We start from the raw sequence: 84,402 nt of genomic DNA, 5'->3' as shown, positions 1-84,402 counted from the left end.
CGTGCCGTTTGGATTCACTGCGATTGCTAACAATCCGGCTCTTTCAGCCTTGATTGAAAGAATTTGCAGGAATTGACCCCATCCAGCATCATGAGTTGATTTTGCTAATCTTGTTCTGGCAATACCTCTGATATTTAACTTTTCATGAGCAACATTCTTTCCTTGAGATAGAAGCTTTTTAACCGTTTTATAGTGAAAATCTTTGCGCTGATTGGCAACTTTTAAATGTGCCTTGGCAACTCGTTTAATCCCCTGCTTTCGACGATTAGAACCTTTCTTTTTGCGAGATAGGGAACGTTGCAACTTTTTCAGACGCTTTTCCGCTTTCCGGTAAGGCTGCGGAATCTCCACCTCTTCCCCGGAATCCGTCACCAAGAAAGACTTCAGCCCCATATCAATCCCAATAGTATTTTCCCAGGTTGGAGTTTCGGGAGTTACATCAGCAACGGAATCATCTTGTAGTGACAGTGTGATGTAATACCCATCAACTTTCTTGACGATGGTAGATGTTTTGACTTTGAACCCATCCGGCAAGGGACGATGCAAAATCATCTTCAACTCGCCAATCTTCGGAAGTTGAATAAACCGACCTTTGATGTGTTGTGACTTAACTGGATCAGGAAAGGTGATTGAACGATAACGCCCAACTCCCTTGAATCTAGGCTTGCCACTTCTTTTGCCATTACCGTCTCCCTTGAGCCATCGCTCAAATGACTTCTCCACTCGCGCAATTACATCTTGTAGACTGTGAGAGGGAATTTCTTTATATTGAGGAAACAACTTTTTGGTATTAACCAAATCCCGTTTCTGTGAGTAGAAATCGGGTCGGTCTTTTAGTTCTGGTAGATGGCAAACCAGGGGACAGGCATTAACATCACAACGATTTTGTTCCCACCAATTAAACCGCTCTGCCAGCCGATAGTTGTATTGACTACGGCAAAGTTCGATCCACTTATCAACCGTGGCTTGTTGCTGTTTCGTCAATCTTAATCGGTACTGGTAGGCAGTTCTCATGGGGTAATTGTATCGCCAAATCAATCCTATATGCAACAGATGAAGAACATCTCTCTACGAATCTCTGACATTGAAAAGCAACACCTCGATGAATTCTTCCGTATTACCGAAAGAACAAGGGAGCGATGTACTCCGTCAATACATTCGGAGTTTGTTTGTCTGCGGGGTATTGAACCCCATCGACAAACCCGCAATTGTTCCTGACGCTCACCTAGCTCCCCTAGGGCGACAGACAAGCCTGAGCAACAGGAACATATCCAGGTTCTTTTACCATCCCTTGACCCTTACCCGTTAATATCAAATGAGTATACGCTCTCCCCGCTTGTTCTTGAGCATTATTCTCGCCGGGAAAATCTTTGATAATCACAAATAAGTTTCGAGTTAAGGGGTATTCTCCACTTTTGAATGCGGCGAAATTCATCTCATTGCGCTGCTGAGGACAAGACTCCGGGGGAACTAAGTCACCCTGATAGGGAGCAATTGGAGTCTTTCCCGGAAGTCCCAAAGGTAAAGGACGAATTCCACATTGAGAAACAAGTTCCGGTGCTGAGGCGTAGTAAATACCGCCTGGATCATTACTAACTTTACCGATTCCCGTGGTTGTCGAACCAACAAATTGGACAATTTGGGTATTAAACGGTTGTCCTCCTAAAACCGCATCGGTAAAAAATCGCACTGTTCCACCTTGATCAGATTGGCGGGAGTAGGGAGTAATTGGCAAATCCGAACCACCCACTTGTTGCCAGTTACGAATTTTTCCGGTATAAATATCTTTAAGCTGAGTTAGGGTTAAGCTAGGAACATTGAGTTGAGGATTTACCCCGACTGCGATCGCGTCAATCGCTACCGACTTCTGAATCAGTTCATAGCCTTGCTGTCTCGCCTCCGCTAAATCTTTTTTTTGCAGATGGATAGAGGATAAACTGAACGCAAAATAGCCTCCCAATACCTGTTGAATTCCCTCAACTGAACCACTATACTTAGGTGGATTGAGGTGAAAATCGGGCAAGGCTGTCTTGATCTGTTCATGAAAGGGTTCAGCAATAGGAACCCAAGTTGTACTTCCCCCATAGTTAAAGAGTTGTCCTTGGGGCATATTAATCCTTAAGGGTATCCGACTATCGCTCAATGAACAAATAGGGCGTTTCCACCATAACCAACCACTGATGGCTGAAAGACAAATCGCCCCCCCCAAAAGTCCAATAGCTATGAGTTTACCGATTGGCTTTTTTGCTGGGGGTGAAACCTTAAGGGATTTATCTTCACTCGCTGACTTTTTCAGAGAAATCTGTTTGGATAATATCTCTTTATCTTCAGATAAAACTGGAGGTTCAATCGACTCCCCTGATTCCGCCTCAGGCTTTGCCTTTGCCAAAAAATCGTCCCATTTTACGGGTAAAACTGTGGGATTTTGGCAAATTACAGGTAACAAACTTGCACCCGGAAACCTTCTCTCAATATCCGATAAGTCATGGAGTTTTTCCCGTGCTTCTCGGACTGAACTATATAACGATTTGCCACTGGAAAACGATTCCAGAAAATATTTCAAAAATTCTTGAGCAAACTTATCCGGTACAGGTTCCCGCATGACAATCATTTGCGGGATATTCAGCCGCTGCAACTCATTCGCTAATCCTAAACCATCACAGGAATTAAAAATCGCCAGTTGTAACCCTTTCTTTATCGCTCTTTTTAGGGTATTTTTCAACTCGCTAATCGCTAGCTTTTCGGTTTGATTAATATAAATATAACCGCAATCGCCATCTCCTTGAGAGTAACTATGTCCCGCAAAGAAAAGAATATCCCATTCTTCACTCCACAGAGGTTCAAATTCTTGACGTTGCGGTTCAACCAGAAAGCGGACATCCGCCTGGGGTAAATTTTCGAGTAAACCTCTGTCTCTGGCAATATTAATTCCCTGGCTATTGCCTAAAATTGCTAAAATTCTGACTTTATTTTTCGGTTTAACCTGAGTTCCTACATCATGTTCTGTCGGACTAATAGCCACAGCCGCATTGGGAAACTCGTCCAAAAACTCCCACGCATCCCAGGGTAATTTCCGCAAGTTATGTTCACTGGTGCGGACAATGACGCGAATTTCTTCTTCTTCGTCTAACTCTCTAAGTAATTGCTCTTTGACACGGCGAAACTCTTCAGCGCTAAGCCAATGATTAATACTGCCTTTTAGGGTTTCAAATAAAACTTGACATTCGTCAGCAGAAACAGGGGGAAGTAATTCAGTTTCATCATCTAAAATAACCGGGCGTCTGAAGGCTGTTTCTAAGCGGCGATAAGTTTTCTGCCAATTATCATAGTTTGCCCAAACCTGTAAGTTAGCGGGTAAACTACCACCCGTTCGGATTTGACGGTGCGGAAAACTCTCGTCGCTAATTTCCAGGGTAATCTGAAACCCTTGGCTAAAATCCCCATGTTCTAGATTAAGTTGAACGACTTTACCCATAGTTATGTTCCTGCTTTCCTCAGTTTAAATTAAAAAATTCTCCGTTATACTTTCCTCTCCTAACACCACTTTAACGGTAAATTTTTCTTCAGGTTGTTCAATAAACTGAAAGGGTTTCGTTTGAATGGAACTATCCGCCTTTCCAGCTTGAGTTTCTAGAAAAGGTTCTCCTGTTTCATCCAGTACCCTCAGGGTGATCCCTTCGGGTAAAGAGGTGTTACTCGCTAAGGAACGAACCTTGACACGGATGCGAATGTTTTGTTCATTGTCTTGATTCAGGTCGAGTATAAGTGCTAGAGTGTGGTCTTTCAGTTGAATTGCCTTCCCCCGCTTAACCGTCGCCGGATTGACACTTCTGAATGCTAGACTAACGTCTGGTGTACCTAGTAAAGCTTCAACAGTTTGCCAACCCTCTGCCACGATATTATCAAACCATCGACTTAAGTTAACTAGAGGTAATGATTCACTTTTAGGTGTAAGACACTTGAGCAAATCATTCAGAGATTGGAACTGGCTAAGGGATAACTCCTCCGTTGTCACGGTTGGAGTAAAGCCGAGTAATGTTGCTTCTGTGAGGGATTCATTTATCCCTACTGCAACATAGCCAATCCTATCTTCCCAAACTTCTGCTGGAATGTAAACAAAGTTTATATCCGAGAATACAGGACGGCATTCTAATTTTACCCATTGACCTTGCCGTTTCACCTTTAAATCGGCAATATTGACTAAAGACTGCATTAATGGGTCCCAGCTATCACTTTCCGTCAAGTCTGTCTCTATTCCTTGGCGCTTGAGGTAGTCATTCACCGCATACACGGCTAAGGTATTCAGATAAACCTGCTGCGCGTTGACAAAATTGAACGGGGTGGATTGGTGTTGACGAAACTGTTTGGCTTTTTGATGGACTTGCCAACCTAGCTTAACTTTATTATTAATAGTAATCATGGCTTTTTTTCCTTTTTAGGTTTACGCGCAGTCTTGGACGTACTGTCTAATTTTTGGGGCAAACCGTTGAATACAGCGCCAATAGAAACTACTTAAGGTTGTCACAGGAATTCCCAAGTCTTGTGAAATTTCTTTCCAGCTTTTCCCCTGAATGCGCTTCGCTAAAAATATAGCTTGGAAGCTGGCGTTGGGATGTTTTTGAATCAATTCCCGTTTAAAAATTTCATCGGGATCACGTTCTATATAATGCATGATGATTTCAAATGTCGTGGGAGCCGCCTCAGTTGTTCCCAGATTATCTATTTCTTCGATAGCAATCGGCTTGTCTTGGGTAATCTGGTAAGATGCTCGAATATCTCTTAATGTTCTATCCAGTCTAAAGTTAACCCAATTCATAAATACCCCATTCCCTCGTTCCGGGTCATATAAGTCAATTTTTTGGAAAACATAAAGCAAGGTTCGATTAACGGCATCATCATAAATTATGTTATAAAAATCACTCTTTAGTTCACCTCGATGAGGACGGATAAGTCTCCGAGATAGTTGAATCGCATTAACCAGTTCAGTTAAGAGATATTGGCGTTGCTGTGTCTGGGCTGAATATTGTTTGGCTTCTAGAGCTAGCTGTTTCAGACGATTGTCAGTGAGTATTTCTTGAAAGGCTTCCCGCATCCTTATATTTGCCCATTGTCTTAGGGATTCATTTTCAGGATTGTAGCGGTCAATATCCGAGTACAGAGTACCCAAAAGTTGCTGGTGTGCGGCTTGATAAATGTCTTGGCAAGCATTTGATAAGGGTTGGTCTTTTAGCGGACGGCATATTGGGCGCGATCGCAGGATTCGATCAACCAGTTTGGTTACACTTTGCCTTCGCTCTATGCTTCCTGGGACAGTTTGTTGCGCGTCAAGAAGTAAATTAAGTAATTCATTTTTTTGAGATGTATTAGACATCTATTAATCTCCTTTTCTAAATGCTTTTTGTTCATCCGTTCTTTTATCCGTTTTAATCTTACGATCTCATACATTTTTATCCCTCATAATTATCTATCTAATTGGACTCTCTTCATTGTCCTGAGCCAACTGAATTATCTAGTGCCTCATCAACCGTTCACCTGATCACTCTGGCTGAGGGGGAAGATTTTACGCAATAGGTCAGTCTTTGTTAAAAATCTTTACATTTACAATTGGATTTAGGCAACTGACTAGGGTTTCAATGCCGGCTGGAACAGTGGTTTATTTTTCTACTCATAAGTTTTGTTAACTATTTGGATTTACGGCGAAGAAACTTCTATACTCCTCAACTAGACATCGATGTTCTAACCTTACGGCTACATAAGTAAGGTTAAATTCAGGTTAATTTTTGAGGACTTACGCCCAAAAGCGGAAACCTCCCAGATACAGTGTTTCGTTGCATCAGTTTTGACTTACATTGAGCGTGAAGGAGTGAATCCTGTGTCTGACTGTTCAGGTTTTGTAAAGTTTTGTTAAAAAAATCGCTCATTCGCGTAAAATTCGCTGCCCAATCCAGAGTAGTCAGTGAAGGTTCACGAGTTGCAGCGAATCTAGTGGAGTGAAATAGCCACTAGATCGGATTTTCTAAAGAATTTTGTTTAAGGAGTGAGAACTATGTCCACTAATGATTTGTTCGAGCAATCCGACAACAGCCAAATTGAACTCAATGATTCAGTAGAAGTAGTGAGTACTGATGATGTAGCAGTTTTGCCTAAGCGACAGATGGAGTCACCTGAATTCCAAGCCTTAGTGCAAGAACTCTCCAGCACTATGGGTGTAGAAGGAACAGACTACGCCTCCGATGAGGTGATTGTTAAAGTTAAATCATCGATTCCCACGAATCAAATTAACGTTCTCAAAACTAGCCTGGGAGTCCAAGTAATAGAGTCCACTCAAACCTTGGGAATTGAGCGTTGGCAAATCCAAGGGATGAGCGTCGTTGAAGCCATGGCGCTTTATGGGGGCGATCCCGCCGTTGAATATATCGAACCCAACTATATCGTTTCCACCACTACCACTGTTCCCAATGACCCCCAATTCAATCAACTTTGGGGGTTAAATAATACTGGACAGACGGGTGGTACTTCTGACGCGGACATTGATGCTCCCGAAGCCTGGGATATTGAAACCGGAAACAATATAGTCGTTGGGGTAATTGATTCAGGGGTGGACTATAACCATCCCGATCTCAACGACAATATGTGGATAAATCCGGGAGAAATTGCCGGAAATGGAATTGATGATGATGGTAATGGCTACATTGATGATATCCACGGGTGGGACTTTGTTAATAATGATAACGACCCCTTTGACGACAACAGTCACGGAACTCACGTAGCCGGAACCATCGCTGCGGAAGGAAACAATGGTATTGGTGTGACGGGTGTCAGTTGGTCGGCTGATATCATGGCGCTAAAATTCCTAAACGCCTCGAATACCGGCAGTACCTTCAATGCGATTCAAGCCGTCGAATATGCCACGATGATGGGCGCTGACTTGACCAACAATAGTTGGGGGGGCGGAGGCTTTTCTCAGGGGTTGTTGGATGCGATCGCGGCGGCTGGTGCTGCTGGACAGTTATTTATTGCTGCAGCAGGAAATAGTAACAGTGACAATGATATCAATCCCCACTATCCTTCCAGCTACAACCTGGATAACATCATTTCTGTCGCTGCCACTGACGATGACGATCAACGGTCAAGTTTTTCCAGTTACGGAGCCACATCCGTAGACTTGGGCGCACCAGGTTCTTCTGTCTATAGCACGATTCCTGGAGGCGGATACGGTTTCAAGAGTGGAACATCCATGGCAACCCCCCACGTATCAGGCGTTGCCAGTTTGATTTGGTCTCAAGACCCCACATTAACAGCCCAACAGGTCAAGGATCGCATCCTGGCAACCGTTGACCCAATTCCAGCATTACAAGGAATAACCGTTTCAGGTGGGCGGCTCAATGCCTACAGTGCCCTCACTGGCAGCACCCCTGTTCCAGTTCTTCCCGTAATTTTTGATGACTTTGACCCAGACATTGACAATAGCCAATGGTCTAATATCACTAACGGTACAGCCAATAGCAACTTTGTTGGCAGTGATGGGAACTCCCTATGGTTTAACGGAGGCTCTCCTGGCGGTAGCTCTCGTTTTGCCATCACCAACCTGGTAGATGTTGCTAATGGCGGCACGATTACCTTTGACCTGATCTTTGGCAATAGCTCCAATGGTGGCGAAAATGCCGATCCAGGGGAAGACGTGGTGCTGGAATACTCCACAAACGGTGGCACCACTTGGAACCAGTTTGGTCTTTACGACACAGAAGCCTTCACCACTTGGACAACCCTAACGGAGACGATTCCTACTGCTGCTCAGACGAGTAGCACCAACTTCCGTTGGCGGCAAATCGCTCACAGTGGCAATAGTTTCGATAACTGGGCAATCGATAATGTAACTGTCGGAGCACCGATCCTCAACAGCGTTGTTGATGACTTTGACCCAGACATTGATAATAGCCAATGGTCAACGATCACCAACGGCACAGCCAACAGCAACTTTGTCGGTAGTGATGGGAATTCCTTGTGGTTTAACAATGGTTCTCCCGGCGGGAACTCTCGCTTTGCCACCACTAACTTTGTGGATGTCTCCAGCGGCGGTACAGTCTTCTTTGACTTGATTTTTGGCAATGGCTCCAATGGTGGTGAGAATGCGGATGCTGGGGAAGATGTAGTACTGGAATATTCCATCAATGGTGGTAGCAGTTGGACTCAGCTTGGACTCTATGACACCGAAGATTTCACCAGTTGGACAACCCTCATCGAAACAGTTCCTACCGCAGCCCAAACCAGTAGCACCAGTTTCCGCTGGCGTCAAGTTAATCATAGTGGTAATGGCTTCGATAACTGGGCGATCGATAATGTGTTTGTCGGAGTACCTCAGCCAGGAGAAATTAGCGGTAGTAAGTGGAATGACCTCAATGGGGATGGAAAACAAGATGCCAATGAGCCAGGTTTGGCGGGTTGGACAATTTACTTAGACGATAATCAAAATGGTCAGCTCGATTCCGGTGAGACATCTACGAAAACCGATACCAACGGCGACTATACCTTCACGAACCTGAATCCAGGTACTTACACCGTTGCCGAGGTGATCAAACCTGGTTGGGAGCAGACTTTTCCTGGGGTTGGTGCAGGTCTTCTCGATGGATTTGAGGACGGTAACCTCAGTGAATATACACAAACCTCTCTCACCGGTACTATTGCCAGCACCCTAGCTGCTCACGATGGTACTTATGGACTTTTGGATGGTAGCGCCGGTGGCTGGCTGTATCGGAACGATTCTGAAGTCTCCGTGCAACAGGGTGATTCTCTTTCTGTATGGGTCAATTTAGCAAATGCTGCTAATGGTCGCGCTTATTTCGGGTTTGGCGCGTCTGCTGCGGGTAGTCTTTCTGCCGTATTGGCCCCCAATACCAATCAACTTATCATCCAGGAAAATAATAGTTTTGGTTTCAGGGATATTGCTGCTGTTTCTCAGAACTATATCTCCGACAAATGGTACAAACTTGATGTTGATTGGGGAGTAGGAGGTAACATCACGACAGAGTTATTTGACAGTGATGGCACGACGTTGCTAAACAGTGTAACTGGAACGAGTAACCTGTTCACTTCAGGAGGCATTGCGTTTCGTGGTTTTTCCAGCGATAAGTACTTTGATACAGTTACTCTAGAAAACCGAACCAGTGGCGTTGGTAAAGTACTCAAGCCAGAAAATCTTCCCTTAAGCAGTGGTACTTTTAAGGTCGCTCAACCCGTTTTAGGAAATGATGTAAATAGTGTAAATGATGTTCCAGTCATAGAGTATCAACTGAGTGCGCCTTGGATAGCAGGAACGGTTTCCCCCGATCAGCTCGGTTCCCAACCCTTGCAAAAACCTGGCAACTGGCGCACACAACCCTTGAATGTTCAGTTAGCTGATCTGTCTGGAGTTGACATATTATATGATCGCTCCCATGGTCAAAGGTCATCTAGTTCCTTTTCCACAATCATCGGCGACTTGACCGCCCGAGGCGCTGCGGTGGATGAGAACTTTGATCCCATTAATACCGTGCTAGCAAACTACGATATCCTTTGGGTTGATGAAGGGGGTTCCACGACTTGGACAGTTGCGGAGCAGACAGCCGTTAAAAACTGGGTACAAGCAGGCAATAGTTTACTTCTCCATGGTGACCAGGTAAACAGCGGCGAAGTCCTAGCCAGCTTATTCGACATTAACTACACCGGCATCAATGGTACGGCAGGACTAACAACCAACATTTTCCCCCATCCCGTAACGGATCAGGTAAACCAAGTCAACGTCAGCGGTCCTTTGAATTCGTTGTCTGTGTCGGGTTCAGCCAGTACTATTGTCAATGATGTTGGACAAACTCCTCATATCAGCGTCAACACCTTTGGCACTGGTGCTGTCATCGCCGTTGCCGATGATGATTTCTTCAATAGCGTAATTGGTGTTGGGGATAACCAAATGCTGGCTAACCAAGCCTTCGATTGGTTATCTGTAGGTGGCGGCGGCACTGTACCGGGTACTCATAAGGTAGAACTCCGTCCGGGTCAGACAGTCACCAATATCGACTTTGGGAACCAAAAGATTCCTCCAAAAACTATATTTGGCACTTCTGGCGATGATGTTTTTAACATTACGGACAGTCCAGTCATCGTCTTTGCACTTGCTGGTAATGATCAGGTTGATGGCTCAGGAAGCGCTGGTGGTAATCAGTTCTACGGCGGTCAAGGTAATGATACGCTGATTGGCAATAGCTACGACCAACTCTTTGGTGAAGCTGGCAACGATCGCCTAGATGTATCCAATGGTGCAGGAAACAACCTGCTTGATGGTGGTAAAGGCAAGGATGAACTGTTGGCTAACTTCAACGATCAGTTGTTTGGCGGCCAAGGTCATGATACCCTCGATGCTTCCCGCGGTGGCGGAAATAACCTGCTTGATGGAGGTAAAGGTGACGACAACCTCTTGGCTGGCTCTAATGATCATCTGTTGGGTGGTAAAGGCAATGATACTCTCGATGCTTCCCGCGGTGGCGGAAATAACCTGCTGGATGGGGGCAAAGGTAACGATGTTCTGTTAGCTGGCTCGAATGACCACCTATTAGGCGGCAAGGGTGATGATATCCTTGATGTTTCCAGTGGTGGCAGTCATAATGTGCTTGATGGGGGTCAAGGCGATGATATTCTCAATGCCTTAAATGGTGGCGGTAATAATCTGCTCAATGGTGGCGATGGCGACGACAACCTCCTGGCTGGTTCTAATGACCAACTTTTGGGCGGTGATGGCGATGATATCCTTAACGCTTCCGTTGGTACAGGAAATAACAGCCTTGATGGTGGCGATGGCGACGACAATCTTTTAGCTGGCTTCAATGATCAATTGTCTGGTGGCGATGGCGATGATATTCTTAATGCCTCTTTTGGTTCAGGGAATAATAGTCTTGATGGCGGCAAAGGTGATGATATCCTGATTGCTGGCTTCAATGATCAACTCTCAGGCGGTGATGGCGATGATCTCTTGTTCGGTGGTGAGGGTGGTAGCACCATGACGGGTGGCAAAGGTGATGATCAGTTCTGGATTGTTAATGGCTTTGTTCCCAGTGCGGCTCACACGATTACCGACTTTGAGGTAGAGATTGACCGGATTGGCATTCGTGGTTTGGGTATCACGTTCCAACAGCTTGACCTGATTCAAGATGGTAATGATACTCGCATTAGTGTCTTCAATACAGACCTAGCTATCTTAAGTGGGATTCAAGCAAATGCCCTCGACAGGAGTGATTTTATCCTCGCCTAGCCGGACATCATATTAATTGGGCGGTTGAAACTACACAAACTTGCACCCGCCTGCGCGGGTTTCCACAGGTTGAGATAAAATCCGTTAATTTTAATTAAGCGATCGCGTTCTTGAACCGTCCCACTCAAGCGCGATCGCTTTTGTATCATTTCCCTTCCGTTAAACCTACTGTAGGATTAAGTTGAGACTGAATACATCCTTTAACCCAATTGTCCAATCGGATGATGACAAGGCTGATTGGGTTAGCTAGGATAAGTTCCCAGCCATCAACAGTACCTTAAAATACTGTACAAACTCACTTCTTATGAGGACTGTACTATGCAAGCGCTTTTTAATCCGGAAACGACATCAAAGGTTAGACTCACCGCTAAATCATCGGTTCGCAAACCTATACTGCAACTGGGTTCGGTGGGAGCGGAGGTTTTAGAACTGCAAAAGCTTCTGGCTCATTGCGGCACCTACACGGGTCCCATGGGGGGGTATTTTGATCGCTCGGTCCATGATGCTGTGATGGAATTTCAGCAAAGTATGTTCCTCAAAGCTGATGGTATTGTCGATTCCCTAACATGGCAAGCCCTTTATCACGGCGCCCCGGTTAATATGCCTGTACTCAATCGAGGTAGCAGACATGATATGGTGATTCCCTTACAGTGGGTGCTGCATCTGACTCAGGATTATTCAGCGCCAATTGATGGTGATTTTGGTGAACAAACAGAACACGCTGTGCGATCGTTCCAGAAACGTCATGGCTTACTGGTAGATGGAGTGGTCGGTGAGCAAACGTGGTATGCTCTGAGTCAGGTTCATTTCCGCTTAAATCATAACTCTTACCAAGATGCTCTAGTGGCAGTGTAGTTCATTGTTTTTGTCTGTCATTTATGCTACAAAATTTCCCCTTTTGTAGAGACGTTGCATGGAACGTCTCTACAGAAATGCCCTTAGGTTAATTGCTTGGTAACCTCATCAGCTAGCTGCTCTATCTTGACGGCAATTTGCTCCCCGGTTTTCATGTTTTTCAGACCGCATTTTTGGTTGGCGGCTTCTTCAGAGCCAATAATTACACAAAGGGGAATTCCCCGTTTATCGGCTTGCTGTAACTGTTTGCCCACAGAACGTTCTTCAAAACTGGTAATTGTACTAATTCCCGCCTGACGCAGTTTCTGAGATACGTCTAAATATAAGGGCATCAAGTCGCTTTGCATATTCACCACCATCACTTGAGCGGGTGTGGAGGAGAAAGACTCCAGAATCCCGGCTTGAATCAGCCGACTCATCAACCGAGTTAAACCGATGGAAATGCCCACTCCTGGCATTTTATCCCCGACAAACATTCCCACAAGTTCTTCATACCGTCCCCCTGAACAAATACTGCCCAAGGCTTCATGACCAACGAGGGTTGTTTCATACACCGTTCCCGTGTAATAGTCTAATCCACGGGCAATTGAGAGGTCAAGGCAAAACACGCGATCGCTCACCCCCAAATTCCGTACCCCTGTAATCACCGTTTCCAGTTCAGCAATGCCCGTTTTCAATACCTGAGCATCGGGTTTATCCTCAAGCATGGCGTTCAATTGCGCCAACACTTCATCCACCGAACCCTGAATCTTAGTAAAGGCAAGAATTTGCTCGACTTGTTCATCGGATAACCCTTCAGCCAAGAGCGCTTTTTTAACCTTAGCTTCGCCAATCTTCTCCCCTGCATCCACAATTCGGATAGAGGGCATAATTTTGCTCTCATCCAAACCAATCGACTCAAAAAACCCACTGAGAACTTTGCGATTGTTAATCCGGATCAAAAAGTCTCCGATATTAATCGCCGTAAAAATCTCGGCAATAATCGCGGGAATTTGGGCATCATAGAGCAAACTAAGTTTATTACGACCCACTACATCAATATCACATTGACGAAATTGGCGATAGCGTCCAGCTTTTGCCCGTTCTCCCCGAAATACAATATCCATCTGATAGCGAGCAAAGGGAAACTGAAGTTCATTCAGGTGACGGGCAATATAAGCGGCTAGGGGAACTGTCTGATCAAACTTTAATGCTCTCTCCTCTGAACCACTTTCTCCCGCTTGTTCTTTTTCTGCTTGGCGATTCGGGGGCAAAATGGGTTGTAGCCCGTAAATAATATTATCTCCTTGATTTCCTTTGGCTTGCAGCACTTCCAACCGCTCAACTGCAGGGGTTTCGATTGGTGTGAATCCATACCGCTCAAACACCTGGCGGATGGTATCTATCAAATACATCTCCAGACGCTTTTCACCTGGGAGAAATTCGGGAAAACCACTCGGACAAGAAAAATTTATTTTGTCAGTTTTTGTCATTTGTCAGGGAACAGAGAACAGGGAACAGGGGAAGCGGGGGTGTAGGGGCGGGTTTTATCGATAAAATGAGAGCGACAAACCGATAACTTGACTAAACCCGCCCTTCTAGGGGAGCAAGGAATAGGGAAGAGGGAAATAAAATCCCTAATTCCTAATCGTTAGGTAATGGATGCTGAAGAGATGGTTGGTATCTATCCACACCTGTTGAGCCTCGAATCCAGCATAAGTTGCCATATCCTGGAACTCTTCAACGCTGTATTTATAAGAGTTTTCTGTATGAATCGTTTCATCTTGACGAAAGTGAAACGGTGTCCTATCTATGATCACAGTTTGTTCCTTGAGACTGACTAAATGCATCTCAATGCGGCTTTTATCTGGATTATAAAAAGCCCAGTGGCGAAAGTGCGATAAATCAAAATTAGCGTTTAGCTCCTGATTAATCCGCTCCAATAGGTGTAGATTAAATTCAGCCGTGACTCCCTCGGCATCATTATAGGCGGCGTTTAAAATAGTTGGGTCTTTTTTGAGATCAACACCAATTAACATACCATCGCCTTTATCCAGAAGACGACGCGACTGTTTGAGCAGATGGAGCGCCTCAGGGGGATGAAGATTGCCAATCGTGGAACCCGGAAAGAAAATTAGCTTATGATTGACGGGTTTTTTGCTATAGGGTGGCAGTTGAAAATCCTGGGTATAATCCGCACAAACAGCAATCACATCCAAGTCAGGATAGGATTGTGCTAGTTCGGCTGACGCTTGCAGCATGTGTTCTTGGGAGATATCGATGGGCATATAGCCGGCTAGGTGCGGCAAGGCATCCAACAGAAGGCGGACTTTGGCACTACTGCCACTACCATACTCGATCAGCAAGCAATCTTGACCCACAAGTTGTCCAATATCCCAGCAATAGGTTTTTAACAGATGAATTTCCGTGCGGGTGGGATAGTATTCCTCCAACTCACAGATGTGATCAAACAGTTCCGAACCCCGTTTATCATAAAAGAACTTGGGCGCGATCGCTTTTTGGGGTTGAGCCAAACCCTGGAATATTTCTTCGCGCAAGCTGCTCAGGTGCGGCTTGTAATCGTAAAACTCTAGATTATCCATCCACCCAATCGTTCAATCTGCTAGCCACCCTGAAGGGTGGATTCCTCTCCTATCATCTACTGCCAATGATCCTTTTTGCAAGTGAGGGTGAGTGAGCAAATGCCGGTGAAGTCCAAACATTTAGCCCACTAGGCGGCAAAAGCTGCTGCACGTTTACATTCCCCATCCCTCATCTGCCAAAAAATTCTCGCACTCAGTTAGGGGGGATTTAGGGACATCCGGGTGAAACCCGCCCCAACAATCGGAAAACCTGAAAACGGTTTCAATTTTCATCCTTTGTCCCTGATTCTTTTACTTTTTCTTGCCGCTAAACAATCCTCCAAACAAACCACCGCCACTCGATTGATCTTTCGACTTGCTGCCTGAACCTGTTTTCTGGGTTAATTTGTCGATATATTGCTTTCCTTTCAAGGCGTTTTCTTCCTGGGGATTCAATTGCAAGGCTTTGTTAATATGAACCTTAGCCATGGATACTTGATTTTGCTTTAAGTAAGCTAACCCCAATAAGCCATGACTTTTACTATTGGTTTGCTCTAATTTGAGAGCTTCTCGTAATTCTAAAACAGCGCCCGCAAAATTGTTTTTCTTCATATAGCTGTCGGCGCGGCTGAGATAGGAATCAACTTTTGAGACTTCCTGAGTCCCACCCCCCTTCGTTGATGCACCACTAGTCGCTGCGCCAGCCGTCGTTTTCTTCACCGCCGCGCCAGTTCCCGCCGTTTTAGAAATGGCTGTTCCTGAAGAGGTTTTGCTGATGCCGGATTTAGATGTTTTTCCTTTGAGCATCAAGTAAACTAAATTGAGTTCACTGATTTCGCCAATTCTGTCCACTACTTTATCAAGAGATTCGTATTGCTTGGAGGCTAGAGATTTCAATGAATTCCGATAAACAGCATCGACATTTGCACCAGCTCTTGCCAATTCTTTTGCCGTGTCGCTAGAAATCGAAATTTTGCCCCCTTCTGCGGCTAGACGCTTGCCCATGTGTCCTAGACTGACTTTATAGTCACGACTGCCACGAAACAGTTGTTCTTTGGCAGGATTGACGAGTTTTGTTAACAGTTCATTGGCTTGCTGTTTTTCCGCATCCGTTTTGAATTTGCTGCTGTCAGGATGGAGACGGCGAGTTACTTTGAGATACTGCTTCCGGACTGTCTTCTCATCCGCATCGACGGGAACGCCTAAAATGGCATAATAATCCGTGAAATCATACTTAAAAAGTCCGCGTTCAATTTCAAAAGCCATAGGGTGCTGTCCAATTGCTGTGACGAAAGAATAGTGTTATAGTCTGTCTCAGAGATGAAAGTCCCCCTTGACATCCTCATAGCTATTGTAGAAAATATGGTTCCCAAGATAGGGGTAAACTGACGGTTGGGCAGGACTGTCTCAGAAGGCTCCCAGTCTCCAAGGCTCCAAGACTCTAAGGCAGTATGGTTTATGGTATCTGCTTTTTCGTCTATTGTTAATGGGTGGGTATTTGAAGCCAAGCGGCACTACAATCTTTGATCCGTCTCGAGGAAGTGTCACGTCCAACTCGACAAGGGTGGTGTCTGTAACAGTTCCTGACTGAGTTGGTTGTGAATTTGACCATTGGTGGCGAGAATTCGTCCAGATTTTAGGACGAGGGGGCTACCATCATAAGCTGTGACTGTACCACCTGCTTCTTGCACTAATACTACACCAGCTGTAATATCCCAGGGTGAAATTCCCCGTTCCCAATACCCATCTAAGCGTCCATAAGCCACTTCTGCCAAATCGAGAGAGGCTGAACCACTGCGGCGAACGCCTTGGGTGAGGTGAGTTAGGTGACAAAACTCGGCATAGTTGTTGTCTGGGGTTTCGTGGCGGTCATAGGCAAAGCCAGTTACTAGTAAGCTTTGATGGAGATTAGAGGTGCCAGACACTTGAATCGGACGGCGGTTGCAAGTTGCTCCCAATCCTTTAGCCGCCCGAAATAGTTCATTGTGAAAGGGATTATAGATAACTCCCACTTGCGGTATTCCGTTAACGAGCAGTCCCACAGATGTAGCGGCAATGGGGTACTGATGAGCATAATTGGTGGTGCCGTCGAGGGGATCAATTGCCCAAAGATATTCACTCTTCTGGTCTCCCCTTTGACCCGATTCTTCTGCCAAAATAGCATGATGGGGAAGATGACGCCCTAAGACTTTTACAATGGCGGCTTCTGCTTCTTTATCAGCGACTGTGACTAAATCACCCGGACGCCCTTTCTCTTCTACCCCATCTAGTTTACCCCAGTAAGTTTGCAAGATTGCCCCGGCTGTCATCGCGGCTTCTGTGGCGATGTCGAGAAAGATTTGCAGTTGATCGGATGTGGGTTGACTCATGGTTGTGGCTGGTTATGAGAGGTTTGAGTTTTTCAGGGAAGTATAAAAGCTCAAGTCAGAATTGAGCTTACTATATTCTTACAGGATAGCGATGGTTTCATCCCCTGGTTAAAACGCAGGGGATGAAACCGATCTCGGCGTTCAGCAAAGCGACTTTAGTCGCGAGTCTGATTTGTCCTGAACAAGCCCCACCAATAGTGTAGTATAGTGTTAGAAAACATTGCAGGAGGTCGAGCAACTGTTTACCTTAATTTACGAGTTCAAACTAAAACCAACTAGCGCTCAGATAGCTACTTTTGAAGAGTGGCTAGAGCAATGCCGTAGGGTATACAACTACGCTTTAACTGAGCGCAAAGATTGGGTTAAATCTCGCAAATGTAGGGGTTACGCCTGCTCGATTAAACACGAGTACATCATTCCAGCCGATGCGCCGTCACCGACCTACAGCAGCCAATGCAAAAACTTAACGGTTGCCCGTAAGAGTATCCCTGAACTCGCCTCAGTACACTCACAAGTGCTACAGCAAACCCTAAAGCGGCTACAGCTAGCATTTGAGGGGATGTGGAAGAATGGGAGAGGCTTTCCTCGGTACAAGAAAGCGGGTCGGATGAGGTCATTCGTCTTTCCTACGCCATCGGAACAACCCATTCAAGGGAATCGAATTAAACTACCTAAGATTGGGCTGGTTAAATTCAACCAATCCCGCCCAATTCCCGATGATGCGACGATTAAACAGGCGCGTATTGTGAGACGGGCATCCGGTTGGTATGTACAACTCATCCTGCAATGGAAAGTAAATGTACCTGAAATCAGTCCGACTGGTACATCATTAGGAATAGATGTAGGCTTAATGCACTTTGCCGCCGTGTCTAATGGGCGAACGTTTCCAAATCCCAGACCGTTTAAGCGACTAGAAAGCAAGCTGAAATCGCTGCAAAAAAAGGTGGCTAATAAACGGTTTGGGTCAAACAATCGAGCTAAAGCACTTCTCAAAGTAGCCCGACTACATGAGCGGATAGCCAATACCCGTAAAAACTACCATTGGGAGCTAGCCCATAACCTCTGTGATTGGGCAGACATTGTGTTTGCTGAACAGCTCAACCTCAAGGCACTAGGTAAAGGCTTCTTGGCTAAACATTGCCTAGATGCGGGGTGGGGTCAATTCCTAGATATCCTCTCCCAATGCTGTTTCAAGCGCGGCGTGTACTTCCAGAAGATACCCGCATCTGGAACGAGTCAAACTTGTCCTAAATGCCTGAAGGAAACGGGCAAGAAAAAGCTCTCCCAACGGGTACACAAGTGTCAGCATTGCGGGTATACCCAAGACCGCGATATAGCAGCCGCTCAGGTAGTCGAGATTAGAGGACTGGAAGCCGTGGGACACACGGTGGGTAAGCTTTCTGAGGGTAAAGGCTCCGTCCTGGAAGACGTTAAACTCTGCCTCCCTGTGAAGAAAGAATCCCCCGCGTTTTAACCGGGGGAGTGTCAATGTTCATGGCATTCCGGTTGCGGTTAGAAAATAGGCTTGATTCAAAGGCTTATCACTATCATCTCGTCCAGAAGCCTTTGCTTGTCAGAGTTTAATGTTGACACCAAAATCCGCTAACATGACAAACGAGTGACTCAAACCTATTGATGCCTAAGACTGTGAAACGAGTAGGGGTAATTGGTGGCGGACAACTGGCTTGGATGATGGGAGATGGGGCTAAATCATTGGGATTGGATTTAGTCATTCAAACACCCCATCCTACTGATCCAGCCGTTAGTGTCGCCTCCGATACCATCTTTGCCCCGATTGATGACGCCGCCGCGACGGCTAAGTTAGCCGCCGATTGTGATGTGATCACTTTTGAGAATGAATTTATTAATTTAGATGGGTTGTTCCCCTTGGCAAACCAAGGTGTCTGTTTTCGCCCCCGCCTAGAGGCTTTAGCCCCCCTACTGGATAAGTATCACCAACGCTGCTATTTACGCGACATTGGTTTACCCCAACCGGCTTTTAACTTACTACAGACACCCCTCAACCCAGATAGGATGGATTTTCCTGTCGTTCTCAAAGCGCGACGCCACGGCTATGATGGTCAAGGCACGTTTATTTTTAAGGAGAGAGAGAGTTTTCAGGAACTCCGTTCAAAACTTGGTGATACACCCCTCCTCGTCGAGGAATTTGTACCCTTTGAACGAGAATTAGCTGTAATCGCTGCTCGTTCTTTAAGCGGTGAGGTAGTGGTTTACCCCGTTGTTGAAACCCAGCAGGAAAAGCAAGTGTGCCGTCGGGCGATCATTCCCGCCCCGATTAGCACAGAGACAGAAAAAGAAATTGACGCGATCGCACGTACCTTACTCAATAGTCTACAAGCCGTGGGCGTGTTTGGGATTGAACTGTTTCTCACCGCCAATAATCAGGTATTTGTCAACGAAGTCTCCCCCCGTACCCACAATTCTGGGCATTTTAGTTTAGATGCTTGTGAAACTTCGCAGTTTGAAATGCATTTACGGGCAGTCGCTGGATTAGAATTGACGAAACCGACACTTAGGTGTAATAGAGCCGTCATGATTAACCTATTAGGTTACGAATATTCCCAGAACGACTATCTCGAAAAACGGCAAAAACTAGCCCGTCAGCCCCAAACATATCTGCATTGGTATGGGAAAAAACAATCGCGCCCAGGGCGCAAACTCGGACATGTCACAGTCCTGTTGGATTCTAACCCACACAAGACCCCGCAGGCGATCGCACAATCCATAGAAACCCTGTGGTACAGTTAAAGACTATCAAATAAGATAGTTTCTACCCAACACACTTGCTAGTCGGTCATGGCGCGTGAATTTTTAAGGGAAGTAGGGGCGGGTTTTAAGGATAACAATGCCCAACAAAACCCATAACTTGACTAAACCCGCCCTTAGTGAGTTTTGAGGGGGAAAAATCTTGAACAAATAAAAAAGGACGAATGACTAAGGAAAAATCACTCTAATTGTAGCAACATATTTAAAACAAAGTCACTTTGAGCTTTAGCCATAACCTGAATCATGGCTTTAAAATCCGAATTTCGTTGGCGATACTTAGTAATTAATTCCTCTGACTGAACTCTAGTACCAAACTTTTCTTGATAATCTGCCTCAATGCATTGAAGTTCCTGTTTATAACACTGTTTAAAGGATTGCTCAATTTTTGCCTTATCCTGCTCTGGCAGAACATTGAGGTGGATGACTACAGTGCCTCGATGCTTCGTTTCAATGGATTGAATAGAGACAGGAAAATCACCCTGTTCTTTCTCCAATTTTTGAAAAGCAACCAAAAATGCTTGCCAATCAATCCCGTTGCGAAAGATTAACTCAACCGTTTCTAGAGTTGTTTGGAAAAGCTTGGCAAACTCACCCGGTTCAAATCTGCCACTATGAGGACGGCGTTCTTGCAGTACATATCGTTTATTCTTAGGAGAATATCTGGATTTAAGATAAACGTAGTCGCAGATAACTCCAATCAAGTTAGTTTTACTATCAATATTCCAGTCTTCTAAGCAGACTCCTGTGAATATTGCTCTCTCAAAGTTTGTACCTAAAGCTTGGGTTCTAATCAACCGTGCTTCCGATAAATCAGCGCCGCAAAGAAAAGCATTCCTCAAATCGGCACCTGTAAAATCAGCTTTTGTGAGATTGGCATCCGTCAAGTCAGCATCAAGCAAATCTGTGCCAAAGAGGTTAGCACCTTGAATATTAGCCCCTCGGAGGTTAAATCCACTCAGATCCAATAAATTTAGGTTGGCACCCTCCAGCATGGGAGTAACATCAGGATGTTTCTGTCGCCAACTGTTCCAGTGGAATAACCCCAGTTTGACAAGATAGGAGTGGGGTTCGCTGTAAACCATCTGCCAATAACCCCGAACATCATGGTTTGCGATCGATGACACTCATCAGTTTAGCCTAGAGTGTCTAGAACAGCGTATAATTAGGCACGAACACTGACCATCTTCAGGGCGCACGCCAGGTGTACCTACAGAAGATGGCGAATACTAGACAGTGGACATCTGGAAATAAATCGTTAGAATAGAAGGACAGGTTCCACTGGAACGTTGGTGACTGCCAATAGTGTTTTTTGATCTTTGTCCGTATAGCAAAGGGAATCGAGAGACCTTGTGGCAGTAGACCGGGCATGAACCCGGAAACTTAAAACGAGCGTCCACGATGCCCACCTGGTTTTCCAGGTCATAAGCTGAGGCAAGACGGCGTTTCGGTGAACCTGCAATAATTCGCAAAAATTTCCCCCTGTCTTAAGTGACTGGGGGATTTTGCGTGGTAACCGAATTAGACAAAACAGGGAACAGATCACGGTCGAATCTCTGATTGACCGTGAGATGAATCGCCGATAAGCTAAAGCAATGGATGAGGGGATGGCAAATTTGGGGTATCGACCTGTCGCCATTGATTTATTTGCAGGAGTTGGTGGGTTTTCCCTGGGGATCGAACAGGCGGGGTTGGATGTGGCGATCGCAGTGGAAAAAGACCCGATTCACGCGGCTGTCTATGGGTTTAACTTTCCCCAGACTCATGTCTTGTGCGCTGATGTATCTGACTTGACGGGAACACATATCCAGCAAGCCTTGCGGGATTGGTGCGATCGCCAAAGGAGTCCTGTTCTAGTTAGCGATCGCGACAGGATTGACATTGACTTGGTATTTGGTGGACCTCCCTGTCAGGGATTTTCAGTGATGGGGAAACGTCAGGTTTGTGACAAGCGTAACCTTTTAGTCTTTGAATTCTGTCGCTTGGTCAAAGAACTCCAGCCTCGTTATTTTGTTATGGAAAATGTTCCGGGTTTAGGTCTGAAAAAATACCAAAACCTACTGAATCAGTTGCAGTGCGAGTTTAAAGCAGCCGGGTATGAGATAATTCAACCGATACAGGTACTAAGCGCGGTTAATTTCGGTGTACCCCAGCAGCGACAACGGTTATTTGTCTTGGGGAATCAGGTGGGAGTTAAACCCTTAACCTATCCTCAACCTCAATTGCAATCACCCTCTTTTTTCTGTACGGTTCGGGATGCGATCGCGGATTTACCCAATTTAGATGATTTTACCGAACTTCAAACCTCAGACTCGGTAGAACTGACACTCCCCCAGTTACAATTACTTCAAGCATTAGCCATGCCTTACGTGGAAAAGCTACGAGGTATAATCAGCGATCCTTTTAATTTTGCTTATCCCCGCCAATGGAATCCGTTCCTCTTAACCAGTTCCAAGCGAACGCGACACAATCTAGCCTCGATTGAACGGTTTAATCAAACACCACCCGGTCAATTAGAATCCATTAGTCGCCTACAACGCCTAGACTGGGACAAACCCTGCTACACCTTACGCGCAGGTACCGGACCCGAACACGGTAGCTATACCTCCCCCCGTCCCATTCATCCTAAATATCCACGGGTCATTTCAGTACGAGAAGCCGCACGTTTACATTCGTTTCCGGACTGGTTCCGCTTTCATGCTACGAAATGGCATGGATTTCGACAGGTGGGAAATGCTGTACCGCCACGACTCGGACGAGTCTTAGGTCATCAAGTTATCGCCGCCTTGGGAGTTGAACCCTCGCCGCCAACGTCAACCCTTACCCTAAAAGACCCGTACCTCTTAGAATTAGGACAGGTCAAAGCATCTGAGTATTGGAAATAAAAGAAAAAAGAAAAGAGAAGGGAATTTTAGTGGGTTAGGATATTGAAAGTTTACATACTTATTCCCATCCTTTTGTGATTTATATCACTTGATGAGGACAAGTTTCTCATAAGCTTTCCTGAGAACTCATCACTTGGCTAATAAAACACTTATCACAATTTATGTCGAGTCCGAATCACTGACAATGCGCTAATTTGATCACGTTCGAGAATTGATAAGTTCTGTAATATATTTTAAGGAGAGATACACCACGTTGCTAAAGACCCAATGAAATCTGCTCAAGTTTGTTTTCCCAAATTTCCTGTCCGGCAAATTGCCAATCGCATTATTGATATGCGCCAAATTAGCCGAATTGACCAACAACTGTTCATGTCAGCACTTTTATCGAAGCAGTCACTTTCTAGGGAAGAGCAAAACCTAGTTGAACAGATTTATGAAGGTTTAAATCGGGGATGGATTCGAGTCGTTGAATAGAATACATTATAATTTATGACTTATACTTTATGAATAAGGGCGAGTTTTGTTTAGAGCTTATCAGTAAGTATAAAAATTAAACGGCTTATGCCCACCCCTACAATTGACCTTTCGCAACGCTTTTCGGGCAGGCTTATTACTTACCTTAAATCTCTAGATTCTACCGCTACCAATTTTTGGCAAAACTCCGTTTGCCCACAATTCATCAGAAATTTTAATTTGTTTGTCTTCTGGAACTCTTTGATTATATTGCTCTAATAATGCTGTAATGAGTTGAATATACTCTTTCAGTAAATCCCGAATTTCTTGTCGGGCTAATAAATTATAAGAATTAGAGGTGTTATTATTTACGCTAAACTGGCGAATGACGGGCGCATTGAAGACAATCCACAGAAATGGAGAATTGATCATTTCTTCCATCAATTCAATAAGTTCAGGTTGTAAAAATAAACAATATTTTTCCATGGTGCGGTTTAAGGAATCCTTAAACTGCGAGCATTCCCGTAATAAATATTCAGACCAATCTGCTTCAATTGCACCCAATACAGGGGCTGGCTTGGAAAAATCAAGAAACGCTAATTCTTCAAAAAATGTATGGTCAAATAAGTCAGCTACTGTTTGATACGTTTTATCTGGTTTTTCGGCAATAGCCGCCTTAAACATATTGAAAAACAAATAAAAGTGACGTTGAAGTGGTCTCCTGAGCTGTAGGAATGCCACAGATTCTAGTTTCCTTCGTTGATTTTCTTGATCGATAGCCATGACTCGATCAATTGAAAAGACAACGATGATAATGCCAGTAATTTCTGAGGCAATATCTAAGGAAAAGGATTTAAGCCAAGGATATTGACCCGAACTGATGAAATAAACAAAAAAGCAGCAGCCCAATAAGACAGGAAGTAATACATAAGGGGTTTTTAAAGAACTTCTCATCTTATCGCCTGCTATTTTGCTTGAGCATCCGGATCATCGGTAAAATACAGTAATCTATTGCAAGAAACCTTCTGCTGCTAATAATCCTACCGAAAAAAGTACTGTAGCCATTAGCGACAAAACCATCATCATTCCCGAAGGCATAAAGGCGCGGGTGCGGAAAAGACGAATAACAAAGACAATAAATAACAGCAGGGAAATTATTGTGGCTAGTCCCAGTCCCATAATTGGGATCACCCGACAAAGCCACCAAGCGACCAACAGTCCCAGACCACTACTGATACCCGAAATTAGAGATTTTTGGCTTTTGGCTTTTACATATCCAATTATGCCACCCACCAAGACAAGTAAGGCGTAGATTAAAACAAATCCGGTAATAATTGGCAATAAGTTGTTCATGTTAGGAAAAATTTTGTGGATTTAAAGATTGGCTATAATGGATTATACTCTCTTTAGTCGCACAAAAACGACTGCCCTTTACGGCAGCCCAATCCCCCGCCACCCGTCTTGATTAAACGGGGGAATAGCTTTCCCATGACTCTCTTAGGATGTTACAGGAATCGGTTTAGATAGAAGAATCCTAAGAGTGATCGTTGTGATGGGATTGCCTATGCCAACTCATAGTGTCGGTCATGTTATCTTCTAGTTCCATGCGTTGTTCCATGCGACGCAGAAAATAGCCCGTCATCATCGCCGAAGCCAGCAATCCAGCTAAATTTTCGCGATCTGTGGTAATTTGGACATTGAAACTCTCAGAAGGAAGCATACCCACCAGTCCCTGGACGTTCTGGGAAATGATTTGCTGAATTTCCGGGCTGGCAGATTTGGCAACCTGGGACAGCACATCTGGGGATTGGTGTTGTAGATAGTTCAGTAATTGGTTGGATGCGTCATCTTCAGGGGGAGAATTGAGGAAGTCAGAGTTAAATACCATTAGAATCAAAAGACGTGACTTACTTGTTTCTACTCTAAACGATTGTGCTGGCTACCGACTTGGTGCTTTGGTGCAACAGCCCTAGTTCTTAAGGAAGAAATTCAGGCGTAAGGATGAGAATGAGATGAGGTGGTGCTTAGGATTGAGAGGGTGTCTGTAGGGACGGTAGGAGGTTATCAAGTTCAAAGTGTTGATGAAATTTATTCGTAACTTGCAACCAGTAAGAACGACCATCACTTTGTCGGCGTCTGCTGACAAATCCCAGGGAAATCAGTTCCTGAACATGTTGATAAGCACCACTACCGCGTAAGTCGATCAGCTGAGTTTGAGCAATAGGTTGTTTGAGTGCGATCGCGGCTAGGGTTCTCAATGCTCCTAGACCTAATTCAGCAGGCACTAGACTTTGCATTAACGTAGCAAATGAAGCTCGTAACTGCAAGCTGTAACCCTTTGGTGTCTCGACGACTTCTAGGGCGCTGTCTCGATAGGCATAGTCTGACATCAGTTCAATTAAAGCATCTTCTGCCGCAACGCGATCGCACCCTGCACACTCAGCAATTTCCGCCAGGGACAAGGGTTTGCCCTTTAAGTATAGAATTGCTTCAATTTGGGTCGCTAGACGAGGCATTGGGGACGTTTTGAGTGTTGAATGTGTAGGGGTGGGTTTAGGGAATTCGCTCAAGCTGTTGACGATAACTTTGGTTCAAAACCCGCCCTTACCGAGTTTTGATCCTTCGCTTCCCTAGTCGGACATGGCGCGTGAGTGATTGGGGATTAGGGATTGGGTGTGAAACTGTAATCCTATTTCTCTGCATATCTATGCAAGTAAGGAGAAAAACGTAATTTGACATCTTCTGTCAACCTTATTGCTAAGTAAAGTTTGCCTCGACAATGTTAGACGGGCTTTTTACGAATTCAGCACTACAGCTATAAACCTGTTCACTGATTACTTAACTGAATTCGACAGAGCATCATGCTGGCGTTCATATCAAGGTGTCGTGACCCGTCTAACGTAGACAGCGATGAGTCTTAGTCTGCACGTTCCGACTATGTACAGATATGCCTAACTATGCATAGTTCTGTATAGGTTTTTCGGAACGGAAGTACCGATACGCTCCTTAATCGAGTTGTCGTCCCGTCAATTCCACAAAGATATCTTCTAAATTCGAGGGACGAACCATCATACCTGTTTTATCCGGTAAGCTGTCAAGGTAGGCATTGGCATCGTCTAGAGTGGGAAAGAATTTATACTCAAAGCGATCGCCGATTTGTTTCATCAGCAACCCTTCACCATGGTTAGCTTTGAGTTGTTGCAGGGTTCCCAGTTCAATTAGCTTACCACAGTCCATAATACCGATGCGTCCTGGCTGACTTGCCCCATACTGATCACACAACACCTCCACCTCGTCCATGTAATGAGTCGTTAGCAGCATTGTCATCCCTTGGCGGTTTAAATCCCGAATAATTTCCCACAGGCGGCGACGGGTTTGGGGATCAAGTCCCACCGTGGGTTCATCTAAAAATAGAATTTTGGGTTGGTGGAGTAGCGCCCTGGCGATTTGCAGGCGACGCTTCATCCCACCAGATAGGGTTTTCACTGGCGAATCCCGCCGTTGGGATAATTCTACATACTCTAACCACTGGTTAATCAGGGTTTGCCGTCGGGGATTAGGAATGTGGTGCAAGCGTCCGTGGAGTTCCATATTTTCCCAGACGGTTAGGTCGTTGTCAACGCTGGTTTGTTGCAACACGACGCCGATATTTTGCTTTACCTCAGCCGATTGACGCACCACATCATAACCCGCAATCTCAATTTGCCCTTCGGTGGGTCGGGTTAGGGTGGTTAACATACGAATTGTTGTCGATTTCCCCGCCCCGTTGGGACCGAGTAGACCGAATATCTCTCCCGATTCGATAGTGAAGGAGAGGTCCTTAACTACAGGGACTTTATCGTAGGTTTTGTTGACCTGTTGGACACAAACAGCAGGGGGCATCGTGTCTAAATTTATAAGAGAACAATTTTATATTTTAGTCATTTGTCATCTCCCTCTTCCTGATCTATCTTCCTCAACTCTCTTGGCGTTTAGGCGTGTCAGGGATTAAGAATGGGAAAGGAGTGTGAGGAAAAACCGACAAATGTATCAAATTTGGCAGAAATTGCTGCGGATAAGTCCTGCGATCGCGTTTTGGCTAGTGTGGGCTGGAACCCTTACGGCACAAGAGATAGAGGTACACAGGTGTGGGATCGTGGGAGAGTTTTGTTTCTTTGGAGAAACCTTAGAGAGAAAAGAAATATCACAGAATGAGTTGAGTGATCCCACCGAGAAACGTTTAGACCAAATTAATCAGTACAGCGATAATAATAGTTTGGGTCAAGTAACGAATGTTTCCCAGTTGCGGGATGTACAACCCAGTGATTGGGCGTATACAGCCTTGCGATCACTGATCGAACGATATGGCATACTCACAGGGTATCCTGATCGCACGTTCCAGGGCAATCGAGCTATGACTCGCTATGAGTTCGCCGCCGGATTACGTCAGGCTTTGGATCAGATACAATTACTAATTGCCAGAGGACGCGATGTTCCTCCAACAGACTTGGTGACACTGGAACAGTTAACCAATGAATTTGTCTTAGAACTCTCCCTGCTAAGAGCAGATGTAGACGCCCTAACCGCCCGGACTCGGGAACTGGAACTGACGCAATTTTCGACGACAACCCAACTGGATGGGGAAGTGATTATTGGGGCGGCGGAGATTGTCAGTGAGGATGATCATGTAACCACATTGGGACATCGTACCCGCTTAAATTTAGAAACCAGTTTTACAGGTCAAGATGTACTAATAACCCGACTGCAAGCCGAAGGGTTAAGGAGTCTGGAACGTCGTACAGGTACCCCAGAAGGTGAATTAGCCTTTACTGGGGCTAGCGATAGTGACCTAGAGATTGATGCCCTATTGTACCGTTTCCCCATCGGGAATCAGACGCAAGTCGTTATCGCGGCGAATGCTGGAGATGCTGATGACTTTACCAATACGATTAATCCTTATCTAGATGGGGATGGTGCTAGTGGGGCGGTGTCTCGTTTTGCCACTCGTGCGCCCATTTATTATTTAGTCAGGGGGGCGGGTTTGGGGGTAAGACATGCAGTGAGTGACACCTTAGAAGTCAGCTTAGGGTATTTAGCTGGGAATGGGGGAAATCCGCAACCCGGTAACGGTTTATTTGATGGGGCTTATGGCGCATTAGCCCAAGTCAAGTATGAGCCGAGCGATCGCGCCACGATTGGCTTGACTTATGTTAATGCTTACAATCAAGACTGGCAAGTCGGGAGTCAAGATACTAATTTAGTCAGTCAATTAGACTTGCCCGTGGTCACAAATTCCTTTGGTATCGCCGCTTCAGTACAAATTAATCCACGATTTGTTGTCGGGGGATGGGCAGGTTATACCACAGCCGAGGTGATTAATGAAGGGGATGCTAATCTTTGGTATTGGGCGGTAACATTAGCCTTACCCGATTTAGGCAAAACAGGCAATCTAGCGGGGTTTATCGTCGGGATGGAACCCAAAGTCACCAACAGGAGCGATAGCCTGAAGAATTTGGGCATTGATGATCCGAGTACATCCCTACATCTAGAGGCATTCTACCAGTATCAATTAACCGATAATATTACAATTACACCAGGGATAATTTGGCTCACTGCACCTGATCATAATAGCGATAATGATGATACATTCATTGGCACAATACGAAGCACATTACGATTTTAACAACTAAGCAAGATCCCCTACTTTTTGAATAAGTCGGGGAGCTGTTTTTGTACCTCACTTACACGCCATCGCGCTGTAACTCTGTTCGACTGGTAGGGAATCACTGTCCTTGCAGGGCAGTGAGATAAAATAGAGGAATAGATTTTACGGTTACATTGAGAACCCTCCTTTGCGCCCCTAAAGTTTCCTGTCCGACTACTTATGCACTACTCGCCTTTATTTGTATTACTATCCTTATCACTATCGTTCCCGCTACTTTCCCTGTCCCCGGCAAATGCCCAAGAGACAACAGAACAACCTAGGTTTGCCCAAGGATTTTGGCGTCCCGCCGAACAACTGGTGCAAGAACAACTGAATTTGATTAATCGGATTGAGGGGGCATTCTACAGTCCTAATGTATATCAAGTAGAAGCGACGCGATCGCAACTGTTCTTACATCTAGGCAAAGTGGAACGCTTCTTGAAGAGTCAGTATCAAATTCCCCAGTTTCTCTGTAATAACGGAACCCCCGATCCCGATTTTCCTGCACCGTTAACCTTACCCCAGCGACAGGTGTATTGCAATCTTTATGCGTCTACCCAAAAGCTGAAACCAATGGTTGATCTGTTGGATATACGGTTACCGATGCTAGCTGGGGTAGCTGCACCCAGTCTCTTACCCGATGAACAACGCCTAGGATTGCGGCTGAATTTAGCCACGCCACTGCGTCCGAGATTTTCGCCTGTACCTGACTTTCCAAAACCGGAACCACCTGTGTTGGGTATGCCCACAAAGCGCCCGACTACAGAGGATCAGGAACCGCCTCTACAACCTGCGATCGCGCCTCCAGAAGCTATTACCCGAACCATGCAAGCCGCACGGGAACAACTACTACCCACATTACCCGCATTTCCTGACTCTGCTCGTATAATTGACCCCGGTGTCTACTCAGTCATTCCAACTCAGAGTACTTTGGGTCTTTTGCCTTTAGAACCACAGCGATATGCCGAATTTCTTGCCCAACCCAACACCGGGATTGCTCGTATCTTTCTCGCCGAAAGCTATCAACCTGATCCCAATAAGCTGCAAAACCGCCTGATATCTCCCCTCCCCCAACCCTTTCCCTTAACTGCTGGGGTAGAACCGACTACGGATTACGTTCCTAGCTTGGCGCTGGAGATTGAAAATGGAAACTTTACCATTCCATTGCAGGGGCTGGATTATGGTTTTATCGTAAATTTAGGCGACGTTTCTTTAGCACAACTCGACGCCAACCTAAAAACGATTCCCACCCTGACACCCGAACAACGGGATTTATTCCTGAATTATCGTCCGCCTAATGCAGTAGAAGCCTTACAAATAGATCAAAGGCGCTTTTACACGGGTAAGGATGGTATCGGGTTTGTCCCGCCTTTAAGTCCACCTGCGGCTACAGGTTCAGAGGTTGCGCTAAATAATACCTATTTAGTCAGATTAATCCAATTCCAGTTACCTGAAGCCGTACTTAAAAGAGAACCAATTTCCCGAGCGCAGCGTCGCTATTTACCAGAAATTCTCAATACACCGAGCAGCGATGTTATTGTTGCTTTTCAACCCGTTCACCAGCGTTTAGATGGGAGTTATACCGTACTGTGGCGTCTACTTTATCAGTTTCCTGATCCCCAGATTGAAAATTTAGCCGAATACGTTGATTTAGAGTAGACGTTACTGTTATTCAGGAGATATAGCAACCGCTAAGACGGTTAGGACACATCATTTATGTAGAGACGTTGCATGCAACGTCTCTACAACAGTTCAGAAAGTCCTAATCGATGTGTCTACTGCTATATTAGAGCAAAAAACCACATAACATCAGCTTGTCTGGTTATATGGTTCAATTAAACTACTGATCAGTTATATTGACTTATTAATTGAGTTAGTACCAAACAGTATTTAACTCAAGACCTACTCTCCTCTAAAATCTAGAGTTTAGCAATACATATATTTACCAACTCTTCAAACAATCTGAACATCTGATTAAAACAAGCTTTTAAGCCAACGCCCTTGGTCAAGGGCATACTTTTGAATTCCAAGGGAACTGTACTATGCTGCCTTTTTGGGTGGTAGAACAACTTTCTTTGCTAAACCTACTCCTTGGAGTATTTGAATTGCCCACCACGTCATATCTATTTCCCACCATTTACGTCCAGCCGGAGCAACATTGGGTTGAGCATGATGATTGTTGTGCCAACCTTCTCCGTAGGTTAAAATAGCTGCCCACCAGAGATTGCGAGAACCATCACTAACTTCATAAGTCTGATAACCGCGCAGGTGAGTGGCAGAATTAATTAACCAGGTGCTGTGCCACAGGACGACAGCTCGCACAAAGACACCCCAGAATACAAATTGCCATCCCCCTACTAGGTAAAGCAATAGACCCAGAGGAATTTGTAGCGCTAAGAAATAGCGATCTAACCAGCGATAATAGGGTTCTCTGGCAATATCAGGAGCAAATTTTTGATAAACTTGGGAATCAAAAAATTCGGGTTTGTGATAGAACAGCCAAAGCATGTGACTCCACCAAAACCCATATCGTGCTGAGTAAGGGTCTTTGTTTGCATCATCAGGGTGAGCATGGTGCTGACGGTGTCCTGCTACCCAGAAAATTGGTCCCCCCTGGAGAGCTAAAGCCCCAATGGTGGTAAGGATATATTCTAACCACTTAGGCACTTGAAAACTCCGATGAGTCAAAAGTCGGTGATAGGATAAGCAGATGCCAATACTGCCAAAGAGCCAGTGGAGAAGTATCATTATTCCCAAGGCTGACCATGAAAAAAACCAAGGCGCCAGCAGTGCCAAAGCGTGAATCGTGCCAAAAAATAGCAGACTGGGCCAATGAAAGGGTAGATTAACGCGACTTTGAGGAAGCGCTGAGATGGAGGTATTAGTCATTGAGTATCGTTACAGTAGGAATTGAGGTGCAAGTGTTACTTACACTTCTATCATCAGTTTAACGATTTATCCATCAAAATGCAAGTGTTACTTACATTACTAAACTATGTCTCGTACCAGTTCTACAACACGAGCGCGTTTGATTCAAGCAGCGCTGGAGTTGTTTACCGTTCAGGGGGTTACCGAGACGACCACACGTCAGATTGCTGAATTAGCCCAGGTTAATGAAGTCACGCTGTTCCGTCACTTTGGTAACAAACAAGGATTGCTCTTAGCCGTGATCGAAGACTCTGGGGTGTTTACCCGTCTGGGTGAATCCCTCAGAGCCCAAGTTGATCAGACAACGACGTTTGAGCAGGCGTTGACCAACTATGGACGCGATCGCCTTCAGGTTCTCACGCAAATGCCCGAATTACTGCGCTCTGTGGTTGGGGAGTCAGGAAAATACACCGTTGAGCATCGTCAGGCGTTAGGAGAAGGCGTTACTCAAGCCAACCTGGACTTTGCTGATTATCTTACCACCGTGATTCAACGCGATCGCTTACATTTGCGTTTATCAGCGGAAAAATTAGCCAGTTTGGTTAATGGGATGTTATTTGGGTATTTGGTGATTGAACTAACCAGCGAGTTCCACAGGCTTTGGCAGAATCAGGAGGATTTTTTGCAAAGTTTGGTCGAACTCATATTACACGGAGCGTTTGCCGACGCAGAGCCAGAGAGACAGGGGGAGGGGGAGGGGGAGGGGGAGCCGGAAAGCGGGAGCAAAGGGGAGACATTGCGCCAGCTTGTACCCGATTCTTCCCCGAACTTGCCCTCTCCAGCCATCTCCTCTGAGACGGTAGCCGATTTACCCCCATCCTTAGTTAATGCCATTTTGCAACAAGCGAAAAAAAGCGGATTCCGGGATTATGCTCTCGCATATACTCTCTTTGGTGCGGGGTTGCGGATAGAAGAAATTATTGCCTTAGAGCGATCGCACCAAATTAGTGACGCCCACAGACACTTGTTGCAAGTGACTCAAGGTAACGTGCGTCAAGTCCCTGTGAATCAGTGGATTATGGGCAAGCGCTATGGTTCTTACACCCGCAATCCCTTAAACCAATGGCTCAAAAATCGTAAAGATGATCGCTCACCCTTGTTTGTCAATGAAGCCTTGGAACGGATGTCTGTGCCAGAATTAAGATCCGCATGGCGTGACTTTACCTCTGGCTTGGAAACGCCATCTCCCTCAATTGAGCAAGCGCGACAGACATGGTGTGTGGAAATGCTAATGAGAGGGATGAATGTGGAGGATTTAAGTATTTTAAGCGGTTTGGATGTGAAACAATTAGAGCCTTATGTTGGTAGGGCAAGGGAAAAAACGGCGTTGGATCGGGCGATTCGTTTAGATCAAAAGCCTTAATTAGTCAGCTTTTTTACCCGTCGAGCCAGTATTCCTTGTACTTGATGACATGGTATTCAACCGAACTTGATATAACTCCTAAGCTGGAACTTCAATTTGCTGATTTCCCGCCAACCCAAATGCCTGGTGAATGGCTTGTAATGCTGTCACCCCTTGCTCTTTATTCACTACACAACTAATCCTTATTTCCGAAGTAGTAATCATTTGAATATTAATTTTGTGCTGAGAAAGAGCAGCAAACATCTGTGCAGCTACACCGGGTTGTCCAATCATTCCTGCACCAACAATACTGACTTTAGCAATATCGGCATCAAGGAGAACCTCTCCGTACCCTAAAATAGGGGCTGCTTCTTGGAGAATTTTCTGGGCATTTTCCGCCTCAGCTTGAGCGACGGTGAAAGCAATATCGCGTGTGGGAATTCCATCAATCACTCGACAGCGCTGAGATTGAATAATCATATCCACGCTGATTGCTTGCTCAGCTAAAATACTAAATATCCGAGCTGCCATACCCGGACGATCAGGAACATAGCGAATCGCTAAACGGGCTTGATTTTGGTCAAGGGCAACACCTCGGACGGGGTTTGAATGTAGAGACGTTGCATGCAACGTCTCTACATTCTCAGAAATCGGTAGACGGGCGGGGGAACTCTTAATATTAAACGTGTCACACAAAACAGCGATCGCTTGATGGCAATCAGCCGCATCAATCACACAGCTTACTTTCACCTCGGAGGTAGAAATCATCTGAATATTGATTCCCGCATTTGCCAGGGTGGTGAACATTTGAGCCGCAATACCGGGGTGTCCAATCATTCCAGCCCCCGCGATCGCAATTTTGGCGATATTCGATTCCACTAAGACTTCCGCCTCATCCACACGGGGATTGGTGGGGCTGCACAAAGCGGGTGCAATGGCTTCAGCGACGGCTTCAGCCCGTTTGAGAATACCCTTACTCACACTAAAAGCGATATCATTCGTATTCCCCTCGTGAATCGACTGGATAATTAAATCCACATCTAAATCTTGACCCGCAATCTCACCAAACAATTGTGCCGCGACACCGGGATGATCCGGAACCCGCAGCATTGCCACTTTTGCCTGATCGGTATCAAATTCTACAGCATCGACCGAGCGAGCTATTTCTAAATCATCTAAAGAACGGGGTTGTGGCGTGGGAGAAATCACCTTTGTTCCCGGAGCATCAGTCCAACTGGATAGCACAACCAAGGGTACACCGTAATTCCGAGCAATTTCCACCGCACGCGGATGCAGTACCTTTGCCCCTAAGCTTGCCAATTCCAGCATCTCATCGCAGGTAATCTCGTCCATGAGTTGGGCATCGGAGACTAAGCGCGGATCAGCCGTTAAAATACCAGGGACATCCGTGTAAATCTCACACCGAGCCGCTCCTAATGATGCGGCTAACGCGACGGCTGAGGTATCTGATCCCCCGCGTCCCAAGGTGGTAATTTCTAAGTCATTCAGACTACTGATCCCTTGAAACCCCGCTACCACAACGACTTTACCTTCGTCTAGATGTCGAGAAATTCGTTCGGTGTGGATACTAAAGATACGGGCGCGGCTATATTGGGCTTCCGTGACAATGCCCACTTGTGCGCCAGTCAGAGAAATCGCGGGTTGTCCTAATTCCTGCAACGCCATCGCTAGCAGCGCGATGGAGACTTGTTCGCCGGTGGAGAGTAACATATCCATTTCCCGACGGCTGGGATTGGCTGAAATTTCGTGAGCCAGTTTAACTAACCCATCAGTCGTTTTACCCATCGCTGACACGACGACGACTAACGAGTTACCCGCTTGAACTGTTTTTAAGAGTCGTTGGGCAACGGTTTGAATCCGCTCAACTGAGCCAACCGAGGTTCCACCATATTTTTGGACAACCAGCACCATAGATGTTACTCCTACACCTTTTCTCGAAGCCTTTGTTGTCAACCCTTGAGGCGTGAATTTGAGCCAGGTCGCTAAAAGGCATCAATTATTAATCAAGTAACTACATTAGCAGACATTCGTCATTGGTCATTCGTCATTGGTCATTCCTTTGTTGCTTCCCCTGCTTTTCCTACACCCAGACGTGCCATGGCACGTCTCTACATCAACTGCTTCCGGTACTGAACTAACTCACAAAATCCATCGCCTTCTGTAGCGACGGTTACATAAGCGGGTTTATAGTCCAGCTCATCGGTATAGTCCAAAACATTAGCAACGCCCACCGATAACGGAAATAGCTGCGGGTTAAATAAACTCCCATCGTTGGGACTATCACCCACTGTCAAAACTTGTTCAGGTTGATACTGGGGAAAGTAATCGCGTAACACTTGGATTAACCCGATGGCTTTGTCCTGAGATGTGGGTTTGATATGACATTGCACCGAACTGTAGGTAAATCCCCAACCCATGGACGTACACAGGGCGTTGAGGTGTTCTAGTTGATGCACAGTGAGGTCACGATTATCAAAGGTCCAATCGGTTAGGCGAAAGCCATTGTCAGCTGATTCGTGAATCTGGGGAAATTCGGATTTGAGGCGTTGATAGGTATCTGCTAGGTGTTGGCGATGGGTGGTTATGTCAGCAATTGTGGATAAAAAGACAGGTTGATCCCCATCGGCTGGATAATATAACCCACCATTTTCCGCGATCGCTCCCTGCACGGGTAAATAATTTACCAAACCACTAACCCAGCCGGCGGAGCGACCTGTAACAATAAGCACAGGGATATCTGCTGCTTGTAAATTTTCCAACGCTTGCAGCAAATCCCCACTAAATTTACCTTGTCGTGTTAGCGTTCCATCCATATCTGTGGCAATCAGACGTAGATTTTTCCAGCAATGGGCGGCTATTGCTGAGTTAATCGATGAAAAAGCCATAGATTATTGTGTAATGGGTGCTATATCTTGGTTTATCAAAATTTATCATGACAATACTATCACCAGACCAACGGAATTATTATTATCTTCTAGCCGCCGAACGAGTGGGAATTCACAAGCCAATTTTGGCGGCTCTCTATCAGGTTCATTCGTCTCCGACTCTTGCTGATGAAGAAACAGGGTTAGGCATATCGCCTGCCAATCGGGTATCACCTGATCAGGTGAATACATTCCCGGAACAAGTTCAGTATGCGGCTAATGTTATCCGAGCGCTTACCGATAGTTTAATTGCTCAGGGACAGCAAGGGAATGATTTATGGCTGCTAGAACAGGGACGCTATAGCGATGAATTCCTGCAAAACGTAGCTAGGGGATATGTACCGCCAGCCAGTCAACCCTTTATGGCGCGTTTAGAACCGAGTAACTTTGAGTCGCTCAAACAAGCGTATCTCGCTGATTTAGCCGCTGACTTCAGAAGCGAAAACCTGCCTCAAAACCTTGCCTATCTAGATAAAGCCTTACTGACTCTTGTGGATCGACTCCCTGAATATTATACGGGATTACCTCATCAACGAGATGCGTTGCTAGAAGCGGTGCGGATTTGGCGGAAACTGGATACCCAGGATGCTACCATTGGTTCTTTAGTGCCAACGGATCAGGTGACATCAGCCCGTGAGGATGCATCAAAACTGGATATTCCCCTCAAGCAATTTATGGGACGGGTTTCTGGTAGCTATAGCGGTTATCCCCATCAACGGGAAGCGCTGCTGCGCCTAACTCAACTGTGGCGTCAATTGCGAACCCGAGAAGAAGCGATCGCGTCTTTGGAAAAAAGTGCCTCCCCCCAAGAAAATCTCGATATTATTGATCCGGCTCTGGTGGCATTCATCGAGCGCGTGCCGAAGTTCTACCAGGGACAAGGTAGCCAACGCAATGCCCTCACCGAAGGCTTTCGACTCTGGAATCAATTTGACTCCCGCGCCACGGTGTTAAGTCACCTAGGCATTAATCCGGACATCCTGCAAGCAAGTACCACTGACCCCACCGCCATGCAAAAACTGGCAGCGGAACTCGATCGAGAACTGATCAGCTTTGTCGGGAAGATACCCAAGGACTATAAAGAAGATGACAACCAACGGGAAGCTTTAATCCGTTTAGTTCAACTTTGGCGAGATTTGCCCACCAGAAATCAGGCGGTGCAATCTCTCCTGGAAGACCAAAAACGGATGAATGAAGCCCGTCGTCAAGCCCAAGAAGCACCGCCAAAGCCGACGCCTGTGGTGATTCCCAAACGCCCTGAGCGTTGGACACCTTACAATATTCAGCTATCAGCACCAATCATTCCCGATGGTAGCTTTACCTGGGCAGAAGCCACCCATGGAGGTACGCGCATGCCCCCCAATCAAGCTACAGTGGATGCTATGGTTCGCATTGCGAAACTGGCACAACGGGCACGCGATCGCATTGGGCGACCTTTTATCGTCACCAGTTGGTATCGTCCCCCTTACGTTAATCGAGCAGTTGGGGGTGCCAAGTATAGTCGGCATCTGGTGGGAGATGCCATGGATTTTGTGTGTGAAGGGTTAAGTGGCAATCAGATTTACTGGTCCCTTGAACCGTGGTGGCCCGGTGGCTTAGGTCGCTATAGTCGATTTCCCAATTTGTGCCACATTGACGCTCGCAGCTACCGGGCACGCTGGCTCCATTAAGGGTAACATTCAGCACGAACACCTCGGTTTGCTGCTACCTTTTTCCAGAACTGTAATTCAAAATTTGCATGAGTGCATCTGTCATTGAAGCGGCAAATCGATCAACCACACAAATCCAGAACAATCTAACATTCATGGCGGAGTCCTAGGGGACTTTCGCAAGAGTTTACGGCTCGGTACAGTGTTTTCCCCACCGACAGAAAATCGCTGTCGGGATACCCTAGTAGACTTAACCAGGGCAAGATTGCACCAGATCCACTCCCTAGAAGGCATTCTAGAAATAACTCTTACATCTTCTCCAGCAGGAATTATGTCCAGTCCGATTATCCCTAGAGAATCTACATTAGCTCAAGTTTCTCAGCCGTCACCAACCGCTGTCTCTCCTTCACCTGCCGATACTCAGTCCTCTGGAACACCGTGGATGTTTGTCTCCATAGGACTGCTCTTACTCGCGATTGGCTTACTGGTCTATGGCAAAATACAACTAGATAACATGGGAAAGAAGCTGAAATTTGAGCAGTTTAAGACCAAAGACCTCCAGAAAAAGTTGAAGTTGGCGCTCAACACTATCCGCAAAATGGAAACCAATCCGGATTTGGTTCACTCTCGCGAATTTAATTTAGACTATTTGCGATTGCGGATGGAAGAAGAGGTGTTTCATTTTGCCATCGTTAATCAAATCAAAATCAAGGTAAAACAAATCATCAGTGTGGCGCTACGACCGAATCAGGCGGCTCAAAGTTCGATCGGGATTGCTAGCACCACAGGCAGGCAAGTTGATGAACTGTTTGATGTCAAGTACGAGACAGAAAGCAGTGGTAAACGTACCATGCGAGTGCTATTCCGGATTCAAATCAAGTTGACTAAATTACCCACTCAAGCCACCTCAGCCACGATTAGCCAGATTATTGATTGTATCGAAACCTTTCTTTCTCCAGAGGATGAAAGCTGGCAACCCACGATTCAAGGACGAATTGTTTCGATTCACTGGGATCAAAAAGCTAAACCAACTCCTTTACTGGTGCTTCAGCAATCCAGTGAGGGGGTTAATGTGACCTTAAGAACGAATCGGGCGCGGATTAACTAAACCTATTCACCAACTGCCAATTATTAGATCAAGTTGCTCAAAGCTAAACGTCGTTCTTAACCGAAGTAACTGATGCTATTTATAATGTATTACTTATGAATTATGACTTATGACTTCTGTGAATATGTCCATCTTCGATATGAATAATCCGATCGGCAATATCCAGAATTCGGTTATCGTGGGTCACGAGTAGAATGGTGCATCCTTGTTCTTTTGCCAACTGTTGCATTATTTCCACCACATTACGTCCTGATTGACTATCCAGAGCAGCTGTGGGTTCGTCGGCTAGAACTAATTGAGGATGACTCACTAACGCCCGCGCGATCGCAACCCGCTGTTTTTGTCCACCAGAAAGGTTATCGGGGTAGTAATTAAGATGATTGGCTAAACCAACTGTGGTTAGTATCGCTGTTGACTTCGCTACCGCCTCAGTAGGAGAAATATCGGGGTGAAGTTCCACCGACATTTGCACGTTTTGGCAAGCCGTCAGACTCTTGAGCAAATTATGAGATTGAAAGATATAACCAATCTGGCGGCGCACTTGCACCAGTTTTTCTTCTGTCGCACCGACGAGTTCCTTCCCTAAGACTTGAACATAACCTGATTGAGGTGAACGTAAGCCCCCAATTAGTGTTAATAAGGTTGTCTTACCCGAACCCGAAGGACCTGTCATTAATACAATTTCTCCGGGTAAGAGTTCTAGATGGATATTAAAGAGGATTTGTTTACGTAGAGAACCTTTACCAAAGTAGTGATTGAGATTTTTAATCGATACGACAGGAGATTGAAGTAATACGTTAGAATTCATAATTCATGCCAAATTCGCTGTTGTAATCCCCTTTTTAGCTTGGGTACTCTTTCCTTGGAGCCATCTGCCATCTGCCTTATCCACTCCTCTAAAAAATATCAGCCGGATCAGCCGCTTTGAGTTTCCGCACAGCAATCGCCCCCGATACACAACACATAATAATTGTCAAAATTAGAATAGTTATAGTTTTAGTCAAAGTCATCATCATCGGTAGACGAGTTGCCGCTTTTGTTAAACCATACAATCCCGAAGCAATTACCATTCCGGGAATATATCCTAAAATAGCCAGAATAAGCGCTTCTTGGAAAACCACCATCAATAAATAGCGATCGGTATAACCCATCGCCTTGAGTGTGGCATATTCGGGTAAATGATCGGAAACATCGGTATAAAGAATTTGATAAACAATTACTGTACCAACAACAAAGCCCATCACTATACCCAAGCTAAAGATAAAACCGATCGCCGTACTGGTTTGCCAGTAATTTTTTTCAAAATCGATAAATTCTTGCTTGGACAAAATTGTGACATCATCAGGAAATTCCTGTCTCATGTCAGTTAAAATATTTTGGATATTTGCTCCGGGTTGTAATTGAACTATACCAATATCAATTAGTCCCTTGTTTCGTCGTGGAAAAATCCGCAAAAAATTGAGATCACTTGTAACAATATTTCCATCGGCAGCAAAGGAAGCGCCTAAACTAAATAATCCTACCACCCGGATGCGACGTTCTTCTACTTCTGTAGTTACCTCTTCGTTTTGACGAAATAGTTGAGCAATTGAACCATATTCTGGTCTAGATGTGTCATCAAATAAAACCCCATTTTCTATTTTTATCTTATGCAAATTTTGGTTAACATCAGGTAGATCTAATACTGGATTAGCTGGATTAAATCCCAAAACCATAATGGCGCGAGTTGCTCGAGTTTGCGGATTTTTCCATAAACCAAAATCCATATAGAGTGGACTAATTGACTGGACACCCTCAAAACCCAAGGCTTGATATAATCGTCGCTGAGGAAAGCTTTTCATCGCGATAGTTGATGTGGACTGAGGGCTAATTAGAAAAATGTCACCGTTTAAGTTTTTATGCAAGGTCACATTACTCTCAAACAAGGCATCGCGGAAACCAAGCTGCATAAACATTAAAATATCAGCAAAGCTAATTCCAGCGATCGCGACCAGTAATCGTATTTTTTCGCGACTCAGTTGTAACCACGCAAGAGGGATTTTCATTTATAGCAACCGCAAAGGATGTTAGGACACATAGGACGGGTTGAGACGTAAGGCGTGGAACTCAACCAGTGTGTCTGTCCTAATCGATGTGTCTACTGCTATAAGTTTTAAGTTTTGATTGTAAAAATCTGCCATGGCGCGTCTGTAGTGGAGGATTTTACTATTATCATTTCTTACCTAACACCAGATGTAACTAAACCCACCCCGACTTAATTTTTCGCTTCGCTAGTCGGACATAGTTTTAAATTAATTAGACTCTGATTCAAGCAAGATTTCTACGATAACTTTTGAGTTTGTTAATCCGGCAACTTTTTGGCTATCTTCTGGCGGTAGACGAATGTTTACTTCCACGACTCTAGCATCAACATCAGCAGCCGGATCGGTATCGAGAATATCTTTTTTGCCGATTTTCCGTCCAATTTGGCTAACATTTCCTTGAAGTTTGCCCTCAAATGCCTTGCTTTCACTACGAATGGCAACACGCTGTCCGAGACGTACTTTGCTAATATCGCTTTCGTAGACTTCTGCAACTACTCTCATTTCGTCGGTTTTTCCCAGTTCGACAATTCCTTCCCCTTCCTTAATGGTTTCTCCAGCCCGGGTATTTATATCTAAAATCTGACCATCTTCTGGGGCACGCACGTAAGCTAAGGAATCTAAATCAGCTTGAGCTTGTTCAACAGCGGCTAGTGTACTTTCAACTTCAGCTTCGGCTTTTTTTATATCAACCGGACGAATTTCTTTGATTTCTTCTAGACGGGCTTCTTCTTCTTTAATCTGAGCTTCGAGAACGGCGATAGTTTTGTTCCGGTTGACTCTGCCTTCTTCGAGCTGTTCGTTAAGATTAGCGATAGTTTGAGCTTGGTTCGCTTCGGCTTGAATAAGATTCGCCTGTTGTTGAGCGAGGTTCTCTTGTGCCTCACTGAGGCGTTCTAGGGCAGTTTCTACCCTTAAGCGGCGGCTTTCTAATTCTGAGGTAGAAATTGCACCATCTTCGGCTAACTGCTGGTAGCGGGCAAAGTCGTTATCAGCGTTGCGTTTTTCTGCCTCTAGTCGTCTAATCGTAGATTCTTGAGCTTTAACGGTAGCTTGTTGAGCTTGAATTGTGGCTTGTTGAGCTTTGGTGGTTTCTCTCAGTTGAGTTTCTAAGCGATTAATTTTGCTCTGTTGGGCTTTTTTTTCTCCCTCTAATTCTTGTTCAAGGCGATTAATTGTTTCCTCTTGGGCTTGAATTGCGCCCGCTTTGGCACCCGCTTTCACTTGTTCCAGGTTCGCTTGGGCAATTTCAACTTTTTTTTTGGCAAGATCTACAGCCGCTTGCAAGCGATCGCGGTTATCCATAATCGCCATGACTTGATTTTCCCGCACGCGATCGCCTTCCGAGACGAGTAATGCTTTCACTACATTGGCACCCTCCAAGGATGTCGGAGCGGATATAATAATAACTTCTCCATCGGGTTCTAAGCGTCCTAAGGCGGTTACCGCTTCGATAGCGGGTGCAGCCACTGGCTGCGGGTGTGATTGAGTTGTACGAAGTTGAACCCGATTGAGGCTGTAAACAGCCGCGACTCCAGTCGCGAGGGTTCCGCCAACAGCCAGAGCGATCGCCCAACGAGTTATCGGTTTAGAAAATAGTCCTTCATCCATCCCTGGTTTATGCCCCATATCTTCCTAATATAAATAGGATTGATTTCTGAATTCGCACCCCCTCCTTCAGTTATAGACGCTAGGAGTAAGCCACGTCTAATGGGATGAGGAAGATGGGGAAGCTCCAGGAGCCGGGGGAGTAGAGACGTAAGGCGTGGAACCTCTAGAAGTAGGGGAAGAGGTTTCCCAATCAACAAATGACAAATCACCCAGATGGTAAGTCAAACAATACGGTAGTCATGTAATTATCTGCCCAATCCGCGCCAAAGGCTTTTTCTAGCACACGACGGGTTTTATCATTTTTCTGCTGTTTGGTGCAATAATAATGCTGACCGGCTACAATTTCTGCTTGGTCTTCAGCCGAAACGGGTGTAGCATTAGTTGCATGAGTACAATGAATTTGGAGAAAATTCTCTACTCGCGATAAAAATTGCTGTTCCTCTTGAGGATTATTGGGTCGAATAAAAATGCAAAATTCCGAAAAAATGTCGCCCCACTCTGGCAAATCACGGGCGTCTTGGAAATGAGGAGTTGGTAAAGCCTGTAACGGTTGACGATAGGCGTCGGGTAAGATACGTTTAGCATTCACCGGAGAGAGGTCTGCGATCGCAGCACTGATTTTCCCTCGTCCGCCGACTAAATCGCAGCCAAACATGGGTAGATTGTACTCTGGACGGGGAAACATGACACAGTGGAGAATATCGAGCATTGTTCCCACTTTTGCCAATTCCAAATGCAGTTTGCGAAACTGTGGCGTCTGATAACAACGGTTTTCAATCGTGAGTTTCTCACCCTCTAGGCGTCCTTCAACATAGCCTAACTCGGCGGGAAGCTGATAGGGCGACAAATCCAGGTAACGCCGCCAATTGGCTTCAATACAGTCGGCTAATTGGCAAATCAGGGGGTGTTGTTGCTCTCGCAGGGAAGGCTTGGTGGTTACTGACATTCTTTGAATCTTAAACGTTAACGCTCAACCCATCAGGATAAGGGGGGTAGGTATAGGATATCAGCTTCTCATCCCTTTGGTATTGCGAAAAGACCCATCTCCACCAAATAACCGTTTCCACAAGATAGTCTCAGGCTATATATGATAGGTAAACAGAGTCTACAGGAGCAGACGAGTATGTTTGGCTTAGGATGGCCCGAAGTAGCGATTATTGGGATTGTCGCGCTAGTAATTTTCGGTCCCAAGAAGATTCCAGACATGGGTCGCGCATTAGGAAAAACCCTTAAAGGTTTTAAAGAAGAGATGAATACTCCGACATCTGAGGAGGATGAAGCTGACTAGAGATTCGGCTGACGTAACCTGATTACGGTGACAAAAGTCACGCATCAGTAGAGATGTGCCGACGGAACGCCTGTCTTGACCACACAGATGAAGGGGATAGGAGAGTTTTGAGTGAATTTTTGCACCAACTCAGGGCGGGCGCGAGTTGTATCTTGGGGAGGTAATAAACGATAATAGTGAAAACAGCTCCTACACTCCTACACAAAACTTTACCTTCCCCATTTTCCCCATTTTATTCCGTCACAGATGTCGTGAAGGTCAGATTCCGAAATATCTTTTGAATTACTGATCCGAAGGCTTAATTCGAGCCATTTCCGCCATCCCTCTTAATTGGTAATTCCGGAATTTCCATTAAATCAGTCATCGCTTCAGTCAAGGCTTTGGGGTCCATGAACACAATTTTGGAGTTGCTACTTTCACTCAACTTCTCGTTAGCTTCCACATAACGAGTGGCAATCAAATACTTTAGCACTTCCTGACTGTTAGGCTTTTCTAGCAGCGCTTTTGAGATCATCTCGAGGGATTTCACCGTCCCTTCTGCCTGGGCGATAGCGGCTTCTCTCTCTCCTTCTGCCTCGTAAATCGCCGCTTTTTTCTGGCTTTCTGCTGCCCGTTCCTTCTCCAAGGAGTTTAACACTGTCTGGGGAGGTTTAATTTCTTGGACTTCCACGCGGATAATCTCTACCCCCCAGCTATCGGCAGCCTCTTTGAGATGAACTGACAAATGCTTATTGATCTCGGAGCGGGATGAATAGGTTTCATCTAAATCCATTCTGCCAATTTCAGACCGTAATGTCGTAATCACTAAATTTGTAATTGCTTCTTTTACATCTTCAACATCGTAGTAGGCTTTATAGAGGTTGTTTATTCTCCAGTACACCACCGCATCGACTTCCACAGAAATATTATCTTTCGTGATTGCCTGCTGGGGTTCGGTGTCTAAAACTTGTTCACGGGTGGTTTCCTCCACGGCAATACGTTCCAAAAAAAGCCAAACCACACTCGGTCCAGGCTGTAAAGTTTTCTTATATTTCCCCAAACGTTCAACTATAGCTTGATTGCCCTGATTGATAACTTTGGCGGAACCGATACCGTAGCCGCCGCCGATTAAAATCAGTGCAAAAATATACGACCAAAGAGATCCCATAGGTTTTTAAACTTTCACGAGAAGGTTAATGAACGAATTAAGGTGGCAAATAGAATGACAAGAGAGCCTTTTTCAATAGCGTTGTGGGTAACACCGGGCTTGAATTTGCATAAAGTTATATCTAAGCCACCTTTCAGATTTCCTCAAACGAGGCTTGTCCTCAAGCCGCTTTGTCTGGCAGTACGTGTTACCTACAATGTACTCTCAGGTAAGACATCCGCAAAGAGGGACAATACCCACTCCCCCGGAAACATCCTTGGCTTGTGCCAGAATAATAAGCTAGATTCAGCCAGGTTATGTCAGCATTTTAGCTGAATTTTCGAGAAATTTTCTCACCCGGCACAGACTCGTTGTGAAAGGATGAGGGATGTAGAGGCTTTGTTCAGCTTCTTTACTCCGGTGAACTCAAGCAGGAGAATTTCCTGGTTCCGTCCTCCGTCGTCGTACCGACTAGTCGCCGATTTTATCCTGACTAGTGACGTCTTGACCCATTACACAGGTGGGAAACTTTCGCGGCGAAGATCTTTATCAGTCAGTCTAAACCTTTAGTGATCGACTTGTGAACAGTCTCATTCAACAAATCCAATCCAGTTTACTCAATCTCCTTGGCTCGACCATTGAGGTTTTGCCCGGACTTATCGGCGGAGTGATCATTGTCCTGTTGACTCGCTACAGCGCCGATGGTATCCAGCAAGTTACCGCTAAGATAGGAGAGCGTACAATCCGCAGCCAATCGCTGCAACTGCTGCTGGCGAAAATGAGTTATGTAGCAACGTGGGTGGTTGGCGTTTTAGCCGCTAGTGTTATCGCCTTCCCTGGCTTGCGGCTTGGTGACATTATCGCGGCGCTGGGGTTGGGTTCAGTCGCCGTCGGTTTTGCATTTCAAGATATCTTCAAAAACTTTTTAGCTGGGGTGCTGTTACTGGTGCAAGAACCGTTTCGCATCAACGATCAGGTGATTATTGAAGAGTATGAAGGAACGGTGGAGAAGATTGACATCCGTACCACCCAAATTCGTACCTATCAAGGCGAACGAGTTCTCCTACCGAATGCAACGGTATTTACCAGTGCGGTGCAAGTCAGAACAGCTTACGGACAGCGACGAACGGATTTAGGTGTTGGAGTTGACTACAACACTCCCTTGTCTGAAGCGGCTCAACTCCTAGAGGAAACCATTACTCAGGTGGAGGGTGTATTGTCCAATCCAACACCAGAAATCGATTTAGTCAGCTTTGGCGATAGTTCCATCGATTTCGTCGTCCGCTACTGGACATTGCCCCAGCAGCAACGAGTACGTCAGGTGCAAACCCGAGCCATTATTGCCATAAAAAAAGCCTTTGATCGCGCCGACATTAATATTCCTTACCCAATTCGCACGCTTTACTTCTATGACCAGCAACGGTTTAATGATTATTTACCCCTGTCCCAAGATGAAGCTTCCAACTGACAACGGTTAAGATTGAAGATGTGTATCGATACCTTTTGTTCTACAAACCCTACGATGTCTTAAGTCAGTTTACGGATAGGGAGGAGAGTCCTCGTCGAACTCTCAAAGACTACATTCCGGTGTCGTCGGTTTACCCCGTCGGACGCCTTGACCGAGACAGCGAGGGATTGCTCTTGTTGACCAATGATGGACGCTTGCAGCACCGACTCTCTAACCCCCGCTTTCGACATCCCCGTACCTATTGGGTGCAAGTGGAACATATTCCCGATGAAGCTGCCTTGAATCAGTTGCGCCAGGGTGTAGTGATTAAAGATTACCGTACAAGAAAAGCTCAAGTGCAGCGATTACGAAAAGAACCCGCTCTACCACCTCGCGATCCCCCGATTCGCTTTCGGAAAACTGTACCCACCTGCTGGTTAGAAATCACCTTGACCGAAGGGCGTAACCGTCAGGTACGGCGTATGACCGCAGCCGTGGGATTTCCCACCCTACGACTAGTACGAGTCGCGATCGCGCACCTGCGTCTTTCTGGGTTGCAACCGGGTCAGTGGCGTGATCTGACGCCCACTGAACTTGTCTGTCTCCAAAAACTGGTGAACAGGGGAAGTTTTGAGTTTTGAGGTGTGAGTTTTGATTTAACTCCCTTGTCAATACTGCTTCCCTGCGCCTTTACACTGGATAAACAACCCCCTTAAAAGCTGCAACCTTGGATTCTGGCGTGGCAAACTAGATGGCAGCTAGCTCATAGTAAAGCCTTAGAAACCTGATAGGAATTGAGGAAGTTCCGTTATGTTAATTTGTCCCCAGTGTCATTTTGAAAACCCGAATACTCACAAGTTTTGTCAGCGATGTGGAACTTCCTTGATCCATAAAGTGTGTTCAGAATGCGACACCCAAGTTCCTGTTAATGCTGAAACTTGCCATAATTGTGGTGCGTTTACAGGAACGGTTTGGTGGGCGATTATTGCCAAAGAGCCGGAGTATGGCGTCACCTCAACCGATGATTTAGAGGGTTCCTCAGCCGATGCTGAGCCAATCGCTAGCAACGCGGATCTGGAGTCATCAGCTCAACTTACACAAACCCAGGAGAGTGAACCGACATCCGGAGAAATTCCCTGTGCTCCCAAAACCGATTTTGATACTCTGGCGCAGGAAATGGATCAGCCAGAAACGGCAAAGAGTTCTACCTTGATGGCAAAATCAACGGTTGAACCCGATCAAGAGATCCCAGCAACATCACAGACGAATAAGTTAGAGCCAAATCTAAGCGAAGCATCATCGACGGCAACGTCTGAGGCAAGTTCTTCCTACAATACTTACTCGATCACCTATCTGGATGTTCAACAACGTTACCGACTCATAGAACCCCTAAATCGCGACACTCTAGCAAATATCCCAGTCGGCTCAGAAACGTCTGTCCAAGTTTTGGACTGCCAGCCCTTTCAGAAATCACTTCTGGAAGCCCTACTGGAACAACAATCTGGGGAATTTCCGTCCCCATCCTCGTCAATTTTGGGAATTCCGGCGATCGCACAACCCTATTTAGCCTTGAAACAAAGTCATTATCCCACTGTGCCAGAGGTTCATGATGCTTGGCAGCAGGATAATCAGGCAGTGATGTTGATCCAAGATCGCTCAGGATGGCAACTCCTTAGTGATTTGTGGGGGAGTGAAGAGTTATCTACGTTACAGCTATTGTACTGGCTCGATGAAATGGCAAGACTTTGGCAGGCACTTGAATCTTGGAATTGTTGCCAAAGTCTATTGGAAATTAACAATTTACGAGTTGATGAAGACCAGGTGTTGGGGTTAGCCCGCCTCTACCATGATCCCGAAGATGAACCGCCCACGTTAGAGGATTTGGGGCAAATGTGGCGGCTGTTATTTAACCAGTCGCAACGGACTCAACTGACCTCATTGGGGACGGTGTTCCGGCAGATGTGTACCGAAGAAATTACCACGATTGACCAATTGCGATCTGAGTTAGAAGCGATCGCTCACGCCGAAGAAGAGGCACAAGAAGAACAAGCAACGACGGTTACCTTAGATATGGCTGATCATACATCTGAAGAGGCGATGAGTTTGCTGGGAATGCCCCTAGGAGACACGGTTGGTACCTATGACGATGGGGGTCCTACGGTTGTGCTACCGATGCAATTACTCAGCCTTGACGATGTTGGTTGCACGGATATTGGTCGCCAACGGGATCACAATGAAGACTGCTTTGGCATTCAAGCACAGATTAAAAAGCACGAAACCCCCATTGGTCGAACCTTAGACGCTCGTGGTCTTTATATTCTTTGTGATGGAATGGGTGGACATGCAGCCGGAGAAGTTGCTAGTTCCATGGCGGTGGAGAAGCTGGAGGCGTATTTTCAAGACCATTGGCAGGAAGAGTTACCCACACAAGAGACTATTCGCGAAGCTGTTCGCCTAACCAATCAGGAGATTTATGATGTCAACCAACAAAATGCTCGCTCAGGCAGTGGTCGCATGGGGACTACCTTGGCAATGATGTTGGTTCAGAATACCAAAGTCGCGATCGCTCATGTGGGTGATAGCCGTCTCTATCGATTAACCCGCAAAGGCGGTTTAGAGCAACTCACCGTAGACCATGAAGTCGGTCAACGGGAAATTAAACGCGGCGTCGAAGAGGCGATCGCTTATTCTCGCCCCGATGCCTATCAGCTCACTCAAGCCCTAGGACCACGCAGTGACCAGTTTGTCAATCCTGACATTAACTTTTTGGAACTCAATGAGGATACCTTATTCATTTTGTGTTCCGATGGTTTGTCGGATAATGAACTAATAGAGAATCACTGGCAGACCCACCTCGCTCCTTTGCTCAGTTCTCGCGCTAACCTTGAGCAGGGTATCCTACAGTTAGTTGACCTAGCCAATGAGCAAAATGGTCATGACAACATCACCGCGATACTCATCCGAGTAAAAGTGCGACCTAATTTTCAGCAACGGAGTTGGTGATAGGAAGTTGGTCATCTGTGATTAGTTAGTTAAAATCAACCGATGTACCCAAATCTCTTGATGGTTTTCTTCCCGTGTTTCCCCCTGGTGTAGAGACGCATCTTATGCCTATCTGCACATCATTTTGGGGAACAGGGAACTCTTAACAGGGAACACAGGAAAAAGTAAGGGATTGAAAGTCTTTACAATTTTAAACTTAGCTAACACAATTTATGTCCGATGCTACCGGACATGATATGACACAACTGAATTAGAGGAAAAAGACTGATGGTGTAGACAGCGAGGTAAGCCTTAGCTTCCAGAAATGTAAGCGAACTACACAAGTTACTAAAAAAAGAGGTGCATCGGTGGGTTCATCAAGGACTCATAGGAATCCCAGTCCCCGTAAAGGAAAGGACGGGAGCGACTAACTTTAATAAAGGATTAGATTATCTCTTATGCAACCAGTACCAGTAATCAGTCTGAATAGTAAACCACCAATACCAAACCGGGTGGCAAGAGCCAGATCTTGGCTCAAGGGACTCCCGCGAATACGTTGAGACAAGCCCTGAGTTAAGAACAAAAAACTGAGGACTATGGTCACGCTGACCCTTATACATCCGCAGGCATCCACTCCATTACAACAGTGGAAATTCCACAACCAGTCTACAATTCGTATTGGTCGATCGCCAGATAATGACGTGATTCTCAACAATCCGTTAGTGTCTCGGCATCACCTAGAACTGAGAGTCACCCCCGCCCGATCTGGACATAAATGGCAGTTGGTTAATCAGGGAACCAACGGCACGTTTCTCAATGGAGTCTTGGTGTCACGAGAAATGATACCGAATCAAGCCCTGATTCGGCTGGCTCGAGAAGGACCGATGCTCAAATTTGAACTTAACCCGGTTTCTGTGCCAAGTTCTGGCTTAGTCTCTCCAACGCCTAACTCTAAACTGTCTTGCACTCACCCGGGCAATCCTCCCGGTAATTTATTTTGTATTCACTGTGGTCAACCCTTAGTCCCCGTACAACGGGTTATCCGCCACTATCAAGTGTTACGAACCCTGGGACAGGGGGGAATGGGGACAACCTATCTCGCCTGGGATAGTACAGGCAAAATTGAGGGAGGCCCAACGTTACTCGTCCTCAAGGAAATGAATGCCGATATGGCACAAATTGCCAAAGCCCAAGAACTGTTTGAGCGAGAGGCGCGTGCCCTAAAAGCTTTACATCATGACGGAATTCCCCAGTATTACGACTTTTTTATGGAAGGGGGTAAAAAATATTTAGCCATGTCGCTCATCCACGGACAAGATTTGGAGCAACGGATTTTGATGGCAGGACCTGTCACTCCAGATCAAGCCATTGACTGGATGATTCAAACCTGTCATGTTCTTGACTATATTCATTCGAGCGATCCGCCATTGATCCATCGGGATATTAAACCCGCGAATCTAATGGTGCGTCATCGAGACAACAGCATTGTTGTTCTTGATTTTGGCGCCGTCAAAGAGATCGGGACAATGCCAGGAACTCGAATTGGTGCTGAAGGGTATAGCGCCCCAGAACAAGACCGAGGGACTCCAGTCACTCAATCCGATCTCTATGCCATTGGTCCAACCCTGATTTTTCTGTTAACCGGGATGACTCCGCTTAAATTTTATCGCCGCCGTAGTTTAGGCTATGGGTTTGACTTGTCCAAAGCACCCACGATCGCTCCCCCATTACGGGAAGTAATCGACCGGGTGTGTCAACTCAAAGTTGGCGATCGCTACCAAACGGCGAAAGAACTCGCAGCAGCTTTAGCCGCCTGTCACTAGAGGGTTGGCTGGCGTAATCGCTCTTATCTGTAAGGCATCAGGATCTCTATTCTTCATCCCATGCTTCCACGGCGAGTAAGTCACCAATTGGATCTTGCATGGTGAAGCCAAATTCTATGAGTTCCTTTTTCCAGAACGACCACTCGTCGCCATAAAGCAGGGCGATTTTCCATATACTATCGCTAGGTTTGATAATCTTGGATTCCACGAGTGAACGCACCTGACGCTGCATCTTCACCATGGGGTGAGTAACTTGCTGAGTCATACTCTCAATTTTCTCGAAGTAACTTTTGCAAATGCTTGGATCAAAAAAACGCTTCCTGTTTTAAATTTTGCCGGTTCGTAGAGTTGGCGCTCGGCAAGGAAGCATTACTATACCTTTGTAACTCATCCGAGGGCATTTACGCAAGCCCTTTTGGGAAAATGTACGGTAATCACTACTATTGCGCCTAGAATTGCTGCCGTTAAGGGAAGCTGGGGGAGCTGAGGGAGCATGTAGAGACGCTTCAAAAGCGCGTCTGGGAGCTGGGGGAGCTGGGTAAGAAAAAATTATAGCTGTCGCGATAAAGCTTAGGACTTTCTTTATGGGTTAAGAGAATCTAAGTCAGTTGGCTTAGATTCTCCTATAGTTCACACGTTCTGTTCAACCGCTGTCTTCACGGCAGACTGTAACAACAGACCATATTCAATCCCCTCAACCACCGCTTGATAAGACGCTTCTAGGATATTGGCGGAAACACCCACTGTCGTCCAGCGCTGCTTGCCATTACTCGATTCCACCAGCACGCGAGTTTTCGCTGATGTGCCAGCCGCACCATCTAGAATCCGCACTTTATAGTCGGTCAGGTAAAACGTTCCTATCTCTGGATAGAATCGCACCAGCGCTTTCCGTAACGCGGCATCCAGTGCTGACACGGGTCCATTGCCTTCAGCCACTTCTAAAATATCCTCACCATTAACCGTGACCTTAATCGTCGCCATAGCATTACTGTAAGGTGTACCGATACCTTGGAGCATGTCACTGTGAACCTGAAACCCTTTCAGGTCAAAGTGCTGCTGCTTCTGTCCTAGGGCGTCTCGCATCAGTAAATCAAAACTGGCTTCGGCGGCTTCAAATTGATAGCCCTCATTTTCTAACTCTTTCAGGCGTCCTAAGATTTGGCGACAGGCGGCGTCTTGTTTGTGGAGTTCATGTCCAAAACTCTTGGCTTTTGCCAAAACGTTACTGAGTCCGGATTGCTCAGAAATTACAATCCGCCGCTGATTCCCCACCTGTTCGGGTGGGATATGTTCGTAGGTGAGTGGATTTCGTTCGACGGCGGAAACGTGAATCCCGCCTTTATGGGCAAACGCCGACCGACCCACAAATGCAGCATGGTCATCGGGAGCTAAGTTGACGACTTCACTAATTGAACGACTCACTTGAGTCAATGTGGCTAATTGTTCCTCTTGAATACAGTGATACCCTAGCTTGAGCTGTAAGTTAGGAATTAAGGAACACAGATTAGCATTACCACAGCGTTCGCCATAGCCGTTCATAGTTCCCTGAACCATACAGACGCCTTCCACCACACTCATCAAAGCATTAGCCACGGCGGTATCGGAGTCATTGTGGGTGTGAATGCCCAATTGAGGTGAATGTAGAGACGCGCCATGGCGCGTCTGAGTCTTAAGTTCTAGGCTTTCGATGACATCTCGGACAATGGAACCAATTTCATGAGGTAAAGTCCCGCCATTGGTGTCGCAAAAGACTAACCATTCAGCCCCCGCATCCATAGCAGCTTTCAGGGTTTTCAGGGCGTAATCTGGGTTATTTTTATACCCATCAAACCAATGTTCGGCATCATAAATCACTCGCCGCCCTTGACTGCGGAGATATTCTATGGTATCGCGGATCATTGCCAGGTTTTCGTCGAGGGTAGTACCCAACCCTTCAGTGACATGGAGATCCCAAGACTTACCAAAGATAGTGACCCAATGTGTCCCTGCTGCCAAAATAGCTTGTAGCATCGGATCATCAGCTGCCGCTTTATGAGGGCGTCGCGTTGAGCAAAAGGCGACAATTTCTGCTTGGATTAGGGGTTCCTCTTTGAGTCGCCAGAAAAATTGCACGTCTTTAGGATTAGCACCGGGCCAACCGCCTTCGATGAAAGGAATCCCTAATTGGTCGAGTTGGCGGGCGATGCGGAGTTTGTCTTCGATGGACAAGGAGAGTCCTTCACGCTGGGAACCGTCCCGCAGTGTTGTGTCGTAAATCCAGATGGGGTTGGGGGTTTGGGAAGTCATAAGTGAGGATGGTTGTGTAAATTGTAAAGAAATGTAAACTAGAAAAAGAAAGCTGTAGTAACTAAGATAGATAAATCATCAATGCCTAAAGTAAAAGCTCAAGGGAAGACATTTACATGTGACCCAGGCAGTAATTTACGCAAAGTTTTACTGGCGAATGGTGTAGCGCTTTACAACGGCAATGCCAAAATTATCAACTGTATGGGAATTGGTAGCTGTGGTACTTGTGCGGTTGAGGTAGAAGGGGAGGTTTCAGAAGCGAACTGGAAGGATAAGGCGAGACGTTCTCTCCCGCCCCATTCTCCTACGGCTAATCGTCGTTTAGCCTGTCAGACGAAGGTTTTAGGGGATGTTCAGGTGACAAAATATGACGGCTTTTGGGGACAAGGGAAGGATGCTGTGTGGACACCGGAACAGAGATGGGGGGAGCTGGGGGAGCTGAGGGAGTTGGGGAAGCAGGGGGAGCAGGGGGAGCAGGGGAAGAAAAAATTAACTTAGAACTTATCCGAGCAGTATTGGGAAAGATGGGATGTACTACATCGAGTTGGAAAACGCTCTCCGGGGCGCAAGGCTTACATTGGTGTCAAGTTAAGATGAAAAATCCCCAATACATCGAGATAGACCCCTCCCTAACCCTCCCCTTATTAAGGGGAGGGAACAAGGAACTCGAACGGCTTTAGTTAGGTGGCTTAATAAATTGGGGACGAGATTCAAAATCTCATAGGGAAAAGCTTTTCACCTTAAGTTGACACAGATGAAAGCTTGCACCCCTATCCATTTATCTCATCCTTATGATAAAAGAAAGAACTGGTGAAATAAGAAAAAATGAATTCCAAATCTGAAAATAATTCTCTTAAGGAACTTAAGCGTATATTAAAACAATGTCCTGAGCAAGAAATAACAACAATAATTTTGAATATTGGTCAGAGAATTATTGATCTTGACCAGGACATACAAGAAATTTCCGACAAAAACGATAATAAAATTATTTATTATGGAACAAATACTAATAATTATTGTGCAAAGTTTTGTCTCTTTAACACAGAAGATATTCCTCGTCTTTACTTGAAACTCCCCAGATTGCCTAGACTTCCTTCCCAAGAACCTAAACAAGTAGTTAAAATGTTAGTCCAGACTACCGATGATTGGAGTGATGCCGAAAGGCTTCGGCACATACCAGAGGGCAGAGCAAGAGTATCTACTAAAAAATCGAGTAGCCCTTACAATCCTTCAAGATTCGAGAAGTATATCAGAGAATATATGCCAGATATGCCAGTACAATACAATAATAAGCTAGAAATGCTGGTTGATTTAGCTTGTGAAATTTGGAAATAAAGACAAATTTAAACCTATGTCATCAAACATTGAAACTCTATCAAAATTAGAACAACAAACTCCGCCTAGTCCGTCCACGTTTCGCCTTTCTCCCTTAATTCGGATCACTCTTTTGAGTCTATACGTGGCGCTCACTGTACCTCTACCCTTTTTAGCTCAAGTGTCTTCGGCATCTGTACCGTCAGCATTGTTGTGGGGAGGAATTGGTTTGGGGTTATTAGCGCTTTATGGGGCGTTGAGTGAACGAGTAATTGTGGATGATGAGAAAATTCAGGTGACTTATCCGAAATGGGTTCCCCGCTTTTTCCGTAAGGGTTGGGAGTTACCTTGGGCGGATGTTAAAGATTTAAAAATGCGGACGACGGGACAAGGAGGATTGGTTTACTATTTTGTGAGTCAGTCATCGGCTCAGGCGTATTTACTACCCATGCGTGTGGTGGGATTTGCTCGGTTAGTTAAATTAGTAGAAACTTATACAGGTATCGATACCACCGATATTCGTCCATTGGCACAACCTTGGATGTATCTAATTTTGCTAGGATTGACGCTATTGTTATTACTCGTAGATGGTTGGACAATTTGGACGGTTTTTAGTCAAGGTTTGCTCCCTTGAAAATTAAGGGAGGCTCTGCCTGGGAACGATGATGTATCGGGAAGCCTAGAATGAATTCAACTCAAGACTATATGCATAATTTCGCTATCAAAAAGCAAGAAATTATGCAATTAGTTAATGAATTAGTCAATAAAGAAACAAATATTGATAAATTGCCAAAGTCTCGCCAAGAAATTCTTGACGAAACTTCTAGTATTTTAGTCTTTATTCAGAGGCTTGAAAGACTGAGTATAAAAAAGAAGCAAGTTGACAAAGGACATGAACCAAGAGTTCTTGAACTTACCAGTATCATTGATGTTTTAATTCCAGCGATTAAATTTGTTGTGGATGGCAAAGCTAGTATTTCTCTGGTAAAACGAACCCGCCTGAGACTGTTGCGCTCGTTACGGAGACACGAATCATTTTTTATCATACTAAGACGATCAATTTATAATACTTTTATCGATATTTACTATTTAGATTCAGTACCAACCAAAGTAATCATCGGACTGTGTTTCCCTTTTTCGTTGGCGGGGATTATTGCGCTGGTTTCTTCTGTTTATTTTTTGAATTATGGAACTCAAACTTCAGAAATAGCCCAAGTTAGTCAATCCTTGGAGAAAATTAGCAATGAACGCAGGGAAATAGAACAAACCTTAGCAGGTATGGAGGCTCCACAAAGAGCGTTAAGCTCAGTTGCTGGGGAAAGCGGTCAAACGCTGGAAGAAAGAATCAGCACGATTGAATCAACCTTGGCATCGCTAGATGATGTCAAGGATCAACTTCAATTAATGAAGGAACAAAATCAAGCGGCTAACCAATTAACCATAACCTTGCCCTTTGGTTTGGAAAATATTTCTTTATCTCCAGAAGATTCTCAAGTTATTTTCCGAGTGTTTGTGGTTGGGGCATCTGGAGCGTTGGGGAGTGTGGTCAGTATTTTAATTAGACTTAAGGAATTTGATGTAGAGTTTCGAGAAATTCTCGATCCAATCATTCCATTTTTAATCGGGGCATTTAAGCCAGTAATTGGAGCATCATTTGGTGTTTTTATGTATGCCTTGATTAGTTCTGGACTTGTTCCCCTAGATACGAACCCAACCAATGCTACAGGTAGAAAAGAGGAATTATTTTATTTTGCGATCGCGTTTACGGTGGGATTTAGTGAAAGGTTAGCTAAAGATGTGATTGCCCGGGCAGAAACTACCGTAAATGTGGGAAACGTCAGAGAAGTAGACGAATCAGGAGAACAATAGTTGACACTCACCCGGCTGAAAGCGTGGGTGATTCTTCCGTCGTAGGGAGGCAGAGTTTAGCGTCTTCCAGGACGTGACCTTTACCCTCAGAAAGCTTACCCACCGTGTGTCCCACGGCTTGCAATCCTCTAATTTCTACTACCTTGGCGGCTGCTACATCTCTATCGCAGGTGTACCCACAAAACTGACATTTGTGTACCCGCTGTGAGAGTTTCTTTCTGCCTGTCTCTTTTAGGCACTTGGGACAGGTCTGACTGGTTCCCGCTGCGGGTACTTTCTGGAAGTACACCCCTCGCTTGAAACAACATTGGGAAAGGATATCCAGAAACTGCCCCCAACCTGCATCTAGGCAGTGTTTGGAGAGGAATCCCCGCGAGAGAGCCTTCAGGTTGAGTTGTTCGGCAAATATCATTTCCGCCCAATCACAGAGGTTATGGGCTAACTCCCAGTGGTAATTTTTTCGGGTGTTGGCTATCCGCTCATGTAGTCGGCTCACCTTGGCTTGTGCCTTGGCGCGATTGTTTGACCCGAACCGCTTATTAGTTACTTTTCGTTGCAGCGATTTAAGCTTGCGTTCTAGTCGCTTAAACGGTTGTGGATTGGCGAACAATCGCCCATTAGACACGGCGGCAAAATGGCTGATACCGACATCTATTCCTATTGACGTACCCGATGGATTGATTTCCGGTACATCTACTTTCCATTGCAGGGTTAGTTGTACATACCAGCCGGATGCCCGTCTCACAACCCGCGCCTGTTTGATGACTGCATCTTCAGGTATTGAACGGGATTGCTTGAATTTGATTAATCCCATCTTGGGTAGCCTAACATGACTCCCTTCAATGGGTTGATTGCTCAAGCTGGGAAATACGAATGACCGCATCCGACCTGCTTTCTTGTACCGTGGAAAGCCTCTCCCATTCTTCCACATTCCCTCGAATGCCAATTGCAAACGTTTAAGGGTTTGTTGTAGCACTTGTGAGTGTACTTTCTTGAGTTCAGGGATATTCTTTTTAGCTTGGGTGAGACTTCCACACTGGCTGGAATAGGTGGGTGCTTTTCTGTCGGCAGGTATGATGTACTCGCTTTTAATCGAGCAAGCATTTATCGGACATTTACGAGAGTTCACCCAATCTTTTCGCTCACTTAGAGCGTAGTTATACACTCGACGACATTGTTCTAGCCACTCCTCAAAAGTGGCTATTTGAGCGCCAGTTGGTTTTAACTTAAACTCGTAAATTAGGTTAAACACTTGCTTCGATTTCTTGCAATGTTTGTTGGTATTATACTACATTATTGGTTAAGTGCTATCAGGATGAAATGACTCGCAACTAAAGTTGCTGCAAAAGGACGCATCGCTCGGTTTCATCCCCCGATTGAAATACGGGGGCTTTCACCTTCGCTATTTTGTAACCATGAGACTGTACCTCTAGTTAAGAATGAACTCGCCCATGGTATATGATTATTCATTATCCCCGACGGTTGCTCAACTCCAACTGAAGCAAGTGAGTTTTGTCACATCAGCTAAAGGGGCGATTCCAGGAACCACTATTCTGGGTGATATTTCTTTTGAGGTAGCTAAAGGCGATCGCATAACCTTAATTGGTCCGTCTGGTGCAGGCAAAAGTTCACTGCTGCGGCTGTTGAACCGATTGAGTGAGCCAACCAGCGGTAAGATTTATCTGGATAATCAAGAGATTCAGACTATTCCTGTGCTTCAGTTACGACGGCAAATTATGCTGGTTCCCCAAGAACCAAAATTATTGGGAATGACGGTACGGGAGGCGCTGGCTTATCCATTGGTGTTACAGCAGCTAGGAAAATCCGCGATCGCACAACGGATTCAAACCTATGGGGAACGGCTTCACATCCCAGAAAATTGGCTGGAACGCACCGAATTACAACTTTCAGTCGGACAGCGACAACTGGTTGCGATCGCGCGGGCTTTAATTTGTCAACCCCAAATTATCTTACTGGATGAACCCACATCCGCCCTCGATGCGGGGACAGCCTCTCATGTTCTGGGTGTCTTGGCTGACATGGCGGATCAGGATCAGATTACCGTTTTAATGGTTAATCATCAGTTAGACATGGCTAAACTCTTCTGTAATCGGATATTGTATTTACAGACAGGTCAGCTCATGCAAGATACATCAGCGACTAATATGGACTGGAACCTGTTACGAGATTCCTTAGTAAAAGCCCAAGCGCAAGCGGCTCAAGAGTGGGGGGTAGAGGAGTTTTGACCCTTCACTTGGCGCATAAGGCATGACGAGTGAGTATAGGGGCGGGTTTAGGGATTTCGCGCAAGCTATTGATAATAACATTTGTTTTGTTCAAAACCCGCCCTGAGTCACTGCAACACTTAACTCCCAGACGCTTCTTGCATCGCGTCTCTACATTGCTTCCCCTGCACCTGGAACTATTGCCCCCAAGCTGTACTCGCGGCTACGGGTGCGGCATTGGATCGAGAAGTCGGATAATTATTCTCTTGTCCTCCTACAGTTGATTGGCTCCTCTCCAGCATGTCTGGATTAAACCGATAACCGACATTCCGTACCGTTTGAATTAAACTCGGTTGTCGGGGATCAGTTTCAATTTTTTTACGCAACGAGAGGACATGGGTATCAATAGTACGGGGATTGTCAATAGCATCGGGCCACGCCCGACGTAGTAATTCAGAACGACTCAATGGTAGTCCTTCAGCTTGGGTTAAGACGTAGAGCAAACTAAATTCCTGAGGCGTTAAATCAACAAACTCCCCTTGGTAACAAACCCGGCGCTGGACTAAATCAATTTTGAGATCACCATATTCCAGCGTCATTGGTACAGCCGTCATCCGGATGCGTCGAATCAGCGCCTCAACTCTTGCCAGAAATTCCTGCATCCCAAAGGGTTTAGTCAGATAATCATCAGCACCGGCTTTTAACCCTTGGACAATATCGGCTTCGTGATTACGGGCAGACAGCATTAAAATTAACGAACGTCGCTGCTGCTGAATCCAGCGGCAAAACTCTACTCCATCGCCATCGGGCAAGTCAGAGTCGAGAATGACGAGAGTGGGTTGGCGATTGTAGAATGTCTCTCTGGCTTGATAGAGGGTGGCGGATTGATAAACCCAATAGTCCGCCTGCTGCAAGTGCCAACCTAGCAGCGATCGCAAATGGGGATTTCCCTCGATAATCTGAATACAAACCGATGATCCCACGGCATTTTGCTTCCTTTTTCGGGGTTGTTACTTAGGTTAACAAAGCTAATGTCAAGATTTTGTAACAACTGTTACTCTAGATAGTGATTCGCCATTGGTCATATCTTGGCTACTAATGCATCTCATAAAATGCTCCCAGAGGACTTGGTGGACGTGAGCAGATGCAACCTGTGCGATCAAGAGTTTGAGTGTGACATTTTGTGATACGCTTAATTTCCAAGCATCCATCTGAGCTAATTCATTGCTATCGTCCTCTACGTTACGTCCGTTACGTCTATGTCAAAAAAAGCACTTCCGACCCGTGGGCAGTTGGAACGCAACCTCTCCCAAGAAGTACAATCACTGTACCGTGAGCAACTTGGGCATCAACCGAGCCAAATAACTAGCAGTATTCAAGGCAATAGAGTTACGCTTATTCTGGAAGATGCCGTTACTCAGCCAGAGCAGTTACTCGCTAACCAGGGAGAGGAAGCCCTAACCCAGCAGGTGCGATCGGATTTGAATGCCGCGATCAAGCCTCTATTAAGAGAGCTAATCCAGGAGATTTTGGGAGTAGAGGTGGTTGATTTGCTTAGCGATACCACCCTAGAAACCAAAAGGGTGGGAATCATCGCGGTGTTAGCCGAGCCTCCTCAATGTCGCTCTTCGGGTTCAGCCGCCAAACAGCCGACTCATAAAGCTTCTTAAGATTAAGAAGTAGGTGGGCACAGGTTAACGCTAAGATCGTCATTAGCCATTGGTTATTTATAATTTATAATTTGTTATTTTCAATAAAAATTCTATTTTTATCGCAATTATACTCGATATTGTCGATTTAAAAAATGTGACTTAAGGAAGATTAATATAAATGCAAAATAATGGCAAATTTACTTTACTAGAGAAAAACTCAAAACTCATTCTCCTTTAGATTATGAAATTCAATCTGGGCTGTAAATTAAACTATAGTGTTGCAGCAAGTAGCACCCTTATTTTTAATCTCAGTGTTGTTGAGAAAAAATTTCAAAAAATCCTGCAAGAAAGCTTGCAAATAGAACCATCCATGAATTATGAGGAGTATGTTACTCCTGTGATGGAAAACCGATATCTACGAATCAATGCATCCCCAGGTGACTTGCAGATTTCTTATCAAGCAACTGTGGATTTATCTTATCAGGATGAAGATCCCAGTTCGATTGCGGAAATTCCTCCGGCTAAGTTACCATTAGAAAACTTACATTACCTCTACCCATCGCGTTACTGTGAGTCAGATCGGCTTATGCGTCTGGCACAGCATGAGTTTGGTGATTTGATTCCTGACTATTCCCGAGTTACGGCTATCTGTAACTGGATTTACGATAACGTCACCTATTTGTCAGGTAGCACCAATCAACATACCTCGGCTTATGATACCGCAACAGAACGAGCGGGGGTTTGTCGAGATTTTGCCCATTTAGGGATTGCTTTTTGTCGGGCGTTAAATATTCCGGCTCGATTTGTTACTGGATATGCCTACAATTTAGAACCTCCAGATTTCCATGCTTATTTTGAGGCGTATTTAGGCGATCGCTGGTATTTGTTTGACCCTACTAGACTCGCCCCCTGTAATGGGTTCATTCGGATTGGGATAGGGCGAGATGCTGCTGACGTAGCCTTTGCGACTATTTTTGGCAATGTTCAGATGGAGTATAAGGATGTTTTTGTCGAAGCGGTTCCGGATCAAGATGGGAAAACGCCTCATCTACCCGACTATACCGATCGCGCGATCGCACTAATATAGGGGTTGCTGCAGGGAGTCTGGTGGTGGGGGTAGGGAGTTCTGGAAGCCGGGGGAGCAGGGGAAGCCGGGGAAGCCGGGGGAGCCATAGTACATTTTCCCTGATAGCGGTGCAAGGGTATAAAAGGGTTAAACCCTCCCTCCTTGAACAGGAGCAAATATCAATGCCACTCAAAGCCTTGATCCATAAGGGTTTGGCAGTTTTGCAGCAAGCCCTAATATAGCAAAAGTAGGAATCATTAACGCAATGATCGCCGAGCTGTCCAGATTCTGATGCTCTTGAGAGAAGCAAAGGGTCAAAACCAGGTTCCCTCCAACGAAACGAAGGGTCAAATTTTCCTTTTTTCTGTCTTTAGTATGAAGGAAATTGTAGGGGTTTATTGCCACTATTGGAAAGTATGCTCAGAGTTCTGGAGAGTCTCCACAGACGCCAAGAGCATCCATAATGCAAGCTCCAGAACCATTTGATAGACTTGTCAGGGTAGGTTTAGTCCAAAAAAAAGAATAAGCTGATGTGCATTTAAATCGCCTATTCCCTGTTCCCTATTCCCTGTCCCCTGTTCCCTTTAAAGACTATTATGCCGTTATTAAACATGAAATTACAACTCAGCAAACTGCGTCAAATCCTCGCCTTGTGCTTAATTCCAATTTGCCTAGTTTTCGGTTTAGCGATCATTAACAATAATAGCGCCGCCTTAGCTACCCCTCTAACTCCAACCGCACAATTAACCCCAGCTCATCCCCAATCTGAGGAATCTGTAGATTTAGATAAAGGGGCTGAGCAAGCGAAAAAGGCGTCAGAAAAGGCATTTGATGGCTTAGAGACAACCAAAGAATTGATCGGCAAAACCGAGAAAAGAAAGCAGGCGATCGAATATGGACGGAAAAAGGCAAGCCGTAAATGGGAATCGATAGCTGATAAAGCCGAAAAAGCTAAAAAATCTGAAGCATCCTTGAACGACACAGAAAAATTAACACTTGATCGGATGAGTGATGGTAAATAATCCAGTTTTAATTCAGATATGGCATTATTCTCAACTGGAAACTGTAGGAGCGCAAAGCCTTTGTCAACTGAAGGCTAAAACCCTTCCTTAATAAAAGCTCCCCCTTTTTAAGGAGGATGCGAGGGGGAGCTAAATTTTGAGCGCGAGTCAGGTGAATGAAGCATCACTAACATCGATAACGAAAGATAAACAATCCAGAAGTTTCTCACCTAAGAGGGATAACATTAGCCTCAATTAACGTTACATTTATTTACAAAGGCAATCATAGATAACTTAACCGGAGAATTAGAGTATGACAAACCAACCCACTACACCAGCACCCGAAACCCTCACCAGTCCCGAACAACGCAATGCTTGGAGATTTGGCTTCAGCCCCCAAGCCGAAATTTGGAATGGTCGTCTAGCCATGCTAGGCTTCATTATTGCCCTATTCGTTGAGTACTTTTCGGGTCAAGGAGTTCTACACGCATTAGGAATCATGTAAGCGTCGTTGGTTCCTCAGTGTAGGGAGACGATATATCCATGGGTGTCAACTTAAGGTCAAAAAGAAAGTAATACCTTAACTTGAACCCTCCCTAACCCTCCCCGCCGTCTTGGGGAGGGAATTTCATTTCTGTCTTAAGGTTGATGCCTGATTGAGAAAAACCGTTAATCCTAATGAGGATCAGTATCATTCGCTTAAGGAGTTCATGACGCTAGATTTTTTACAGGTTACCTTTTTAGACAATCAAGTTGCCGACTATCTCATCGCCTTAATCATTTTGGTTGTGGGGGTTTTTCTGATCAAAATTCTCCGCAAAGTGATTATAAGACAGCTCAAAAATTGGGCGGCGAAAACCACAACCCTACTGGATGATTCCCTAATCCGGCTCGTTGAGCGAGCCGTGATTCCTCTGCTTTACGTTGGCACGTTTTATGTGGCAATTGCCAATCTCACCTTACATCCGATTCTGGATCAGGTGATTGATGCATTGACGTTGATTATTGCCACGATTTTGGGAATTCGCCTCTTGGTTTCTCTGGTGGAATACGGTTTCCGGCTTTATTGGCTAACTCGCCGCCAAAGTGAAACAGTCGAGCAAGCGCTTGATGCGTTGATTCCGGCGGCTCGGATTGCTATTTGGGCGCTGGGAATTGTCTTTTTGTTAGATAATCTGGGTTTTGATATCTCCGCTGTTGTAGCTGGATTAGGCATTGGTGGTGTGGCAATTGCTTTAGCCTCTCAAGGCTTCCTCCAGGATTTATTCAGCTACTTCTCTATCCTCTTTGATCGTCCCTTTGAATTGGGAGATTTTATCATTGTTGATGATTTCCTCGGATCAGTCGAACATATTGGCATTAAAACAACCCGCCTGCGGAGTTTAAGTGGAGAACAACTCGTTTTTGCCAACACCGATTTAACTAATTCGCGGATTCGCAACTATAAACGGATGCCTAAACGACGGGTAGCGTTTAAATTTGGCGTGCTGTATGAAACCTCTCAATCTAAGCTGCAAAGCATCCCCGGAATTGTCCAAGGTATTATTGAAAATTTGGAGAATACTACCTTTGACCGGGCGCATTTTAGCGATTACGGGGATTTTAGCTTAAATTTTGAGGTTGTCTATTACGTTTTGAGCAGTGATTACAACCTCTATATGGATATCCAACAGCAGCTTAATTTACAGCTTAAACAGGAATTTGAAGCGCGTCAGATTGAGTTTGCTTACCCCACCCAAATCACCTATTTTGGGAATCTCAACACGGGAGAAATTAGCGATTCTTTAAGTGCGTTGGTTGCTGATGGCAGACATTGAGCAAATCTTTGTTGTGAAAAAGGGAAGCCCGCCCTATAATCTTTGACTTAGTGCTGGGAGGATGTCATATCAACCTCATCCCCTAGCCACCGGGCAAAATCTGTGGTAAAGGTATCCCGAAAAATCGCCTCTCGAATCCCTTGAGTAAAGCGAATCAACTCCGTAACATTATGCAGGGAGATTAACATAAAGCCCAAAGCTTCCCGCGATCGCACCAGATGACTCAGATAGGCGCGGCTAAAGTTCTGACAGCAATAACAGGGACAAGTCGAATCCAACGCCGTAAAATCCTCACGAAACCGAGCATTTTTCAAATTCCACCGTTCCCCCTGAACCAACGCCGCCCCATGACGCCCTAAGCGCGTGGGAATCACACAATCAAATAAATCCACACCAGCTGCGATCGCGCGTGCCATTTCTCGATACGTCCCCACCCCCATCAAATACCGTGGCTTATTGGCGGGTAAATACGGTGCCGTCGCTGCTACGATTTCATGGATAAATTCCACCGGTTCCCCCACACTCACCCCACCAATGGCGTAGCCCGGTAAATCCAAAGACACCAAAGACTCAGCCGCCTGACGACGCAAATCCAGATAAACACCACCCTGAACAATACCAAACAGCGCTTGCTGATCCGCACGAGTGTGAGCATTGATACAGCGCTTAAGCCAGCGATCCGTTCGTTCCAGTGACGCCTCAATCTGCGAACGACTCGCCGGATAAGGGGGACATTCATCAAATGCCATAATAATATCCGCCCCTAGGGCATTTTGGATAGCGATTGACCGTTCTGGGGTGAGATTAATCAATCGTCCATCCCGAGGCGAACGAAAAACCACACCCTCTTCACTAATTTGGCGCAACTTACTTAAACTAAAAACCTGAAAGCCGCCCGAATCCGTCAAAATAGGGCGATGCCAACCCATGAAGTGATGCAATCCTCCCGCTTGCTGGACAATCCCTTCTCCGGGTTGCAGGTGCAAATGATAGGTATTAGCGAGAATAATTTGTGCTTGTGCCGCTTCTAACTGAGCAGGCGTTAGAGTTTTGACCGTTGCCAAAGTACCCACGGGCATAAACCGGGGTGTTTCTATCAGACCATGGGGACTGTGCAGTAAACCGGCGCGTGCCTTGGTTTGGCTGCACCATGCCTGACATTGGAAGGAAAATGAATTGTATGTTTGAGCCAACGCGGTTAAGGGTTCGTGATCGTGCTTTGATTATTGTGGCTCATCATCTGTTTTGTGTACTGTCAGGGTTTTTTGACAATGCCAGCGAATCAGTCGTCAAGGATAAAAGGCATACACCAATAACAGCGGAAAATCTTGTTCTGGTTTTCGCTTCCCTCAGATTCACTCCGCAATGACCGAGTATAGTAGGGCGGCAAATACCCAGCTGTTAACAACAGAGGAAAAAGCAGAAACCCTGCCATAAACAACTGTAGCCTGGGAGCCTTGTTGTACTTGCTCTGTTCGGACAGCCAAACCGATTAGAAAGGACATTCGCCCTCATCATCAATTTGTACGTCCCACCGGGCATTGAGGACTTGGGTAACCATGGCTTCTAAGGCTTCGGCGTTGAGGGTTTCGACGGATTGCTCCTGTAACGGGTTGGATAGAGGAATCAGCCTCAGCCGACGGTTCTCCTGGACTAAATCAAAATAAGCCTGCTTTTCCGGCGTCTGATGCAGTTGCAAGTAATCAAAACTCTGGACATTGATGTAGATAGCTTGATTGGCAATTAGGGTAGAACGGCGGGAATCAGCAAAGACTTCCAGCACATATCCTTCCCCTTCACTTTGCACGTTACTATCAATTGTGTGACTATAGCGGACGCGACCCAAATCAGTGAGTAGGCGTCCCATGTCTTGTTTATTGATAATAATGCCCGTATCAATAATACAAGGGGCAGGAAGTCGGCGTGGAGGTTGATGATAACTCATGGGTAAAGCCTATGATGCATAAGGGGCTAATATTGCCTTGCCAGGAGGATTGGCATTGTGATTAGACGCGACTGCAAAACCCAATACTTCTTTTCTTAACGACTGCCCAGCTAAAGGTTCAGTCGGAAGCTGTAGTTATCAAGAATCAGAAATTCATCCACAGGCTCGTGCCGGTGGACTGTGTTCTGAAATACTTGAGTGTTACGGGTATTACAGTAGGGTTACTAGACCATACTATCCCAATATTCGCCAGCTATTCATCGGACAATATACGTAAATTTCTGTGTAGTAAACGATGAACCCAAATCCTGACCCGCTCAATAGCTTTCTAACGCCTGTATCCCTGTGCTTCCGGGCTTCCCTGCACCGGTGTCCCCCTGGATTAAATTATTCTCTATGAAGTGGTTTAACGTTCAATCAATGTGGCAGATGGGACAAAAGTTCTGGCAGTCTTGGCTGGGTGCGATCACCTTTTATACCTGTATCCCCATTCCCATGAGTTGGGGGTTGGACTTTGAGCGCATTGCCCGTTGGGCACCTGGGGTGGGACTATTTATTGGTGTTATCTTAGCGGTGCTAGACGCCGTATTGCAATACTGGGGGATGCCTAACCTGACCCGGAGTGGGGTTATCGTGGTGAGTTGGGTAGCACTCACGGGAGGACTGCATCTTGATGGCGTAATGGATACGGCAGATGGCTTAGGTGTACAAGATCCTAAGCGACGGCTGGAGGTTATGGCAGATAGCGTTACTGGGGCGTTTGGGGCGATGGCCGCGATCGCGCTACTATTACTAAAAACGGCGGCGCTTACCGATATTGAAACCTATCGCTGGTTGGCATTAATCAGTGTAGCTGGATGGGGGCGCTGGGGACAAGTGGTGGCGATTTCGATTTATCCTTACCTCAAACCCACCGGGAAAGGCGCGTTTCATCAACAAGGGATTCAGGTGCCGATTGATAGTCTGTGGGGGGGATTGTTACTCCTGGGGGTGTGTGGATTGCCCCTAATCTGGAGCGGAGGTAGTCTTAAGCTAGGGGTAATTCTAGCTGGAGGAGGTTGTGCGATCGCGCTTTTGACCGGGTTCTGGTTTTACCGCCAGTTGGGAGGACATACCGGGGATACCTATGGGGCGGTGGTGGAATGGACGGAATCCCTATTGCTCTGTTTACTGACAATAGTTCTCTGAGCCTTGGGTATCTGAGCCTTGGGTATCTCAAGCCGTTGCCGTCCCCGGAAATGACCTATATTTAATCAAAAAACCAGCCAATACCAACAGCACAATTGCAATTGTCCCAATTCCCAGAGGGCTAGGAACCCAATACACCACAGCTAGGCGGTTAAGTTGACCGGGAATCAGAGTCCACACAAGCTGACGCCCATTCTCATAAATCTTAGGCGTGATGGTATTATCACCTAGCTCAATAATGTTTGCCCCCCAAGGAGTCTGCAAACTCAACTGCAAATTCAATAGCGAACCCGGACTAACAATAATACTACCATTTGCCGAAAGCACCGCTAGCGATCGCAAGTCCAGTTCATAGTTCAACTGATTCCGTTGCACCACAAAAAAGCTACGTTGCTTTATACTTAACGTCGAGTCCAGACTGGGTAAATCAACGCTTCCCCTATCCTTCGCACTCCCATGACTTGGGTTCACTGGGTTAAAAAATTGATTAAACTTGGTGGTCAATTCCTCTCCATTACTAAATGGAATTGTCACCACAAGCGAATGCTTAGAACGGCGCGTCGTTTTTCCTTGGAGTTCCTTGGCACGTCGCTCAATACTTTTAAGCCATTCAGTCGCTTGAGCATTACTAAAACTTCTCAGTTGTTCCCCCAGGCGGATTTGCTGCACAATCGTGCCGTGGTTTTCATCCCTGACGTTAACTAAAACATCATAGTTGACACAGCCAGACAGGAGTAATGAGACCAACAAGACAACCCCAATCACCCGTAGGCGACTGAGAATACGAACGGCGGACAATCCATTTATCAATGCTGGTTTCACCAACTTTACTCCTTTATCTGTGACCGTCTTTTCCCTATATTACTTATTACTTATTACTTATTGATTTTCTGCCGCTCAAGTATGTGGGAGCCGCAAACCTTACGCCCCTACATTTTTGCTCTAGCGTTGAATCACTTAATTATTGATAATCTCCCACTTTATGAAGTCGTTTTACTCTACTATCTGATCAGGCGTTGACGCACGCATTATTACAATAAATTCTCAAACTCTCTGCCCTTGTCCTACCTAGAACTTAGTATTTTATCAAGCTGCAGGCTCTCCGGTACTACCAATCTGATCCTCTTTCTTTTCATATAGTCATATAATATGAGAAGTTTGGTAGTCAATTCGATTATTCTTTTTTTGTCGGGGCAGGACTTTGAAGAACTGCAAAGTTACCAGCACCAGATAAAGCGGATTAATCAATAAATAGCGCTTCCACAGACGAACGGGTTCTTGCAGGAATCGATAGAGCCATTCTAAGCCGAACTGTTGCATTAAGATTGGGGCTTCGTCAACTTGACCGGCATGCATATCAAAAGCAGCACCGACACAGAGTATAGGACAATCCAAGCGATGACGATGGGTAAACGCCCACTCTTCTTGCTTTGGACATCCTAGTCCGACAAAAAGGATACCCGCTCCTGATTGGCGAATGGTTTGGACGTACTCAGCCTCTTCCTCTGGAGTTAAAGCTCGAAACGGTGGAGAGATTGCTCCAGCGATTTTCAAGTTGGGGAATTTTTGAGTCAGCTTGACTTGTAATTGTTCTAACGTCGGATCGGTGGAGCCATAGAGAAAAATACTCACGCCTTCAGCCGCCGCTCGTTCGCACACCCTTAACATAAGTTCAGGTCCCCGGACGCGATCGCGCAGATATTTTTCTCCGGATTTGCGAAACAGATTCATTGCCCAGCGTACAGGCTGACCATCGGGGGTAACTATTGAAAAATGATTGAGACGATAGCCATGACCTTGAGGGTCAAGATAACCGCGCATCATGCTATGCACATCTGTCGCCGCTACTATACAGGATAGATGCCATTTAGCGTTTTGAATAATCAGGTCGGTACATTCATCATAGCTTGTCCGATGAACGCCAATCCCGATGATACTGGTTTGACTGGGGGCTGGTAACGTTTGAGTATTCATTCCTCTTTCCTCTTCTATTTCCTCGTATCTACCCAAGGGGGGATGCGCCTTTTTATCGCCCGAATTCCCAAAACCTTTTTTCTTTAGACCTAGAGTGAGCAAGACGCACGGTAAACGGCTTTTGAGTTTATCCTTATGGTCTGGCTAAGTCTTTGGAGTTCGGTGTTAACCTATTTTGGGTTGGAAAATAAAATCCTTTATGGAAAGCAATTTACTGATAAATGCTCAGTTCTGTCAATAGTTGTACATAGATCGCAACTTAAATCCACCAATTGCTAAAGAGTACTTAAACAATCTTTACAAATTTTTGTAAAATTCTCAGTTGCCCGTAAGGAAAGAGAGTTGGTCAAATTACTATAAAGTTTTCGTGAAGATAGGGAAAGCATTTTATAAAGATTCTATGAAGAATCGATTTTTGGGTAGACAGTTGCTGATTAAACCAAGTATTTTTACTACAGACAGAGAAAATATAATTACAGGGTTCAGTTTAACGAGCAAAATTTGAACAAGTCGAGAGACTTGAAACATGATATAAGCCAACTCGGTGAAGCTGCTTAATTCACATCATTGTGCATGGGTGATGAGGAGTAATCCAAAATTCATGATGAATTAATACAGTGACACCCTGTGTAGAATCCCCTGACCTAGACTTCACGTTAAGTTTCAGGTTCTAGGCAAGGGAGAGATTCAATCTGGCAAAAAACGGGTGCATTTATAGAAAAAATTATGACTACCATTACGGTAACAAGCGCTGCTGACAGTGGAGCGGGTTCTCTGAGAGCTGCGATCGCGCAAGCTCAACCCGGGGATAGGATTAAATTTGCTTCGAGTCTAGCCAATAAGACCATTACCCTCACCAGTGGTCAACTCGAAGTTGAGAAAGACCTGATTATTGATGGGGAAAATGCCCCAGGTTTAACCATCAGTGGGAATAACACCTCTCGTGTGTTTTTTCTTCAAGGTAATCCCACATGGGAACCCGTAGAAGTAACCCTTAAGCATCTGGTTATTGCCAATGGAAAGACAACAGAGAAAGGTGAAGACGGTGCAGGGGGAGGAGTTTGGCTGCAAGGTGGAACCAAACTAACCGTAGAAAATAGTGAATTCAAGAATAATCATGCCAACGGTGAAGGAGGCGGTGCTATTTATGGGCGTTGGCGCAGTACCGCGACTGTGATTAGCTCTACATTTGAGGGGAATAGCACACTAGCGAATGGGTTATCGGGTACAAGCGAACGGGGTGGAGGCGCAATCGCTCTTGCTGGTGCAGGCTTCCTGACTGTGAAAGATAGCGAGTTTATCAATAACACTGGCGTTAATGGTGGCGCAATTAACACCGTTTTAGAGGGTCTGATTGTCGAAAACTCTACCTTCACCCAAAACAACTCCACGGGGAGTGGTGGTGCAATCTACACCGATGGAGCTTCGGAAACGGCAGATAGCAGCACGTCTGGCAAAATTGAAATTCGCAACAGTCGCTTTGATGGCAATACAGCGGTACGGGGAGGAGGAGGACTATTCCTTTTTGTTTATGCCTCCGACCAAGTGATTGTTGAAAATAGCACCATAATCAATAATCAGGTTATTGCAGATGATCAAGGCATCGCCATTGGTGGTGGATTGCGTCATGGGAATGGAGAGTTAATTGTCCGCAATACTACGTTTGCCAATAATCAGGCGCACCAGCAAGGCGGTGGCTTGTGGATTGGAGAAGTTTCACCCGTTACGATTGAGAATAGTACATTTTATGGAAACCGAGCTGAGTCAGCAGACGGGACAAAGGGTTTGGGTGGGGCAATTACTCTAGCGAATGGCTCTAGTCCGACTAATATCGCGAACACAACCATTGCCAATAATTATGCTGGGTTTATGGGGGCAGGATTTTGGGGAGGTGGATCAAATGTTACACTCACCAATACCCTAGTTACTGATAATGTTGCCAATAATGGAGGCAATCCTTGGAATATTAACCATCACACGGGAGAAGAGTTTAGTGATGGCGGGGGAAATGTTCAATCCTTATATCCCAATCCTGATGACAAAAAGGTGACCGAGGGGGTAACGCTGATTGACCCGAACCTCGGTTCGTTTACTGATAATGGGGAGGCGGTACAAACCCCTCCCAGACCGGGGAATCCAGAGGTGACAGCGGGAGCTGTGATTAGCCGTTCTAGAGATACTGCTCCTACTGCTCCAGATGACTTGAGCTTAACGGCGGTTTCTGCTACAGAAATTGAATTGACATGGGCGGATAATAGTAATGATGAAACAGGATTTAAGATTGAGCGATCGCGCGACCAAGAGAATTGGACGGTAGTAGCTACCACAGGGGCTGATGTTACCCGTTACCGGGATACCGACTTAACGGCGAACACGCAATATTACTATCGCCTGAGGGCAATTAACGAAATTGGTGATTCCTCTGCTATCTCCACCCAGGGAACCACGGATAGCATAACCAACCCTGTACCCAAACCTGTACCCGAACCTGTACCTAAACCTGTACCTATCCAAGAACCAGCACTGAGTCGCACATCCGAGAATGTTTTCCTCGTCGCCGGAGACTCAGATGCGGTTCAACTTCAATTTGATTTAACCGGACGCGACACCAATTGGGTTAATGAAATTGGCATTTTTTTGGTGGATGATGAGTCGGGTTATATTAACGGTATCGCTCCTGGGGAAGCTGGGTATCTGGAAGCCGCCCTCAACCAATCTCAAGTTATTTTCTCCGTGCTTCCTGGGAACCAGTTTCCTGATTTAAGTTTCACCCGTAAATTTGGGGTAGATGGGGGTCAGGAATTTGGGTTTTACCTAGTCAGAAATAGTACCACGGATACAGTAAAATTTGAGTTAGCGGCTGGAGGGACGCCTGACAACGTGTTTTTGGGCTTGACCTCTGCCAATGGGGATCAGTTCGACCGTGTACAGGTATCCGAACGGGGTAATAATCGGTATAACCTGGCGTGGGAAGATGGGGAAGACTGGGACTTTAAAGACTTAGTTTTCAATGTTCAACTCACGGAGACTGAGCCAGGATTTGGCACTCAGTTACAAGGAGGGCAAGAAGGGGAAATTATTGATTTACGGGATCAGGTAACGGGTATGATTCCGGCTCAGTTTGGCGTGAATAGTGAAGCGGACTATGACAATAATTTTGGATTTTATCTCATTGATGACCCGGATGGTCGCATTGGGGATCTGCGCCCCGGTGATCCCGGTTATGCCGAGGCGGCGGTTCGCCAACGATTAGACACAAACGCGGGACTCCCGGCTGGGACGTTAGTTGCTCCCTTTATCATTGCTGATGGTACAGCAGAGGAGTTTTTGACCAAGAATCCCCTTAATCAGAGTGGTGAAGACGTGATGGCTTATTTTGCCTTTATGGGAGCTAACCCGGATGGGGTAGACCACGTTCGCCTTTTGGGGGATAATACCATTGGGTTTGAGGATGAATGGAATGGAGGCGATCGCGATTATAATGATATGGTAGTTCAGGTGACTTTTATTTAGGAAGTTCCAAATAGGAGGGTGAAGGGGCGAGTCCCTGAATGATCGTTAGGAAATAAGCGATTATTTTTATTGAACCATTCTACCCTCTATACGAACATAAAGACATAGTATCATTGCCAAAGAATTGTTCAAATGCAACCATGAAATTAAGTCTTTTGTCATACATCAATCTATCATGAAGAATAGCAATTTAAAAAGAATCGATCTTTTACAGGTATATCGAGGTTTAGCAGCAATCCTAGTATTGTTTTTTCATGGAAGCGTAATACTATCTCAGCAATTTAATCAACAAGAATTTTTTTTTAATATTGGTGGAGTCGGTTGGATAGGGGTAGATTTTTTCTTTGTTTTAAGTGGATTTATTATATACTATGTTCACCAAAGTGACATCGGTCATCCGAATAAGATAAAGTCCTATATTTTGAAGCGTTTTATACGTGTATATCCTTTATATTGGACTATTTTAATATGCAAAATTGTGGCATTATTTTTTCTAAATTATAGGAATAGCACTTATGATTTAAGTTTTTTAAGCTTCCTTAAGAGTATTTTACTTTATCCTCAAAAAGAGCGATTGCTAAATGTAAGTTGGACTTTGAGTTACGAAGTTTTCTTTTATATTCTTTTTGGCATATTAATGGTTGTAGGATATAAACGTTTTTTACCATTATTTATCTTGTGGACAACAGGTATTTTGATTAATTCGGTTTGGTTTATAGGAAGCTTTCAAGGTATACCAATCTTGAACTTGATCTTCAATACAATTAATTTAGAATTTTTACTAGGGGGATTAATTGCTTATATCATATCGACCCAAAAAATAACTTTTAAAAGAGGTTTATTTTTTAATTACTTAGCGACGTTCCTCTTGGCATTATTTTTGACCATGTATCAAAGCCAGGTAATAGATGACGGAACGGGGATAATGTGGGCTTTGGCTTTTGGTTTACTGATTCTTGGTTCTGCCGCTGTTGAAATAAACAAAGCTATTAAAATTCCTGTATTCTTGGTTTATATCGGAAATGCTTCATATTCTATTTATTTGACGCATGGTTTTTTTGTAAGTAATATTGCCAAGGTTATGACCAAATTAAATTCAAGTGTAGTCACGTCACCTCCTCTAGTCATCAATGCGGTGGCTCTGATAATTTTCACGTTAACGATAGGATTAGGATGTTTGGTCTACTCTTATATTGAAAAACCATTGATTACAGTATTAAGAGCGAAATTGCTGCCTCGTAAGCTAACGTAGTGTCGTGGCACACCTTAATTGGTGGATTAGAATTGTAGGGGCGCAAGGCTTGCGCCCGGTTTTACAGCAAAATCTATTCCACAATTTTAGCTGTGTAAAACCAGTAGGTTCTTGGTAAAGCAAGTATTAGGGCGACCCCATAAAATTGAGTGGATTCCAGTTTCTCTGTGGTGTAAGCCGATTGTCCCTACAGGAAGACAAAAGGTGTTTCCTTCTTGGATCAAGGATGTGTAATTCTGTTTGTAGAGACTTAAATGAGGAATGTCTTTTTTTTGACCAAGAGGTACTCCGTTAATGAAAATTTTAGTATCCGCCTATACCTGTGAACCCGGTTGTGGCTCCGAGGAAGGAGTCGGCTGGAATACAGCGTTGGCACTCGCTAAGTATCACCAGACTTGGATACTCACTCGAACGATTTTTCGCTCAACTATTGAGGCAGAACTTGTTCGTCATCCTGTCCCTAATTTGCACTTTATCTACTTTGATCCCCTGAATTGGACAGAAGATTGGAGAAATAAACAAGGCGCTGTTCAACTTCACTACTACCTTTGGCAGATTCAAGCTTATTTCGTAGCGCGTCCGTTGCATGAGCAGATTGGTTTTGACGTTGCTCATCATGTTACTTATGTCAAGTTTTGGTCGCCCAGTTTCCTGTCATTATTACCCGTTCCCTTTATTTGGGGACCTGTTGGTGGGGGGGAACAGGCTCCTAAGCTGTTTTGGGCTGATTTTAGTCTACGGGGAAAGGTCTACGAAACGCTGCGAGATTCGGCTCAACGATTGGGTGAAATAGATCCATTTACTCGGATTACGGCACAGCGAAGCATATTAGCATTGGCAACAACGGCGGAAACTGCCCAACGTTTGTCAAAGTTGGGAGCCAATAAGGTGCAGGTGTTGTCTCAAATCGGCTTATCTAAACCAGAACTAGCTCGTCTAGAACAATGTCCCATGTCTGAGTCTTCCCCTGTAAGATTTATCAGTATGGGCAGGTTATTGCACTGGAAAGGCTATCACCTAGCGGTGCGTGCCTTTGCTAAAGCTAATCTGTCAGATGCGGAGTATTGGTTGCTGGGGGATGGAGCGGAACGCGAACGGCTGCAAGCCTTAGCTGAGGAGTTAGGGGTTGCGTCCCAAGTCCGGTTTTTGGGAAATTTGCCCCGTGAGCAATCTTTGGAACGGTTAGGCAAATGCCACATCCTTGTTCATCCTAGCTTGCACGACTCTGGGGGGTTGACGTGTTTGGAGGGAATGGCAGCAGGGCGTCCAGTCATTTGTTTAGATTTAGGTGGACCCGCCACTCAGGTTACGGCGGAAACCGGAATTAAAGTGCCAGCATTGAATCCGGAGCAGGCGGTGCAGGGGTTGGCAGAGGCGATGGCTTGTTTAGCGAATGACCAAAAGTTAAGGGTTTGTCTGGGACAGGCAGGTCAAAAGTGGGTCAAGGAGATATATGATTGGGATGTTAAGGGAGAAGTCTGGGCTGAGATTTATCTGAAGTTGCCAATAGAGTAAGCTGTTCGATACAGCGGTTGGCGACCTTTTAGGTACAGGCGTGAGGGCGCAAGCCTTGCGCCCCTACATTTAGGTGTACCTCACGCACTTGGGAACTGCTAGCCAGAAATTGGTTTGCTCATTGTTGTTACTGTACCTCATAGCAGCGCGAAGCGCTGTATTTAAACCTTAATGTCAACAACTGCAAAACCGTTGTAATGCGAGTATCTTGCTCGCTACCGATTCCTAATTTAAATGCGTGACAGCTTAAGAGGCTTACTTTTCATGGCATCATACCAAGTTGCAGTCTAAGGTAGAATCTGTCATGCTGAGCAAAACGCAGTGAAACGGAGTGAAGCGAAGCATCTGTCCAGATTCTTCGCTTCGCTCAGAATGACATGATAGAACGCAACTTGGTATCAGGCTGAATGAAGGTAGGGAGAAGATATCACAGTTATGGAACGCCAACTGAAACTGACCACTCTCGGCATTGAATTGGCACAGGAGGATAAATTACCAGACGGGTGCCCCATCCTCAAAGCATGGCGTGGTGCTTATTCACCCAAATTTAACCAAGCCGTGCGAGAGACATTTGAAATTGTTGAAGATGAAGAGGCTGATGGGTTTATATTACCGTCTAATGTTTCTTTCTATTCCCCTAAACGGCTCAAAGAGATTGGTGCGAGAGTTTCCAAATGCGGATTATCCTCCATTGGTTTTGATATCAGTCATGAGCGGCGGAAACCTATGTGGCTTGACTATATTATCCGCTTCTCTTGGTATCGCTCACTACAGGAGCTAGGAGCGATTATTAGTCCAGCGTTTCTCGGTGGGGATGGGTTTGATCTGATGACAGAATTAGGTATCTGCGACTGGCAACCGATGAAAAAGGAAGACTTGCCCAGCGTGAGTTTTTGTGGTCGTGAGGGGGGGACTTTAGGGCTAGCGATCTGGAAGATGATACCTAACAATCTGACTCGTCAGATGGCGGCTAATTTTTTCTGTGCTACGACTCGCGGTATTCGCATGACCTGTTGTTACCCGTTGCGAGTGGATGCGATGCAGGTATTGGAACGAGATTCTCGGATTAAGACCGATTTTCTCGGGCGGGGAACGATGGGGCTGCAACCTAGGGTACAGGGAGATAGGCGTCACCAATTCCTGGATAACTTGCAGCGTAATGCTTATGCTCTTTGTGTTCGGGGGGCGGACAATTATAGTTGGCGATTCTATGAAGCCCTGTCTCTAGGTAAGATTCCGATATTGATAGATACAGATTGTATGTTGCCCTTAGAGGATGAGATCCCGTGGGATCAGTTCATTGTCAGAGTTCCATCTACCCGTTTGCAGGAGTTACCAGATCGGTTGTGGGAATGGCATTCTCAGTTTTCTCCATCGGAATTTTGCGATTTGCAGCGACAGTTACGGTCACTTTTTGAACAGTTGACACCAGCGCGGTTTTATCCAGAGGTATTTGGGAAAATCAGGAAAGGACATGTAGGAATATTTAGGAATATGTAGGGATGTGTAGGGATGTGTAGGGGCGAGTCGCTGAGCAAACGTGACGGCGTGAGAATTAATGTGTCTCGACTCGCCCCTGTCTGAATGTATGCGGTGTGAGATAATTAGGGTCTGCTGAATAAGTCTTGTGGTGGGGAGAGGCAATAGGGAATAGGCAATGGGCAATGGTTTCAACCCTCGGTCGAGGGAAAATTTGGTGCTTAGGTCGGCGAAAAGTCCAGGATACAAGAGGGTGGTAGTGTAAAAACCTTGCACTTGTTTGGTCGAAAAATGGCTTGAAACCCCTATCTGGTCTACCTTACGCACTTATGCAGCAAGCCCTAATTACAGATACTTGATTCAGGGCGACCCGATAAGATTTATGGGTTGGTTGTATTGATTTTGTTCGGCGGGTCGCCCCTACGATGGTTCAAAGCAAAATGTGTCACTTCCACCAGGAACTTAGCAGCAGCTTCTGGATCGTGCTGGGCAATTAGCTGCTGCGATTGTTGACCCATTGACAAAATTAAATCTGGATGATCGATAAAACATCTCATGTATTCAGCTAATTTTTCAGGATTATAAGGATCAAATATATAACCATTTTCTCCGTCAACGACCAGTTCCGAAGAACCTGCCCATTTGGAACACAAGATAGGTTTACCAAATGCCATCGCTTCCAGCAAAACCACTCCCCAGATATCTTCTAAAGTGGGAAATACAAAAACATCGGCTGTGCGGAAATATGCCCCTAGTTTATCATAGTTTCCCCAACCCGCCCAGTTTACACAATCGGTCAAACCCTGGTTTTGACTATAGGCTTTCAATTCTTCTCGTTGTTCTCCATCACCTACGATAAGCAAGGTATAGTTCTGATAACCCTGTTTCTTAAGAATAGCGCAGGCTTTTAACAGAAACTGTAACCCTTTGCGGTGAAGGAGTTTTCCGACAAATAAGAAAATTGGACGAGACAAATGAGATTCACTGTTTAATTCTTCTTCTTGCTGTCCTAACAAGGTTTTGACATCTGGTACTTGGTAGGGTCGAGCAAAAACTCGATGTGCTTCAGCGCCCAGTATTTTGGTTAGATATGTTTTACCACCACTTGTATTTGTGATGAAAGCATCCGTGAAGCCAACCATCGTGCTTCGCAGGATTAAACGGGGTCTGGAATTGATATAATCTATGGTTGGTGAACTGCCATCGTAAACAATGACTACTTTCCATTGCCCTATGGGTTTAAATAGTAAGGTGAGGAGTGTCCACAGGGAGAAACCACTGACAAAAATAACTTGAGGTCGAAACTTGAGCAGATAACCAATAATCTTAGGGGATACATGTATCAAGCCGGGACTGTAACCAATACCTTGACGGCTAGGTTTAAACTCCGTTTTGCCCACAACTTCAACAGTAAATGATCCTTCTAAACCTGGAACAAATCCTTCCCAAAATCCAGTATAAACGGTGGTTTGTGGAAAGGTTTTGGTAAATTCCTTGAATAGTGGCTGCCAGTAATTTTGTCGTTCCATTGAGGGAAGCAACCAAGCGATAGGGATGGAATTCTTCACATTCACTTTACTGACCTCTATAAGGATGATCTACATATTTGCTCATTTATTATAGGTTTCGATATCACGTCTGTTATATCGCCAGTTGTTAAATAGTCTGGCACCTATGTAGGCAATATTTCTTAACGGGAGCCAGATCGGAAAACTGACGATCTTAAATTCAATTGGATAGTTATATTTTCTTAAATAAGGTTCTGCAATTAATTCATAGATGAACCGATTGAGCTTGGACATCTTAGCTAAATACTTTTTCGTATTTGTTGGCTTGATTTCACTAATCTTCCGGATAAATAATTTTTCTTGAGTCTTTAATACTGTATTTTTGCTGGTTATTAAATTACTTTGATCGGTAACAAATTTTTCGTAGTCTATGCCTAAAAATGCACAAATTTTTTTTAATTCTGCGGCAGGATCAGTTAATAAGTCTTCATAGCGCAGTTCATAAGAATCGATATCATTAATTTCTTCAATACGTCTGAGTCCGTCAATCCAGTAAAGCGCATTGGTTACGACGCCTTTAGGACCAAATTTGATAGCACCCTTCTGATGAATTTCTTTATAAGATAACGAAACATCTCTACCATCTCTGACAACGTGGACAATCTTAGCTTCAGGGAAAGTGTTAATAATTCTATCAATCCCGGCAATTAACACAGGGCGTTTGATTCCCCATTGCTGAGTTTCTAGTCCAACTTTTTGGAGATAAGCTTTATAGATAGTGGAATTGATATCAGCAAAGCTTTGGGGAGACTGTTCATGCAAACAAGTCAACAAATAGTTTTCTGTCATCTCCCATCCATTATCTTCAGAAGTATTAATGAAAAGTTTGATGATTTGCCGGTAATCCTCGTCACTAAAATGTTGCTTGTTGTGATAGAAGGGGTACACCCTAGTAATAAAATCACTTTCTGGAGGAATATGAATTTGATTGCTACCATTCAAAAGTCCCCTTAACAAGGTAGTGCCTGCTCTTCCTGAACTGACAATAAAAACAGGAGGTATGTTTTTAAGTGATGTTTGAGTCATGTGGTAAATTACTCAATTGAGTAGATGCGATAGGACGATATTATAGTATAGAATTAACATTATATGTGGCTGTTGTATTCAACGTTTCTTTTTATTTATTCGCTTTAGGTAACAGTGAAACTAACCCTAACCGTAAATAGGGGAGTAACCAATAGAACCACCATAACCAGCCAGCATGACGTTGGCAAAATATTTTTGACTCTCTGGGGGGTAAACCCTTTTTATCAGTAACGGCTTGCCATCGCTGCTTTAATGTGAATCCGGGATCATGCCAGGGGTGTCCTTGGGGTGGGTTCGTCTGGCATTTCCCAGCATACCCGGGTGCTACCCAAACACTACACCCTTGACGTTGCGATCGCAAGCCATAGTCGGTGTCGCCAATGCTATGACTGAAGGTGGGATCTAAGTTTCCCAGGATTTGCACAACGACACGGGGGATCAATACGCAGTTACCCGTTAGGGTTTCAGCTGGTTGGGGTTCTGTACTGGGTTCCACTAGGCGATATTTAAAGGGATGCCAACGAGTACTTCGCACAACTCCCCCATAAGTGAGTTTGCCTGTTTCGGGATGGTGGGTGGAACCAACGATAATGGCTTTTTTATACCCTTGTTTGGCTAGGTTGTGGGAAGTTTGCCAGAGGCAGGATAGAGCATCTGGGTAAAGTAGGGTATCATCGTTTAGCCAGAGGTAGTAGTCATAGTCGTGCTGGAGTGCTTCAGCAAACGCTTTGTGCATTCCCCGGTTCCAGTATAGAGTCCCATCCCCTGGTAATATTTTTACTTGGGGATAAGTCTGTTGTACCGCCTCGGCTGTACCGTCGGTGCTGCCATCATCGACTAGATAAACATCGATTGTCAAATCACTGGGCATTGCCTGGTTAAATAAAGCCTCTAGACAAGCCAATGTCTTGGGTTTACGATTATGGCAGGTGATCAGGACGGCAGTGCGATCATCACAAATCATTAATTATCCTATGGTTCAGATTATGTCAGTTCTTGTTTTTGCGAAGATTACTAAAGCGTTCTTTATGATCTAGGAATTGCAAATAAATGAACTCGCTTGGGGATTTCTTGTTTGGGATCAAACTCTATCGGAGCTTCAAATTCATCCCATTGAATCCAGCACTGATAGCGACTGACATCAATTAGCTTTAAAATTTCTTGAACTGAGGTGTTCTGTCGAGACAAAACTTCTGTATGAATTTCAATTTCGAGCTTAGGAGCGCTTTTAAGGATATTTTTTGCGCCTTTTAGTACTTCAGTTTCGTAACCTTCAACATCAATTTTTAGCACTGTTGGCATGATATTGTGTTGTTGAACATAACTATCCAGGGAGACTATCTCCACTTCTTCTACTCCGTAAATGAGGTTTTTCACCATCCCAAAGGACATAATATTCATTGGTATCACTGATGCATTGGATTTGCGAAACATATTCACCTTTTCATTTTTTGCTCCTGTTCCCTTTGGTTATATTGTCACATTATCTATTGCGTTTATCTTCATATTTTCTTGGGCGATTTCTGCATTTTTGGGATTTAGTTCAAACCCAATAACTTGACCAATTTGCCCAACCCATTTAGAGAGAAGTAGTGTTGTCCATCCATGATGAGTACCACATTCAAGAATAATATCTCCAGGCTTGACTATTTTCTCTTTCAAGAATTTCATTTCTTGATTTAATTGACACTCTTTTTCTTGGGGAGAAGAGAAGTACCATTCTTGACCTTCTAAATCACCAATGACAAACTGATAAGTGGCTCCTTCGACTGTTTTTTTGATTTGATAAGGTTTAAAGCTTTTGTCTTTGACAAATTTTTGGATTTGTGCCAAGTATCTGTGATAACTCTTGTGAATGCTCATTTTATGTTTACTTCCCCTATTAGAAAACTCAAGTTATACTGTTGAGAATTGTACAGATTAATAATACACCTAATTATTCCTCGTTAGATTTAAAACTTCTTTATATAGCGTCATGTATCTATTCGCGGTAATTTTTATGGTAAATTCTCGCTCCACTTTTTCTCTAGCTCTACATGACAGATGTTGCCAACGATCTTCATCTTGCAATACCCATGCGATTCCTTTTGCTAAATCTTCAGCACGAAAACATTGGGCGCGATAACCGTTTCTTTCATGTTCAACAATATCTTTTAACCCTGTTGAATCAAAACAAACAACGGGTGTGCCACAGGCGAGAGACTCAGAAGCTGTTTGACCAAACGCTTCCTGAGTTGATGGCACAATCATGACGTTGGCGGCTGAATAGACAAGTGCTAGAGCAATATCATCGTGAAAATAGCCGAGGTAATGAGTTCTAAAACCTAAATCAATAGAATTTTCAGGTTTAGATGAGCCAAAAACAACGACCTCTGTATTTTTTTGCCATCCGGATTGACTCAGATGATTTAAGGCTAGTTGAAGCTGATGAAATCCCTTGCGGGAATCGCTTGTCGCTCCTATTGCTCCAAATAGAATGAGTTGTTTATCCTGAGGTAAGTTTAGAACTTCTCGCGCTAAGCGTTTATTGATGGGCTTATACTGTTTAGTATCGAGACCATTCGGAATCACTTCCACTCGTCGATCCTTAAATAGGGAACTAGACTTTGCACAGTTGGCTAACCAGTGGCTAGGAGTTACGATTGTGAGATTAATCCTTTTCCACGCTTTACATTTACGTTGCCATACCCAGCGTGATAAATCCCAGTTTTGACTCTGTTGTATTTGCGGACAGGCACCGCAAGAATTGGTATAGCGATCGCATTCTTGGTTATAATGGCATCCACCGGTAAAGGGCCACATATCATGAAGCGTCCAGACCAGAGGTTGCTGTAACTTGGCAAGGGTTTCAATTTTTAAGAAGCCTTCACAAATCCAATGGAGATTAATGATATCAGGCGTTAGTTGAGTAATTTTTGACTGGATACCATCGGGGAGCCATTCCAGAGAGAGTCTCCTGTGGTCACAGTGACGATACAATCGCAAAGGCAAGCGATCTAATGTCGGCTTAAGAACACCCAACGCTTTGCTTAAATTGGTTCTGGGAGCAAACACGAGTGGATCATCACTCCGCTTCCTTTCTACCAGCATTTGCGAATTGACGCCAAAGTGTTGTAATCCCTGATGCAGTCGATGAGCAGCAATGGCAGCACCACCACCAATGTCAGACGTACTCAAATGTAAAACTCGCATCTAACTGCAACCCATCAATTAAGAAGTATTATCATATCACATCAATTTATATTGACTAAACATTTTCCCTAAATTTTATCTGATGACAAATAAGTCTTAATTTTTCTTAATTTACTGCGAATGCCCAGGGCAGAACGTGTTCCTCGCCAATACACCTGAGCCATCGCCCACCAGAAATTGTGTACTCCAATCTGCTCTGTGAGTAATTTGTGATTGGACATGAGTATCCGAGCTTGGGCTTGAACATGGGCGGATAGTGAGTTGGTTTTGGCTAAACCGGAGTCCGTTAGGCGATAATTGACTCCGACTATACCAGAATGAACCCAGGGATTCGGATACGCTGCCAGGCGGAGTTGGTAGTCCCAATCTTCGTGTAGATTTTTACCATGCTGGATACCACCTGCTTCTAAGTAGAGTTTTTTGGGAACAAGCATATCTCGAGGAGCGGGACCCGGTAGAGTGACTAACCATTGTAATCGTTGCTTGACATCATGATTCGGGAATCCGGAAGTATCCCAATACCAAATCAACTCATTTTCATGACGGACAACCTGAATATCAGAATAAGCGATGGCGTCAGCGTAACCTTGTTGTGCTAAAAACTCCTTCTCTATTTTTTGCGGGGAGTACCAGTCATCACCATCTAGGTAAGTAATCAGTTCGCTTTCAGCCGCCCGAATCGCTAAATCACGATTAGCACCGACTCCCAGATTCTTTTCTCTAAAAATTGGCTTGATTTGGGAGTATTCATGAGCTAGTGCAGTGATTAATTCTCTAGACCCATCAGTCGAAGCATCATCGGCTACAATAACTTCAGCCACTGGCATTGTCTGATTGATGACGCTGAGTATGGCTTGCCGCAGAAATGCTTCTTTGTTGTAGTTGACAATAATGCAGCTAATAGAGGGCATTGTTCTTGAGTGCTAAAAACACAACTGATCTTATCCCAAGATATGATACTTTTTCCCATGATTATATCTGAGTCATTTATTTTTTACAATTTTGGTACTATTTTAATTTAAATCTCCCTCTGAGCTAGGCAAGTCTTGTTCTTCCAAAACAACCTCTTGGTAACTCCCGGATTTGACAATACGACCTTGTTCTAGGACATAGACTTGATCACAATGTTCAATGGTAGACAGGCGGTGAGCAATAATCAGCATGGTTTTAGTGCCACTGAGAGACTTAATGGCTTCCGTTACTAAAGTTTCTGTTTCTGTATCCAAGGCAGCTGTTGCCTCATCCATCACTAAAATTTCCCGCTGATGGTAGAGCGCTCTGGCGATTCCCACTCGTTGACGCTGACCCCCAGATAATCG

General features: G+C 45.1%; 69 protein-coding genes, 1 other RNA gene and 1 pseudogene (1 of these 71 cut by a window edge). 32 read left to right on the top strand and 39 right to left on the bottom strand.

From position 1 onward, the window contains the following. The 4 genes from RID09_RS08100 to RID09_RS08085 form a co-directional block, all read right to left on the bottom strand. Window positions 1-1,014, bottom strand: a 1,014-nt coding sequence (locus RID09_RS08100; RefSeq protein ID WP_446335436.1) for an RNA-guided endonuclease InsQ/TnpB family protein, incomplete at its 3' end; no start/stop codon positions are given. A gap of 220 nt (window positions 1,015-1,234) precedes the next feature. After that, window positions 1,235-3,475 (bottom strand): substrate-binding domain-containing protein, encoded by a 2,241-nt coding sequence (locus tag RID09_RS08095; RefSeq protein WP_446335435.1) that lies wholly within the window; start codon window positions 3,473-3,475, stop codon window positions 1,235-1,237. 24 nt (window positions 3,476-3,499) lie between these two features. Continuing rightward, window positions 3,500-4,420, bottom strand: a complete 921-nt coding sequence (locus RID09_RS08090; protein WP_446335434.1) for a DUF1822 family protein — start codon at window positions 4,418-4,420, stop codon at window positions 3,500-3,502. Window positions 4,421-4,441: 21 nt separating this feature from the next. Continuing rightward, window positions 4,442-5,371, bottom strand: a complete 930-nt coding sequence (locus RID09_RS08085; protein WP_446335433.1) for a hypothetical protein — start codon at window positions 5,369-5,371, stop codon at window positions 4,442-4,444. 675 nt (window positions 5,372-6,046) lie between these two features. Here RID09_RS08085 and RID09_RS08080 point away from each other — a divergent pair. Beyond that, window positions 6,047-11,281, top strand: coding sequence for a S8 family serine peptidase (locus RID09_RS08080; protein WP_446335432.1), 5,235 nt, complete (start codon window positions 6,047-6,049; stop codon window positions 11,279-11,281). On the opposite strand, the gene RID09_RS08075 is transcribed toward RID09_RS08080, so the two are convergent. Then, window positions 11,278-11,430, bottom strand: coding sequence for a hypothetical protein (locus RID09_RS08075; protein WP_446335431.1), 153 nt, complete (start codon window positions 11,428-11,430; stop codon window positions 11,278-11,280). The two genes, RID09_RS08080 and RID09_RS08075, sit on opposite strands and share 4 nt — an antisense overlap. Window positions 11,431-11,599: 169 nt before the next feature. On the opposite strand from RID09_RS08075, the gene RID09_RS08070 reads away from it, so the two are divergent. Next, window positions 11,600-12,136, top strand: coding sequence for a peptidoglycan-binding domain-containing protein (locus tag RID09_RS08070; RefSeq protein ID WP_446335430.1), 537 nt, complete (start codon window positions 11,600-11,602; stop codon window positions 12,134-12,136). An 83-nt stretch (window positions 12,137-12,219) separates the two neighbouring features. Here the strand turns inward: RID09_RS08070 and hisS are convergent, their stop codons facing one another. The 4 genes from hisS to RID09_RS08050 all read right to left on the bottom strand — a co-directional run bounded on the left by hisS (window position 12,220) and on the right by RID09_RS08050 (window position 17,066). Continuing rightward, complete coding sequence (gene hisS / locus RID09_RS08065) at window positions 12,220-13,608, bottom strand: histidine--tRNA ligase (protein ID WP_446335429.1); 1,389 nt, start codon at window positions 13,606-13,608, stop codon at window positions 12,220-12,222. Window positions 13,609-13,752: 144 nt separating this feature from the next. Beyond that, window positions 13,753-14,718 (bottom strand): L-histidine N(alpha)-methyltransferase, encoded by a 966-nt coding sequence (egtD, locus tag RID09_RS08060; RefSeq protein WP_446335428.1) that lies wholly within the window; start codon window positions 14,716-14,718, stop codon window positions 13,753-13,755. 291 nt (window positions 14,719-15,009) lie between these two features. Continuing rightward, window positions 15,010-15,963 (bottom strand): J domain-containing protein, encoded by a 954-nt coding sequence (locus tag RID09_RS08055; RefSeq protein WP_446335427.1) that lies wholly within the window; start codon window positions 15,961-15,963, stop codon window positions 15,010-15,012. Window positions 15,964-16,241: 278 nt separating this feature from the next. After that, on the bottom strand, window positions 16,242-17,066 hold the full coding sequence (locus RID09_RS08050) for an inositol monophosphatase family protein (protein ID WP_446335426.1): 825 nt from the start codon (window positions 17,064-17,066) through the stop codon (window positions 16,242-16,244). A 238-nt stretch (window positions 17,067-17,304) separates the two neighbouring features. Between RID09_RS08050 and RID09_RS08045 the strand changes: the two genes are divergently transcribed. Both RID09_RS08045 and RID09_RS08040 read left to right on the top strand, forming a co-directional pair. Then, entirely contained in the window at window positions 17,305-18,540 is a 1,236-nt protein-coding gene (locus RID09_RS08045) for an RNA-guided endonuclease InsQ/TnpB family protein (protein ID WP_446335439.1), read from the top strand. 161 nt (window positions 18,541-18,701) lie between these two features. After that, window positions 18,702-19,835: a 5-(carboxyamino)imidazole ribonucleotide synthase gene (locus RID09_RS08040; RefSeq protein ID WP_446335425.1), complete on the top strand. Its 1,134-nt coding sequence runs from the start codon at window positions 18,702-18,704 to the stop codon at window positions 19,833-19,835. A gap of 197 nt (window positions 19,836-20,032) precedes the next feature. On the opposite strand, the gene RID09_RS08035 is transcribed toward RID09_RS08040, so the two are convergent. Next, window positions 20,033-20,977: a pentapeptide repeat-containing protein gene (locus tag RID09_RS08035; RefSeq protein ID WP_446335424.1), complete on the bottom strand. Its 945-nt coding sequence runs from the start codon at window positions 20,975-20,977 to the stop codon at window positions 20,033-20,035. A 148-nt stretch (window positions 20,978-21,125) separates the two neighbouring features. Between RID09_RS08035 and ssrS the strand changes: the two genes are divergently transcribed. From ssrS to RID09_RS08020, 3 genes are all read left to right on the top strand, one after another. Next, window positions 21,126-21,308: non-coding RNA, 6S RNA (ssrS, locus tag RID09_RS08030), on the top strand. Window positions 21,309-21,457: 149 nt separating this feature from the next. Next, window positions 21,458-22,735, top strand: coding sequence for a DNA cytosine methyltransferase (locus tag RID09_RS08025; protein WP_446335423.1), 1,278 nt, complete (start codon window positions 21,458-21,460; stop codon window positions 22,733-22,735). 267 nt (window positions 22,736-23,002) lie between these two features. Further along, the gene (locus RID09_RS08020; protein ID WP_446335422.1) at window positions 23,003-23,209 is read left to right on the top strand and encodes a hypothetical protein; all 207 of its coding nucleotides are present in this window, start codon (window positions 23,003-23,005) and stop codon (window positions 23,207-23,209) included. Between the two features lie 153 nt (window positions 23,210-23,362). Here the strand turns inward: RID09_RS08020 and RID09_RS08015 are convergent, their stop codons facing one another. The 5 genes from RID09_RS08015 to RID09_RS07995 form a co-directional block, all read right to left on the bottom strand. Continuing rightward, on the bottom strand, window positions 23,363-24,142 hold the full coding sequence (locus tag RID09_RS08015) for a hypothetical protein (protein ID WP_446335421.1): 780 nt from the start codon (window positions 24,140-24,142) through the stop codon (window positions 23,363-23,365). 54 nt (window positions 24,143-24,196) lie between these two features. After that, window positions 24,197-24,541: a TMEM14 family protein gene (locus RID09_RS08010; RefSeq protein ID WP_446335420.1), complete on the bottom strand. Its 345-nt coding sequence runs from the start codon at window positions 24,539-24,541 to the stop codon at window positions 24,197-24,199. 181 nt (window positions 24,542-24,722) lie between these two features. Continuing rightward, window positions 24,723-25,076 (bottom strand): DUF760 domain-containing protein, encoded by a 354-nt coding sequence (locus RID09_RS08005; protein WP_446335419.1) that lies wholly within the window; start codon window positions 25,074-25,076, stop codon window positions 24,723-24,725. A gap of 136 nt (window positions 25,077-25,212) precedes the next feature. Beyond that, on the bottom strand, window positions 25,213-25,704 hold the full coding sequence (gene scpB / locus RID09_RS08000) for an SMC-Scp complex subunit ScpB (protein WP_446335418.1): 492 nt from the start codon (window positions 25,702-25,704) through the stop codon (window positions 25,213-25,215). 490 nt (window positions 25,705-26,194) lie between these two features. Next, on the bottom strand, window positions 26,195-27,070 hold the full coding sequence (locus RID09_RS07995) for an ABC transporter ATP-binding protein (protein ID WP_446335417.1): 876 nt from the start codon (window positions 27,068-27,070) through the stop codon (window positions 26,195-26,197). 142 nt (window positions 27,071-27,212) lie between these two features. On the opposite strand from RID09_RS07995, the gene RID09_RS07990 reads away from it, so the two are divergent. Both RID09_RS07990 and RID09_RS07985 read left to right on the top strand, forming a co-directional pair. Beyond that, window positions 27,213-28,850 (top strand): iron uptake porin, encoded by a 1,638-nt coding sequence (locus tag RID09_RS07990; protein WP_446335416.1) that lies wholly within the window; start codon window positions 27,213-27,215, stop codon window positions 28,848-28,850. Between the two features lie 201 nt (window positions 28,851-29,051). After that, window positions 29,052-30,530, top strand: coding sequence for a hypothetical protein (locus tag RID09_RS07985; RefSeq protein WP_446335415.1), 1,479 nt, complete (start codon window positions 29,052-29,054; stop codon window positions 30,528-30,530). A 381-nt stretch (window positions 30,531-30,911) separates the two neighbouring features. On the opposite strand, the gene RID09_RS07980 is transcribed toward RID09_RS07985, so the two are convergent. After that, window positions 30,912-31,760: an acyl-CoA desaturase gene (locus RID09_RS07980; protein WP_446335414.1), complete on the bottom strand. Its 849-nt coding sequence runs from the start codon at window positions 31,758-31,760 to the stop codon at window positions 30,912-30,914. Between the two features lie 106 nt (window positions 31,761-31,866). Here RID09_RS07980 and RID09_RS07975 point away from each other — a divergent pair, with 106 nt between their 5' ends. Further along, the gene (locus RID09_RS07975; protein ID WP_446335413.1) at window positions 31,867-33,162 is read left to right on the top strand and encodes a TetR family transcriptional regulator; all 1,296 of its coding nucleotides are present in this window, start codon (window positions 31,867-31,869) and stop codon (window positions 33,160-33,162) included. Window positions 33,163-33,240: 78 nt separating this feature from the next. Here RID09_RS07975 and RID09_RS07970 read toward each other — a convergent pair whose 3' ends face one another. Beyond that, the gene (locus tag RID09_RS07970; protein WP_446335412.1) at window positions 33,241-35,073 is read right to left on the bottom strand and encodes an aspartate kinase; all 1,833 of its coding nucleotides are present in this window, start codon (window positions 35,071-35,073) and stop codon (window positions 33,241-33,243) included. 197 nt (window positions 35,074-35,270) lie between these two features. Continuing rightward, a complete protein-coding gene (locus RID09_RS07965) occupies window positions 35,271-36,047 on the bottom strand; it encodes an HAD-IIB family hydrolase (RefSeq protein ID WP_446335411.1) in 777 nt (258 codons plus the stop codon). Between the two features lie 47 nt (window positions 36,048-36,094). Between RID09_RS07965 and RID09_RS07960 the strand changes: the two genes are divergently transcribed. Together RID09_RS07960 and RID09_RS07955 are read left to right on the top strand one after the other, a co-directional pair. Then, window positions 36,095-37,756 carry a D-Ala-D-Ala carboxypeptidase family metallohydrolase gene (locus tag RID09_RS07960; protein WP_446335410.1) on the top strand — a complete coding sequence of 554 codons (1,662 nt, stop codon included), beginning with the start codon at window positions 36,095-36,097 and terminating at the stop codon, window positions 37,754-37,756. Between the two features lie 310 nt (window positions 37,757-38,066). Further along, window positions 38,067-38,843, top strand: a complete 777-nt coding sequence (locus tag RID09_RS07955; RefSeq protein WP_446335409.1) for a hypothetical protein — start codon at window positions 38,067-38,069, stop codon at window positions 38,841-38,843. 100 nt (window positions 38,844-38,943) lie between these two features. On the opposite strand, the gene RID09_RS07950 is transcribed toward RID09_RS07955, so the two are convergent. The 4 genes from RID09_RS07950 to RID09_RS07935 form a co-directional block, all read right to left on the bottom strand. Beyond that, entirely contained in the window at window positions 38,944-39,651 is a 708-nt protein-coding gene (locus RID09_RS07950) for a DevA family ABC transporter ATP-binding protein (protein ID WP_446335408.1), read from the bottom strand. Window positions 39,652-39,739: 88 nt separating this feature from the next. Further along, entirely contained in the window at window positions 39,740-40,888 is a 1,149-nt protein-coding gene (gene devC, locus RID09_RS07945) for an ABC transporter permease DevC (protein ID WP_446335407.1), read from the bottom strand. 246 nt (window positions 40,889-41,134) lie between these two features. Further along, entirely contained in the window at window positions 41,135-42,553 is a 1,419-nt protein-coding gene (locus RID09_RS07940; RefSeq protein ID WP_446335406.1) for an HlyD family efflux transporter periplasmic adaptor subunit, read from the bottom strand. Window positions 42,554-42,740: 187 nt separating this feature from the next. Continuing rightward, window positions 42,741-43,481 carry a phycocyanobilin:ferredoxin oxidoreductase gene (locus RID09_RS07935; protein WP_446335405.1) on the bottom strand — a complete coding sequence of 247 codons (741 nt, stop codon included), beginning with the start codon at window positions 43,479-43,481 and terminating at the stop codon, window positions 42,741-42,743. Window positions 43,482-43,658: 177 nt separating this feature from the next. On the opposite strand from RID09_RS07935, the gene tatA reads away from it, so the two are divergent. After that, window positions 43,659-43,823: a twin-arginine translocase TatA/TatE family subunit gene (gene tatA, locus RID09_RS07930; protein ID WP_446335438.1), complete on the top strand. Its 165-nt coding sequence runs from the start codon at window positions 43,659-43,661 to the stop codon at window positions 43,821-43,823. Between the two features lie 298 nt (window positions 43,824-44,121). Here tatA and RID09_RS07925 read toward each other — a convergent pair whose 3' ends face one another. After that, a complete protein-coding gene (locus tag RID09_RS07925; RefSeq protein WP_446335404.1) occupies window positions 44,122-44,970 on the bottom strand; it encodes an SPFH domain-containing protein in 849 nt (282 codons plus the stop codon). A 559-nt stretch (window positions 44,971-45,529) separates the two neighbouring features. Between RID09_RS07925 and RID09_RS07920 the strand changes: the two genes are divergently transcribed. From RID09_RS07920 to RID09_RS07905, 4 genes are all read left to right on the top strand, one after another. After that, window positions 45,530-46,417, top strand: coding sequence for a mechanosensitive ion channel family protein (locus RID09_RS07920; RefSeq protein WP_446335403.1), 888 nt, complete (start codon window positions 45,530-45,532; stop codon window positions 46,415-46,417). Window positions 46,418-46,437: 20 nt separating this feature from the next. Continuing rightward, window positions 46,438-47,037 carry a pseudouridine synthase gene (locus RID09_RS07915; RefSeq protein ID WP_446335402.1) on the top strand — a complete coding sequence of 200 codons (600 nt, stop codon included), beginning with the start codon at window positions 46,438-46,440 and terminating at the stop codon, window positions 47,035-47,037. 169 nt (window positions 47,038-47,206) lie between these two features. Then, window positions 47,207-49,399: a serine/threonine phosphatase gene (locus RID09_RS07910; RefSeq protein WP_446335401.1), complete on the top strand. Its 2,193-nt coding sequence runs from the start codon at window positions 47,207-47,209 to the stop codon at window positions 49,397-49,399. A gap of 575 nt (window positions 49,400-49,974) precedes the next feature. Continuing rightward, window positions 49,975-51,201: a protein kinase domain-containing protein gene (locus RID09_RS07905; RefSeq protein ID WP_446335400.1), complete on the top strand. Its 1,227-nt coding sequence runs from the start codon at window positions 49,975-49,977 to the stop codon at window positions 51,199-51,201. Between the two features lie 46 nt (window positions 51,202-51,247). Here RID09_RS07905 and RID09_RS07900 read toward each other — a convergent pair whose 3' ends face one another. Both RID09_RS07900 and cimA read right to left on the bottom strand, forming a co-directional pair. Continuing rightward, window positions 51,248-51,466, bottom strand: a complete 219-nt coding sequence (locus RID09_RS07900; protein WP_446335399.1) for a DUF4327 family protein — start codon at window positions 51,464-51,466, stop codon at window positions 51,248-51,250. 365 nt (window positions 51,467-51,831) lie between these two features. Beyond that, window positions 51,832-53,487, bottom strand: a complete 1,656-nt coding sequence (gene cimA / locus RID09_RS07895; RefSeq protein WP_446335398.1) for a citramalate synthase — start codon at window positions 53,485-53,487, stop codon at window positions 51,832-51,834. 81 nt (window positions 53,488-53,568) lie between these two features. Between cimA and RID09_RS07890 the strand changes: the two are divergent. The 4 genes and pseudogenes from RID09_RS07890 to RID09_RS07875 form a co-directional block, all read left to right on the top strand. Next, window positions 53,569-53,901, top strand: a pseudogene (locus RID09_RS07890) (2Fe-2S iron-sulfur cluster-binding protein); the annotation flags it as partial. Between the two features lie 411 nt (window positions 53,902-54,312). After that, complete coding sequence (locus RID09_RS07885) at window positions 54,313-54,822, top strand: hypothetical protein (RefSeq protein ID WP_446335397.1); 510 nt, start codon at window positions 54,313-54,315, stop codon at window positions 54,820-54,822. Between the two features lie 16 nt (window positions 54,823-54,838). After that, window positions 54,839-55,435, top strand: a complete 597-nt coding sequence (locus tag RID09_RS07880) for a hypothetical protein (RefSeq protein WP_446335396.1) — start codon at window positions 54,839-54,841, stop codon at window positions 55,433-55,435. A 50-nt stretch (window positions 55,436-55,485) separates the two neighbouring features. Beyond that, window positions 55,486-56,670: a hypothetical protein gene (locus RID09_RS07875; protein ID WP_446335395.1), complete on the top strand. Its 1,185-nt coding sequence runs from the start codon at window positions 55,486-55,488 to the stop codon at window positions 56,668-56,670. Between the two features lie 7 nt (window positions 56,671-56,677). Here RID09_RS07875 and RID09_RS07870 read toward each other — a convergent pair whose 3' ends face one another. After that, entirely contained in the window at window positions 56,678-57,922 is a 1,245-nt protein-coding gene (locus RID09_RS07870; RefSeq protein ID WP_446335394.1) for an RNA-guided endonuclease InsQ/TnpB family protein, read from the bottom strand. Between the two features lie 199 nt (window positions 57,923-58,121). Here RID09_RS07870 and RID09_RS07865 point away from each other — a divergent pair, with 199 nt between their 5' ends. After that, the gene (locus RID09_RS07865) at window positions 58,122-58,916 is read left to right on the top strand and encodes an ABC transporter ATP-binding protein (RefSeq protein ID WP_446335393.1); all 795 of its coding nucleotides are present in this window, start codon (window positions 58,122-58,124) and stop codon (window positions 58,914-58,916) included. Between the two features lie 176 nt (window positions 58,917-59,092). Here RID09_RS07865 and RID09_RS07860 read toward each other — a convergent pair whose 3' ends face one another. After that, on the bottom strand, window positions 59,093-59,878 hold the full coding sequence (locus RID09_RS07860) for a response regulator transcription factor (protein ID WP_446335392.1): 786 nt from the start codon (window positions 59,876-59,878) through the stop codon (window positions 59,093-59,095). A 276-nt stretch (window positions 59,879-60,154) separates the two neighbouring features. On the opposite strand from RID09_RS07860, the gene RID09_RS07855 reads away from it, so the two are divergent. The 5 genes from RID09_RS07855 (at window position 60,155) to RID09_RS07835 (ending at window position 64,431) form a co-directional block, all read left to right on the top strand. Continuing rightward, entirely contained in the window at window positions 60,155-60,565 is a 411-nt protein-coding gene (locus tag RID09_RS07855) for a DUF2294 domain-containing protein (protein WP_446335391.1), read from the top strand. Window positions 60,566-60,788: 223 nt separating this feature from the next. Next, window positions 60,789-61,634, top strand: a complete 846-nt coding sequence (locus RID09_RS07850; RefSeq protein ID WP_446335390.1) for a transglutaminase-like domain-containing protein — start codon at window positions 60,789-60,791, stop codon at window positions 61,632-61,634. Between the two features lie 575 nt (window positions 61,635-62,209). Next, entirely contained in the window at window positions 62,210-62,635 is a 426-nt protein-coding gene (locus RID09_RS07845; protein WP_446335389.1) for a hypothetical protein, read from the top strand. Between the two features lie 292 nt (window positions 62,636-62,927). Beyond that, window positions 62,928-63,119: a chlorophyll a/b-binding protein gene (locus RID09_RS07840; protein ID WP_446335388.1), complete on the top strand. Its 192-nt coding sequence runs from the start codon at window positions 62,928-62,930 to the stop codon at window positions 63,117-63,119. 205 nt (window positions 63,120-63,324) lie between these two features. Further along, entirely contained in the window at window positions 63,325-64,431 is a 1,107-nt protein-coding gene (locus tag RID09_RS07835; protein ID WP_446335387.1) for a mechanosensitive ion channel family protein, read from the top strand. 47 nt (window positions 64,432-64,478) lie between these two features. Here the strand turns inward: RID09_RS07835 and tgt are convergent, their stop codons facing one another. Then, window positions 64,479-65,624: a tRNA guanosine(34) transglycosylase Tgt gene (gene tgt, locus RID09_RS07830; protein WP_446335386.1), complete on the bottom strand. Its 1,146-nt coding sequence runs from the start codon at window positions 65,622-65,624 to the stop codon at window positions 64,479-64,481. A gap of 299 nt (window positions 65,625-65,923) precedes the next feature. Next, the gene (locus tag RID09_RS07825) at window positions 65,924-66,376 is read right to left on the bottom strand and encodes a hypothetical protein (protein ID WP_446335385.1); all 453 of its coding nucleotides are present in this window, start codon (window positions 66,374-66,376) and stop codon (window positions 65,924-65,926) included. 396 nt (window positions 66,377-66,772) lie between these two features. Here RID09_RS07825 and cobS point away from each other — a divergent pair, with 396 nt between their 5' ends. Beyond that, on the top strand, window positions 66,773-67,564 hold the full coding sequence (cobS, locus tag RID09_RS07820; RefSeq protein WP_446335384.1) for an adenosylcobinamide-GDP ribazoletransferase: 792 nt from the start codon (window positions 66,773-66,775) through the stop codon (window positions 67,562-67,564). 27 nt (window positions 67,565-67,591) lie between these two features. Here the strand turns inward: cobS and RID09_RS07815 are convergent, their stop codons facing one another. Continuing rightward, on the bottom strand, window positions 67,592-68,386 hold the full coding sequence (locus RID09_RS07815) for a DUF3153 domain-containing protein (protein WP_446335383.1): 795 nt from the start codon (window positions 68,384-68,386) through the stop codon (window positions 67,592-67,594). 318 nt (window positions 68,387-68,704) lie between these two features. Then, window positions 68,705-69,538 (bottom strand): WecB/TagA/CpsF family glycosyltransferase, encoded by an 834-nt coding sequence (locus tag RID09_RS07810; RefSeq protein ID WP_446335382.1) that lies wholly within the window; start codon window positions 69,536-69,538, stop codon window positions 68,705-68,707. Window positions 69,539-70,264: 726 nt separating this feature from the next. Here RID09_RS07810 and RID09_RS07805 point away from each other — a divergent pair. The 4 genes from RID09_RS07805 (at window position 70,265) to RID09_RS07790 (ending at window position 77,318) form a co-directional block, all read left to right on the top strand. Next, complete coding sequence (locus tag RID09_RS07805; protein WP_446335381.1) at window positions 70,265-73,051, top strand: DUF4114 domain-containing protein; 2,787 nt, start codon at window positions 70,265-70,267, stop codon at window positions 73,049-73,051. A 175-nt stretch (window positions 73,052-73,226) separates the two neighbouring features. Continuing rightward, entirely contained in the window at window positions 73,227-74,303 is a 1,077-nt protein-coding gene (locus RID09_RS07800; RefSeq protein WP_446335380.1) for an acyltransferase family protein, read from the top strand. Window positions 74,304-74,597: 294 nt separating this feature from the next. Continuing rightward, complete coding sequence (locus RID09_RS07795; RefSeq protein WP_446335379.1) at window positions 74,598-75,818, top strand: glycosyltransferase; 1,221 nt, start codon at window positions 74,598-74,600, stop codon at window positions 75,816-75,818. Window positions 75,819-76,253: 435 nt separating this feature from the next. Then, window positions 76,254-77,318, top strand: a complete 1,065-nt coding sequence (locus RID09_RS07790; protein WP_446335378.1) for an exostosin domain-containing protein — start codon at window positions 76,254-76,256, stop codon at window positions 77,316-77,318. A gap of 359 nt (window positions 77,319-77,677) precedes the next feature. Here RID09_RS07790 and RID09_RS07785 read toward each other — a convergent pair whose 3' ends face one another. The 8 genes from RID09_RS07785 to RID09_RS07750 all read right to left on the bottom strand — a co-directional run. Next, window positions 77,678-78,865, bottom strand: a complete 1,188-nt coding sequence (locus RID09_RS07785) for a glycosyltransferase family 4 protein (RefSeq protein ID WP_446335377.1) — start codon at window positions 78,863-78,865, stop codon at window positions 77,678-77,680. A 42-nt stretch (window positions 78,866-78,907) separates the two neighbouring features. After that, complete coding sequence (locus tag RID09_RS07780; RefSeq protein ID WP_446335376.1) at window positions 78,908-79,891, bottom strand: sulfotransferase family protein; 984 nt, start codon at window positions 79,889-79,891, stop codon at window positions 78,908-78,910. Between the two features lie 91 nt (window positions 79,892-79,982). Beyond that, entirely contained in the window at window positions 79,983-80,855 is an 873-nt protein-coding gene (locus RID09_RS07775) for a glycosyltransferase family 2 protein (RefSeq protein WP_446335375.1), read from the bottom strand. Window positions 80,856-80,917: 62 nt separating this feature from the next. Continuing rightward, window positions 80,918-81,292: an FkbM family methyltransferase gene (locus tag RID09_RS07770; protein ID WP_446335374.1), complete on the bottom strand. Its 375-nt coding sequence runs from the start codon at window positions 81,290-81,292 to the stop codon at window positions 80,918-80,920. Window positions 81,293-81,361: 69 nt separating this feature from the next. Then, a complete protein-coding gene (locus RID09_RS07765; protein ID WP_446335373.1) occupies window positions 81,362-81,724 on the bottom strand; it encodes a hypothetical protein in 363 nt (120 codons plus the stop codon). Window positions 81,725-81,823: 99 nt separating this feature from the next. Further along, window positions 81,824-83,083: a glycosyltransferase family 4 protein gene (locus RID09_RS07760; protein ID WP_446335372.1), complete on the bottom strand. Its 1,260-nt coding sequence runs from the start codon at window positions 83,081-83,083 to the stop codon at window positions 81,824-81,826. A gap of 68 nt (window positions 83,084-83,151) precedes the next feature. Further along, window positions 83,152-83,994: a glycosyltransferase family 2 protein gene (locus RID09_RS07755; protein ID WP_446335371.1), complete on the bottom strand. Its 843-nt coding sequence runs from the start codon at window positions 83,992-83,994 to the stop codon at window positions 83,152-83,154. 102 nt (window positions 83,995-84,096) lie between these two features. Then, window positions 84,097-84,402, bottom strand: partial view of an ABC transporter ATP-binding protein gene (locus tag RID09_RS07750; protein WP_446335370.1) — the final stretch only. The gene runs 1,530 nt beyond the window's last position; 306 of the gene's 1,836 nt are visible here — the last part of the coding sequence; the start codon falls outside the window, past its right edge; it ends in the stop codon at window positions 84,097-84,099.

The organism is Coleofasciculus sp. G1-WW12-02, from assembly GCF_040219735.1.
Taxonomy (GTDB): domain Bacteria; phylum Cyanobacteriota; class Cyanobacteriia; order Cyanobacteriales; family Coleofasciculaceae; genus Coleofasciculus.
Note: the sequence above shows the minus strand (reverse complement) of the source record. Positions and strands in the feature narration are given on the sequence as shown.

Coding starts and splice junctions, on each gene's coding strand:
- RID09_RS08005 (WP_446335419.1), bottom strand. CDS start 25,076: ATGGTATTTAACTCTGACTTCCTCAATTCTCCCCCTGAAGATGACGCA.
- devC (WP_446335407.1), bottom strand. CDS start 40,888: ATGAAAATCCCTCTTGCGTGGTTACAACTGAGTCGCGAAAAAATACGA.
- RID09_RS07840 (WP_446335388.1), top strand. CDS start 62,928: ATGACAAACCAACCCACTACACCAGCACCCGAAACCCTCACCAGTCCC.
- RID09_RS07855 (WP_446335391.1), top strand. CDS start 60,155: ATGTCAAAAAAAGCACTTCCGACCCGTGGGCAGTTGGAACGCAACCTC.
- egtD (WP_446335428.1), bottom strand. CDS start 14,718: ATGGATAATCTAGAGTTTTACGATTACAAGCCGCACCTGAGCAGCTTG.
- RID09_RS08075 (WP_446335431.1), bottom strand. CDS start 11,430: ATGATACAAAAGCGATCGCGCTTGAGTGGGACGGTTCAAGAACGCGAT.
- RID09_RS08040 (WP_446335425.1), top strand. CDS start 18,702: ATGCCTAAGACTGTGAAACGAGTAGGGGTAATTGGTGGCGGACAACTG.
- cobS (WP_446335384.1), top strand. CDS start 66,773: ATGAAGTGGTTTAACGTTCAATCAATGTGGCAGATGGGACAAAAGTTC.
- RID09_RS07900 (WP_446335399.1), bottom strand. CDS start 51,466: ATGACTCAGCAAGTTACTCACCCCATGGTGAAGATGCAGCGTCAGGTG.
- RID09_RS07845 (WP_446335389.1), top strand. CDS start 62,210: ATGCCGTTATTAAACATGAAATTACAACTCAGCAAACTGCGTCAAATC.
- cimA (WP_446335398.1), bottom strand. CDS start 53,487: ATGACTTCCCAAACCCCCAACCCCATCTGGATTTACGACACAACACTG.
- RID09_RS07965 (WP_446335411.1), bottom strand. CDS start 36,047: ATGGCTTTTTCATCGATTAACTCAGCAATAGCCGCCCATTGCTGGAAA.
- hisS (WP_446335429.1), bottom strand. CDS start 13,608: ATGACAAAAACTGACAAAATAAATTTTTCTTGTCCGAGTGGTTTTCCC.
- RID09_RS07805 (WP_446335381.1), top strand. CDS start 70,265: ATGACTACCATTACGGTAACAAGCGCTGCTGACAGTGGAGCGGGTTCT.
- RID09_RS07800 (WP_446335380.1), top strand. CDS start 73,227: ATGAAGAATAGCAATTTAAAAAGAATCGATCTTTTACAGGTATATCGA.
- RID09_RS08010 (WP_446335420.1), bottom strand. CDS start 24,541: ATGAACAACTTATTGCCAATTATTACCGGATTTGTTTTAATCTACGCC.
- RID09_RS07940 (WP_446335406.1), bottom strand. CDS start 42,553: ATGGGGCATAAACCAGGGATGGATGAAGGACTATTTTCTAAACCGATA.
- RID09_RS07865 (WP_446335393.1), top strand. CDS start 58,122: ATGGTATATGATTATTCATTATCCCCGACGGTTGCTCAACTCCAACTG.
- RID09_RS08090 (WP_446335434.1), bottom strand. CDS start 4,420: ATGATTACTATTAATAATAAAGTTAAGCTAGGTTGGCAAGTCCATCAA.
- RID09_RS07875 (WP_446335395.1), top strand. CDS start 55,486: ATGAATTCAACTCAAGACTATATGCATAATTTCGCTATCAAAAAGCAA.
- RID09_RS07770 (WP_446335374.1), bottom strand. CDS start 81,292: ATGAATATTATGTCCTTTGGGATGGTGAAAAACCTCATTTACGGAGTA.
- RID09_RS07835 (WP_446335387.1), top strand. CDS start 63,325: ATGACGCTAGATTTTTTACAGGTTACCTTTTTAGACAATCAAGTTGCC.
- RID09_RS07755 (WP_446335371.1), bottom strand. CDS start 83,994: ATGCCCTCTATTAGCTGCATTATTGTCAACTACAACAAAGAAGCATTT.
- RID09_RS08080 (WP_446335432.1), top strand. CDS start 6,047: ATGTCCACTAATGATTTGTTCGAGCAATCCGACAACAGCCAAATTGAA.
- RID09_RS07810 (WP_446335382.1), bottom strand. CDS start 69,538: ATGAATACTCAAACGTTACCAGCCCCCAGTCAAACCAGTATCATCGGG.
- RID09_RS08085 (WP_446335433.1), bottom strand. CDS start 5,371: ATGTCTAATACATCTCAAAAAAATGAATTACTTAATTTACTTCTTGAC.
- RID09_RS07985 (WP_446335415.1), top strand. CDS start 29,052: ATGCACTACTCGCCTTTATTTGTATTACTATCCTTATCACTATCGTTC.
- RID09_RS07780 (WP_446335376.1), bottom strand. CDS start 79,891: ATGACTCAAACATCACTTAAAAACATACCTCCTGTTTTTATTGTCAGT.
- RID09_RS07970 (WP_446335412.1), bottom strand. CDS start 35,073: ATGGTGCTGGTTGTCCAAAAATATGGTGGAACCTCGGTTGGCTCAGTT.
- RID09_RS07955 (WP_446335409.1), top strand. CDS start 38,067: ATGTCCAGTCCGATTATCCCTAGAGAATCTACATTAGCTCAAGTTTCT.
- RID09_RS07990 (WP_446335416.1), top strand. CDS start 27,213: ATGTATCAAATTTGGCAGAAATTGCTGCGGATAAGTCCTGCGATCGCG.
- RID09_RS08050 (WP_446335426.1), bottom strand. CDS start 17,066: ATGAGTCAACCCACATCCGATCAACTGCAAATCTTTCTCGACATCGCC.
- RID09_RS07850 (WP_446335390.1), top strand. CDS start 60,789: ATGAAATTCAATCTGGGCTGTAAATTAAACTATAGTGTTGCAGCAAGT.
- tatA (WP_446335438.1), top strand. CDS start 43,659: ATGTTTGGCTTAGGATGGCCCGAAGTAGCGATTATTGGGATTGTCGCG.
- RID09_RS08015 (WP_446335421.1), bottom strand. CDS start 24,142: ATGAGAAGTTCTTTAAAAACCCCTTATGTATTACTTCCTGTCTTATTG.
- RID09_RS07760 (WP_446335372.1), bottom strand. CDS start 83,083: ATGCGAGTTTTACATTTGAGTACGTCTGACATTGGTGGTGGTGCTGCC.
- RID09_RS08095 (WP_446335435.1), bottom strand. CDS start 3,475: ATGGGTAAAGTCGTTCAACTTAATCTAGAACATGGGGATTTTAGCCAA.
- RID09_RS08070 (WP_446335430.1), top strand. CDS start 11,600: ATGCAAGCGCTTTTTAATCCGGAAACGACATCAAAGGTTAGACTCACC.
- RID09_RS08025 (WP_446335423.1), top strand. CDS start 21,458: ATGGCAAATTTGGGGTATCGACCTGTCGCCATTGATTTATTTGCAGGA.
- RID09_RS07980 (WP_446335414.1), bottom strand. CDS start 31,760: ATGACTAATACCTCCATCTCAGCGCTTCCTCAAAGTCGCGTTAATCTA.
- RID09_RS07910 (WP_446335401.1), top strand. CDS start 47,207: ATGTTAATTTGTCCCCAGTGTCATTTTGAAAACCCGAATACTCACAAG.
- RID09_RS07975 (WP_446335413.1), top strand. CDS start 31,867: ATGTCTCGTACCAGTTCTACAACACGAGCGCGTTTGATTCAAGCAGCG.
- RID09_RS07880 (WP_446335396.1), top strand. CDS start 54,839: ATGTCATCAAACATTGAAACTCTATCAAAATTAGAACAACAAACTCCG.
- RID09_RS07950 (WP_446335408.1), bottom strand. CDS start 39,651: ATGAATTCTAACGTATTACTTCAATCTCCTGTCGTATCGATTAAAAAT.
- RID09_RS07960 (WP_446335410.1), top strand. CDS start 36,095: ATGACAATACTATCACCAGACCAACGGAATTATTATTATCTTCTAGCC.
- RID09_RS08055 (WP_446335427.1), bottom strand. CDS start 15,963: ATGGCTTTTGAAATTGAACGCGGACTTTTTAAGTATGATTTCACGGAT.
- scpB (WP_446335418.1), bottom strand. CDS start 25,704: ATGCCTCGTCTAGCGACCCAAATTGAAGCAATTCTATACTTAAAGGGC.
- RID09_RS07905 (WP_446335400.1), top strand. CDS start 49,975: ATGGTCACGCTGACCCTTATACATCCGCAGGCATCCACTCCATTACAA.
- RID09_RS08020 (WP_446335422.1), top strand. CDS start 23,003: ATGAAATCTGCTCAAGTTTGTTTTCCCAAATTTCCTGTCCGGCAAATT.
- RID09_RS07925 (WP_446335404.1), bottom strand. CDS start 44,970: ATGGGATCTCTTTGGTCGTATATTTTTGCACTGATTTTAATCGGCGGC.
- RID09_RS07825 (WP_446335385.1), bottom strand. CDS start 66,376: ATGAGTTATCATCAACCTCCACGCCGACTTCCTGCCCCTTGTATTATT.
- RID09_RS07885 (WP_446335397.1), top strand. CDS start 54,313: ATGAATTCCAAATCTGAAAATAATTCTCTTAAGGAACTTAAGCGTATA.
- RID09_RS07790 (WP_446335378.1), top strand. CDS start 76,254: ATGGAACGCCAACTGAAACTGACCACTCTCGGCATTGAATTGGCACAG.
- RID09_RS07935 (WP_446335405.1), bottom strand. CDS start 43,481: ATGTCAGTAACCACCAAGCCTTCCCTGCGAGAGCAACAACACCCCCTG.
- RID09_RS07995 (WP_446335417.1), bottom strand. CDS start 27,070: ATGCCCCCTGCTGTTTGTGTCCAACAGGTCAACAAAACCTACGATAAA.
- RID09_RS07775 (WP_446335375.1), bottom strand. CDS start 80,855: ATGATTTGTGATGATCGCACTGCCGTCCTGATCACCTGCCATAATCGT.
- RID09_RS07795 (WP_446335379.1), top strand. CDS start 74,598: ATGAAAATTTTAGTATCCGCCTATACCTGTGAACCCGGTTGTGGCTCC.